The 109558-nt window shown below is 62.8% G+C and carries 120 protein-coding genes (2 of these 120 only partly in view); 58 read left to right on the top strand and 62 right to left on the bottom strand.

The window, feature by feature from the left end; genetic code table 11:
• A protein-coding gene (locus tag AC2FNZ_RS01150) for a YifB family Mg chelatase-like AAA ATPase (RefSeq protein WP_496839262.1) crosses the window boundary here: on the top strand, positions 1 to 1145 show its 3' portion. It extends 370 nt beyond the left edge of the window; 1145 of the gene's 1515 nt are visible here — the last part of the coding sequence; the start codon falls outside the window, past its left edge; the stop codon is at positions 1143 to 1145.
• On the opposite strand, the gene gshB is transcribed toward AC2FNZ_RS01150, so the two are convergent.
• The 3 genes from gshB to rsmI all read right to left on the bottom strand — a co-directional run bounded on the left by gshB (position 1142) and on the right by rsmI (position 3366).
• Positions 1142 to 2074, bottom strand: a complete 933-nt coding sequence (gshB, locus tag AC2FNZ_RS01155) for a glutathione synthase (RefSeq protein WP_496839264.1) — start codon at positions 2072 to 2074, stop codon at positions 1142 to 1144. The genes AC2FNZ_RS01150 and gshB overlap by 4 nt on opposite strands.
• A gap of 61 nt (positions 2075 to 2135) precedes the next feature.
• Positions 2136 to 2507 (bottom strand): YraN family protein, encoded by a 372-nt coding sequence (locus tag AC2FNZ_RS01160; RefSeq protein WP_496839266.1) that lies wholly within the window; start codon positions 2505 to 2507, stop codon positions 2136 to 2138.
• A 1-nt stretch (position 2508) separates the two neighbouring features.
• Entirely contained in the window at positions 2509 to 3366 is an 858-nt protein-coding gene (gene rsmI, locus AC2FNZ_RS01165) for a 16S rRNA (cytidine(1402)-2'-O)-methyltransferase (protein WP_496839268.1), read from the bottom strand.
• Between the two features lie 88 nt (positions 3367 to 3454).
• Here rsmI and AC2FNZ_RS01170 point away from each other — a divergent pair, with 88 nt between their 5' ends.
• Genes AC2FNZ_RS01170 through murJ form a run of 3 tightly spaced genes read left to right on the top strand, consistent with a single transcriptional unit; the run spans position 3455 to position 8932 of the window.
• Complete coding sequence (locus AC2FNZ_RS01170; RefSeq protein WP_496839270.1) at positions 3455 to 4615, top strand: penicillin-binding protein activator; 1161 nt, start codon at positions 3455 to 3457, stop codon at positions 4613 to 4615.
• Positions 4575 to 7394 (top strand): [protein-PII] uridylyltransferase, encoded by a 2820-nt coding sequence (locus AC2FNZ_RS01175; protein ID WP_496839272.1) that lies wholly within the window; start codon positions 4575 to 4577, stop codon positions 7392 to 7394. Before AC2FNZ_RS01170 ends, AC2FNZ_RS01175 begins: the two co-directional genes overlap by 41 nt.
• A complete protein-coding gene (murJ, locus tag AC2FNZ_RS01180; protein ID WP_496839273.1) occupies positions 7391 to 8932 on the top strand; it encodes a murein biosynthesis integral membrane protein MurJ in 1542 nt (513 codons plus the stop codon). The genes AC2FNZ_RS01175 and murJ overlap by 4 nt, the downstream gene beginning before the upstream one ends.
• 5 nt (positions 8933 to 8937) lie before the next feature.
• Here the strand turns inward: murJ and AC2FNZ_RS01185 are convergent, their stop codons facing one another.
• Entirely contained in the window at positions 8938 to 9624 is a 687-nt protein-coding gene (locus tag AC2FNZ_RS01185; RefSeq protein ID WP_170342144.1) for a rhomboid family intramembrane serine protease, read from the bottom strand.
• 86 nt (positions 9625 to 9710) lie between these two features.
• On the opposite strand from AC2FNZ_RS01185, the gene trpS reads away from it, so the two are divergent.
• Positions 9711 to 10739, top strand: a complete 1029-nt coding sequence (gene trpS / locus AC2FNZ_RS01190; protein WP_093963445.1) for a tryptophan--tRNA ligase — start codon at positions 9711 to 9713, stop codon at positions 10737 to 10739.
• Between the two features lie 58 nt (positions 10740 to 10797).
• Here the strand turns inward: trpS and AC2FNZ_RS01195 are convergent, their stop codons facing one another.
• On the bottom strand, positions 10798 to 11847 hold the full coding sequence (locus AC2FNZ_RS01195) for a Glu/Leu/Phe/Val family dehydrogenase (protein WP_496839274.1): 1050 nt from the start codon (positions 11845 to 11847) through the stop codon (positions 10798 to 10800).
• Positions 11848 to 11976: 129 nt separating this feature from the next.
• Here AC2FNZ_RS01195 and AC2FNZ_RS01200 point away from each other — a divergent pair, with 129 nt between their 5' ends.
• The 14 genes from AC2FNZ_RS01200 to AC2FNZ_RS01265 all read left to right on the top strand — a co-directional run bounded on the left by AC2FNZ_RS01200 (position 11977) and on the right by AC2FNZ_RS01265 (position 23792).
• Entirely contained in the window at positions 11977 to 12438 is a 462-nt protein-coding gene (locus AC2FNZ_RS01200; protein ID WP_170589561.1) for an Lrp/AsnC family transcriptional regulator, read from the top strand.
• A gap of 58 nt (positions 12439 to 12496) precedes the next feature.
• Positions 12497 to 13360: a branched-chain amino acid aminotransferase gene (locus AC2FNZ_RS01205; RefSeq protein ID WP_496839275.1), complete on the top strand. Its 864-nt coding sequence runs from the start codon at positions 12497 to 12499 to the stop codon at positions 13358 to 13360.
• 75 nt (positions 13361 to 13435) lie between these two features.
• Entirely contained in the window at positions 13436 to 13891 is a 456-nt protein-coding gene (locus AC2FNZ_RS01210; protein ID WP_170342153.1) for a universal stress protein, read from the top strand.
• Positions 13891 to 14484, top strand: coding sequence for a 2-hydroxychromene-2-carboxylate isomerase (locus tag AC2FNZ_RS01215; RefSeq protein WP_496839277.1), 594 nt, complete (start codon positions 13891 to 13893; stop codon positions 14482 to 14484). The genes AC2FNZ_RS01210 and AC2FNZ_RS01215 overlap by 1 nt, the downstream gene beginning before the upstream one ends.
• 68 nt (positions 14485 to 14552) lie before the next feature.
• Positions 14553 to 15116 (top strand): NifU family protein, encoded by a 564-nt coding sequence (locus AC2FNZ_RS01220; RefSeq protein WP_093963451.1) that lies wholly within the window; start codon positions 14553 to 14555, stop codon positions 15114 to 15116.
• Complete coding sequence (gene tsaB / locus AC2FNZ_RS01225; RefSeq protein WP_496839278.1) at positions 15106 to 15696, top strand: tRNA (adenosine(37)-N6)-threonylcarbamoyltransferase complex dimerization subunit type 1 TsaB; 591 nt, start codon at positions 15106 to 15108, stop codon at positions 15694 to 15696. Before AC2FNZ_RS01220 ends, tsaB begins: the two co-directional genes overlap by 11 nt.
• Positions 15693 to 16106 (top strand): ribosomal protein S18-alanine N-acetyltransferase, encoded by a 414-nt coding sequence (rimI, locus tag AC2FNZ_RS01230; RefSeq protein WP_093963453.1) that lies wholly within the window; start codon positions 15693 to 15695, stop codon positions 16104 to 16106. The genes tsaB and rimI overlap by 4 nt, the downstream gene beginning before the upstream one ends.
• 159 nt (positions 16107 to 16265) lie before the next feature.
• Positions 16266 to 17264 carry a BMP family lipoprotein gene (locus AC2FNZ_RS01235; RefSeq protein ID WP_093963454.1) on the top strand — a complete coding sequence of 333 codons (999 nt, stop codon included), beginning with the start codon at positions 16266 to 16268 and terminating at the stop codon, positions 17262 to 17264.
• Between the two features lie 112 nt (positions 17265 to 17376).
• On the top strand, positions 17377 to 18906 hold the full coding sequence (locus tag AC2FNZ_RS01240; RefSeq protein ID WP_093963455.1) for an ABC transporter ATP-binding protein: 1530 nt from the start codon (positions 17377 to 17379) through the stop codon (positions 18904 to 18906).
• Position 18907: 1 nt separating this feature from the next.
• The gene (locus AC2FNZ_RS01245) at positions 18908 to 20002 is read left to right on the top strand and encodes an ABC transporter permease (protein WP_093963456.1); all 1095 of its coding nucleotides are present in this window, start codon (positions 18908 to 18910) and stop codon (positions 20000 to 20002) included.
• Positions 20002 to 20970, top strand: coding sequence for an ABC transporter permease (locus AC2FNZ_RS01250; RefSeq protein ID WP_093963457.1), 969 nt, complete (start codon positions 20002 to 20004; stop codon positions 20968 to 20970). The genes AC2FNZ_RS01245 and AC2FNZ_RS01250 overlap by 1 nt, the downstream gene beginning before the upstream one ends.
• 90 nt (positions 20971 to 21060) lie before the next feature.
• Entirely contained in the window at positions 21061 to 21984 is a 924-nt protein-coding gene (locus AC2FNZ_RS01255; protein WP_496839280.1) for a sulfite exporter TauE/SafE family protein, read from the top strand.
• 121 nt (positions 21985 to 22105) lie between these two features.
• Complete coding sequence (locus tag AC2FNZ_RS01260) at positions 22106 to 23026, top strand: sulfite exporter TauE/SafE family protein (protein ID WP_093963459.1); 921 nt, start codon at positions 22106 to 22108, stop codon at positions 23024 to 23026.
• Positions 23013 to 23792 carry a TIGR02186 family protein gene (locus tag AC2FNZ_RS01265; RefSeq protein WP_170342165.1) on the top strand — a complete coding sequence of 260 codons (780 nt, stop codon included), beginning with the start codon at positions 23013 to 23015 and terminating at the stop codon, positions 23790 to 23792. The genes AC2FNZ_RS01260 and AC2FNZ_RS01265 overlap by 14 nt, the downstream gene beginning before the upstream one ends.
• A 3-nt stretch (positions 23793 to 23795) precedes the next feature.
• Here the strand turns inward: AC2FNZ_RS01265 and AC2FNZ_RS01270 are convergent, their stop codons facing one another.
• The 7 genes from AC2FNZ_RS01270 to AC2FNZ_RS01300 form a co-directional block, all read right to left on the bottom strand.
• On the bottom strand, positions 23796 to 24524 hold the full coding sequence (locus AC2FNZ_RS01270) for an SDR family oxidoreductase (protein ID WP_496831912.1): 729 nt from the start codon (positions 24522 to 24524) through the stop codon (positions 23796 to 23798).
• On the bottom strand, positions 24521 to 26053 hold the full coding sequence (locus AC2FNZ_RS01275; protein ID WP_496839281.1) for an ATP-dependent DNA helicase: 1533 nt from the start codon (positions 26051 to 26053) through the stop codon (positions 24521 to 24523). Before AC2FNZ_RS01275 ends, AC2FNZ_RS01270 begins: the two co-directional genes overlap by 4 nt.
• A 51-nt stretch (positions 26054 to 26104) precedes the next feature.
• Positions 26105 to 26743, bottom strand: a complete 639-nt coding sequence (locus AC2FNZ_RS01280) for an acyl-homoserine-lactone synthase (RefSeq protein ID WP_093963463.1) — start codon at positions 26741 to 26743, stop codon at positions 26105 to 26107.
• An 82-nt stretch (positions 26744 to 26825) separates the two neighbouring features.
• Positions 26826 to 27545, bottom strand: coding sequence for a helix-turn-helix transcriptional regulator (locus AC2FNZ_RS01285; protein ID WP_496839282.1), 720 nt, complete (start codon positions 27543 to 27545; stop codon positions 26826 to 26828).
• Positions 27484 to 27702: a hypothetical protein gene (locus AC2FNZ_RS01290; protein WP_170369618.1), complete on the bottom strand. Its 219-nt coding sequence runs from the start codon at positions 27700 to 27702 to the stop codon at positions 27484 to 27486. Before AC2FNZ_RS01290 ends, AC2FNZ_RS01285 begins: the two co-directional genes overlap by 62 nt.
• Before the next feature lie 205 nt (positions 27703 to 27907).
• The gene (gene ccrA / locus AC2FNZ_RS01295) at positions 27908 to 29194 is read right to left on the bottom strand and encodes a crotonyl-CoA carboxylase/reductase (RefSeq protein WP_496839283.1); all 1287 of its coding nucleotides are present in this window, start codon (positions 29192 to 29194) and stop codon (positions 27908 to 27910) included.
• A gap of 112 nt (positions 29195 to 29306) precedes the next feature.
• Positions 29307 to 30692, bottom strand: coding sequence for a 1-acyl-sn-glycerol-3-phosphate acyltransferase (locus AC2FNZ_RS01300; RefSeq protein ID WP_496839284.1), 1386 nt, complete (start codon positions 30690 to 30692; stop codon positions 29307 to 29309).
• Positions 30693 to 30838: 146 nt separating this feature from the next.
• On the opposite strand from AC2FNZ_RS01300, the gene AC2FNZ_RS01305 reads away from it, so the two are divergent.
• The 3 genes from AC2FNZ_RS01305 to deoD all read left to right on the top strand — a co-directional run bounded on the left by AC2FNZ_RS01305 (position 30839) and on the right by deoD (position 33966).
• Entirely contained in the window at positions 30839 to 32806 is a 1968-nt protein-coding gene (locus tag AC2FNZ_RS01305) for a protein meaA (protein ID WP_496839286.1), read from the top strand.
• Between the two features lie 114 nt (positions 32807 to 32920).
• Positions 32921 to 33238, top strand: a complete 318-nt coding sequence (locus AC2FNZ_RS01310) for an H-NS histone family protein (RefSeq protein WP_170342178.1) — start codon at positions 32921 to 32923, stop codon at positions 33236 to 33238.
• 17 nt (positions 33239 to 33255) lie between these two features.
• A complete protein-coding gene (gene deoD, locus AC2FNZ_RS01315) occupies positions 33256 to 33966 on the top strand; it encodes a purine-nucleoside phosphorylase (protein ID WP_093963470.1) in 711 nt (236 codons plus the stop codon).
• Positions 33967 to 33995: 29 nt separating this feature from the next.
• Here the strand turns inward: deoD and AC2FNZ_RS01320 are convergent, their stop codons facing one another.
• From AC2FNZ_RS01320 to AC2FNZ_RS01370, 11 genes are all read right to left on the bottom strand, one after another.
• Positions 33996 to 34841, bottom strand: a complete 846-nt coding sequence (locus AC2FNZ_RS01320; RefSeq protein WP_496839287.1) for an urea carboxylase-associated family protein — start codon at positions 34839 to 34841, stop codon at positions 33996 to 33998.
• A gap of 316 nt (positions 34842 to 35157) precedes the next feature.
• Complete coding sequence (locus AC2FNZ_RS01325; RefSeq protein WP_496831924.1) at positions 35158 to 35298, bottom strand: hypothetical protein; 141 nt, start codon at positions 35296 to 35298, stop codon at positions 35158 to 35160.
• 136 nt (positions 35299 to 35434) lie between these two features.
• Complete coding sequence (locus AC2FNZ_RS01330) at positions 35435 to 36214, bottom strand: succinate dehydrogenase iron-sulfur subunit (RefSeq protein WP_170343321.1); 780 nt, start codon at positions 36212 to 36214, stop codon at positions 35435 to 35437.
• Between the two features lie 12 nt (positions 36215 to 36226).
• Positions 36227 to 38032, bottom strand: coding sequence for a succinate dehydrogenase flavoprotein subunit (gene sdhA, locus AC2FNZ_RS01335; RefSeq protein ID WP_093963474.1), 1806 nt, complete (start codon positions 38030 to 38032; stop codon positions 36227 to 36229).
• A 19-nt stretch (positions 38033 to 38051) separates the two neighbouring features.
• Positions 38052 to 38423 (bottom strand): succinate dehydrogenase, hydrophobic membrane anchor protein, encoded by a 372-nt coding sequence (gene sdhD, locus AC2FNZ_RS01340; protein ID WP_093963475.1) that lies wholly within the window; start codon positions 38421 to 38423, stop codon positions 38052 to 38054.
• 11 nt (positions 38424 to 38434) lie between these two features.
• On the bottom strand, positions 38435 to 38821 hold the full coding sequence (gene sdhC / locus AC2FNZ_RS01345; RefSeq protein WP_496839288.1) for a succinate dehydrogenase, cytochrome b556 subunit: 387 nt from the start codon (positions 38819 to 38821) through the stop codon (positions 38435 to 38437).
• Positions 38822 to 39036: 215 nt separating this feature from the next.
• Entirely contained in the window at positions 39037 to 39699 is a 663-nt protein-coding gene (locus tag AC2FNZ_RS01350) for a DUF1194 domain-containing protein (RefSeq protein ID WP_093963477.1), read from the bottom strand.
• A 60-nt stretch (positions 39700 to 39759) separates the two neighbouring features.
• A complete protein-coding gene (locus tag AC2FNZ_RS01355; protein WP_496839289.1) occupies positions 39760 to 40788 on the bottom strand; it encodes a MaoC family dehydratase in 1029 nt (342 codons plus the stop codon).
• Positions 40788 to 40994 (bottom strand): DUF1737 domain-containing protein, encoded by a 207-nt coding sequence (locus AC2FNZ_RS01360; protein ID WP_093963479.1) that lies wholly within the window; start codon positions 40992 to 40994, stop codon positions 40788 to 40790. The genes AC2FNZ_RS01355 and AC2FNZ_RS01360 overlap by 1 nt, the downstream gene beginning before the upstream one ends.
• Before the next feature lie 12 nt (positions 40995 to 41006).
• Positions 41007 to 41561 carry an NnrU family protein gene (locus AC2FNZ_RS01365; RefSeq protein ID WP_496839290.1) on the bottom strand — a complete coding sequence of 185 codons (555 nt, stop codon included), beginning with the start codon at positions 41559 to 41561 and terminating at the stop codon, positions 41007 to 41009.
• A gap of 6 nt (positions 41562 to 41567) precedes the next feature.
• Positions 41568 to 42425: an HpcH/HpaI aldolase/citrate lyase family protein gene (locus tag AC2FNZ_RS01370; protein ID WP_496839291.1), complete on the bottom strand. Its 858-nt coding sequence runs from the start codon at positions 42423 to 42425 to the stop codon at positions 41568 to 41570.
• Between the two features lie 168 nt (positions 42426 to 42593).
• On the opposite strand from AC2FNZ_RS01370, the gene AC2FNZ_RS01375 reads away from it, so the two are divergent.
• On the top strand, positions 42594 to 42899 hold the full coding sequence (locus AC2FNZ_RS01375; RefSeq protein ID WP_093963482.1) for a hypothetical protein: 306 nt from the start codon (positions 42594 to 42596) through the stop codon (positions 42897 to 42899).
• A 3-nt stretch (positions 42900 to 42902) separates the two neighbouring features.
• Here the strand turns inward: AC2FNZ_RS01375 and AC2FNZ_RS01380 are convergent, their stop codons facing one another.
• Complete coding sequence (locus AC2FNZ_RS01380; RefSeq protein WP_093963483.1) at positions 42903 to 43658, bottom strand: sulfite exporter TauE/SafE family protein; 756 nt, start codon at positions 43656 to 43658, stop codon at positions 42903 to 42905.
• Positions 43659 to 43818: 160 nt separating this feature from the next.
• On the opposite strand from AC2FNZ_RS01380, the gene mdh reads away from it, so the two are divergent.
• Complete coding sequence (mdh, locus tag AC2FNZ_RS01385) at positions 43819 to 44781, top strand: malate dehydrogenase (RefSeq protein WP_496839292.1); 963 nt, start codon at positions 43819 to 43821, stop codon at positions 44779 to 44781.
• A 104-nt stretch (positions 44782 to 44885) separates the two neighbouring features.
• Here mdh and AC2FNZ_RS01390 read toward each other — a convergent pair whose 3' ends face one another.
• The gene (locus AC2FNZ_RS01390; RefSeq protein ID WP_496839293.1) at positions 44886 to 45878 is read right to left on the bottom strand and encodes a zinc transporter ZntB; all 993 of its coding nucleotides are present in this window, start codon (positions 45876 to 45878) and stop codon (positions 44886 to 44888) included.
• Positions 45879 to 46250: 372 nt separating this feature from the next.
• Here AC2FNZ_RS01390 and sucC point away from each other — a divergent pair, with 372 nt between their 5' ends.
• From sucC to lpdA, 7 genes are all read left to right on the top strand, one after another.
• Complete coding sequence (gene sucC / locus AC2FNZ_RS01395) at positions 46251 to 47444, top strand: ADP-forming succinate--CoA ligase subunit beta (protein ID WP_093963486.1); 1194 nt, start codon at positions 46251 to 46253, stop codon at positions 47442 to 47444.
• A gap of 84 nt (positions 47445 to 47528) precedes the next feature.
• Positions 47529 to 48413, top strand: coding sequence for a succinate--CoA ligase subunit alpha (sucD, locus tag AC2FNZ_RS01400; RefSeq protein WP_170342204.1), 885 nt, complete (start codon positions 47529 to 47531; stop codon positions 48411 to 48413).
• A 44-nt stretch (positions 48414 to 48457) separates the two neighbouring features.
• Positions 48458 to 49000 (top strand): DUF805 domain-containing protein, encoded by a 543-nt coding sequence (locus tag AC2FNZ_RS01405; RefSeq protein ID WP_170391859.1) that lies wholly within the window; start codon positions 48458 to 48460, stop codon positions 48998 to 49000.
• On the top strand, positions 48997 to 51951 hold the full coding sequence (locus AC2FNZ_RS01410; RefSeq protein WP_093963489.1) for a 2-oxoglutarate dehydrogenase E1 component: 2955 nt from the start codon (positions 48997 to 48999) through the stop codon (positions 51949 to 51951). Before AC2FNZ_RS01405 ends, AC2FNZ_RS01410 begins: the two co-directional genes overlap by 4 nt.
• Before the next feature lie 6 nt (positions 51952 to 51957).
• Complete coding sequence (odhB, locus tag AC2FNZ_RS01415) at positions 51958 to 53460, top strand: 2-oxoglutarate dehydrogenase complex dihydrolipoyllysine-residue succinyltransferase (RefSeq protein ID WP_496839294.1); 1503 nt, start codon at positions 51958 to 51960, stop codon at positions 53458 to 53460.
• 2 nt (positions 53461 to 53462) lie between these two features.
• Positions 53463 to 53732, top strand: a complete 270-nt coding sequence (locus AC2FNZ_RS01420; RefSeq protein WP_170342212.1) for a hypothetical protein — start codon at positions 53463 to 53465, stop codon at positions 53730 to 53732.
• 73 nt (positions 53733 to 53805) lie between these two features.
• Positions 53806 to 55194, top strand: a complete 1389-nt coding sequence (lpdA, locus tag AC2FNZ_RS01425) for a dihydrolipoyl dehydrogenase (RefSeq protein WP_496839296.1) — start codon at positions 53806 to 53808, stop codon at positions 55192 to 55194.
• A gap of 18 nt (positions 55195 to 55212) precedes the next feature.
• Here the strand turns inward: lpdA and AC2FNZ_RS01430 are convergent, their stop codons facing one another.
• Entirely contained in the window at positions 55213 to 55791 is a 579-nt protein-coding gene (locus AC2FNZ_RS01430; RefSeq protein ID WP_496839297.1) for a TetR/AcrR family transcriptional regulator, read from the bottom strand.
• Between the two features lie 102 nt (positions 55792 to 55893).
• Here AC2FNZ_RS01430 and AC2FNZ_RS01435 point away from each other — a divergent pair, with 102 nt between their 5' ends.
• Positions 55894 to 56487 carry an NAD(P)H-dependent oxidoreductase gene (locus tag AC2FNZ_RS01435; protein WP_093963494.1) on the top strand — a complete coding sequence of 198 codons (594 nt, stop codon included), beginning with the start codon at positions 55894 to 55896 and terminating at the stop codon, positions 56485 to 56487.
• On the opposite strand, the gene AC2FNZ_RS01440 is transcribed toward AC2FNZ_RS01435, so the two are convergent.
• Genes AC2FNZ_RS01440 through AC2FNZ_RS01455 form a run of 4 tightly spaced genes read right to left on the bottom strand, consistent with a single transcriptional unit; the run spans position 56488 to position 59393 of the window.
• On the bottom strand, positions 56488 to 57093 hold the full coding sequence (locus AC2FNZ_RS01440) for a pyridoxamine 5'-phosphate oxidase family protein (protein WP_496839298.1): 606 nt from the start codon (positions 57091 to 57093) through the stop codon (positions 56488 to 56490).
• A complete protein-coding gene (locus AC2FNZ_RS01445; RefSeq protein ID WP_496839300.1) occupies positions 57077 to 57820 on the bottom strand; it encodes a lysophospholipid acyltransferase family protein in 744 nt (247 codons plus the stop codon). The genes AC2FNZ_RS01440 and AC2FNZ_RS01445 overlap by 17 nt, the downstream gene beginning before the upstream one ends.
• Positions 57820 to 58719 (bottom strand): cell division protein FtsX, encoded by a 900-nt coding sequence (locus AC2FNZ_RS01450; RefSeq protein ID WP_496839301.1) that lies wholly within the window; start codon positions 58717 to 58719, stop codon positions 57820 to 57822. The genes AC2FNZ_RS01445 and AC2FNZ_RS01450 overlap by 1 nt, the downstream gene beginning before the upstream one ends.
• Positions 58716 to 59393, bottom strand: coding sequence for a cell division ATP-binding protein FtsE (locus AC2FNZ_RS01455; RefSeq protein WP_496839302.1), 678 nt, complete (start codon positions 59391 to 59393; stop codon positions 58716 to 58718). The genes AC2FNZ_RS01450 and AC2FNZ_RS01455 overlap by 4 nt, the downstream gene beginning before the upstream one ends.
• Before the next feature lie 181 nt (positions 59394 to 59574).
• Here AC2FNZ_RS01455 and AC2FNZ_RS01460 point away from each other — a divergent pair, with 181 nt between their 5' ends.
• Entirely contained in the window at positions 59575 to 60342 is a 768-nt protein-coding gene (locus tag AC2FNZ_RS01460; protein WP_496839304.1) for a zinc-ribbon domain-containing protein, read from the top strand.
• Between the two features lie 9 nt (positions 60343 to 60351).
• Here AC2FNZ_RS01460 and AC2FNZ_RS01465 read toward each other — a convergent pair whose 3' ends face one another.
• The 3 genes from AC2FNZ_RS01465 to AC2FNZ_RS01475 all read right to left on the bottom strand — a co-directional run bounded on the left by AC2FNZ_RS01465 (position 60352) and on the right by AC2FNZ_RS01475 (position 64883).
• Positions 60352 to 62895 (bottom strand): TIGR02302 family protein, encoded by a 2544-nt coding sequence (locus tag AC2FNZ_RS01465; RefSeq protein ID WP_496839305.1) that lies wholly within the window; start codon positions 62893 to 62895, stop codon positions 60352 to 60354.
• A 36-nt stretch (positions 62896 to 62931) separates the two neighbouring features.
• Entirely contained in the window at positions 62932 to 64197 is a 1266-nt protein-coding gene (gene lysA / locus AC2FNZ_RS01470; RefSeq protein WP_496839306.1) for a diaminopimelate decarboxylase, read from the bottom strand.
• Between the two features lie 98 nt (positions 64198 to 64295).
• Positions 64296 to 64883, bottom strand: a complete 588-nt coding sequence (locus AC2FNZ_RS01475; protein ID WP_496839307.1) for a TetR/AcrR family transcriptional regulator — start codon at positions 64881 to 64883, stop codon at positions 64296 to 64298.
• A 218-nt stretch (positions 64884 to 65101) separates the two neighbouring features.
• Here AC2FNZ_RS01475 and AC2FNZ_RS01480 point away from each other — a divergent pair, with 218 nt between their 5' ends.
• Positions 65102 to 65455 carry a DUF8051 family protein gene (locus AC2FNZ_RS01480; RefSeq protein ID WP_093963769.1) on the top strand — a complete coding sequence of 118 codons (354 nt, stop codon included), beginning with the start codon at positions 65102 to 65104 and terminating at the stop codon, positions 65453 to 65455.
• A 93-nt stretch (positions 65456 to 65548) separates the two neighbouring features.
• Positions 65549 to 65935 carry a glycine zipper family protein gene (locus AC2FNZ_RS01485; protein ID WP_093963502.1) on the top strand — a complete coding sequence of 129 codons (387 nt, stop codon included), beginning with the start codon at positions 65549 to 65551 and terminating at the stop codon, positions 65933 to 65935.
• Between the two features lie 17 nt (positions 65936 to 65952).
• Here AC2FNZ_RS01485 and AC2FNZ_RS01490 read toward each other — a convergent pair whose 3' ends face one another.
• The 3 genes from AC2FNZ_RS01490 to argH form a co-directional block, all read right to left on the bottom strand.
• The gene (locus AC2FNZ_RS01490) at positions 65953 to 66108 is read right to left on the bottom strand and encodes a hypothetical protein (protein WP_170510494.1); all 156 of its coding nucleotides are present in this window, start codon (positions 66106 to 66108) and stop codon (positions 65953 to 65955) included.
• A gap of 69 nt (positions 66109 to 66177) precedes the next feature.
• A complete protein-coding gene (locus AC2FNZ_RS01495) occupies positions 66178 to 66360 on the bottom strand; it encodes a hypothetical protein (RefSeq protein ID WP_170510491.1) in 183 nt (60 codons plus the stop codon).
• A complete protein-coding gene (argH, locus tag AC2FNZ_RS01500; protein WP_496839308.1) occupies positions 66357 to 67748 on the bottom strand; it encodes an argininosuccinate lyase in 1392 nt (463 codons plus the stop codon). The genes AC2FNZ_RS01495 and argH overlap by 4 nt, the downstream gene beginning before the upstream one ends.
• A 21-nt stretch (positions 67749 to 67769) precedes the next feature.
• Between argH and AC2FNZ_RS01505 the strand changes: the two genes are divergently transcribed.
• From AC2FNZ_RS01505 to yddG, 10 genes are all read left to right on the top strand, one after another.
• Positions 67770 to 68336 carry a TlpA disulfide reductase family protein gene (locus tag AC2FNZ_RS01505; RefSeq protein ID WP_496839309.1) on the top strand — a complete coding sequence of 189 codons (567 nt, stop codon included), beginning with the start codon at positions 67770 to 67772 and terminating at the stop codon, positions 68334 to 68336.
• 81 nt (positions 68337 to 68417) lie between these two features.
• Positions 68418 to 68747: a hypothetical protein gene (locus AC2FNZ_RS01510; RefSeq protein WP_093963506.1), complete on the top strand. Its 330-nt coding sequence runs from the start codon at positions 68418 to 68420 to the stop codon at positions 68745 to 68747.
• Between the two features lie 59 nt (positions 68748 to 68806).
• A complete protein-coding gene (locus AC2FNZ_RS01515; protein WP_496839310.1) occupies positions 68807 to 69193 on the top strand; it encodes a hypothetical protein in 387 nt (128 codons plus the stop codon).
• A complete protein-coding gene (locus tag AC2FNZ_RS01520) occupies positions 69190 to 70161 on the top strand; it encodes a sterol desaturase family protein (protein ID WP_496831961.1) in 972 nt (323 codons plus the stop codon). Before AC2FNZ_RS01515 ends, AC2FNZ_RS01520 begins: the two co-directional genes overlap by 4 nt.
• Before the next feature lie 92 nt (positions 70162 to 70253).
• Positions 70254 to 70445 carry a hypothetical protein gene (locus tag AC2FNZ_RS01525; RefSeq protein ID WP_093963509.1) on the top strand — a complete coding sequence of 64 codons (192 nt, stop codon included), beginning with the start codon at positions 70254 to 70256 and terminating at the stop codon, positions 70443 to 70445.
• Between the two features lie 101 nt (positions 70446 to 70546).
• Positions 70547 to 71380, top strand: a complete 834-nt coding sequence (locus tag AC2FNZ_RS01530; RefSeq protein WP_170461008.1) for an EAL domain-containing protein — start codon at positions 70547 to 70549, stop codon at positions 71378 to 71380.
• Between the two features lie 196 nt (positions 71381 to 71576).
• A complete protein-coding gene (locus AC2FNZ_RS01535) occupies positions 71577 to 72752 on the top strand; it encodes an acetyl-CoA C-acetyltransferase (protein ID WP_093963511.1) in 1176 nt (391 codons plus the stop codon).
• Positions 72753 to 72938: 186 nt separating this feature from the next.
• On the top strand, positions 72939 to 73661 hold the full coding sequence (gene phbB, locus AC2FNZ_RS01540; RefSeq protein ID WP_093963512.1) for an acetoacetyl-CoA reductase: 723 nt from the start codon (positions 72939 to 72941) through the stop codon (positions 73659 to 73661).
• Positions 73662 to 73959: 298 nt separating this feature from the next.
• Positions 73960 to 74907, top strand: a complete 948-nt coding sequence (locus tag AC2FNZ_RS01545) for a transcriptional regulator GcvA (protein WP_170342248.1) — start codon at positions 73960 to 73962, stop codon at positions 74905 to 74907.
• Positions 74904 to 75770: an aromatic amino acid exporter YddG gene (gene yddG, locus AC2FNZ_RS01550; RefSeq protein ID WP_170342250.1), complete on the top strand. Its 867-nt coding sequence runs from the start codon at positions 74904 to 74906 to the stop codon at positions 75768 to 75770. Before AC2FNZ_RS01545 ends, yddG begins: the two co-directional genes overlap by 4 nt.
• Here yddG and AC2FNZ_RS01555 read toward each other — a convergent pair.
• The 3 genes from AC2FNZ_RS01555 to AC2FNZ_RS01565 form a co-directional block, all read right to left on the bottom strand.
• Positions 75767 to 75931: a YdcH family protein gene (locus AC2FNZ_RS01555; RefSeq protein WP_170342251.1), complete on the bottom strand. Its 165-nt coding sequence runs from the start codon at positions 75929 to 75931 to the stop codon at positions 75767 to 75769. The two genes, yddG and AC2FNZ_RS01555, sit on opposite strands and share 4 nt — an antisense overlap.
• A gap of 120 nt (positions 75932 to 76051) precedes the next feature.
• The gene (locus AC2FNZ_RS01560; RefSeq protein WP_496839311.1) at positions 76052 to 76825 is read right to left on the bottom strand and encodes a tRNA1(Val) (adenine(37)-N6)-methyltransferase; all 774 of its coding nucleotides are present in this window, start codon (positions 76823 to 76825) and stop codon (positions 76052 to 76054) included.
• On the bottom strand, positions 76822 to 77037 hold the full coding sequence (locus tag AC2FNZ_RS01565) for a putative signal transducing protein (protein ID WP_093963516.1): 216 nt from the start codon (positions 77035 to 77037) through the stop codon (positions 76822 to 76824). The genes AC2FNZ_RS01560 and AC2FNZ_RS01565 overlap by 4 nt, the downstream gene beginning before the upstream one ends.
• Before the next feature lie 56 nt (positions 77038 to 77093).
• On the opposite strand from AC2FNZ_RS01565, the gene AC2FNZ_RS01570 reads away from it, so the two are divergent.
• The gene (locus tag AC2FNZ_RS01570; protein WP_496831972.1) at positions 77094 to 78092 is read left to right on the top strand and encodes a polyprenyl synthetase family protein; all 999 of its coding nucleotides are present in this window, start codon (positions 77094 to 77096) and stop codon (positions 78090 to 78092) included.
• Here the strand turns inward: AC2FNZ_RS01570 and AC2FNZ_RS01575 are convergent.
• The 4 genes from AC2FNZ_RS01575 to soxR all read right to left on the bottom strand — a co-directional run bounded on the left by AC2FNZ_RS01575 (position 78085) and on the right by soxR (position 82952).
• A complete protein-coding gene (locus AC2FNZ_RS01575) occupies positions 78085 to 78906 on the bottom strand; it encodes a 4-(cytidine 5'-diphospho)-2-C-methyl-D-erythritol kinase (RefSeq protein ID WP_496839312.1) in 822 nt (273 codons plus the stop codon). The two genes, AC2FNZ_RS01570 and AC2FNZ_RS01575, sit on opposite strands and share 8 nt — an antisense overlap.
• Positions 78896 to 80608: a tetratricopeptide repeat protein gene (locus tag AC2FNZ_RS01580; protein WP_480722248.1), complete on the bottom strand. Its 1713-nt coding sequence runs from the start codon at positions 80606 to 80608 to the stop codon at positions 78896 to 78898. Before AC2FNZ_RS01580 ends, AC2FNZ_RS01575 begins: the two co-directional genes overlap by 11 nt.
• A gap of 105 nt (positions 80609 to 80713) precedes the next feature.
• Positions 80714 to 82360, bottom strand: coding sequence for an electron transfer flavoprotein-ubiquinone oxidoreductase (locus tag AC2FNZ_RS01585; protein ID WP_496839313.1), 1647 nt, complete (start codon positions 82358 to 82360; stop codon positions 80714 to 80716).
• A 136-nt stretch (positions 82361 to 82496) separates the two neighbouring features.
• A complete protein-coding gene (gene soxR / locus AC2FNZ_RS01590; RefSeq protein WP_005978985.1) occupies positions 82497 to 82952 on the bottom strand; it encodes a redox-sensitive transcriptional activator SoxR in 456 nt (151 codons plus the stop codon).
• A gap of 89 nt (positions 82953 to 83041) precedes the next feature.
• On the opposite strand from soxR, the gene AC2FNZ_RS01595 reads away from it, so the two are divergent.
• The 3 genes from AC2FNZ_RS01595 to AC2FNZ_RS01605 all read left to right on the top strand — a co-directional run bounded on the left by AC2FNZ_RS01595 (position 83042) and on the right by AC2FNZ_RS01605 (position 85136).
• The gene (locus AC2FNZ_RS01595; RefSeq protein WP_005978983.1) at positions 83042 to 83422 is read left to right on the top strand and encodes a VOC family protein; all 381 of its coding nucleotides are present in this window, start codon (positions 83042 to 83044) and stop codon (positions 83420 to 83422) included.
• A 238-nt stretch (positions 83423 to 83660) separates the two neighbouring features.
• Complete coding sequence (gene greA / locus AC2FNZ_RS01600; protein ID WP_005978981.1) at positions 83661 to 84131, top strand: transcription elongation factor GreA; 471 nt, start codon at positions 83661 to 83663, stop codon at positions 84129 to 84131.
• A gap of 12 nt (positions 84132 to 84143) precedes the next feature.
• Entirely contained in the window at positions 84144 to 85136 is a 993-nt protein-coding gene (locus AC2FNZ_RS01605; RefSeq protein WP_496839314.1) for a hypothetical protein, read from the top strand.
• Here the strand turns inward: AC2FNZ_RS01605 and AC2FNZ_RS01610 are convergent.
• Genes AC2FNZ_RS01610 through AC2FNZ_RS01630 form a run of 5 tightly spaced genes read right to left on the bottom strand, consistent with a single transcriptional unit; the run spans position 85133 to position 89102 of the window.
• Positions 85133 to 85729 carry a GNAT family N-acetyltransferase gene (locus AC2FNZ_RS01610; RefSeq protein ID WP_496839315.1) on the bottom strand — a complete coding sequence of 199 codons (597 nt, stop codon included), beginning with the start codon at positions 85727 to 85729 and terminating at the stop codon, positions 85133 to 85135. The two genes, AC2FNZ_RS01605 and AC2FNZ_RS01610, sit on opposite strands and share 4 nt — an antisense overlap.
• Complete coding sequence (locus AC2FNZ_RS01615; protein WP_496839316.1) at positions 85726 to 86985, bottom strand: molybdopterin-binding protein; 1260 nt, start codon at positions 86983 to 86985, stop codon at positions 85726 to 85728. The genes AC2FNZ_RS01610 and AC2FNZ_RS01615 overlap by 4 nt, the downstream gene beginning before the upstream one ends.
• A gap of 20 nt (positions 86986 to 87005) precedes the next feature.
• Positions 87006 to 87515: a molybdopterin-guanine dinucleotide biosynthesis protein B gene (gene mobB / locus AC2FNZ_RS01620; protein ID WP_496839317.1), complete on the bottom strand. Its 510-nt coding sequence runs from the start codon at positions 87513 to 87515 to the stop codon at positions 87006 to 87008.
• Positions 87512 to 88168, bottom strand: a complete 657-nt coding sequence (mobA, locus tag AC2FNZ_RS01625) for a molybdenum cofactor guanylyltransferase MobA (RefSeq protein ID WP_496839318.1) — start codon at positions 88166 to 88168, stop codon at positions 87512 to 87514. Before mobA ends, mobB begins: the two co-directional genes overlap by 4 nt.
• Positions 88158 to 89102 carry a formate dehydrogenase accessory sulfurtransferase FdhD gene (locus tag AC2FNZ_RS01630; RefSeq protein ID WP_496839319.1) on the bottom strand — a complete coding sequence of 315 codons (945 nt, stop codon included), beginning with the start codon at positions 89100 to 89102 and terminating at the stop codon, positions 88158 to 88160. Before AC2FNZ_RS01630 ends, mobA begins: the two co-directional genes overlap by 11 nt.
• Here AC2FNZ_RS01630 and AC2FNZ_RS01635 point away from each other — a divergent pair.
• Both AC2FNZ_RS01635 and AC2FNZ_RS01640 read left to right on the top strand, forming a co-directional pair.
• A complete protein-coding gene (locus AC2FNZ_RS01635) occupies positions 89101 to 89817 on the top strand; it encodes an AzlC family ABC transporter permease (RefSeq protein ID WP_170365451.1) in 717 nt (238 codons plus the stop codon). The two genes, AC2FNZ_RS01630 and AC2FNZ_RS01635, sit on opposite strands and share 2 nt — an antisense overlap.
• Complete coding sequence (locus AC2FNZ_RS01640; protein WP_496839320.1) at positions 89814 to 90146, top strand: AzlD domain-containing protein; 333 nt, start codon at positions 89814 to 89816, stop codon at positions 90144 to 90146. Before AC2FNZ_RS01635 ends, AC2FNZ_RS01640 begins: the two co-directional genes overlap by 4 nt.
• On the opposite strand, the gene AC2FNZ_RS01645 is transcribed toward AC2FNZ_RS01640, so the two are convergent.
• From AC2FNZ_RS01645 to AC2FNZ_RS01675, 7 genes are all read right to left on the bottom strand, one after another.
• Complete coding sequence (locus AC2FNZ_RS01645; RefSeq protein WP_496839321.1) at positions 90135 to 90767, bottom strand: hypothetical protein; 633 nt, start codon at positions 90765 to 90767, stop codon at positions 90135 to 90137. The genes AC2FNZ_RS01640 and AC2FNZ_RS01645 overlap by 12 nt on opposite strands.
• 16 nt (positions 90768 to 90783) lie before the next feature.
• Positions 90784 to 90918 (bottom strand): aa3-type cytochrome c oxidase subunit IV, encoded by a 135-nt coding sequence (locus AC2FNZ_RS01650; protein ID WP_093963530.1) that lies wholly within the window; start codon positions 90916 to 90918, stop codon positions 90784 to 90786.
• A gap of 91 nt (positions 90919 to 91009) precedes the next feature.
• Positions 91010 to 91570, bottom strand: coding sequence for a hypothetical protein (locus tag AC2FNZ_RS01655; RefSeq protein WP_496839322.1), 561 nt, complete (start codon positions 91568 to 91570; stop codon positions 91010 to 91012).
• Positions 91557 to 93395, bottom strand: a complete 1839-nt coding sequence (locus tag AC2FNZ_RS01660) for a glycerophosphodiester phosphodiesterase family protein (protein WP_496839323.1) — start codon at positions 93393 to 93395, stop codon at positions 91557 to 91559. The genes AC2FNZ_RS01655 and AC2FNZ_RS01660 overlap by 14 nt, the downstream gene beginning before the upstream one ends.
• A 64-nt stretch (positions 93396 to 93459) precedes the next feature.
• A complete protein-coding gene (locus AC2FNZ_RS01665) occupies positions 93460 to 93912 on the bottom strand; it encodes a DUF6173 family protein (RefSeq protein ID WP_170342276.1) in 453 nt (150 codons plus the stop codon).
• Positions 93913 to 93916: 4 nt separating this feature from the next.
• Positions 93917 to 94963 (bottom strand): MBL fold metallo-hydrolase, encoded by a 1047-nt coding sequence (locus tag AC2FNZ_RS01670; RefSeq protein ID WP_496839324.1) that lies wholly within the window; start codon positions 94961 to 94963, stop codon positions 93917 to 93919.
• Positions 94963 to 96666 carry an acyl-CoA dehydrogenase gene (locus tag AC2FNZ_RS01675; protein ID WP_496839326.1) on the bottom strand — a complete coding sequence of 568 codons (1704 nt, stop codon included), beginning with the start codon at positions 96664 to 96666 and terminating at the stop codon, positions 94963 to 94965. Before AC2FNZ_RS01675 ends, AC2FNZ_RS01670 begins: the two co-directional genes overlap by 1 nt.
• A 135-nt stretch (positions 96667 to 96801) precedes the next feature.
• Between AC2FNZ_RS01675 and AC2FNZ_RS01680 the strand changes: the two genes are divergently transcribed.
• The gene (locus tag AC2FNZ_RS01680; RefSeq protein ID WP_496839327.1) at positions 96802 to 97752 is read left to right on the top strand and encodes an L-threonylcarbamoyladenylate synthase; all 951 of its coding nucleotides are present in this window, start codon (positions 96802 to 96804) and stop codon (positions 97750 to 97752) included.
• On the opposite strand, the gene AC2FNZ_RS01685 is transcribed toward AC2FNZ_RS01680, so the two are convergent.
• A complete protein-coding gene (locus AC2FNZ_RS01685; RefSeq protein ID WP_093963536.1) occupies positions 97753 to 98307 on the bottom strand; it encodes a YqgE/AlgH family protein in 555 nt (184 codons plus the stop codon).
• 142 nt (positions 98308 to 98449) lie between these two features.
• Here AC2FNZ_RS01685 and AC2FNZ_RS01690 point away from each other — a divergent pair, with 142 nt between their 5' ends.
• On the top strand, positions 98450 to 99262 hold the full coding sequence (locus AC2FNZ_RS01690) for a protein-disulfide reductase DsbD domain-containing protein (protein WP_496839328.1): 813 nt from the start codon (positions 98450 to 98452) through the stop codon (positions 99260 to 99262).
• A gap of 4 nt (positions 99263 to 99266) precedes the next feature.
• Positions 99267 to 99698, top strand: coding sequence for an NUDIX hydrolase (locus AC2FNZ_RS01695; RefSeq protein ID WP_170342285.1), 432 nt, complete (start codon positions 99267 to 99269; stop codon positions 99696 to 99698).
• Here the strand turns inward: AC2FNZ_RS01695 and AC2FNZ_RS01700 are convergent.
• From AC2FNZ_RS01700 to AC2FNZ_RS01725, 6 genes are all read right to left on the bottom strand, one after another.
• Positions 99665 to 103066, bottom strand: coding sequence for an efflux RND transporter permease subunit (locus AC2FNZ_RS01700; protein ID WP_260064023.1), 3402 nt, complete (start codon positions 103064 to 103066; stop codon positions 99665 to 99667). The genes AC2FNZ_RS01695 and AC2FNZ_RS01700 overlap by 34 nt on opposite strands.
• Before the next feature lie 5 nt (positions 103067 to 103071).
• Entirely contained in the window at positions 103072 to 104526 is a 1455-nt protein-coding gene (locus AC2FNZ_RS01705; protein WP_496839329.1) for an efflux RND transporter periplasmic adaptor subunit, read from the bottom strand.
• 107 nt (positions 104527 to 104633) lie between these two features.
• Positions 104634 to 105176, bottom strand: coding sequence for a molybdenum cofactor biosynthesis protein B (moaB, locus tag AC2FNZ_RS01710; protein ID WP_496839330.1), 543 nt, complete (start codon positions 105174 to 105176; stop codon positions 104634 to 104636).
• Between the two features lie 6 nt (positions 105177 to 105182).
• Positions 105183 to 105803: a LysE family translocator gene (locus AC2FNZ_RS01715; protein WP_496839333.1), complete on the bottom strand. Its 621-nt coding sequence runs from the start codon at positions 105801 to 105803 to the stop codon at positions 105183 to 105185.
• Entirely contained in the window at positions 105800 to 106399 is a 600-nt protein-coding gene (locus AC2FNZ_RS01720) for a metallophosphoesterase family protein (RefSeq protein WP_496839334.1), read from the bottom strand. Before AC2FNZ_RS01720 ends, AC2FNZ_RS01715 begins: the two co-directional genes overlap by 4 nt.
• Entirely contained in the window at positions 106396 to 107163 is a 768-nt protein-coding gene (locus AC2FNZ_RS01725) for a uracil-DNA glycosylase (RefSeq protein WP_496839335.1), read from the bottom strand. The genes AC2FNZ_RS01720 and AC2FNZ_RS01725 overlap by 4 nt, the downstream gene beginning before the upstream one ends.
• On the opposite strand from AC2FNZ_RS01725, the gene AC2FNZ_RS01730 reads away from it, so the two are divergent.
• The 4 genes from AC2FNZ_RS01730 to AC2FNZ_RS01745 form a co-directional block, all read left to right on the top strand.
• The gene (locus AC2FNZ_RS01730; protein WP_496839336.1) at positions 107162 to 107863 is read left to right on the top strand and encodes a scavenger receptor class F, member 2; all 702 of its coding nucleotides are present in this window, start codon (positions 107162 to 107164) and stop codon (positions 107861 to 107863) included. The two genes, AC2FNZ_RS01725 and AC2FNZ_RS01730, sit on opposite strands and share 2 nt — an antisense overlap.
• Before the next feature lie 65 nt (positions 107864 to 107928).
• A complete protein-coding gene (locus AC2FNZ_RS01735; RefSeq protein WP_005979082.1) occupies positions 107929 to 108864 on the top strand; it encodes an aspartate carbamoyltransferase catalytic subunit in 936 nt (311 codons plus the stop codon).
• Positions 108861 to 109379 carry a hypothetical protein gene (locus AC2FNZ_RS01740; RefSeq protein ID WP_496839337.1) on the top strand — a complete coding sequence of 173 codons (519 nt, stop codon included), beginning with the start codon at positions 108861 to 108863 and terminating at the stop codon, positions 109377 to 109379. Before AC2FNZ_RS01735 ends, AC2FNZ_RS01740 begins: the two co-directional genes overlap by 4 nt.
• Positions 109364 to 109558, top strand: the 5' portion of a protein-coding gene (locus tag AC2FNZ_RS01745; protein ID WP_496839338.1) for a hypothetical protein. It continues 192 nt past the right edge of the window; only the first 195 of its 387 coding nucleotides appear in the window; it begins with the start codon at positions 109364 to 109366; its stop codon lies off the right edge, out of view. The genes AC2FNZ_RS01740 and AC2FNZ_RS01745 overlap by 16 nt, the downstream gene beginning before the upstream one ends.

Genomic DNA, 109558 nt, shown 5'->3' on the forward strand with positions numbered 1-109558 from the left:
CCGCGATGACCGCCGCGGCCGAGGGCCGCACGCTGCTGTGCCCGCGCGCGTCAGGTGCCGAGGCGGCCTGGGTCGACGCGACCCAGGTGATCGGGGCCGCGTCCCTGGCCGACGTCGTGCGCCATTTTACCGGCCAGTCGGCCCTGCCGGTCGCCCAGCCCGGCGAGGTCAGGTTGGAACCCTCGACCCGCGACCTGCGCGACGTCAAAGGGCAGGAACGGGCAAAACGCGCACTGGAAATCGCAGCGGCCGGCCGTCACCACATGATCATGATCGGCACGCCGGGATCGGGCAAATCCATGCTCGCCGCCCGCTTGCCCGGCATTCTGCCGCCGCTGACGCCCACCGAAGCGCTCGAGACCTCGATGATCCAATCGCTGTGCGGCATGCTGGACGAAGGCGGCATCAGCCGGACCCGCCCGTTCCGCGAACCGCATCATACGGCGTCGATGGCGGCGATCGTGGGCGGCGGAAAAGGCGCGAAACCCGGCGAGATTTCCCTGGCCCACAACGGCGTCCTGTTCATGGACGAATTCCCCGAATTTCCACGCACGGTTCTGGAAACCCTGCGCCAGCCCATCGAGACCGGCGAAGTCATGGTCGCCCGCGCCAACGCCCATGTGAAATACCCCTGCCGGTTCATGCTGGTGGCGGCGGCGAACCCGTGCAAATGCGGATATCTCAGCGATCCGTCACGCGCCTGCTCGCGCGCACCCGTCTGCGGCGAGGACTATCTGGGCCGCATCTCGGGGCCGCTGATGGACCGGTTCGACCTGCGGATCGAGGTGCCGCCCGTGGGCTTTACCGACCTTGACCTGCCGCCATCCGGAGACAGCTCGGCCACCGTCGCCGCGCGGGTGCAGCAGGCGCGCGTTGTTCAGGCCCGGCGTTTTCAGGACACGCCCGGCATTCGCCAGAATGCCGATATCGAAGGCAATCTGCTGGAAGAGGTCGCCGCACCAGACGCCGAGGGCAAGGACCTGCTGGTCAAGGCGGCCGAGCGGTTCGGCCTGTCGGCGCGGGCCTACCACCGCATTCTGCGCGTGGCCCGCACCATTGCCGATCTCGAGGGCGCGCCCGATGTGCGCCGCCCCCATGTGGCCGAGGCGCTGAGCTACAGGATCAGCGCCCGGGTTGCGGCTTAGACCTTGGCCTCGATCGCTTGCCAGATCTTTTCGGCGATATTTGTGCCGTTGAACCGCTCCAATTCCTGGATTCCGGTGGGCGACGTCACGTTGATTTCGGTCAGATAGTCTCCGATCACGTCGATACCCACGAAGATCTGGCCCTTTTCCCTCAAGAGCGGTCCGATGGCCGCGCAGATTTCAAGATCGCGGTCGGTCAGGCCGATCTTTTCGGGACGGCCGCCCACATGCATGTTCGACCGGGTCTCACCCTCGGCCGGAACGCGGTTGATCGCGCCGACCGGCTCACCGTCGACCAGGATCACCCGCTTGTCGCCGTTGCGCACATCCGGCAGGAATTTCTGAACGATCAGCGGCTCTCGCGAGAAACCGGTGAATAACTCGTGCAACGAGGTCAGGTTGCGGTCATCGGCATCCAGTCGGAACACGCCAGCCCCTCCATTGCCATAGAGCGGCTTGAGGATGATGTCGCCATGCTTTTCCTTGAACGCCTTGATGGTCCGCAGATCGCGGGCGATCGTGGTGGGCGGTGTCAGGTCGGGAAAATCCAGAACCAGCAGTTTTTCCGGGTAGTTGCGCACCCAGAACGGATCATTCACCACCAGAGCCTGCCCACGCAACCGATCCAGCAGATGGGTTGAGGTGATGTAATGCATGTCGAACGGCGGGTCCTGACGCAGCCAGACGACATCGAAATCCGCCAGATCAACCTCGCGCTCAGGCCCCAGAACCGCCGGCTGCTCCGCAACCCGTTGCACCGTCATGTCGTGACCGCGGGCGGTGATGCGCCCCTCTTGATAGGCCAGTTGATCAGGTCCGTAGTAAAACAGCTGGTGCCCACGGGCTTGGGCTTCTTCGGCCAGCCGGAACGAGCTGTCGGCATTGATGTCCACGGCCCCGATCGGGTCCATCTGAAAGGCGATTTTCATGGCGTGTCCCTCGTAGTCACGCCAGATACATGGCCCAGCGGGGACGGGTGTTCAATGGCGATCAGTCCTGCCCAAAGGCGTTTTCGACGATTTGCACTGCGCCTGTTGCATCCACCAGCGCCGCATCGAACCGGACATTGGTCAGCTGCCCGCCCGGTTCCTGCGCCAAATACTGCGCCGCCGAGGCGCATATCCGGTCGATCTGCCGTTTGCTGATCCGCGCGGCGGCGCTGTCAAAGCTTTGGCTTTTCTTGACCTCGACGAACACAAGGCCCTGCGCATCCCGAACGATCAGGTCGATCTCACCCCCTGCGCCGCGCCAGCGCCTTTGACAGACCTTGAACCCTCGGCTTTCGTAATCGGCAGCGACGCTGTGCTCGGCCGCCTGCCCGGCGTGATAGGAAACCGAGCCTTGGACCGACCGTCGCGCCATGTCATCCCTTTCCCATCTTCAGGGCCTTCTGATAAATCGGCCGTCGCGGCAGGTCATACATCCTGGACACCAGATCCGCCGCATCCCGCACCGAGTGCGTTTCCAGAGCCTGTCGCAACGCTTCTTCTACATCTGAATCGTTAACGGCTTGTGAATGGGCACGGTCCACCAGAAAGACGATCTCGCCCTTCACAGTGGCATCTCGATACTGTTCGGACAGCTCTGCCAGGCTACCCCGCCGGACTTCCTCGAACTTCTTGGTCAGTTCCCGGCACATGGCCGCCTGCCGATCACCGCCCAGAACCTGCGCCAGGTCCGCCAGGCACGCCGCCAGGCGTTTGGGGGATTCGTAAAACACAAGTGTCCCCGGAATGTCCCGCAGCGCCTCGATCCGCGACCGGCGCGCGCCGGCCGCATTCGGTAGGAACCCTGCAAAGAAGAAGGCATCGGTCGGCAACCCGGCAAGCGTCAGGGCGGTCAGCGCCGCCGAGGGTCCCGGCGCGCAGGTCACGGTGAATCCGGCCTCGGCCGCCTGTTTGCCCAGGTCGTATCCCGGATCGGCGATCAGGGGCATGCCGGCCTCGGACGCGTAGGCCACGGACTTGCCCTTTGACAGTTCGGCAATCAGTTTTTCACGCGCAGCCGTGCCGCTGTGGTCGTGATAGGCCAGGATGCGCCGCCCTTCGAGGGGTACACCGTGAATCTCCATCAGTCTGCGCAGGCTGCGTGTATCTTCCGCCGCAATCACATCCGCCGAGGCCAGAACGTCCAGCGCCCTGAGCGTAATGTCGCGCGCCGTTCCGATCGGAGTGGCAACAAAATACAGCCCCCCAGCCAATCTTACCTTTTGGAAATTCAAAGCTGGACCCTCGCAGCGTGACGTTTATTATCGCGGCGTGATAGAACAGCAGCGTTCTTTGCCGCCGGATCAGGGAGTTTTCATTTAGATGTTTACCGTTTGCAAGCCCGTTCGCAAACTGGCGAAAATCGCCATCGGCCTGACCGCGGCGGCATTTTTGGCCGCCTGCGAACCCGGCGCCACCGGGCGCGGACCGTCGATAGATACGTCAGAGCCGATCCCCGTAGCCCTGCTGGTGCCCAAATCGGGCGACGCCGCGTTGGCGCAAAGCCTTGAGAACGCTGCCCGGCTGGCCATGGCCGATCTGAACAACGTCAAGATCGATCTTCGCGTCTATGACACTGCCGGCAATCCGAACACGGCAGCCGCAGTTGCGCAGCAGGCCGTTGCCGACGGCGCAAAGGTCATTCTGGGGCCGGTCTACGCGCAGGCTGCAAATGCTGCGGGCCTTGCGGTTCTGAGCAAGAACGTGAACGTTCTGTCCTTCTCGAACAATACAAGCATTGCCGGCGGAAACGTGTTTGTCCTTGGCCCGACCTTCGACAACACGGCCAACCGGCTTGTCAGCTACGCCGGCAAACAGGGAAAGAAAAGCACAGTCATCGTGCACAGCAATGATGCGGCAGGCCAATTGGGCCAGGCGGCAATCTCGAACGCACTTGGCAACAGCCGTGTGGCGAATGCGGGTGTGGTCGGTTTTGATCGATCTCAGCAGGGTGTGATCGACGCCATCCCCGCAATCAAGGCAACTGTGGATTCGACGGGGGCGGATTCGCTCTTTTTGACCGCCACAACCGCCGGTGCGCTGCCGCTCTTCAGCCAGTTGCTGCCCGAGGCCGGTGTCCCACCGGCAACCGTGCAATATATTGGCCTGACCCGCTGGGACATTCCGGCCCAGACGCTGGAACTACCGGGCGTGCAAGGCGGGTGGTTTGCCTTGCCCGACCCTGCCAAGGCCCAGGCCTATCGCGTGCGCTACAACGCGACCTATGGCGAGGCACCGCATCCGATCAGCGGCCTGGCCTATGACGGCATCGCCGCCATCGGCGCTCTGGCCAGCCAAGGCAAGTCCAATGCCCTTTCCGCCGCGGCCCTGACCCAGAATGCCGGGTTCCAGGGTGTTGGCGGAATTTTCCGTCTGCGCCCGAACGGTACGAATGAACGAGGTCTGGCCGTGGCCACGATCCAGAACAAACAGGTAGTTGTGATTGACCCTGCCCCGCAAAGCTTCTCTGGCGCCGGTTTCTGATCAGCTTGTGACGATCCCCGCGCCGGCTGGCGCATTGATCTGCGAAGCCAGCGAAATCTTCGATGGCGAAAAGGTCAACGCGCTGCTGTCGAAGGCCTTGAAAGACATTCCGGAGACGGCCGCAGCCCGAAACGAGGCCGTCCGGATTCTGCGGGATGCTCAGAAATCCGGGCGTCAGGCCATCGAGGAGGCGTTCACCGCCCGGCCCTTCGACGCCCGGCCGTTAACGCGGTCCTACACCTATCTGACCGATGGGCTGGTCTGCGCCGCGATGACTGTGGCCGGACAGCATCTGCATCCATTGGCCAACCCGACCCAGGGCGAGAAGATGGCGGTTTTGGCGGTGGGCGGCTATGGGCGCGGCGAGATGGCGCCGTTTTCGGATGTCGATCTGCTGTTTCTGACTCCCTACAAGATCACAGCCTGGGCCGAGAGCGTGATCGAGTCGATGCTGTACATTCTCTGGGATCTGCGGCTGAAAGTCGGGCATTCCTCGCGCACGATCCGTGATTGCCTGCGTCTGGGAGACGAGGATTTCACGATCCGGACAGCGATGCTGGAACAGCGCTATCTGGCCGGTGATCGGGACCTGGCCGATGAGCTGGAAAACCGGCTGAAATCCGAGCTGTTCAAAGGAACCGAACGCGAGTTCATCGAAGCCAAACTGCATGAACGCGACGAACGCCACCATAAGCAGGGCGAGCGTTACATGGTCGAACCGAACGTGAAAGAGGGCAAGGGCGGCCTTCGCGACCTGCAGTCGCTGTATTGGATCGCCAAATACATCTACGGCGTTCACGACGTGGCTGAACTTGTCCCGCTGGGGCTTTTCACCCAGGACGAATTCAACACGTTCGTGCAGGCCGAAGACTTCCTTTGGGCCGTACGTTCGCATCTTCATCTGGTGACACGGCGCGCAACCGAACAGCTGACCTTTGATCTGCAGGTCGAGGTGGCCGACCGCATGGGATACGAAGACCGAGCAGGCCGCCGGGCCGTCGAAATCTTCATGCAGCGCTATTTCCGAGAAGCCACTCAAGTGGGCGAGCTGACACGGATCTTCCTGACCAAGCTTGAAGCGGCACATATGAAAAACGCGCCGTTGCTGGAACGCATCTTCAGCCGCAAGCCACGGGTCAAGGCGGGCTATAAGGTTGTTCATGGCCGGCTGGATGTGGCCGACCCCAAAAGCTTTCTGTGCGACAAGCTGAATCTACTGCGTCTGTTCGAGGAAGGCCTGCGCACGGGCATGCTGATCCATCCCGATGCAATGCGACTGGTCACGGCCAACCTGCACCTGATCGATGACGAAATGCGCAACGACAAAGAGGCGAGGCGCATCTTTCTGGATCTGATGCTGAAACACGGCAATCCCGAACGCGCGCTGCGCCGCATGAACGAGTTGGGCGTTCTGTCGGCCTTCATCCCCGAGTTCGAGCCCATCGTGGCGATGATGCAGTTCAACATGTACCACAGCTACACGGTGGACGAGCACACGATCCAGTGCATCATCAACCTGGCGCAGATCGAACGGGGCGAACTTGTCGAAGCGCTGCCGCTGGCTTCGTCGATCCTCGAGGGCGGAGTGAACCGGCGTGTGCTTTACGTCGCTTTGCTGTTGCACGACATCGCCAAGGGCCGCCCCGAGGATCACTCGATACTGGGGGCCAAGATCGCACGGACGGTCGCGCCTCGGCTGGGGCTGAACAAGAAAGAGTGCGAAACCGTCGAATGGCTGGTGCGCTATCACCTGCTGATGTCGGACATGGCACAGAAGCGCGACATCTCGGACCCACGCACGGTGCGCGACTTTGCCAAGGCGGTTCAGACCGTCAAACGGCTGGATCTGCTGACTGTCCTGACAGTCTGCGACATCCGCGGCGTTGGGCCGAACACCTGGAACAACTGGAAGGCCACCCTGCTACGGGCCTTGCACGCGGAAACCAAGCGCGCGCTGGAAACCGGCATGGAGGACCTCAACCGTGCCAATCGTGGCGCCGAGGCCAAGAAAGCGCTGCGTGACGCGTTGTCTGCCTGGTCCAAGGCCGATCTCAAGACGGAAACCGGGCGGCACTATGATCCGTATTGGCAGGGGCTTAACCTCTCGACCCATGTCGAATTCGCTGAGATGTTGCGCGCACTGGAAGCCGACGGTGACCCCGGCGCGATGGAGATCCGCCTGCAACCAGACGAGGATCGCGACGCCACCCGCGCCTGCTTCGCGATGGCCGACCACCCAGGTATCTTTGCCCGAATCGCCGGCGCGCTGGCGCTCGTGGGCGCAAACGTGGTCGATGCCCGCAGCTATACCACCAAGGACGGCTACGTGACTGACGCGTTCTGGATCCAGGACGCTGACGGCCACCCGTTCGAACTGTCGCGTCTGCCGCGCCTGACCCAGATGATCCACCGCACCCTCAAGGGCGAAGTGGTGGCCCGCGAGGCGCTCAGGTCCCGCGACAAGATCAAGAAGCGGGAAAAGGCGTTCAACGTCCCGACGCACATCACCTTCGACAATGAAGGGTCCGAGATCTACACGATCATCGAAGTCGACACCCGCGACCGGCCGGGCCTGCTCTATGATCTGGCCCGGACCCTTGCCGCCGCCAATGTCTATATCGCCAATGCCGTGATCGCGACCTATGGCGAGCAGGTGGTGGATACGTTCTACGTCAAGGACATGTTCGGGCTCAAATACCACTCGGAGGCCAAGCAGAGAACGCTGGAAGCCAAGCTGCGCACCGCGATCACCGAAGGCGCCGAGCGGGCGGCCTCATGAAGCAGATCCGCCTGTTCTCGGGCCTGTTCACTGTCGGGTTCTGGACCCTTGCCAGCCGTATTCTGGGCTTTCTGCGGGAAATTCTGCTGACAGCCTATATCGGGCCGGGGCCGGTCATGGATGCTTTTGTCGCAGCCTTCCGCCTGCCCAACATGTTCCGCCGGTTCTTCGCCGAGGGCGCTTTCAATGCGGCCTTCGTTCCGATGTTCTCGAAACGGCTGGAGGGCGGCGAAGACGCGCAAGGGTTTGCGCAGGATGCGTTCAACCTGCTGGCGGCGGCCGTTCTGGCGCTGGTCGGGCTGGCCATGGTGTTCATGCCGGGTCTGGTCTGGCTGACGGCCGAGGGGTTTTATGGCGACGAACGTTTCGATCTGGCGGTCGGGTACGGGTATGTCGTCTTTCCCTACATCCTGTTCATGTCCTTGGCCGCGCTGTTTTCCGGGGTTCTCAATGCCACGGGGCGCTTTGCCGCCGCTGCTGCGGCACCGGTCCTGCTGAACATCTTCGCCTGCACGGCACTGATCGTAGGCGCGGCAACCGGGGGCGAGGTCATCCGTTGGCTCATCGCAGTTATACCCATTGCCGGGGTTGCTCAACTGGCGCTGGTTTGGGTCGCCACCGAACGCGCCGGAATTCGCATCCGGTTCGGCCGGCCGAAGCTCAGCCCTGAAATGCGCAACATGGTTCGGATCGCGGTACCGGCGGCACTTGCCATGGGTGTGACGCAGGTCAATCTCGTTGTCGGGCAGCTGGTCGCGTCAAAGACCGAAAAGGCCATCAGCTGGCTCTTTGCCGCCGACCGGCTGTATCAGCTGCCGCTGGGCGTGGTCGGCATCGCCGTTGGCATCGTGCTGTTGCCCGACCTGTCGCGCCGCCTGCGCGCGGGGGACGGCGATGGCGCGCGCAACGCCTTTTCCCGCGCCGGAGAGTTCACCCTGTTGCTGACCATTCCGGCCACCGTGGCCTTCGTTCTCATCCCGGTGCCGCTGGTCTCGGTCCTGTTCGAGCGTGGACAGTTCACACCCGAAGACACGGTTGCCACCGCGTTGGCCGTGGCGGTCTATGGCATTGGCCTGCCGGCTTTCATGCTGCAAAAGCTGCTGCAACCGCTGTTCTTCGCCCGCGAGGATACCCGCGCGCCCTTCCGGTATGCCATGGTGGCGATGGTCATCAACGCCGTTCTGGCCTTTGGGCTGTACCCAATCGTCGGCTGGATCGCCCCGGCCATCGCGGCCTCAGCCGCCGGGTGGGGCATGGTGGCGCTGTTGGCACTGGGCGCCCGGCGCATGGGCGACGAAGCCCGTTTCGACGACCGATTCAAGCGCCGAGCGCCCAGGATATTGGCCGCTTCAATTGGAATGGGCGTGGTGCTGATCGCGGCGATGCAGCTGTTCGGTTGGACGTTCGAGGTTCCGGGCTGGCGCTATCTGGCCTTGCTGGGCCTGATCGTGGTCGCCGCGGTATCTTACTTCCTTCTGGGCCACCTGCTGGGCGCATTCCGCCTGTCCGAGTTCCGGTCCGCCCTGCGAAGGTCCTGACCACCTCAGTCCCGCCGGATACGCCCCACCAGACGCGCCCATCCGCCCGGCGCCACGAAAAACGACAGCCCGAACCCGGTCGCGAACCCACCCAGATCGGCCACCCAATCCGAGGTGCCGCCGAAGATCAGCCCGAACAGCAGTTGGATGCCCATCAGCACCGCGATCAACTGGAACGCCCGCGCCTGGTTCTCTCCGACCAGCGACAGCCTTCGCCATAACAGCCAGGTGAACGCGCCGATCAGGCCGTAGACCGGCGGGAAGCCCCCGACCAGCGGATAGCGCGGGTCCAGCAGCACCGCATAGGCCAACGCCCCGCCCACGCCGGACAGCACAAAGATCACCAGCATCGCAAAACCGCCAAAAACCTCGCCCACCATCTTGCCCATCGCCAAAACGAAGACGCAGACAAAAAGCGCCTGGGTAAAGCTGCCTGACACGAAGGGGTAGGTGAAAAACCGGATCACATGCTCGACCGGCCAACGTCCGTTCATCACCATCCAGTCGAAGATGTCCGCCGAGAAGGAATAGCGCTGGATCGCCTCCAGCCGCCAGCCCACCGCGCCCGGTCCGCCGACCAGGCCGCGCGTGCCGAGGGTGAAGGCAAGTTCGATCCCCATGATGAACAAGACCAGCGCCACCACCACGGGTGGCAGGGGGTTCACGGGGGGTGTGTAATGCTCGCTGCTCATTGGGCGGGCCTTTCGCGGCTGTTGACGTCCCTTTGCCTCATGGGTAAGCGACGGAGGCTTATTTTTCCAGACGGGAGTTCCCTTCCATGACCGAGACCAAGTTCACGCCGCGCGTGTTTTCCGGCATCCAGCCCTCGGGAAACCTGCATCTTGGCAACTACCTTGGTGCGCTCAAGCGTTTTGTGGATATGCAAGGGCCGGAGATGGAGACCGTGTACTGCATGGTCGATCTTCACGCGATCACCGTCTGGCAGGACCCCAAGGAACTGGCGCATTCCACGCGCGAGCTGTGCGCAGGTTTCATCGCCGCCGGCATCGACCCGGAACAGTCGATCCTGTTCAACCAGTCCCAGGTGCCCGAGCACGCGCAACTGGCCTGGATCTTCAACTGTGTCGCGCGCATGGGCTGGATGCAGCGCATGACCCAGTGGAAGGACAAGGCGGGCAAGAACCAGCAGAACGCCTCGCTGGGCCTGTTCGCCTATCCCTCGCTGATGGCCGCCGACATTCTGGTCTATCACGCGACCCATGTCCCGGTGGGCGACGACCAGAAACAGCATCTTGAGCTGACCCGCGACATCGCCATCAAGTTCAACCACGACTATGGCGTCGATTTCTTCCCGATTACCGAGCCGGTGATCGAGGGCGCGGCGACGCGCGTGATGAGCCTGCGCGACGGGGCCAAGAAAATGTCCAAGTCGGATCCGTCCGACATGAGCCGGATCAACATGACCGACGATGCCGACACCATCGCCAAGAAGATCCGCAAGGCAAAGACCGACCCTGATGCCCTGCCCTCGGAGGTGGACGGGCTGGAAGGCCGCCCCGAGGCGCGCAACCTGGTCAACATCTATGCCGCGCTCAGCGATCAGACGGTCGAGCAGGTTCTGGCCGAGGTCGGTGGCAAGCAGTTCGGTGAATTCAAGCCGATGCTGGCCGATCTGGCGGTTGCAAGGCTGTCGCCGATCTCGACCGAGATGGCGCGGCTGATGGGCGATCAGGCCGAGATCGATAGGATCCTGGACCGTGGCGCGGAACGGGCACGGGAGATCGCGGCTCCGATCCTCAGCCGCACCTACGAGATCGTGGGGATGGTGGGCGCCGGCCGCGCCTGAGACCCAGACAGAAACTGCAGCGCCGCCCCTTATCCGGGGCGGCGTTTTTCGTTGCAGGTCAGGCGGCCTGCGGGTGCAGTTTTTCCTCGACGATGGATTCGGCCACCGCATGGGGGCTGACGCCATCGACCTTGGCGCGGGTCAGGATGCGGTCCATCGTCCGCTCCAGCGCTTCGAGCCGCTGACCGACCCAGGCTTCGCGGTCCTTGATCTTCAGGATCTCGGTCGCGACGTTCACGATCCCGCCGCCATTGGCCACGAAATCCGGGGCGTAGATGATGCCGCGGTCATGCAGGCGCTGCGCGTCGGCATCGGTCGCCAGCTGGTTGTTGGCTCCACCGGCCACCGCGCCGACCTTCAGCAACGGAATGCTGGTTTCGTTCAGAATGCCGCCGATCGCGCAGGGCGCGAAAATATCCGCCTCGGCCGCATAGATCGCATCGGGCGCGACGGTCTGCGCCGCGAACCGGTCCGCCAGCCGGGCGGTCTGGCCCGTATCGATGTCGGTGATCACCAGTTTCGCCCCTGCGTCATTCAGCAGCGCGCACAGATGTTCGCCCACATGACCCAGCCCCTGCACCGAGACGGTCTTGCCGCTCAGGTCCGCGGACCCGAACCGATGCCGCGCAGTCACGCGGATGGCGTTGAAGATCCCGCGGGCGGTGATGGGCGACGGGTCGCCGCTGGCGAAGGGGCCATCGGGCAGACCGGCGACATATTCGGTTTCGGTGCCGATCTGGGCCATGTCGGCCGGGGTCATGCCCATGTCCTCGGCAGTCCAGTATTGGCCGCCAAGGCTTTGGACCACGCGCCCGAAGGCCTGCAGCAACCGGGGCGTCTTGTCCGCGGTCGGGTCGCCGATGATGACGGCCTTGCCCCCGCCCAGCGGCAGATCGGCCGCGGCGTTCTTGTAGGTCATGCCCCGCGACAGGCGCAGCGCATCGTCCAGCGCCTCGGACGGGTGGCCATAGGTGCGCATCCGCACGCCACCCGCTGCAGGCCCCAATTGCGTGGAGTGGATCGCCACAAAGCCCGAAAGCCCGCTGGCGGCGTCTTTGAATTCGACCACACGCTCGTGATCTGGCGCGTCAATCGTGGTTATTTCCATTTTTCTCCTCCGGAATGACAGATCGAGTCTGCCACATCCGACCGAGCGATTTTCGCCAATACGTGCTGGCCAACACATTGCTCTTGGCGATAATAATAATCCGAGCCGACAATTTTAGGGATTTTCCCCATGGATCAGATCGACCGCAAGATCGTGCGCGCGCTGCAGCAGGACGGGCGCATGACCGTTCTGGACCTGGCCGAAAAGGTGGGCCTTTCGCCCACACCCTGCGCGCGACGCCTGGACCGCCTGCGCCGCGACGGGGTGATCACCGGATACTCGGCTCAGGTCGACCCCGAGAAGCTGGGCTTTGGCGTCACGATTTTCGTGTCTGTCGAACTTGAGAAACAGGATCGCAACGCCATCGACGCCTTCGAACGCGCCATCCTGCGATGCGATGAGGTGATGGAGTGTTACCTAATGACCGGCTCGCGCGACATCCTGCTGCGTGTCGTGGCGCGTGACCTGACCGCCTTTGACGCGTTTCTGGAAAACCGGCTGATGCAGATTCCCGGCATCCGCAACCTGCGCTCCAACTTCGCCCTGCGCGCAATGGTCAAGCGCGACGTGTTGCCTATGGCGACGGGATAATCTGCTGGACCTCAGGCGCGCGCGCTCCTACGGTTCGGCGGAATTGACGGAGGGCAAAATGGCAGTCGGCAAGAATATCCGCACTTATTTCGATGGCACATGGCACGATGGCGATGCCCCGATCATGCGGGCTGCGGACCACGGGGCCTGGTTGGGTTCGTCAGTGTTTGACGGAGCCCGCCGATTTGATGGCATGACCCCGGATCTGGCCGCGCATTGCGACCGGGTGAACCGCTCGGCCGAGGCGCTGATGCTCACTCCGACCGTGACCACCGAACAGATGGTCGAACTGATCCGCGAAGGTCTTGAAGCTTACCCGACCGAGGCCGCCGTCTACATTCGCCCGATGTACTGGGGGATCGACGGAGACGCGACGGCGATCGTGCCGCAGGGTGACAGCACAGGCTTTGCCATCTGCCTCGAAGAAATCCCGATGGCGCCCGAGGCGGCCTCGGTCACGCTGACGACCACCCGCTTCCGCCGCCCGGTTCTGGAAAGCGCGGTAGTCAACGCCAAGGCCGGGTGTCTGTACCCCAACAACGCCCGAATGCTGGCGGAAGCACGATCCAAGGGGTTCTCAAACGCATTGGTGACCGATGCCATGGGCAACGTGGCAGAAACCGCAACGGCCAACATCTTCATGGCCAAGGATGGCGAGGTGTTTACTCCGGCACCGAACGGCACCTTCCTTGCAGGCATCACCCGTGCGCGGCACATCGACAATCTGCGGCGCGACGGTGTGACGGTTCACGAAACTGTTCTGACCTTCGACGATTTTCACGACGCGGACGAAGTGTTCATGTCCGGCAACATGAACAAGGTCACGCCCGTGACCGCACTGGACGACACCCAATATCAGATTGGCCCTATCACGCGCCGCACGCGCGCGCTCTACTGGGACTGGGCGGCCAGCAACCAATAAGCGAAGGCCCGTCGCGGCCCGAGTTGCCAGACACCGAATGCTCGGGCATGATCCCGAAAACCGAAGAGGACATTCATGCGCAAGTTCCTTGTAGTTCTTGACGATAGCCGCGAGTGCCTGAACGCCATGCGTTTCGCCGCAATGCGTGCTGCGCATACGGGCGGGGGGGTGACCATCCTCTCGGTCATTCCTCCGGACGAGTTCAACCACTGGATCGGCGTGGCCGAAGTGATGCGGGAAGAAGCCCGCGAGCGTATCCATGCGCATTTCGAGGTATTTGCCAAATGGATGCGCGACAAGCAGGGGATCGAGCCGGAACTGGCGATCCGCGAGGGTGAACCCGTTCCGCAGATCATCGAGCATGTCCGCTCGGATCCCGAGATCGGCGTCCTTGTTCTGGGTGCGGGTACCGACAAGAAGGGCCCGGGTCCACTGGTCACTCAGTTGACGCGGAATTCCGGCAGCTTGCCGATTCCGATCACCATCGTTCCGGGCGACCTGAGCAAGGAGAAGCTCGAAGAGATCACCTGATGCCCGCCACCCTGCACTTCTGGTTCGATTTCGCCTCGACCTATTCCTACCTCAGCGCCATGCGGGTCGAACGGGACGCGGCAGCCTGCGGCGTGCAGGTGGACTGGCAGCCATTCCTTCTGGGTCCCATTTTTGCCGAGCAGGGGTGGAAAACCTCGCCGTTCAACATCTATCCGACCAAGGGGCGGTACATGTGGCGCGACATGGAACGGCTGTGCCGGCAGCGTGACCTGCCCCTGACCCGACCTGCCGAGTTTCCGCAGAACGGCCTGAAGGCCGCACGCCTTGCGCTCGCCATCCCTCAGGGTGAAGCGCGCGCTGCGTTTTCCCGCGCCGTTTTCGCCGCGCAGTTTGGCCAAGGCCTGAACATTTCCGAAGAGCCTGTTCTTCGCAGCGCCCTGTCCGCCGCCGGCCTCCCCGAGGACATGATCGACCGGACCGCGGACGCTGACATCAAGAGTTCTCTGTTTGAACAGGTTGCCCGCGCCAAATCGCTGGGGATCTTCGGCGCCCCCAGTTTTGTCGTGGATGAGGAGCTTTATTGGGGCGATGACCGGCTGGACATGGCAATCCGACAGGCCGCAGCTATTTAGAACCGTTCCAAATCTTGACTTCCCGGCCACTGACGCGCATATCAGAGCCAACTGATACGGAGCGCGCCATGTTCATCCAGACCGAATCCACGCCCAACCCGGCCACGCTGAAATTCCTGCCCGGTCAGACCGTGCTCGAGGCCGGTACAGCGGATTTCCCGACTGCCGAAGCCGCGCAGAACTCGCCGCTGGCGCAGCGCATCTTTGCGGTCAGCGGTGTGACCGGAGTTTTCTTCGGCAATGACTTCGTGACCGTCACCAAAGACGACGGCGTGCAGTGGGACCACATCAAACCCGCCATCCTGGGCGCCGTGATGGAGCACTACCAGTCCGGCCAGCCGGTGATGGGGGCCGGGGTGGAAACCGCGTCCGGCCATGCTGAACATTCGGGTGAGGACTCGGAAATCGTCAACCAGATCAAGGAATTGCTGGACAGCCGCGTGCGCCCCGCCGTGGCGCAGGACGGCGGTGACATCACCTTCCACGGCTTTGACCGCGGCGTCGTCTACCTGCATATGCAAGGCGCCTGCGCTGGGTGCCCGTCCTCAACGCTGACCCTGAAGATGGGAATCGAGAACCTGCTCCGCCATTACATCCCCGAGGTGACCGAGGTTCGCCCTGTTGCCGTCTGATCAAACAATTCTGGCATTTGACACATCGGCCGCGCATTGCGCGGCCGCTTTGCTGCGCGGGCCAGACATCGTCTTGAGCCGCGCCGAAACCTTGACCCGAGGCCAGGCAGAACGCCTGATGCCTCTGCTTCAGGACATACTGGCAGAAGGCGGGGTTTCTTGGGCGGATATCGACGCGATCGGTGTCGGGACGGGTCCGGGCAATTTCACAGGAATTCGCATCTCGGTCTCTGCCGCCCGAGGGCTGGCGCTTGGATTGAACAAGCCGGCAATCGGCGTTTCGGGCCTTGAAGCCTTGGCGGCCTTGGCGCCCAAAGGGCGGATCCCTGCCATTCCCGCCCCCCGCGACCAAGTTTATGTGCAAGCGCCCGACGGGACGCCGCAACTGATGACGCAGGGACAGGCAGAATCACTTGGCGCCCTGTTTTTGTGCGACGATGCGGATGCAGTCGTCCGGGCCATCGCCCGGATTGCTTCTGGACGTGTTGACCTTGTGTCAGACTCCCCTGCCCCCCTGTACGTTCGCCCCGCGGATGCCGCCCCGTCGCGCGATACGCCGCCGCCTTTGCTGGACCCATGACCCCACAGGAAATGGCCGAGACCCACGGCGCGGCTTTCACCCAGTCCCGCCCATGGACCGCTGATGAATTTGCTGAGCTTCTTACCAACCGCTTCATCCATGTCGTTGGAAACAAAACAGCATTTGCCTTGATCCAGGTCATCGGCGACGAGGCCGAGCTGCTGACCATCGCGACGCACCCCGATCACCAGCGGCAGGGTCTGGGCCGCGTCTGCATGCAGGCATGGCACGACAGGGCTCGCGATCTGGGTGCGCGCCGGGCGTTTCTTGAGGTGGCATCGGACAACGCGGCCGCCATTGCACTCTACCAAAGTTGCGGCTATGCGCGCTGCGGTCTTCGGCCGGGATATTACCGACGCGGCAAGGCTGACAAAGTAGATGCAATCTTGATGGAGCGCGCGCTACCCTGACGAAAGCCGGGCATTTCTGAGACCAAATGGTCAAAAAGCGGTTGACCATGGCTGTTTCAGACGGCCTTAATTGCCGCTATCACAGCAGTTCTGCTCGCTCTGAGCGGGGCTGGGCAAAAGCCCCTGCCCCGAAGCCATAAAAAACAACGGGAGTATATGATGACCCTGATGAAATCCTTGATGGGCGCGGCCGCCGCGTTCGCACTGACCGCAGGAGCGGCGCTGGCCGAACCAGCGATCATCTTCGATCTGGGCGGCAAGTTCGACAAATCGTTCAACGAAGCAGCCCATAACGGCGCCAAGCGCTGGGCCGACCAGACCGGCAAGTCTTATCGCGAAATCGAGCTGCAGTCGGAAGCGCAGCGCGAACAAGCCCTGCGTCGTTTCGCTGAAGCCGGTGCAAACCCGATCATCACCATGGGCTTTGCCATGGCTGATCCGCTGGCCGCCGTCGCACCTGACTATCCCGACACCAAGTTCGTCGCCGTCGACGTCAGCTGGCTGGACGCGCCGAACATCCGCCAGGTCTCGTTCGCCGAGCATGAAGGCTCGTACCTGGTCGGCATGATGGCCGCGATGGCATCCAAGTCGGGTACCGTCGGCTTCATCGGCGGCATGGACATTCCGCTGATCCGGCACTTTGGTTGCGGCTACGCCCAGGGCGCAAAGGCCGTAAACCCTGACATCAACGTCGTCGCCAACATGACCGGCACCACCCCGGCCGCATGGAACGACCCGGTGAAGGGCTCTGAGCTGACCAAAGCTCAGATCAGCCAAGGCGCTGACGTGATCTACGCCGCCGCAGGCGGTACCGGCGTCGGTGTTCTGCAGACCGCGGCCGACGAAGGCATCCTGTCGATCGGCGTGGACAGCAACCAGAACCACCTGCACCCGGGCAAGGTCCTGACCTCGATGCTCAAGCGCGTGGATGTGGCCGTTTATGACGCCATGAAAGCAGGCGAAGATGTCGAGACCGGCAAGTTCACCATGGGGCTGGCACAGGACGGTGTCGGCGTTGCCATGGATGAAAACAACGCCTCGCTGGTAAGCGACGAGATGAAGGCCGCCGTCGAAAAGGCGCGCCGCGACATCATCGACGGCAATGTCACCGTCGTCAGCTACTACGAGAACGACAGCTGCCCGGCACTGCAGTTCTGATATCGCGCGGGGCGGGGGAAACCTCCCGTCCCGCATCCACTCATGCCGCTGTTTCGCCACGACCGAATGATTGCGAAATCAGCGCAGCTTCTACGGCAATCGAGGACAAGACATGACAGTCCCCGCCATCGAGCTCAAAGGGATTTCCAAAGCCTTTGGGCCAGTTCAAGCGAACAAGGACATCTCGATCAGCGTCGCCCCCGGCACGATCCACGGGATCATCGGTGAAAACGGTGCGGGCAAGTCCACGCTGATGAGCATTCTGTACGGCTTCTACAAGGCCGACAAAGGTGAAATCTGGATCAACGGCAAAAAGACCGACATCCCCGACAGCCAGGCCGCGATCGCCGCGGGTATCGGCATGGTCTTTCAGCATTTCAAGCTGGTCGAGAATTTCACCGTTCTGGAAAACATCGTTCTGGGCGCCGAAGATGGCGGGCTGCTGGCCCCCTCGCTGGCCAAGGCCCGGAAAGAGCTGAAAGAGCTCGAGGAAGAATACGAGCTGTTCGTGGACCCCGACAAGCGCATCGACGAGATCGGCGTGGGCATGCAACAGCGGGTAGAAATCCTAAAGGCGCTGTACCGCAAGGCGGAGATTCTGATTCTGGACGAACCTACCGGGGTGCTGACCCCGGCCGAGGCCGACCAGCTGTTCCGCATCCTCGACCGGCTGCGCGCCGAAGGGAAGACCATCATCCTGATCACCCACAAGCTGCGCGAGATCATGGAAGCCACCGACACAGTGTCGGTGATGCGCCGCGGACAGATGACCGCCACGGTCAAGACCGCCGAGACCAACCCCGAGGAACTGGCCGAGCTGATGGTCGGGCGCAAGGTTCTGCTGCGCGTCGACAAGGTGCCGGCCAAACCCGGCAAGCCGATTCTGGAAATCGAGAACCTGCGGGTGACGGATTCGGCGGGCGTCGAGCGCGTCAAAGGCATCGACCTGACTGTCCGCGCGGGCGAGATCGTGGGCATCGCGGGCGTCGCGGGCAACGGGCAGTCCGAGCTGCTCGAAGTGTTGGGCGGCATGCGCCCGGGATCAGGCGTGATCAAACTGAATGGTACGCCTCTGGCGCTCAGCGGACCCGAGGCGGACGGTCAGGCCCGGCGCGCCCAAGGCATCGCCCATGTGCCCGAGGACCGGCAACGCGAAGGTCTGATCATGGACTTCCACGCCTGGGAAAACGTGGCCTTCGGCTATCACCGAGACCCCGCCTATCAGCGCGGGATTTTCATGAACAACGCCGCCCTGCGCGCCGACACAGAACGCAAAATCGAGAAATTCGACGTGCGTCCGCCTAATGGCTGGCTGTCGGCCAAGAACTTTTCGGGTGGAAACCAGCAGAAGATCGTGGTTGCACGCGAAATCGAGCGAAACCCCGATTTGCTGCTGGTGGGCCAGCCGACCCGCGGCGTGGACATCGGCGCGATCGAGTTCATTCACAAGCAGATCGTCGCCCTGCGCGATCAGGGCAAGGCGATCCTGCTGGTCTCGGTCGAACTGGAAGAGATCTTCTCACTGTCCGACCGGATCGCGGTGATGTTCGACGGACATATCATGGGCGAGCGCTTGCCCCATGAAACGGATGAAAAAGAACTGGGCCTGTTGATGGCCGGTGTTGCGGGGGAGGCCGCGTAACATGGATAAGATGCCCAAATGGGCCGACGTCATTCTGATCCCGCTCATCAGTCTGATCCTGGCCGCAATCCTGTCGACACTGGTCATTCTGGCCATTGGCGAAAACCCGGTCGAGGCGGTGAACCTGATGGTCACCGGCGCGCTGGGGTCGACCTATGGCTGGGGTTATACCCTGTATTATGCCACCAACTTCATGTTCACCGGTCTGGCGGTTGCAGTGGCCTTCCACGCACGTCTGTTCAACATCGGCGGCGAAGGTCAGGCCATGTTGGGCGGACTGGGCGTAGCCATGGTGTGCCTCTATGTGCCGTGGCCGCATTGGAGCATCGCTCTGCTGGCTGCGATGGCCGCCGGCATGCTGTTCGGCGCGGCTTGGGCTGCGATACCGGCCTATCTGCAGGCCAAGCGCGGCAGCCATATCGTGATCACCACGATCATGTTCAACTTCATCGCTGCGGCGCTGCTGAACTACATGCTGGTCAACGTGATGCGACCGGCCGGCTCGCAGGACCCGGCGACCGCCCGCTTTGCCGAGGCGGTACATCTGCCCACCCTGCACGAGATGCTGGCCCCGATCGGGATCAACTTCTCCAAGGCGGCTCCGGCCAACATCTCGCTGATCATCGCGGTCATCGCCTGCATCGTAGTCTGGGCGCTGATCTGGCGCACTCGCCTGGGCTATGAAATTCGGGCTTATGGGCATTCGGAAACCGGTGCGGTCTATGCCGGTATCTCACCGGTGCGCATCACCATCGTGGCGATGCTGATTTCGGGCGCTCTGGCGGGCCTGATGGCAATCAACAACGTCATGGGTGAGGCCGAGCGGCTGGTTCTGAACTCGACCGAGGGCGCGGGCTTCATCGGCATCGCGGTGGCCCTGATGGGCCGCTCGCACCCGTTCGGCGTATTCCTCGCGGCCATCCTGTTTGGCTTCCTCTATCAGGGGGGCGCTGAACTGGCCCTGTGGACCTCGATCCCGCGCGAACTGATCGTGGTGATCCAGGCACTGGTGATCCTTTTCACCGGGGCGCTGGACAACATGGTCCGCATGCCGCTTGAAAAGCTGTTCCTGGCCCTGCGGAAGGAGACGAACTGATGGAGTTGTTCCTGACGATCGTCCAGGTTCTGGACTCGACCATTCGCCTGGCCACACCGCTGCTGCTGGCCTGCCTGGCCGGCTTGTATTCGGAACGCGCTGGCATTTTCGACATCGGCCTGGAAGGCAAGATGCTGATGGCCGCATTCTTTTCGGCCGCCGTTGCCGCGGTCACCGGGTCGGTATGGCTGGGCCTGCTGGCCGGCATCGCATCGTCCTTGGCGCTGTCTGGCCTGCACGGGCTTGCCTCGATCACGTTCCGGGGCAACCAGCTGATTTCCGGTGTCGCCATCAACTTTCTGGCTGCCGGCATGACCGTGCTGGTGGCGCAGGACTGGTTCCAGCAAGGCGGCCGCACGCCGTCGCTGTTCGGAGGCGGCCGGTTCGAGCCAATCAACTTCCCCTTCGCCGAGGCACTGAGCGGTGTGCCGATCATCGGCCCCATCTATGCCGAGCTGCTCTCAGGCCACTCGATTCTTGTCTACGTGGCGTTCCTGATGGTGCCCGCCACCTGGTGGGTGCTGTTCCGCACCCGCTTTGGCCTGCGCCTGCGCGCCGTGGGTGAAAACCCGGCGGCAGTAGACACCGCGGGCGTCTCGGTGGTGGGGCTTCGCTACGCGGCCGTCGCCATCTGTGGCGTGCTGTGTGGCATCGCCGGGGCCTATTTGGCTACCGCGTTGCAGGCAGGGTTCGTCAAAGACATGACGGCTGGTCGGGGCTTTATCGCACTAGCCGCACTGATCTTTGCCAAGTGGCGGCCGTGGCACGCCATGTGGGCGTGTTTGCTGTTCGGGCTGCTGCAGGCGGTTGCTTTGCGGTTCCAGAATATCGACCTGGGCGGCATCATAATCCCCGTTCAGGTCATGGACGCGCTGCCCTATATCCTGACCGTGGTGATCCTGGCGGGTTTCGTCGGCAAAGCGGTCCCGCCAAGGGCCGGTGGCGAGCCTTATGTGAAAGAGCGCTGATAAGGCCAGTTCAGGACTGCTTTTCAGTCCTGTTTGCTGCAAAGCGGCATGCAGAGTTGATTTTGCATGCCGCAAGCGCTCTAAGAGGGTATGCACGTCTACCTTCCCATAGCCGAAGTATCCGTTAGCCCGTTTGTCCTGCTGGCGATTGGTGTTTCTGTGGGCGTTCTGTCCGGCATGTTCGGAGTGGGAGGCGGTTTTCTGATCACGCCACTGCTGTTTCTGATCGGTATTCCGCCGGCGGTCGCCGTGGCAACATCGGCCAACCAGGTCGTGGCATCCTCATTTTCGGGGCTGATGGCACATCTCAAGCGCAGGACCGTAGACCTGAAGATGGGATCGGTTCTGCTGGGTGGCGGCCTGCTGGGCGCGACGCTGGGGATGCTCGTCTTCAACTATCTCAAGCATTTGGGGCAGGTCGATCTGGCGGTCCAGCTGTGTTACGTCGTGTTTCTTGGCCTCATCGGCACCTTGATGTTCGTTGAGAGCCTGCGTGCAATCCGCCGGTCACGGGCAGCGGGCGGCACCCCACCGACCGCACGTCGCCAACGCACCTGGGTTCATGCACTGCCGTTCAAAATGCGGTTCCGCGAATCAAACCTGTACATCTCGGTCATTCCACCCATCCTGGTCGGCTTTGGCGTCGGAATCCTGTCGGCCATCATGGGCGTTGGCGGCGGGTTCATCATGGTTCCGGCAATGATCTATATCCTGGGAATGCCAACAAAGGTGGTGATCGGAACCTCGCTGTTTCAGATCATTTTCGTGGCCGGGTTCACGACGATGATACACGCTTCGACCAACTACAGCGTGGATATCGTGCTGGCCTTGTTCCTGTTGATCGGGGGTGTCGTTGGGGCCCAGTTCGGCAGCATGGTCGGCGCCCGGTTGAAGGCTGAGCAGCTGCGGGTTTTGCTGGCGGTACTGGTCATGATCGTGGCCGGAAAAGTCGGGCTGGAACTGATCTTGGCTCCGACGGAATTCTATTCGCTATCTGAATTGGCGGGGGTTTGACCGTGACCAGTTTTTCCCTAGAAACCGCCGTGTACTCGCCAGTGCATTCCCTCGCCCAACGCAGCGCACCCACCTTTGATCGTTGTAACCAGTCCACCGCAGCACGGATCGGCTAGACCACATGCATATCTATCTGCCTATCGCCGAAGTCTCCGTGAACGCCTTTCTGCTGCTGGGCCTTGGCGGCATGGTGGGAATTCTGTCCGGCATGTTCGGTGTCGGTGGCGGCTTTTTGATGACCCCGCTGCTGTTCTTTATCGGCATCCCACCTGCCGTTGCCGTGGCAACCGAGGCGAACCAGATCGTTGCCTCGTCATTCTCGGGCGTGCTGGCGCATTTCCGAAGAAAGACGGTCGATCTGAAGATGGGCACGGTCCTTCTTGTGGGTGGTCTGATCGGCGCCGCCGTGGGCGTTGTCTTCTTCAACTATCTCAAAAGCCTGGGTCAGGTCGATCTGCTGGTCAAGCTCTGCTATGTCGTCTTTCTGGGCGTCATTGGCGGGCTGATGTTCTTTGAAAGCCTCAATGCACTGCGCAGGTCCCGAAAAGCCGGTGCAGTCCCTGTCAAACGGCGCCAGAGGGGGTGGATCCACGCCCTGCCGTTCAAGATGCGGTTCCGGACCTCGGGGCTCTATATCTCAGTCATCCCGCCGGTGCTTGTCGGCCTGTTCGTCGGTGTGTTGTCGGCGATCATGGGCGTGGGCGGCGGGTTCATCATGGTGCCCGCCATGATCTACCTGTTGGGAATGCCGACCAAAGTGGTTGTGGGGACATCCCTTTTCCAGATTATTTTCGTCACTGGCTTCACCACCATGCTGCACGCCACGACCAACTTTACGGTCGATATCGTGCTGGCTGTCCTACTGTTGGTTGGCGGGGTGATCGGGGCTCAGATCGGGACCGTGCTGGGGGCACGCATCCCGGCCGAGCAGCTGCGCGTTCTGCTGGCAGCTCTTGTCTTGGCGGTTTGCGGCAAGCTGGCCCTGGATCTGTTGTTGCAACCGGCCGAGCTCTACTCGCTTGGCACCGATGGGGGGCATTGACGTGTTGCGCTGGTTCATCGCCTTTGTGTTCCTGACCATCCCCGTCCACGCTGCGGATGAGCAGGTCGTTCTTGGCCTCAGCCAGGATCGCGTAGCCATCACCGCCGATTTCGATGGATCCGAGATTCTGATCTTTGGCGCCGTCAAGCGCGAAGCGCCTATCCCGCCCGGCCCTCCGCTTGAGGTGATCGTGGCAGTCGCGGGCCCGTCCGAGCCGGTCATGGTGCGGCGCAAGGAAAAGAAATTCGGCATCTGGGTGAATACCGACAGCGTTCTGGTCGATTCCGCACCCAGCTTCTACGCAGTCGCCACAAGCGCGCCGTTCACGGACATCATCACCGACACCGAAGACCTGCGCTATCGCATCTCGATCCGGCGCGCGATCCGGTCCGTCGGGGCGGCCATGCATATCCGGGAGGCGCAGAATTTCGCCCGGGCTGTCGTTAGGATCCGCGAGGATGAGGGCCTGTATTCGATCCGTGAGAACACGGTTGCCGTGGATGAGCAAACGCTATTCCGCACCTCCATCGAGATGCCGGCCGACCTGACCGAAGGCGACTACCTGACCCGCATCTTCCTGATGCGGAATGGCGAAGTCATTTCGCAGTTCGAGACGGTTATCGACGTTCGGAAAGTCGGGCTCGAGCGGTTTCTCTACAACATGTCGCGCCAACAGCCGGTCTGGTACGGGTTGATGTCCCTTGTCATTGCCATCGCCGCAGGCTGGGGCGCTTCGACGGCTTTCCGACTGCTGCGCGAAAACTGACCGCTACCCGCGCCCTATATACGGCATCGTCGTTGCCATCACGGTCATGAACTGGACGTTGGCTTCGGGCGGCAGGCTGGCCATGTGCAGGACCGAGCGCGCGGCATCTTCGACCGCCATCGTCGGATCAGGCTCTCGCCCTTCAGCAACCGCCCTATCGACCAGGGTCTGCACCATCTGGGTTCTGTCATTCCCGATGTCGATCTGCCCACAGGCGATCCCATGGGCTCGGCCGTCAAGCGACAGGCTTCGTGTCAGCCCGGTTATCGCGTGTTTGGTGGCGGTGTAGTGCACCGAATTCGGGCGCGATACATGTGCCGCGATCGAGCCGTTGTTGATGATGCGGCCCCCCTTGGGCACCTGTCTGCGCATCAGGCCAAAGGCCGCGCGGGCGCACAGAAACATCCCGTTCAGGTTCACGTTGACGCTCTGATACCAGTCGTCCAGCGCGATCTCGTCGATCGTGCCTGCGGGCGCGAAAATACCCGCGTTGTTGAACAGAACATCCAACCGTCCAGCCTGCGCCTGAAATTCATCGAACGCCGCCGACACCGCTTGGGGGTCGGTTACGTCGGCCACCAGGGGAATGGCGTTTTTGCGCGTTGCGGCCATCTGGCTCAGCTTGTCCGCACTGCGCGCCAGCAGGCCGACCTTCCAACCCTGGTCCAGAAACAGCTCGGCCGTCGCCCGCCCAATGCCCGAACTTGCCCCGGTTACAATGATCGTCCTCACGTCTCCTCCGCCTCCAGCGTAAGTTTTGCGGCCGAGACCGCGCGCAGGTCGTGAACCCGCAACGGGTGGCTTGGTTTGGACAGCCGGTTGCGCACCACCCAGATCAGCCGCTCTTGCGCGCGGGTGATGGCCACATAGGCCAGCCGTTTCCACAGGGGTTGCCCGGCCTCGGTCCGGCCCATGCGGGCGGCGGCATAAAGGTCAGGGGCAAAGACCTGCACCGTGTCCCATTGCGAGCCCTGCGCCTTGTGGATCGTCACGGCGGCCCCATGCAGAAACGTGGCCCCCATGCGCGCGGCAAAGGGGATGAACGGCTCTTCCTCGTCCGGTTTTTCGATCTGCACGATCGAGGCGGCGCTGACCTGCGGGTCTTCGGCCCCCATGACATGCAGCCGCGAGAACCCCGGCTTGCGCCCCGGTCCCAGATAGATCACCTGTGCGCCCTTGATCAGCCCGCGCGCCTCGAGGTCGAGCCGCTTCTTGCGGTGCTTGAGCGGCAACTCGATCCCGTCGCAGATCAACGGTTCGCCTTCCAACAGCTCGGTTTCGGGGGCCCCATGCACCTGGCGGAAGGCCTGGATCAGCCGGATACGCGTCGCGTTCCGCCAGACCAGAACCGGGCTGCGGGCCATCAGGTCAACCTCGACCCGCTGGCCCCAGACCACGCGGTCATCCTTGCGGGCAGTCTGCTCGACAAGACGTTCGAAATCCTCGAACCCCATGGCCGGATCGGCCAGCGCATGGGCCAGATCCAGAATGGGGTTGTCGGCCTCTTGCCGGTGCACCCGGTGCAGGATCAGCTTGCGCGGTTCCGGCAAAGCATCGAACACCATCGACCCGGACTGGTTCACCGGTGCCAACTGCGCCGGGTCGCCGAACAGCAGCAGGGTGGGAAAGATCTCTTTGAGATCCTCGAACTGCCGGTCATCCAGCATCGAGGCCTCATCGACGAACCCGATATCCAGCGGCTCGTCGCGCCGTTTCCAGCCGGTGATGAAATCCGACCCGCGCAGGCCGGCGGCGGCCAGAGCGCCGGGGATTGACTTGTTGTTGGCATAGAATGCGGCCGCGCGGTCCAGCGCCTCGTCGGTCAGGCCTTCGATCTCGGGGCGGTCGTCGTTGCCCGCCAGCCATTCGGCGATCCGCTCGTATTCCGGATCATAGACGGGTGTGTAGAGAATCCGGTGAATGGTGGTGGCCGGAACACCGCGCAACCGCAGCACACTGGCGGCCTTGTTGGTCGGGGCCAGAATGGCAAGGCTGCGCTTGTCCTTCGATTTGCGGCTTTCAAAATCGCCCGAGACGATCTGAACTCCGGTCTCGGCCAGCGCCTTGTAGAGTTCGGCCAACAGCAGGGTTTTGCCCGACCCGGCCTTGCCGATCACCGCCATCACGCCCGATTCGCCCTGGCCGGGCAGCTTGAGCAGCGCATCATCTTCCAGGTCGACGCCTGCGGTTTTCAGCATCTGGGAAATGCTGTCGAACGCGGCGGCCTGATCTTCGGAAAAAGTAACCTTGGGCAGAGACATGGCGCGACCCTACAGGGCCGCGCCAACCTGCGCCAGATGCGGAATACAACGTCAGGCAGTCAGTGCGAACCGATGCCGCGCGGCGGACCCGAACGCCGTCTTGAACCACAATCGCGACAGCTCACGCGGAATGCCCGCCCGCTCGGCCACGCGGTTGCAATCGTCAGCGGAATAGGGCCAAAGACCGACCGAGATCTGGTCACGGCCCGCCCCCTCAGAGCCCAAGACCACCGGCGAGGAACCGATCAGCCGATAGATACGGATCATCCTTGCATCAAAGACCCCGGCGATGTGGGTAAGACCGAAGCCTTCCATGATCTCCCCCCCGCTCAGCATGATTGCCCCGGCCGTGTGTGGATGAGCGGTGCGGGACAGGCAGAACCGCGTCACCTCCCAGATCAGCGGGCTGCGGATTGGGCTGCCGCCCGTCAGATGCCCGAACACCTCATTGACCATGACAGGGCCAGTCGTGGGCAATACCCGCATCGAGCCGCCGTGACTGCCGTCAGGCTCTTCCCAGATGACATAAAGCGGGTTCAGAGCATCATACTGATCCCGTTCCTCTCCTTTTGAATTGACATGAACATCCCATCCCAGGCGGGTTTTGAATTGATCGGCGCGGTCGCGAAACATCCCCTCGGCCAATTTTGGAAATTTATGAAGCTCGTCAGCGTAAACGTAACGCAGCATGACTTTTCCCCTTGTCGTCCAGTGCTGGAACGAAGGGGGTACAAAGTCGTGGTTAATTTCCCGTGTGGCCCTCGCACGGGCCTTAAACCACTATTAATCCTCTGCTGAGGGCAGTGGCGATGGCATGGGTTGTATTCAGAGCACCCAGCTTGGACCGGGCGCTTTCGATATAGACACGCAATGTGTGCTCGGAAATAGACAAGGAGTGCGCGACCTGCGCCCGGCTGTAGCCCAAGGCCAGCAGCGTCATTGCGTCGATCTCGCGCGGAGAGAGGCCGCGCGCGGATTCCGGCCTGCGGTCCTGCTCGAAATCCAAAGCTTTGCGGTTGAAGTAGTGGGCGAGCAGTATCAACTCGCGGCTATAGGTCACGATGAAGGCTTCCCAAGCCTCGTCGCCGCAACTGTGATTGACCGTAAAAAGCGCGAACTGGCCATTTGGTCCACGAATTGGGATCGAATAGCCTTGATTGCCGACACCATGATCCAAAGCATCTTGCAGAAAGGCTTTGGCGACCTTGCCGGACCAGTTCAGAGATTTCCAGTTGACCGGATGAAACCGCTGGAAGCAGCCCAGGATTACGGGATCTATTCGGTGATAGTTGCGCTCACGGTATCGATCGGCCCAGGCATCCGGATAGGTGGTGTAGCCATATTGATCGCCAGCGCCATCGACCCAGTGATAGACGATGTGATCGACCTTCAGTTTGTCCCTGATGCGGACTGCAACCGCACCCAGCTCGTCAAGCGTGCTGGTGTTTTCCAAATCCTCCAGGATCTGGCTCAAATCGAACTGTGTTCCCATTCGACGGCGCTTTTGCCTCATCGTTCAGGGACGCAATTTCGGCCGCGGCGATCAGCCTGGTGTCGTCAAGCTGCTCGGCCAGCGCGGTCAACCCATTCGCAACGGCGAAGGCGTTGAGGTCCGACAATACGTCCAGTATCCACTCATTTCGCGCCATCATGGTCTCTCCGAAACAGTTAACGAAGGGTTAACACAACCATAACATGTACGCTGTTTTCTTGCCTATTCACTGCTTTCTACTCCCCAAAAACAGCGGGTCCCAAATGTGCATGGTATTGAAAAACAATATCCCATCTTCCGAACGCAAAACGCCCGCGAACCGTCCAAGCGATTCGCGGGCGCTTGCTTTCAATGCGCGGTGATCAACCGCGGGCGTCCAGAACCTCTTCCAAGGTCCGCATGCCCGTACGCGGGGCCTGAACCAAGACAGACATGTTGCCGGGCTTGTGCTCGTTCCGCATCATTTTCATGTGCGCCTCGGGTAGTTCTTTCCAAGTGAACACTTCGGACATGCATGGATCGAGACGCCGCTCAAGCATCAGCCGGTTTGCAGCGGACGCCTGCTTGAGGTGCGCGAAATGCGAACCCTGCAGACGCTTCTGGTGCATCCACATGTACCGAACGTCAAAGGTCAGGTTGTAGCCGGTGGTCCCGGCGCAGATCACGACCATGCCGCCTTTTTTGACGACAAAGGTCGAGACCGGGAAGGTGCTCTCGCCGGGGTGTTCGAACACCATGTCGACGTTCACGCCCTTGCCCGTGATGTCCCAGATCGCCTTGCCGAACTTGCGGGCCTCTTTGAACCACTCGGCATATTCAGGCGTGTTTACCGTGGGCAACTGGCCCCAGCAGTTGAAGTCCTTGCGGTTGATGACGCCCTTGGCGCCCAGCCCCATGACGAAGTCGCGCTTGCTTTCGTCCGAGATCACACCGATCGCGTTAGCGCCGGCCGTGTTGATCAGCTGGATCGCATAGGAGCCCAGACCCCCCGACGCGCCCCAGACCAGAACGTTCTGACCCGGCTTCAGGTCATGCGGCTCGTGCCCGAACAGCATCCGATAAGCGGTGGCCAGCGTCAGCGTGTAGCAGGCGCTTTCTTCCCAGGCCAGGTGCTTGGGGCGCGGCATCAGCTGTTGCGCCTGCACGTTGGTGAATTGCGCAAATGACCCATCAGGCGTTTCATAGCCCCAGATCCGCTGGCTGGGCGAATACATCGGATCGCCGCCGTTGCACTCTTCATCGTCGCCATCGTCCTGGTTGCAGTGGATCACGACCTCGTCGCCGACCTTCCAGCGTTTCACCTTGTCGCCCACCGCCCAGACGATGCCCGAAGCATCCGATCCGGCAATGTGATACGGTGCCTGGTGACCATCGAAGGGGCTGATCGGCTTGCCGAGCGAGGCCCAGACGCCGTTGTAATTGACGCCTGCCGCCATCACCAGGACCAGCACTTCGTGGCTGTCCAGCTTGGGCACATCGACCACTTCCAACTGCATTGCAGTGTCGGGCTCACCGTGGCGCTCTTTGCGGATGGCCCACGCATACATCTGTTTGGGCACATATCCCATCGGAGGGATTTCACCCATCTCGTAGAGGTCTTTTTCCGGTGCCTCGTAGGACGCGATGCCGCCGTCGGTGTCCAAAGCCATTGTGGCCTCCTCTGTCAAACATGTTCGCCGCGACGCAGAATCGCGCGCTTCATAGGCTGGAATATTGGCCTGTGAGTAATTTTGCAACCCATTTCGGATCAATATTGAAATTTTATGACCCAGCGGCCGCAGAAATTTCCTTTGCATTCGCAGAACCATCCGGGTCTTCGCTTATGTGCGCGGAGGCCGCATAATACTTCATCAGATCCAGCCGCTCGACCGATGGCGACAGCATACCGTTGTTTCTGCTCAGTATTCGCCGTTCGACCAGCTGTTCGATCGCAGGCGGGATGGATTTCAGATCTTCGTCCGTAGCGCCCTCCCGCCGCATCAGCTCGGCGATCCGTGACTGAACGTCAGACTCTGAGATGGTGCCGTTTTCTCGAACGAGCCAACACGCGGCGGGCGCTGGAACCAAAGGAATCGCCTGGCCAATCCGGCGCATCAGCTCTCGAGCCAGATCCGTGATCAGGTCCGGGCCAGCTTGTTCGCGGAACTCCTGCAGCGAAATGGGCAGGCCGTATCGAACCGAGGCAAGACCGAACCGTTTGTAGCGCCCGATGATACGGCGCCATATCTGTTTCAGGCTCCACCTTGTGATCACGCCGATCCGAGCACGGAACCGCCGTTCGCTGCCCAGGGCGGCGGCGGTCAGAATCGTATCCTCCAGCACCCGATCATAGTTTAGCGCAACCGGCACGAACACCACATCCCGCCCATCGGGGCTGGTGCCGTCGATGATGTATTTCAGCAGTCCCAGCTTGGGTCGTCCCAATGACCCGGTGAGGCTCAGACCGCCCTCGGGGAACATCGCCTGCGTCACACCGGCATTGGTGGCCAGGCGCACATAGCTGGCCAGAACCTGCCGGTAGAGTTCGCTGCCGGACTTGCGTCGGATGAAATAGGCCCCCATCGCGCGGATTAACCGGCTGAGCGGCCACACCCGCGCCCACTCGCCCACCGCATAGGACAGCGCCGACTGTTGCGCGGCCAAATAGGTCACCAGAACATAATCCATGTTGCTCCGGTGATTCATCACAAAGACCACGGTTGCTTTGGGATCGATTTCCTTCAATACGGCCTCGTCCTCGTGGCTGAGGCGGACATTGTAGAACGCGTTGCTCAACCACCGTGCCAGCCGAATGGCAAAGCTGAAATACATGAAGGCCGAAAACGACGGGACGATTTCCCGGGCGTAGCGCCGGGCCTGCTCGAACGCGACCGCTTCGGGGATGCCGTGCTCTTCGGCGTGGTGCTGAACAGCCTGACCAACCTGCGGGTCATAGATCAGGCGTTGGATCATGTCATGACGCTCGGCCAGTTTGAACGGCTGGATCGGCCGTTGCAGGCGCTGGTTCAACCGTTCAACAGCCCGTTCAAGCCGGCGGCGAAAGAACCAGCGCACCGACGGGAACAGGAAATGCGAGGCGAAAGTGACCGCGGCAAACACCACGATCAGAACAAACAGCCAAATCGGTAACTCAACGGTCTGCGTCATGCCCGCACAGTGCCATCAAACCGCCGCTGTCACAATCGGCAGCACGCCGTACATGCCGCAACGCAGCGAATTGACATGTGCTGAAAATTGCGCTTTAGAACCCATGAGAGAAATATTGTTACCCATCGACGCACGAGGCTCTGACCATGACGCAGACGCAGAAAGACCGCCCCTGGCTCATCCGAACCTATGCCGGTCATTCCACGGCCAAGGCCTCGAACGCGCTATACCGGTCCAACCTGGCCAAAGGGCAGACCGGCTTGTCGGTGGCTTTCGATCTGCCGACGCAGACCGGATACGACAGCGATCACACCCTTGCCCGCGGCGAGGTCGGCAAGGTCGGTGTGCCGGTCTGCCACCTGGGCGACATGCGGGTGCTGTTCGACCAGATCCCGCTGGAGCAGATGAACACGTCGATGACAATCAACGCCACAGCCCCTTGGCTGCTGGCGTTGTATATCGCGGTGGCGGAGGAACAGGGGGCCGATGTGTCCAAGCTGCAAGGCACGGTGCAGAATGACCTGATCAAGGAATACCTGAGCCGCGGCACCTATGTCTGCCCGCCCAAACCTTCGCTGAAGATGATCGCGGACGTGGCCGAGTACTGTTATTCGAACGTACCGAAATGGAACCCGATGAACGTGTGTTCCTATCACCTGCAAGAGGCCGGCGCGACGCCCGAGCAGGAGCTCGCCTATGCGCTGGCCACCGCCATCGCGGTTCTGGACGAGCTGCGCCCCCGCGTTCCGGCCGAGGACTTTCCGGCGCTGTGCGGCCGCATCTCGTTCTTCGTGAATGCGGGCATCCGGTTTGTCACCGAAATGTGCAAAATGCGGGCCTTTGTCGACCTCTGGGATGAAATCCTGCAACAACGTTATGGGGTGGAAAACCCCAAGTTCCGCCGATTCCGCTATGGCGTTCAGGTCAACTCGCTGGGCCTGACCGAGCAGCAGCCCGAAAACAACGTCTATCGCATCCTGATCGAGATGCTGGCCGTAACCCTGTCGAAAAAGGCGCGTGCCCGGGCGGTACAGCTGCCCGCCTGGAACGAAGCACTGGGCCTGCCGCGCCCGTGGGACCAGCAATGGTCGATGCGAATGCAACAAATCCTGGCCTACGAGACCGACCTGCTGGAATATGACGACCTGTTCGACGGCAACCCGGTGGTCGATGCCAAGGTCGAGGAACTGAAGCAGGGCGCCCGGGCCGAGCTGGCCAACCTAGAGTCGATGGGTGGTGCGGTTGCGGCGATCGACTACATGAAATCGCGGCTGGTGGATTCCAACGCCGAGCGGCTCAACCGGATCGAGCGCAATGAGACCATCGTCGTCGGCGTGAACCGCTGGACCGAGGGTGAGCCCTCGCCGCTGCAGACCGAGGATGGCGGGATCATGGTTGTCGACCCTGCGGTCGAGCAGGAACAGATCGATCGCCTGAACGACTGGCGTGCCGCCCGCGATGACGCCGCCGTGGTCGCGGCGCTGGCCGATCTGCGCGCCGCCGCGCAATCGGGCGCCAACATCATGGAGCCCTCGATCGCCGCGGCCAAGGCCGGTGTCACCACCGGCGAATGGGCAGAAGAGATGCGCCGCGTCTTTGGCACCTATCGTGGCCCGACGGGCGTTTCGGGGTCGGTCTCGAACAAGACCGAAGGCTTGGACGACCTGCGGACGGCGGTGGATGCGGTCAGCGACCGCCTGGGGCGTCGTCTGAAATTCCTGGTCGGCAAGCCGGGGCTGGACGGTCATTCCAACGGCGCCGAACAGATCGCCTTCCGCGCCCGCGATTGCGGCATGGAAATCACCTATGACGGCATCCGCCTGACCCCCGACGAAATCGTCGCTTCGGCCATCGAGCAGCAAGCCCACGTGATCGGCCTGTCGATCCTGTCGGGCAGCCACCTGCCGCTGGTTCAAGAAGTGATGACACGCCTTCGAGACGCAGGTCTGGGTGATATTCCAGTTGTCGTCGGAGGCATCATCCCGGACGAGGATGCGGATCGCCTCAGATCGATGGGTGTTGCCAAAGTCTATACGCCCAAGAATTTCGAGCTGAATGCCATCATGGGGGATATCGTTTTGCTGGCCGATCCAAAAACGCTGGCCGCGGAATAATCGCCCAGAATTAATTCCATTGCCCATTTCGTTTAAAGAATGGCCATTGATTGGGATTCTCCGTAACGTTGCCTGATGAGTAAAAAATGAATCAGGTGGGTACGGAGAACGACAATGGGCATAAATCTGGACAAGCTGTCGCGTAAGGAATTGCTTGAATTGCGCGATCAGGTCGATAAGGCGCTGGAAAACGCTGAGGCCAGAGAGCGTCAGGAAGCATTGATGGCCGCTGAAAAAGCAGCTGCCGCTTATGGGTTTTCCTTGTCCGACTTGGCATCTCAGCCCACTCGGTCCGGCAAGGGATCGAAAGCCAAAGCAAAATATCGCAATCCGGCCGATCCGGCGCAAACCTGGACGGGGCGTGGGCGTAAACCAAAATGGGTCCACGAAGCGCTGAAAGCCGGTGCAGATATTTCCGATCTGGAAATCTGAACAGGAAAAGTATCAAAATGACAATTCACATTGGCGCCGAAAAAGGTGAAATCGCCGAAACCGTGCTTTTGCCGGGTGATCCGTATCGTGCGAAATGGGCCGCCGAAACTTTTCTGAGCAATGTGCGGCAAGTCAACGATGTCCGCGGGATGCTGGGTTTCACCGGCGAGTGGAAAGGAAATCCGGTCACCATTCAGGGCAGCGGAATGGGAATGCCGTCGCTGTCCATTTACGTAAATGAATTGATCCGGGACTACGGTGCAGAAACCCTGATCCGCATCGGGTCTTGCGGCAGTATGCAGGAAAACGTGAAGGTCAGGGATGTAATCCTGGCCATGACGTCAACGACGCTCAGCACCCCGTCCCGGGGCATCATGAAAGAGCTCAACTTTGCGCCTTGTGCAGATTGGGGCCTGCTGCAGGCGGCCGCCAAGGCAGCCGAGGCCAAGGACACGGCAACCCATATCGGCGGCATCTATTCGTCTGACGTGTTCTATGACGAACGCCCCGACCTGAACGAACAGATGGTGCGCCACGGAATCCTGGGTGTCGAAATGGAGGCAGCCGAGCTGTATATCCTGGCCGCGAGGCACAAATGCCGGGCTCTGGCGGTTCTGACCGTGTCCGATCACCTCCTGACCGGCGAGGCCTTGCCCTCATCCGAGCGCCAGAGCAGCTTTGGCGACATGGTGGAAATCGCGCTGCAGGCCGCGTTCCCGAACGCCTGACACAGAACGGCCCGGGTCACCCCCGGGCCTCAGCGCCCATGCGTACGGTCATAGCCATTGGGCGCCGGACTTTGCCAGCCGCTCAGCGTGCCTTCGGCAGGTGCAAAAACCTCGACCAACAGCGGGTGACAGGCGGCCGTATCCGACGAGTGTTCGGACGAGCAATCTCCACCCGGACAGGCGCTGAGGTCACCCAGAAGGTCGATTTCCGCGAAAAACTCCAAATAGTCACCCGGTCGAACCGGTGAAGCCTTCATAAAATACTGCCCCGTATCGCGGGTAAAGCCGGTACACATGAATACGTTCAACACGTCGTGCACCAAGCGCTCGGCTACCGGTATCTCCAGACCAGTATGGTCAGCCAGCGCCCGGGTCAGGTTGGAGTGGCAGCATTGATGGTATTGAGTGCCCGACAGCAGGTTTCCAGTATAGGGATCGCAACGCGTTCCGATCACGTCATGCACCGACCCGCCGTATTGATCGATTCCATACCAGTCCAAGGTGTCCGCAACGATCGTGGCCATCGGGCGCAGAAAAGGAAAGCTTGACCATAGCCGCTCGCCGGTCGTGACATGGGTGCCATGCAGTGCACGCGTCTTGCCCGAATAGAAACGTTCGTTCAGATCGTGCAGGTTCCACAGGTTCAGGTCGCCGACCTGCGGGCCTTCGACCGAGGTGATCCGAAAGAAGTGTCCGGCCGGCACCTCAAAGCAGCGTGCATCACGTGGCGGCACCAGAACTTCGGCTGTCTTTCGCGCGCTCTTTCGGGCGTCCAGCAGCAGGTCAAGGTCAACGCTGGGCAGGGTGTCATTTGGGTAGCAAATGACCGGAGCGATCCCGCGGCGGGCGGCGGCATCCGAAGGAGGATTTGGCATTCTGCATCTTTCCGCTGTTTTGCGCAGATTGACCCAGAATGACCTTAGGGAAAACCCCGTTTCCCTCAGGCAATAAGGCTTATTTCCGTTCACATCGCGTGGGCTGCGTCTCGGAGACGGAAACCGCCCCGCAATACGCACAACTCCACGTGCCGGCCTGCCTGTGCTGCCGCCACCGGCAGTCGCGGGTCAAAGAAGACGTGCGTGACCGCCAGACGAAATAGGCGAACACGCCGGCGCCGAGCAGAAGCAGAAGAACAGGCATTCCCCTGCTTCGCGCAATATGCGCCGGGACTCAAGACTTGGCTTGGTAAACTCAGGCCGCGTTGGCGTATTCAAACAGCTCCGGCTCTGCATCCTTTGCAGGCTTGACCGGCTCAGGCTCGTAGTAGGCCCAGGCTTGCTCAAGATATTCCAAGGCTTTGGCTGCGATTGTTTTTTTGGATTCGTTCTTCATCGGAGTGATCCTGTTTCCAATCCGTCACTCCTCCCCGATACCGAACATAGTCTTGGCCGGGGCGGCCCACATCCAATGATTTCGCATGTGGGCCATGCACTTGCCGCAACGCGGCAAGCGCGTTGGTCGTCATCGGTCAAACTGCGCGTTCGACCATCATCTTCTTGATCTCGGCAATCGCCTTGGCCGGGTTTAGCCCCTTGGGGCAGGTCTTTGCACAGTTCATGATCGTATGGCACCGATACAGCTTGAACGGATCCTCAAGCTGATCCAGACGCTCGCCGGTGGCCTCGTCGCGGCTGTCGATGATCCAGCGATAGGCATGCAGCAACGCGGCGGGGCCAAGGTACCGGTCGCCATTCCACCAATAGCTCGGGCACGAGGTCGAGCAGCTGGCGCACATAACGCATTCGTACAGACCATCCAGTTTTTTCCGGTCTTCGATCGACTGCTTCCATTCCTTTGCAGGGCGGTTGGTCTTGGTTTCCAGCCACGGCATGATCGAAGCGTGCTGCGCATAGAAATGGGTCAGATCCGGGATCAGGTCCTTGACCACCGGCATGTGCGGCAGCGGGTAGATCTTCACGTCGCCCTTGATCTCGTCCATGCCGTAGATGCAGGCCAACGTGTTGATCCCGTCGATGTTCATCGCGCAGGAGCCGCAGATCCCCTCGCGGCACGACCGGCGGAAGGTCAGGGTCGGGTCGACCTTGTTCTTGATGTAGATCAGCGCATCCAGAACCATCGGCCCGCAATCGTCCATGTCGACGAAATAGGTGTCGACCCGAGGGTTCTGCCCGTCATCCGGATTCCAGCGATAGATCTGGAACTTACGCACGTTGCTCGCGCCTTCCGGTTTCGGCCAGGTCTTGCCCGTCGTAATCCGGGAATTCGTAGGGAGGGTCAGTTGGACCATGTGTTCCTCTCCTCAGAATGTCCGCGCCTTGGGCGCGATCTTTTCAAGGCTGATACCGCCTTCAGCCTCGGTGCTCAGCGGATCGACGATGACCGGGCGATAGCTGAGTTCGACCTTGTTCCCGTCAACCCGGGACACGGTGTGAACACGCCAGTTTTCGTCATCGCGCTCGGTGAAGTCTTCGTGTGCATGAGCGCCGCGGGATTCCTTCCGCGCTTCGGCGCCGACGATTGTGGCAAGCGCGTTGGGCATCAGGTTGGTCAGTTCCAGCGTCTCCATCAGGTCGCTGTTCCAGATCAGGCTGCGATCCGTGACCTTGATATCCTCCATCTTGGCCGCGATTGCGGTCATCTTCTCGACCCCTTCGGCCAGGGTCTTGGCTGTCCGGAACACCGCGGCATCCGCCTGCATGGTTTTCTGCATCTCAAGCCGCAGATCGGCCGTCGGGATTGCACCGCTGGCATTGCGCACCGCATCGAACCGATCGAACGCCTTGTCGACCGAGGCCTGGTTCAGGACCGGGTTGGGCGTTTCGGGGTCGACGACCTTGCCCGCCCGGATCGCCGCGGCGCGGCCAAAGACCACGAGGTCGATCAACGAGTTCGACCCCAACCGGTTCGCTCCGTGAACCGACGCACAACCAGCTTCGCCCACGGCCATCAGGCCGGGCACGACAGCGTTCGGATCGTCGGCGGTCGGGTTCAACACCTCGCCCCAATAGTTGGTCGGAATACCGCCCATGTTGTAGTGCACCGTCGGAAGAACCGGGATCGGTTCCTTGGTGACATCCACGCCGGCGAAGATCTTTGCGCTTTCCGAGATGCCCGGCAAACGCTCGTGCAGGGCTTCGGCCGGAAGATGGCTCAGGTTCAGGTGAATATGGTCGCCTTCGGGACCGACGCCGCGCCCTTCGCGGATTTCCATGGTCATCGAACGCGAGACATAGTCGCGCGGTGCGAGGTCCTTGTATTGGGGCGCGTAGCGCTCCATGAACCGTTCACCTTCCGAGTTGGTCAGATATCCGCCTTCGCCGCGGGCACCTTCGGTGATCAGGCAGCCCGAGCCGTAGATGCCGGTCGGGTGAAACTGCACGAACTCCATGTCCTGCAAGGCCAGGCCGGCACGGGCCACCATGCCGCCGCCGTCGCCGGTGCAGGTGTGGGCCGAGGTCGCGCTGAAGTAGGCGCGGCCGTAACCGCCCGTGGCCAGAACCACCATCTTGGCATTGAAGACATGCATGGTGCCGTCGTCCAGCTTCCAGCAAACAACGCCCTGGCACTGCCCGTCTTCGGACATGATCAGGTCAATGGCGAAATATTCGATGTAGAATTCCGCATTGTTCTTCAGTGACTGCCCGTACAGCGTGTGCAGGATCGCATGACCGGTCCGGTCGGCAGCGGCACAGGTACGCTGAACTGCAGGGCCTTCACCGAATTCGGTCGTGTGGCCACCAAAGGGGCGCTGGTAGATCTTGCCTTCTTCGGTACGCGAAAACGGCACACCGTAATGCTCCAGCTCATAGACGGCCTTGGGTGCTTCGCGCGCAAGGTACTCCATCGCGTCTGTGTCACCCAGCCAGTCCGAGCCCTTGACGGTGTCATACATGTGCCACTGCCAATGGTCGGGGCCCATGTTCGACAGCGACGCCGCAATGCCACCCTGCGCCGCAACAGTGTGCGAGCGGGTCGGAAAAACCTTGGTTACGCAAGCGGTGCGCAGACCTTGTTCGGCCATGCCCAGCGTGGCACGCAGACCGGCCCCACCGGCGCCGACCACGACCACATCATATTCGTGCGTTTCGTATTCGTAAGCAGCCATTTCATTCAGCTCCGGGGTGTTAGAGGGCAATGCGGGCGACGGCGAAAATACCTGCGGCCGCGGCGCCATATGAGAGACACTTCACGAGAATGATCAGAACCTTTTCCATTGTGCCGTGCACATAGTCCTCGATCATCACCTGGGCACCATCAGCGAAATGCTTGAACCCGACGGCCAGCGTCAGGGCCGCCACGATCGCCGGGAATGGCCGCGAGTAATAGTCCAGCACCACGTCAAAGGGCTGTCCCAGCGTGGGGCCGAATGTGAAGACAAAAAGCGGGACAAGGATCAGCAGCGCAACCGAGCTGACCTTCATCGCCCAAAAATGTTCGGTGCCCGACTTGGCCGATCCCAAGCCTACGGCGCGTTTGCGGTCGGTAAGATAACGCATGTCAGCCTCCCTCAGGCAACGATCAACAGTGTCAGCAAAGTCAGCACGACAGAGCCGATCACAACCGCCCAGCCCAGCTTGTAGGCTGTCGGGATATCCAGTCCGATCGCGTTGTCCCAGATCAGGTGCCGGATGCCGGCCAGCGTGTGGTACCAAAGACCCCAAAGCGACAGTGCCATGACCAAGTCCCCGAGGAGCGACGTGATCACACCATTGGCGCGATCAAAGGCTTCGGGCGACGTGGCTGCGGCCAAGAACCACCAGACGATCAACAGCGCAGCCACCAACATGGCGTTGCCGGTGATCCGGGTCAGGATGGAAGTGACAGAGGTCAACTGCGGACGATAGATCGACAGATGCGGCGAAAGCGGGCGGTTCCCCCGATTGACATCGGCCATGGCGGCTCCTTTTGAGGTTGGCTACCGAAGTTTTTACTCCATTTTGCGACCCTGTCACGCGCTGCGCGCGCAAAAAAGATCAAATCACCCGCAATTTCGCCGATAATTCGGAAACGTGATCACACAAAATATTCTCGTGATCACAAAACGCATTCCAACGCCCCAATGTTAGCGTTTTCAAGGGTCAAGCAATGTGATCACGAATCTTTCCGCGCTCAGCGCCGATCTGCAGTCTGCCGCGTGACTTCACGCAGAAGTTTTTTCCGGATCCGTTCGGGATAGTCCTTGAAACCGGCAGCCGATACGACGAAGGCTCCTTCACCGACTATGACGTTTTCAAAGAAATAGGCCGTCAGGTCTGGTTCGCTCTCCTCGATCGCAATTGCGTTCACCGTGATCCCCTGACGGCGCAAAAGGTCTCGGATCTCGGTCGGCTCGACCCCTTCGTTCGAGACGCCGTCCCCCGAGATGTCGATTAGATGACGCTTGCACTCGGGCACCTCGAGAAAGCTGTTCACGGTCATTTCCAGCGCCTCACCGATCGCGGTCGAAAAGTTCCGCCAGACACGCGGATCGGCAGACACTTTTGCGGCAAACGTATCCAGTGCGTCGAACCCGTCAATTTTGGTCCAGGGGATTGTGATCCGCTGCCGCGAGGTCCCGGTCCATTGCACCAGCATCAAACGGGCCTGGCCGCGCACCAGCGCCTCGGACACGACCGGGTCGCGCAGTCCGGCCGCCAGGCCATCCATCTGGATGCGGTATTCCGAACTGTCGACCGATCCGGACACATCCACGGCTAAAGCCAGCGCCAGATCGCAGGCCGACGCCGGGCGGGCAAGGCAGAGCGCAGCAGCAAGGATACGCAGATAAGACATGAGCCGAACCTAGCACGGTTCGGCCGGGTCGGGATCACAAGACTGTGGGGGTCAGCCCGTTCAGATCGGCATCAGCGCCCAATAGTCCAGATCCAGCAGGACGTCGGGGCTGTATTTTCCATCCGGGCCGCGCAGGGCAAGGGGCTCGCCACCCTTGGTCGCCACTAGTCGCAACCGGATCGCACCCACGCCGGGAACCTCGGTTTCGGCCTTGTCCAGCACTTCGGACCACGCCTTGATGGTGTCGCCCGCGAAACAGGGGTTGGCGTGGGCGCCGGCGTTCAGACCTACGATCATCTGCGCATTGGCCAGTCCGTTGAAGGACAGGGCCCGCGCCATCGAAATCACATGGCCGCCATAGATCAGCCGACCGTCGGGGCGGAAAGTCAGGTCGAAATGCACCTTGGCGGTGTTCTGCCACAGGCGGGTGGCCGGCATGTGCTCGGCCTCTTCCACGGTCACGCCGTCGACATGGTCGATGGTTTCCCCGATCTGGTAGTCTCCCCAGCGGTGCGGTTCTCCGGCCAGAGCAAAGTCGTATTTGCTGAAATCCAGCCCGTTCGGCACCACGAGGTCGCCGGGCTCCAGCGCCTTTTTCAGGTCCGGCACCACGGTTTCCGGGGCAGGCGCGTCGAGGTTCGATTTCCGCACCATCACCCAGCGCACGTATTCGATCACCACTTCGTCGCGCTGGTTCAGTCCGCGCGTGCGCACCCAGACTACGCCGGTCTTGCCGTTCGAGTTCTGCTTGAGGCCGATCACCTCGGATTCCGACCGCAAGGTGTCACCGGGATAGACCGGCTGCAGCCAGCGCCCCTCGGCATAGCCCAGGTTCGCGACCGCGTTCAGCGACACATCCGGCACCGTCTTGCCGAACACCACATGGAACGCCGCCAGATCGTCGATCGGGCTTTGCGGCAGGCCGCAGCTCCGGGCGAACTCGTCCGAGGAATAGAGCGCGTGGCGCGCGGGATATAGCGCATGATAGAGCGCGCGCTCGCCCACCGTCACGGTGCGGGGCACCGCGTGGTGCAGCACCTGCCCGATGGAGTAGTCCTCGAAAAAGCGGCCCGGATTGGTCTTTGCCATTATTGCTGTCCCAGTTTCATGTCGGGGGAATAGTCGGCCGCGACATCCTTGGTCACGGCCTGCGCACAGCGCATCTTGCTGGTGGACGGATCGAACGCATAGGCCGGAGAGCCGTGCAGCTCCCACCCTTTGGCCAGCGCCTCGGACACCTTGTGGCAGAAGTCCGAGGTGTCCTCTTCAGTCAGCAGTCGATAAAGTTTCGCCATCACGTCACCTGCCTAACCCGGGAACGGAGACGGGCCGACCAGCCCGTGGATGTAACCGATGATGCCCAGCAGCACGATCGAGGCCACGAAGAACATCGCATCCTTGCCCAGCGTTCCCGGCTCGCCCGGGGTCCAGTTGGGCTCGGACTTGTTGATGACGATCACTTCGACCACGGCCCAGGCCAACAGGCCGCCGAACAGGATGATCGACGCCAGATCACCATTGACCAGCAGATGCGCAAAGGCCCAGAGCTTGAACCCGCCCAGCATCGGATGACGCACCCGGTTCAGCAGTCGGCCCTTGGTTCCGGCGGGGCTCATCATCCAGATCGCGATCAACACCAGCAGGTTGTTGATGTGGATCATGAAGCTGGGTGGTGCCCAGACATGGATGAAATCGGTCATGCGATAGCCGAAGATCATCAGCAGGATCGACGCGACCAGCGCTCCCGCGACGGCGCCCTTTCCGGCGTCACCTATGGCCGCGCGGCGGGCGGGCATCAGGCGTTTGAACAGATGCGCGGCCCACCAAAGCGCCACGCCGAGAATGAGAAGAACGAAGCCCATGCTGGCTTACCCCGCTTGCAAAGCTGATATCGCCTCTGCTTTTGCCAGAATTTCACGGGCAGTTACAACGTGCAGGTTTTCCACGATCTTGCCGTCGACCACGGCAACGCCCTGTCCTTTGGCCTCGACCTCTTCGAATGCGATGATCTGGCGGCGGGCCAGGTCGATCTCGGCCTCGGAGGGGGCGAAGGCGGTATTGGCGGTCTCGACCTGCGCGGGGTGGATCAGCGTCTTGCCGTCAAAGCCCATGTCGCGGCCCTGCGCGCATTCGGCGGCCAGCCCCTCGGTATCCTTGAAGGCGTTGTAGACGCCATCGACGATCACCAGCCCCTCGGCCTTGGCGGCCAGCAGGCACAGGCCCAGCGAGGTCATCAGCGGCAGGCGGTCGGGGCGGAAGCGGGTCTGCAGTTCTTTCGCCAGATCGTTGGTGCCCATGACAAAGCCCGCCATCAGCGGATGGGCCGCGATCGCGGCCGCGTTCAGCATGCCGCGCGGGGTTTCCATCATCGCCCAGATCGGCAGGTCGCCGGTGATCGCGGCCAGCGCATCCACGTCGGCGGCCGAGTTCACCTTGGGCAGCAGCACCACGTCGGCCTCCATCTCGCGCACGGCCTCGGCATCGGCGCGGCCCCACGGGGTGTCGAGGCCGTTGATTCGAACGATCTTGACGCGCGGGCCGTATCCGCCCGTCGTCAGCGCGGCCTTGAGTGTTTCGCGCGCATTGTCCTTTTCATCAGCGGCAACCGCGTCTTCCAGATCGAAGATAATGGCATCGACCGGCAGCGAGCGCGCCTTGTCGAGCGCCCGCTCCTTGGAGCCGGGGATATACAGAACAGAGCGGTAGGGGCGCTGGCGGGGGTCCATGGGAACCTCTCGTTGAAATAAAGTTGCGCAGAATGGGGCATTTTTTGCCGGAAACTTCAAGGCCAAAATCGCCGCATTGCAGCATGCGACGCAACGCGCGGTGGATTTACCGCAATTGCAGAGGGTTCCGGCAGCTTTGGTCCAGTCAACAGGCAAAGGGGGCCGGAGATGAATCAGTGGTTGTTTCAGATGACGATGGGGCTGGGCATCATGGTGCTGGCGGCGCAGCAGGTGCAGGCGCAGTCGCCGAACTGTGCGCCCCGGCCGGACGTGCTGCAGCGGTTGGCCGAGACCTATGGCGAGACCCGGCGCGGCATCGGCATGGCGCGGCAGGGGGCGGTGATGGAAGTCTTTGCCTCGGACGAAACCGGCACATGGACCATCACCGTGACCTTGCCGGATGGCATGACCTGCCTGATCGCGGCAGGCGAGGCCTATGAGGTGATGGCCGAGGCGCTGCCGCCCGATGCCTGAGGGTCAGGTCAACGCGTCCCAGATCAGTTTCGTGCCGGTCAGGGTCAGCAGAACGTAGGCGATGCCGAAGAACAGGCGCTCGGACATCATCCAGTGGGCGCGCACGCCCAGCCAGGCACCGAGGATGGCGAAGGGGGTCAGCAGCAGGTCGGCCCAGGCGGTCTGCAGGGTGAACATGCCCAGATAGGCATAGGGGACAAACTTGGCGATGTTGATGACCCAAAAGACCAGCACGGTGGTGGCCTGGAACTCGGTTTTCGTCAGGCGCTGCGACAGCAGATAGACGGCAGCGGGCGGGCCGCCGGCGTGGCTCACGAAGCTGGTGAACCCGGCGACCATCCCCGCGAACAGCCCGGCCGGGGGCGGCAGGCGGTTGGCGAAGCCACGCACCCAGCCGCGGGTTTGGGCGACGTGCCAGATCACGAAGCCCACCGAAATGCCCCCGATCAGCAGGCGCAGCAGGTCTTCGTCGGTCGCCCGGTACAGCAGCGCGCCCAGCACCACGCCCGGCACCGCGCCCAGCATCAGCAAGCGGGCGTCGGGCCAGCTCCAGCGTTTCCAGTAGGGGCGCAGCGTTGCCAGATCGATCACCATCAGGATCGGCAACATCAGCGCCAGCGCCTGCCCCGGGTCAAGGATCAGCGCCAGAATCGACGAGGACGCAAAGGCCACGCCCGAGCCGAAGCCACCCTTGGAGATGCCCGCAAAGATCACGGCCGGGATCGCCACGGCAAAAAACATCAGGTTCAATTCGACCATGCGGCGGCCCCGAAACGGCTTGTCCTGCGGGTGGTTTAGCGCAACCGGCGGGGGGCAGGCAAACGGTATGCGGTCGCATGCCGCGCTGCAGAACCCTTGCGCAACGGCGTTTTAACGACTAGCAAACCGTCGATTTCAAAACCGACCGGAGATATTCCAAATGGCCAGACCCAAGATCGCGCTGATCGGCGCAGGTCAGATCGGGGGCACGCTTGCCCACCTCGCAGCAATGAAGGAACTGGGGGATGTCGTTCTGTTCGACATCGCCGAGGGCATCCCGGAAGGCAAGGCGCTGGACATCGCCGAATCCGGCCCGTCCGAGGGCTTTGACGCCAAGCTGAAGGGCACCCAGTCCTACGAGGACATCGCCGGTGCCGATGTCTGCATCGTGACCGCCGGTGTGCCGCGCAAGCCAGGCATGAGCCGCGATGACCTGCTGGGCATCAACCTGAAGGTTATGAAGTCGGTCGGCGAAGGCATCGCCGCCAATGCACCCGACGCTTTCGTCATCTGCATCACCAACCCGCTGGACGCGATGGTCTGGGCGCTGCGCGAATTCTCGGGCCTGCCCCACAACAAGGTCTGCGGCATGGCCGGCGTGCTGGACTCGGCCCGTTTCCGCCACTTCCTGGCCGAAGAATTCGACGTGTCGATGAAGGACGTCACCGCCTTTGTTCTGGGCGGCCATGGCGACACGATGGTGCCTTCGGTGCGCTATTCGACCGTTGCCGGCATCCCGCTGCCCGATCTGGTCAAGATGGGCTGGACCACGCAGGAGAAGCTGGACGCCATCGTGCAGCGCACCCGTGACGGCGGCGCCGAGATCGTCGGCCTGCTGAAGACCGGCTCGGCCTACTACGCGCCTGCAACCTCGGCGATCGAGATGGCCGAAGCCTATCTGAAAGACCAGAAGCGCGTTCTGCCCTGCGCCGCCTATTGCGATGGCGAGTTGGGCGTGAAGGGCATGTATGTGGGCGTCCCGACCGTGATCGGCGCCGGCGGCATCGAAAAGGTCGTCAACATCCAGCTCAACGAAGAAGAGCAGGTCGGTTTCGACAATTCGGTCAACGCCGTGAAAGGTCTGATCGAGGCCTGCAAGGGCATCGACGGCTCATTGGCCTGATACATTGATCGGATTTTTGGTCCCCACCAAAGATCCGGCCAAACGCATGACACCCTGCCCCGCTGGATGCAACCGGCGGGGCATTTCTTTTGGTCCCTCGAGTTCTATCGGAACATCCCAAGCCACCTGGCAACTCCCAGAAGCATCCCGCCAAGTGCGACCAGCAAAGCGCAAACGACCCAGAATGCATGCGGACTTTCGGCGCCGGGAATGCCGCCGACATTGATCCCCAGCACTCCCGCCACCAGGCCCAGCGGCAGAAAGACAGCGCTGACCACTGACAGCACGAGCATACGGCTGTTCATACGTTCGGCCCGTTCATCCATCAGTTGATCGTGTATGATCTGAACCCGTTCCCGCACGGCAGCCAAATCCTCGCCGATCCGATAGATGCGCTCCGAGGCTTCGCGCAACCGCGACCGGTCGTGAGGCTGCAGCCACGGCACGTCTTCGATCTCGAGCGTCGTCAACGCGTCGCGCTGGGGTACCAGATACCGACGCAGAACGATGGAGGACCTGCGGATCGCCGCCAGCTCGGACCGGGAAATCTCGGCATTCGCCTCAAGAAGCGCCTCCTCGAGGTCATCCACACGTTCGTTCAGATCAGTGATCGCAGGTTCGGCCCTATCTGCCAGCCGCAAGGCCAAACGCGCGACGAAGTCACCTGGCGATTTCGGAGCCTGCCCGCGGTCGATGGCCGCCAGCATGTCCGCAACCGCATCCAAGGGGCGGCGCCAGACACCGATGATCTTGTTCTCCGTCAACCACAGCCTGACCGAGATCATGTCTTCGGGCGGTTGCCCTTCTTGCAGGTTCACTCCGCGCAGGTTCAGGATTACGCCATCGCCATGGACGGTACAGCGGGGCCGGGTCTCGTCCGCCATCAGAGCGTCGATCACGAACTCATCAAGCCCGCCGGCGCGTAGAAGCGGAACCGTGCCTGGCGCTTCCAGCCGCAGGTGTTGCCAAGCGAACTGCCCCTCCGGTCCGGCCGGTATCCAGCTGGCAAATTCATCGGGGTCCAGTGACACGGCTTTGCCGGATCCATCGAAGATCCAGGTCATGACATCGGGGAAATTTGGGTTCGACACTGTCATCTGATCGGAGCTTGTTCATGTTTGACCTGCCCGACCCAACCGGCCCCACACAGGCCCGGTCAGATTAGCCAGCCTGCGAGAATGCGCCAAGCCCCGAAGGCCTGACAGGTCCGGTCCTGCCACTTCGAACCGTACCGGAAATGTTGGCGCAAACGGGGTGCGAACACGGTCTTCGAATATGTTTTCAAAGCCTATTCTGACTCGCTCGAATCATTTTTTGGCACCGGATTGTTTGTGATCACACCCCGAAAATGTGTGATCACAAATGCCGAAAATCTTCGGCAAATAACGCGATCGCAGCAGAAAACCCTTTAATTTTTATCGCTAGACACCCCTATAACGATCTAATCGCAGTCAGACGGGACAGTTTCGATGAACATTCACGAATATCAGGCCAAGGCTCTTCTTCGCAGCTATGGCGCTCCGGTCTCCGACGGACGTGCAGTTCTGCGCGCCGAGGAAGCCAAAACAGCCGCCGGTGAACTGGACGGCCCCCTTTGGGTGGTCAAGGCACAGATCCACGCGGGCGGCCGCGGCAAAGGTCACTTCAAAGAGGCCGACGCCGGTGAAAAGGGCGGCGTGCGTCTGACCAAATCGGTGGAGGAAGCCGCCGAGGAAGCCAAAAAGATGCTGGGCCGCACGCTGGTCACGCACCAGACCGGCCCCGTAGGCAAGCAGGTCAACCGCGTTTACATCGAGGCCGGTTCGGGCATCGAGCGCGAGCTGTACCTGGCCCTGCTGGTGGACCGCCAGACCAGCCGCATCTCGTTCGTGTGCTCGACCGAAGGCGGTATGGACATCGAAGAAGTAGCCGCGGCGACACCCGAGAAAATCCTGTCCTTCTCGGTTGACCCGGCCACCGGGTACCAGCCGTATCACGGCCGGCGCATCGCCTTCTCGCTGGGTCTGGAAGGCGCGCAGGTCAAGCAATGCGTGCGTCTGATGGGCATCCTGTACAAGGCCTTCGTCGAGAAAGACATGGAGATGCTGGAGATCAACCCGCTGATCGTGGCCGAAGGCGGCGACCTCAAGGTGCTGGACGCCAAGCTGAGCTTTGACGGCAACGCGGTCTACCGCCACCCCGACATCGCCGAACTGCGCGACACCACCGAGGAAGACCCCAAGGAGCTGGAAGCCAGCAAATACGACCTGAACTACATCGCGCTGGACGGCGAGATCGGCTGCATGGTCAACGGCGCGGGTCTGGCGATGGCGACGATGGACATCATCAAGCTGTACGGTGCCGAGCCTGCCAACTTCCTCGACGTGGGTGGTGGCGCCACCAAAGAGAAAGTGACCGAGGCGTTCAAGATCATTACCAGCGACCCGAACGTCAAAGGCATCCTGGTCAACATCTTCGGGGGCATCATGCGCTGTGACGTCATCGCCGAGGGCGTTGTCGCCGCGGTGAAAGAGGTCGGCCTGCAGGTCCCGCTGGTCGTGCGCCTGGAAGGCACCAATGTCGAGAAGGGCAAGGAGATCATCAACACCTCCGGCCTGGACGTGATCGCGGCGGACAACCTGAAAGACGGTGCCGAGAAGATCGTGAAGGCAGTCAAAGGCTGAACCCGATAACTCAGGGCGGGTCGCGGCCCGCCATTCCGACGAATACTGGCGGGTCAGATCCCGCCGAAAACAGGAGAACGCCAAATGGCAGTCCTCATCGACGAAAATACCAAAGTGATCTGTCAGGGCTTTACCGGCTCGCAGGGCACATTCCACTCTGAACAGGCCATCGCCTATGGCACCAAGATGGTCGGCGGCGTGACCCCCGGCAAAGGCGGGATGGAGCATCTGGGTCTGCCCGTGTTCAACTCGGTCCACGAAGCCAAGCACGTCACCGAGGCCAACGCCACCGTGATCTACGTGCCGCCGCCGTTTGCCGCGGATTCGATCCTCGAAGCGATCGATGCTGAGATGGAAGTGATCGTCTGCATCACCGAAGGCATCCCGGTTCTGGACATGATGAAGGTGAAGCGCGCGCTGGAAGGCAGCAAGTCGCGTCTTATCGGCCCAAACTGCCCCGGTGTCATCACGCCGGATGCCTGCAAGATCGGCATCATGCCCGGCCACATCCACAAGCGTGGTTCGGTCGGCGTCGTGTCGCGTTCCGGCACCCTGACCTATGAGGCCGTCAAGCAGACCACCGATGTGGGTCTGGGCCAGTCCACCTGCGTGGGCATCGGCGGCGACCCGATCAAAGGCACCGAGCATATCGACGTGCTGGAATGGTTCCTGGCCGATGACGAGACCGAGTCGATCATCATGATCGGCGAGATCGGCGGCTCGGCCGAGGAAGAAGCCGCGCAGTTCCTGGCGGATGAGGCCAAGAAAGGCCGCAAAAAGCCCGTTGCCGGTTTCATCGCCGGCCGCACGGCGCCTCCGGGCCGCCGCATGGGCCACGCGGGCGCGATCGTCGCCGGCGGCAAGGGCGGTGCCGAGGACAAGATCGAAGCCATGCGCAGCGCCGGCATCGTCGTGGCCGAAAGCCCGGCGCAGCTGGGCGAGGCTGTGCTGGAAGCAATCGGCAAGTAAACCGCCGGCCCCTTGCGTGGGCTGGCCTCAGCGGAGCGAAACACATGACCTTCAACGAAGCCGTCAAAACGTGTTTCTCCAAATACTTCACATTCTCGGGGCGGGCCTCTCGCCCCGAGTATTGGTATTTTTTCCTGTTCATTCTGGTCTGGAGCGCAATCGCGACGGTCATCGACTGGCATTTCTTCGGACAGGTCACGACCGTGCAATCCGAAGGCTCGGTCGAGGTGGCCGCCACGTCCAGCCAGCCGGTGCAGAGCATCGTGTCGCTGATCGTGTTCTTTCCACATCTGGCCGTGGCGTGGCGGCGCATGCATGACACCGGGCGCAACGGTCTCTACGCGCTGCTGCCGATCCTTTTGATCCTTGGGGCTTTTGCCGTTCTGGTCTTCGGCATCGGCCTCGCCTCAAGCTTCCAGCACGGCGGTAGCCTCGACATCCTGTTCACGCGCGCCACGCTGCTGATCGTCATTCCGACACTGCTTGTTCTTCTCGTGTCGCCCCTCCTGGTTCTGTGGTGGCTGTCCCGCCCCAGCCAGCCAGGCACCAACAAATACGGTCCCAACCCATATGAGGTAACCCAATGACCGAACACTCGCCCAATTCTGCCTTCCATGCCTCGAGCTTCATGCAGGGGCACAATGCCGAGTATCTGGAGCAGCTATACGCCCAGTACACCAAGGACCCCGGCGCAATCGATGCGGCTTGGGCCGAGTTTTTCCGGCAGATGGGAGACGCGGCACCGGACGTCCAGAAAGAGGCCGAAGGGCCTTCGTGGGCGCGCACCGACTGGCCACCGATGCCGAATGATGACCTGACCGGCGCGCTTACCGGCGAGTGGATCGAGGTCGACGCCAAAGCTGCAGGCAACAAGATCAAGGAAAAGGCTGCCAAGGCGGGGGTTGATGTCAGCGACGAACAGATCAAGCGCGCCGTGCTGGATTCGATCCGCGCGCTGATGCTGATCCGGGCCTATCGAATCCGGGGTCACCTGGCCGCTGATCTGGACCCGCTGGGCATGCGCGCCGCGACCAACCATCCCGAGTTGGACCCCAAGACCTATGGCTTTACCGATGCCGACATGGACCGGCCGATCTTCATCGACAACGTGCTGGGTCTGCAGATGGCCAGCATGCGCCAGATCGTCGAGATCGTGAAACGCACCTATTGCGGCACTTTCGCGCTGCAGTACATGCACATCTCGAACCCCGAGGAGGCCGCTTGGCTGAAAGAACGGATCGAAGGTTATGGCAAGGAAATCTCGTTCACGCGGGAAGGCCGCAAGGCGATCCTGAACAAGATGGTCGAGGCCGAGGGCTTTGAGAAGTTCCTGCATGTGAAATACATGGGCACCAAGCGCTTCGGTCTGGACGGAGGCGAGGCGTTGATCCCGGCGATGGAACAGATCATCAAGCGTGGCGGCGCCCTGGGCCTGAGTGATATCGTGATCGGCATGCCGCACCGCGGACGTCTGAACATCCTGGCCAACGTGATGGGCAAACCCTACCGCGCCATTTTCAACGAGTTCCAGGGCGGCAGCTTCAAGCCCGAGGATGTGGATGGGTCGGGCGACGTGAAGTATCACCTCGGTGCGTCCAGCGACCGTGAGTTTGACGGCAACACCGTGCACCTGTCGCTGACGGCGAACCCGTCCCACCTCGAAGCCGTGAACCCGGTCGTTCTTGGCAAGGTTCGGGCCAAGCAGGACCAGCTTGGTGACACCGACCGCAGCAAGGTCATGGGCATTCTTCTCCACGGCGACGCCGCCTTTGCCGGCCAGGGTGTCGTGGCCGAAGGCTTTGGCCTGTCCGGTCTGCGCGGTCACAAGACCGGCGGCACCATGCATATCGTCGTGAACAACCAGATCGGCTTTACCACCGCGCCGCATTTCTCGCGCTCCAGCCCGTATCCGACCGATATCGCGCTGATGGTCGAGGCGCCAATCTTCCACGTGAACGGCGACGACCCCGAGGCGGTGGTGCACGCGGCCAAGGTCGCGACCGAATTCCGCCAGAAGTTCCACAAGGACGTGGTCATCGACATCTTCTGCTATCGCCGGTTCGGTCACAACGAGGGCGACGAGCCCATGTTCACCAACCCGATCATGTACAAGAAGATCAAAACCCACAAAACCACGCTGTCGCTGTACACCGAACGTCTGGTCAAGGACGGGCTGATCCCTGAGGGCGAGATCGAGGACATGAAGGCCGCCTTCCAGGCCCATCTGAACGACGAGTTCGAGGCCGGCAAGGACTACAAACCCAACAAGGCCGACTGGCTGGATGGCCGGTGGTCGCATCTGGACAAGAACAAGGAAGAATATGTCCGCGGCGACACCGCCATCACGCCGGACACTCTGGCCGAGGTCGGCAAGGCGCTGGTGACGGTGCCCGAAGGCTTTGCCCTGCACAAGACGGTAGGTCGCCTTCTTGAACACAAGAAACAGATGTTCGAAACCGGTCAGGGCTTTGACTGGGCCACTGGCGAGGCGCTGGCCTTCGGGTCGCTGCTGACCGAGGGCTATCCGGTACGCCTGTCGGGGCAGGACGCCACCCGCGGCACATTCAGCCAACGCCATTCGGGTTTCATCAACCAGGAGACCGAGGAGCGCTACTATCCCCTGAACCACATCCGCGCCGGGCAGTCGCAGTACGAAGTGATCGACTCGATGCTGTCGGAATACGCGGTGCTGGGCTTCGAATACGGCTATTCGCTGGCCGAGCCCAACGCGCTGGTTCTGTGGGAGGCCCAGTTCGGCGATTTCGCCAACGGCGCGCAGATCATGTTCGACCAGTTCATCAGCTCGGGCGAAAGCAAATGGTTGCGCATGTCCGGTCTGGTCTGCCTGCTGCCGCACGGGTTCGAGGGGCAGGGCCCCGAGCACTCGTCGGCGCGACTGGAGCGTTTCCTGCAGATGTGCGGCCAGGACAACTGGATCGTGGCCAACTGCACCACGCCTGCGAACTATTTTCACATCTTGCGCCGTCAGTTGCACCGCACCTTCCGCAAGCCGCTGATCCTGATGACGCCCAAATCGTTGCTGCGCCACAAGCTGGCGATCAGCAACGCCGAGGACTTCACCACCGGGTCCAGTTTCCACCGGGTGCTGTGGGACGACGCGCAAAAAGGCAACTCGGACACCCAGCTGGTGCCCGACGACAAGATCAAACGCGTAGTGATGTGTTCGGGCAAGGTGTACTACGACCTGCTTGAAGAACGCGACGCGCGCGGGATCGACGACGTCTATCTGCTGCGGATCGAGCAATACTATCCGTTCCCGGCCCATTCGCTGATCAACGAGCTTGAGCGGTTCAAACAGGCCGAGATGGTCTGGTGCCAGGAAGAGCCCAAGAACCAGGGTGCCTGGGGATTCATCGAACCCAACATCGAATGGGTCCTGTCCCGCATCGGTGCCAAGCATACCCGGCCGATCTATGCCGGCCGCGCCACTTCGGCCTCGCCCGCAACGGGTCTGGCCAGCCAACACAAAGCCCAACAAGAAGCGCTGGTGAACGAAGCGCTGACTATTGAAGGATAATTAACGATGACGATTGAAGTTCGTGTTCCCACGCTGGGCGAGTCCGTCACCGAAGCCACGGTCGCAACCTGGTTCAAGAAACCCGGCGATGCCGTCGCCGTGGATGAGATGCTGTGCGAGCTTGAGACGGACAAGGTCACCGTCGAGGTTCCGTCGCCTGCAGCCGGCGTGATGGGCGAGATCGTAGCCGCCGAAGGTGAGACGGTCGGCGTTGATGCACTGTTGGCAACGATCCAGGCCGGTGAGGGTGCGGCCCCAGCTCCAAAAGCTGAAGCCGCGCCAACAGCGGCCCCTGCCGCGTCGGGCGGCAGCGTTGACGTGATGGTTCCGACACTGGGTGAGTCCGTCACCGAGGCGACCGTATCGACCTGGTTCAAGAAGGTCGGCGATACCGTCACACAGGACGAAATGCTGTGCGAACTGGAGACCGACAAGGTTTCGGTTGAGGTCCCTGCTCCGGCTGCGGGTGTACTCGCGGAGATCGTGGCCCCCGAGGGCGCGACGGTCGACGCGACCGCCAAGCTTGCCGTGATTTCGGGCGCTGAAGCAGGCGCCGCACCGGCTGCGCCGGCCGCGGCAGCCCCTGCCCCCGCAGCAGCCGCCACCGGCAAGGACGTGGCCAATGCGCCATCGGCCGAAAAGGCCATGGCCGAGGCCGGCCTGTCGGCCGATCAGGTCACCGGCACCGGCCGCGATGGTCGCATCATGAAGGAAGACGTGGCCCGCGCCGTTGCAACCGCCGCTGCGCCGGCCGCTGCCGCCCCGGCTCCAGCAGCAGCCCCGCGCGCGCCCGTGGCCGCCGAGGATGCCGCCCGCGAGGAACGCGTGCGCATGACGCGCCTGCGCCAGACCATCGCCAAGCGTCTGAAGGACGCGCAGAACACTGCCGCGATCCTGACCACCTACAACGAGGTGGACATGACCGAGGTGATGGCCCTCCGCAATCAGTACAAGGACCAGTTCGAGAAGAAGCACGGCGTCCGCCTGGGCTTTATGTCCTTCTTCACCAAGGCCTGCTGCCACGCGCTGAAAGAGGTGCCCGAGGTCAATGCCGAGATCGACGGCAATGACATCGTGTACAAGAACTACGTCCACATGGGCGTCGCCGCCGGCACTCCGCAGGGCCTGGTGGTTCCGGTGATCCGCGATGCGGACCGCATGTCGTTCGCCGAGATCGAGAAAGCCATCGCCGAGAAGGGCAAACGCGCCCGTGACGGCAAGCTGAGCATGGCCGAAATGCAGGGCGGTACCTTCACCATCTCGAATGGAGGCGTCTATGGCTCGCTGATGTCCTCGCCGATCCTGAACCCCCCGCAGTCGGGCATTCTGGGCATGCACAAGATTCAGGAACGTCCGATGGTCATCAATGGCGAGATCAAGATCCGTCCGATGATGTATCTGGCGCTGTCCTATGACCACCGCATCGTCGACGGCAAGGGCGCGGTGACCTTCCTTGTGCGCGTGAAAGAGGCGCTGGAAGATCCGCGCCGTCTGCTGATGGATCTGTAATCGTGGCGACGCATGTACTCTGGCAGGCCGACGTGGCCGATTTCGACGCTTGGCTGAAGGTATTCCGCGAGGACAAGCCGATGCGCAAGGCGGCCGGGATTGTCGATCTGCACGTCTGGAAAGACCCCGAACAGCGCGATCATGCGGTTGCCCTGTTCGAGATTACCGATCTGGATCGGGCCCAGAGCTTCATCGAATCGGAAGAGCTGGCCATGCACCATGAACGTGGCGGCGTCGCGCATATTCAGGTGAAGGTTCTGACACCCGTCTGAACACGCACCGAGGCGATCCACCCCCGTGGGTCGCCTTTTCAAAAAGAACACTCCGCGGATTTGGGAGAACAAAATGGCTAACTATGACGTCATCGTAATCGGCGCCGGTCCCGGCGGCTATGTCTGCGCCATCCGCTGCGCGCAGCTGGGCCTGAAAACCGCCGTCGTCGAAGGGCGCGAGACGCTGGGCGGCACCTGTCTGAACGTGGGCTGCATCCCCTCGAAGGCGCTGCTGCATGCCAGCCATCAGCTGCACGAGGCCGAGCACAACTTTGCCAAGATGGGCCTCAAGGGCAAAAGCCCCTCGGTCGACTGGAAGCAGATGCAGGCCTACAAGCAGGACGTGATCGACACCAACACCAAGGGCGTCGAGTTCCTGTTCAAGAAGAACAAGATCGACTGGCTCAAGGGCTGGGGCTCGATCCCCGCGCCCGGCAAGGTCAAGGTCGGTGACGAGGTGCACGAGGCCAAGAACATAATCATCGCCTCCGGCTCCGAGGCGGCGTCGCTGCCCGGCGTCGAGGTCGACGAGAAGGTCGTCGTGACCTCGACCGGCGCACTGGAGCTGAACAAGGTCCCGAAAAAGTTGGTGGTGATCGGCGCAGGCGTGATCGGGCTGGAACTGGGCTCGGTCTATCAGCGTCTGGGCGCCGAGGTAACGGTTATCGAATATCTCGACGTCATCACCCCGGGCATGGACCCCGAGGTGCAGAAGACCTTCCAGCGCATCCTGAAAAAACAGGGCATGAACTTCGTCATGGGCGCCGCCGTGCAAAAGACCGAGGCCACCAAGACCAAGGCCAAGGTGACCTACAAGCTGCGCAAGGATGACAGCGAGCACGTGATCGAGGCCGATACCGTTCTGGTCGCCACCGGGCGCAAGCCGTTCCATGACGGGCTGGGTCTGGATGCGCTGGGGGTCGAGCTGACTCCGCGCGGCCAGATCAAGGTCGGCAAGGACTGGCAGACCAACGTGCCGGGCATCTACGCCATCGGTGACGTGATCGAAGGCCCCATGTTGGCGCACAAGGCCGAGGACGAAGGCATGGCCGCCGCCGAAATGGTCGCGGGCAAGCATGGGCACGTGAACTATGGCGTCATTCCGGGCGTGATCTACACCTGGCCTGAGGTTGCCAATGTCGGCGAGACCGAGGCCACGCTCAAAGAGCAGGGCCGCGCCTACAAGGTCGGCAAGTTCAGCTTTATGGGCAATGGCCGCGCCAAGGCGAACTTTGCCGCCGACGGGTTCGTCAAGATCCTGGCCGACAAGGAAACCGACCGCATCCTGGGCTGCCACATCATCGGTCCTGGCGCGGGCGACCTGATCCACGAGGTCTGCGTGGCGATGGAGTTCGGCGCCTCGGCCGAGGATCTGGCCCTGACCTGCCACGCGCACCCGACCTATTCCGAGGCCGTGCGCGAGGCCGCGCTGGCCTGCGGCGACGGTCCGATCCACGCCTGATGAGTTCGGCTCCGGCGGTCAACCCGCCGGAGTCAGCCACGCCCGCAAATAGGTTTCCAGCCGGTCGGTGAATGTCGTCGCCGAATGCAGGGCGCAGAATTTCAGTGACATGGCCTGAATGGCAAAGGCCTGCACGCCCTCGGCCAGCAGGTCGGTCGGCACATCGTGCCGGACCTCGGCTTGGTCCAGCCACATCATCACGATCCGGAAGTATTTCTCGAAGCAATAGGCGATCGGCCCGATTTCAGAGATTGCGGCGGCACCAGAATAGCGGATCAGCAGATCGAACACATAGCGTTCGGACATCATGAAATCATGCACCGGCGCCAGTGCTTCGATGATCTGTGGCACGGTTTTCGGCGTTTCCGCCGCTTGCGCCTGATTCAGACAGGCGTCCAGTTTTTCGCCGATCAGGATCTCCATCAGCGCGTCCTTGTCGTGGAAATGGGCAAAGAAGGTGCCCTTGGCCACGCCGGCGGCCTGCACCACCTCTTCCACGCGCAACGCCTGGTATCCGTTCCTCCGCACCACGTCCGCCGCCGCCTGCAGCAGCGTGGCGCGGGTTTTCAGGGTTCGTTTCTGAATCGTCTTTTGCATGAGGCTTGTTCGCATGTTTTTTGACCGTGGTCAAATTTTTTATTGACCGTGGTCATTTTTTGATTCTATAAACTGACCTTGGTCAATTTTAGGAGAATCCCGATGCACCCTAAGAAAATTCTCATCCTCGACGGTCACCCCGCCGAAAGCAGCCTGTCGCGCACCTTTGCCGACACCTATGCCCAAGCCGCCCGTGCCAAGGGCCATGACGTAAAGATCGTTCACCTCAGCGAGCTGGAGTTCGATTTCGATTTCGGACAGGGCAACTATCATGATTTCAAACCGCTGGAGCCGGTTCTGGAACAGGTTCTGCAGGATTTCGAATGGAGCGATCACCTGGTTCTGACGACGCCCATGTGGTGGGGCGGCCTGCCTGCCAAGCTCAAGGGGCTGATCGACCGGATGTTCATCCCGGGCCGTACGTTCGATACCCGCAATCCCAACAAACTGGGATTCCCGGCGCCGATGCTGGACGGCCGAACTGCGCGGGTCATCATCACCTCGGACACACCGGGCTGGTTCATGCGGCTGGTCTACCGCCGGGCGCTGATTCACCAGATGCGCGGTCAGGTTCTGGGGTTCGTCGGGTTCAAGCCGACGCGGTTCACCTGGTTTTCCGGCGCCAGCTACCCCAAGCAGGACAGCGTCGAGAAATGGATCGCGCGGGTCACCCGGCTGGGCGCAGCGGCAGCGTGATCACCACATCGTCTTTGCGGCGCGCGCACCCCAGTCGCAATCATAGTGTGCGCCGCCTTCCTCGCCCTGCGACACCTCGGCCAGGATCTCGCCCACCGTCGGCAATCCCGCGCTGAGATCGTCGCCGGTCCAGGTTTCGGCCCGCATCAGCGCGCGGGCGCATTGCGTGTAGATTTCCCCGATTTCGATGACGATCACCGTGGCCGGTTGCTTGCCCTTTTTTTCGAACCGGGCGCGCAGGTCGGCATCGGCCGTCAACCGGGCGGTACCGTTCACCCGCACCACGTTGTTCGAGCCCGGCACCATGAACATCAGCGCCACGCGCGGGTCACGCACGATGTTGCGCAGGCTGTCCAGGCGGTTGTTGCCGCGCCAGTCGGGCAAGACCAGGGTGCCGGGGTCCAGTTCCATGACCACCGGGCCATCATCGCCCCGGGGGCTGCCATCCACACCTTCAGGCCCCACCGTGGACAGCACGCACAGCCGCGACGCCATGATCCATTTGCGATAGAGCGGCGTCAGTTGCCGCGCGACCTTCCGTATCGAGGCGGCGCCGGGGGTACCGTACAGCGCCTCGAGCGCGGTGATGTCATTGATGAACTGCATCCGGATCAAACCCCACTTCGCGCATAAGCGCGTTCGAGCGCGTCTCGATCACCTCTTCCAGCCGGGCCAGGAACGAGTCGCGATTGACGCCCGGTTCGATCGGATCAAGAAATTCGACGATCGCGTGGCCGGGTTTGCGCAGAATTCCTGACCGGGGCCAGAATACACCGACATTGGTGGCCGCAGGTACGCAGGGGAAACCCAGCCCCTCGTACAGAACGGCGGTGCCGACCTTGTAGGGCTTGTAGACCCCCGGCGCCACGCGGGTGCCCTGCGGATAGATCACCAATTGCCCGGGTTCGGTGAATTCCTTGGAAACGTCCTTGACCATCTTGGCCACCGCCGCGCCACGCTTGCCGCGATTGACCGGAATACAGCCCAGACGACGGGCATACATGCCGATGATCGGGGTCCACAGCAGTTCGCGCTTCATGATGAACTTGCCATGGGGGATCGCATCAAAGATCAGGATGATGTCGAAGAAGGACTGGTGCTTGGCGGCGATCACCACCTCGCCCGTGGGCCCGTTGCCGCGCACCTCGCCGCGAATGCCCACCATCCAGCGCGCCAGCCATATGGTCGTGCGCGCATAGGTCTTGCAGGCGCGCAGGGCCCCGCGCTTGGAGAACAGCGCATAGGGCGCGAAGACCAGGCCCAGAACCGCCATCCATGCGTAGATCGTGACCATGAAGATCAGCGAGCGCACCCATTGGACCGCCATTGCCATCACGAAAGCTCCTTCAATTTGCGACGGGCCGCCGACCATGTCGCGGCAAAGGCCACGGCCGCGCCCAGAATGGGGATTACGGCGGGCAGCAGCCAGTCTGCGCCCTGGAACCCAAGGCCGGTCAGGAAACCGCCCGCATCCGAGGCCACGGGCAGCAGCAGCATCCCGGTCAGGCCCAGAACCGTCCCCACCACGGCACCGAAAAACGCGCGCCAGGTGAACCGACGCACGAAGGCACCGGCGATGAAGCGGTCGCGTGCACCGACCTGACGCAGCACCTCGATGATCTGGGCGTTGGCCGCGAGCGAGGCATTGGCCGCAAGCGTGATCATCGCCGCCGTGGCCCCGCCGATCAGCAGGATCGAGATCCAGCCCAACCGCCGCAGCGAGGTGGCCGCATCGACCAGCGGTTCGCGCCAGCGGGAATGGTCATCCAGAACCGCGCCTGGCACCTCGGCCGCCAGCCGCAAGCGCAGGCCCATAGCGTCCAGCCCCGGCTCACCCTCGATGATCTCGATCAGCTGTGGCACCGGCAGCGTGTCCAGCGGCAGATCGGGCCCGAACCAGGGGGCCAGCAGCGCGGCCTGTTCTTCGGCGCTGAGCGCGCGGGCCGAGGCCACGCCCGAGGTCTGTTTCAGAACCTCCAGAGCGGCCTTGGTCTGCGCGGCACGCTGTTCAGCAGGCGCATTGATCCGCAGAGTGGCCGCTCCGGCCAGCTCCGAGGCCCAGCGATCGGCCAAACGCCCCGAGGCCAGCGACAGCGCAAGCGCGAATACTGTCAGAAAGGCCATCGCACCTGACACGAAAAGGGTCAGGTGCGCCGTAAATCCCGTTGGCGGCACCACGCGGTCGGCCCGGGCGTCCCGGCGCAGCAGGGCGCGAATGTCATCGGCAATCATAGATCCGCCCCCGCCAGTTGCAGCCGCCGCTGCGAGATCCGAAGAACCCGAGCCTGCACCTGGCTTTTGGCCGCCCGGATCAAGCTCAGATCGTGGGTGGCGATCACCACGGTCTTTCCCATGTGGTTCAGCTCGATCAGCAGACGCAGCAGACGCTGGGACATCTCCCAGTCGACGTTGCCGGTGGGTTCGTCGGCCAACACCACGTCCGGTGACAGGATGACCGCCCGCGCCAGTGCAGCCCGTTGCCGCTCGCCACCCGAAAGCTCCGGCGGAAGTGCGTTCAGGCGGCCACCAAGACCGACCCAGGACAGGAGTTCGGTCAGATCTTCCTGCTCGGCCTCGACAGAGCGTCCCGACACCATCAGTGGCAGGGCGACATTCTCAGCCAGAGTCATGTGGTCCAGAAACCGGCAGTCCTGATGCACGACACCGATGCGACGGCGCAGCAGGGCCATCTGGTCCCGGTCCAGTCGGGCAATGTCCTGATCAAAGGCGCTGATCCGCCCCGAACTGGCCAGCAACGCGCCATAGCAGAGTTTCAACAGGGTCGTTTTGCCCGCTCCGGACGGGCCGGTCAGAAAATGGAACGACCCCGGCTGCAACTGGACCGAGACATTGCTCAGCAGTTCGCCGCCGCCATAGCTGTAGCTGACATTTTCAAGCTCGATCACGCCTGCCCTCAATATTGCTTGCGCCCTTCTTGCCCGAGCACGACCACGGTTTCAATGCCTGCACCGAGTCCATTTGGCGACACTTGATCCACCGGGCCGAAAACGCGCTTTGCTGTTTCGCCTTAACGGATTATCATTCTTGGAAAAACGACGACAGGCCGCCAGCGGCCGGGGAGGCAGTATGCGACTAACATGCCCGAACTGTAATGCCCAGTACGAGGTTCCGGATGAGGTCATTCCGGAGGAAGGTCGAGACGTGCAATGCTCGAGCTGCGAGCAGACCTGGTTCCAACCTAAACACCCGGAGGCCGAGCCTGTCGCGGCTGAAACCGATGACGGGCCGGCCGAAAGCGCGCCCTCGGATGCGTCTGAGCCGCCAGCCGCCGAAGCTGCTGCGCCCGAACCGGAGCAGAAAGAAGACGAAGAGGTCAAAGCCGAACAGCCCGATCCCGAGGACGAAGCCCGGCCAGCCGCTCCGACCGGCAACGTCGATCCGGCCGTTGCGACAATCCTGCGGGAGGAAGCCGCGCGTGAGGCCGAACTGCGCGCCAAGGAAGGGTCCGGCCTGGAAAGCCAGCCGGATCTAGGTCTGGATCAGCAGCCGGAACCGGCCCCCAAGCCGACACCTCCTGCGGCGACCGAAACCGCCGCGGGAACCGGTCAGAAAGAGGCGCTGCCGGATGTGGACAGCATCAATTCGACTTTGCGCAGCGACGACGCACCCGCCGAGGCAGAGCCCGCCAAGGCGCCGCCGCGGAAATCGGGCGGGTTCCTGCGCGGCTTTGCGCTGATCCTGATCATCGGGGTCATCCTGTTCCTGGTCTACGGCAACGCCCGCCAGATCAGCGAGGCAGTTCCCCAGGCCGAGCCCGTGTTGCAGTCGTATGTCTCGATTGTCGATCAGGCCCGGGTCTGGCTGGAATCGCAGGCTGGCTCCGCGACCGAGTAACTCTGCCGGTCAGAACCGCTCGAGCAACCTTTTTAGGTATTCCAGTTCGATTCTGGGCCTGTCGGTTTCGCCGGTGCGGCGCCGGATTTCATCCAGCAACTCGCGGGCACGGCGATACACATCATCCCCCTGCAGCAGGTTCTCCTCGGTCGAGATCGAGCCTGCAGCACCCGGGTTCCGACCCAGCGGATCGCGGTTGTTGGCCTGCATGTCGCTGTCCTGCGTACCCTGACTGGGCTGGTTCTGCTGGTTCTGGGCCATTGCCTCACCCAGCTCGCGCATCCCTTCGCGCAACGCCTCCATTGCTTCGGACTGGCGGTCGATCGCTTCGGCAAGGTCGTCGCTCCGCAGGGCATCTTCAGCCTCATCCATGGCTCGACCTGCACGCCCCAGCGACTCGCGTGCGGCATCACCTTCGGGTGTTCCTGCGCCCGGCAGGTTCTGCTGCTGGCGGTTCAGTTCATCGCGCAGCGCCTGTTGGCGGTCGGCCAGTGTCCCCTGTCCTTGCTGGCCTTCGCCCACCTGATCCGATCCTTGGCCCTGACCGCCCTGACCCTCATGGCTCTGGCCGCGTCCCTGACCGCCCGAGCGGCCTTCATTGCCTTGGCTTTCACCGGCCTGCGCGCCGGGATTGAATTGCTCCTGCAAGTCACGGAAGGCCTCGTCGCTCAGGCCCTGCTGCTCACGCAGGGTTTCGGCCAAACCTTCCATGGCCTGCTGGCCTTCGGATTGTTGCCCCTGTCCCTGGCCTTGGGTCACGCGCATGTTTTCCATCATCTGCTGGAACTCCTCCAGCGCCTGTTGGGCCTCGGCCATGCGGCCCTGCTCCATCAGTTCCTGTATCCGGTCCATCATCCGCTGAAGGTCATCCTGCGTCATCTGCATGGATTCGCCGGATTGGTTCTGCTGGCCCTGCTGGCCGTCCGGGTTTTCCTGCGCCAGTCGCTGCAGTTGACGGAGATACTCGTCGGTCGCTTCACGCAGCTCCTGCATCAACTCGGCGATTTCCTCATCGCTGGCACCGTTCTGCATCGCTTCGGTCAGACGCTCCTGAGCGCGGCGCATCCGCTCCAGCGCATCGGCGAGCGTGCCTTCTTCGATCAGGATGGCCAAATCCCACAGGGCTTGCGCGATCTCGGCCTGCTGTTCGGGGCCCAGGCCGAATTCCGTAAAGGTTTCCAACCGGCGCAGAATGTAGCGCAGTCGCAGATATGCGGTTTCCGAACGGAAGACATCTTCGGGCCGGTGCGAAACCGCCCGCAACAGCTGAGCCACCCGTTTGGCGTTGTCGCGCGACCACAGCAGATCGCGACGCTGCTCGATCACCGCCGCAGCCAGCGGATCAAAGAACCGGCGGGCGGGAAGGTCGGTTCGGTAGACATCCGACTCGGAAACCTGATCAGCGGCATCGACGGCCGAAAGGGTAATCTTGACCGGCAGGTGCGCCCAAGGGTGTTCCGAAAAATCCTCGATCAGGTCTTCCGTGAAATCGCTCCGGTCACCAGCGATCGGCATGGGCAGGTCGATGGTGACCGCGTCGCGTGGTTCGGGCGCAACGGCCAGACCATGGCGACGATCCACCGCGGCCAGGTCCAATTCGATCAACGCGGTTCCTGACAGAATGCCATAATCGTCACGTGCCGAGAACGGCAGTTTCATCTGGCCACCAGCCTCGGCGGTGGCGGGTTCGGCCACGGCGATTACCGGCGGCGCGTCCGCAATGACCTCGACACCCCAGTCACGCCCTGCAGGGCCTTCGATCGACAATCGGCCCGAACGCTCGACGACAAACTCCTGATCCGGATCGGTTGCTGTCGTGGTGGAAGCTAAGGAACTGGTTTCGGTCAAACTGTGCGCGCCGACCTCGCCATAGAAGCGCAAAGTGACGCGGCTGCCTTGTGGCACTGTCAGCGTCGGACCGGATTGATCGGCCAGATACAGCGTCGGCAGGCCGGTATAGCGAGGCGGCTCGACCCAGCCTTCCCAGCTGGGGCCCTGGCCGGCCACGGCCGTACCGGGTGTCATCTGCGCGACCGATCCAACTTTCCAGAACGATCCGAACAGCAATCCGACCACCAGCGCCAAAAGCGCCGCATAGCGCAGCGCGTAGGGGTCACGAGCGGCAAGGTTCAGGTCAGGCTTGACCGGTCCTGCCTGCGCGGCGCGGGCGGCCATGCGCGCCTGATGGGCCTGCCACAAAGCGCGCGAATCTTCGTCCATCGCCCCGATGGCCTGATCGTCCAGCAATGCCTGGATGGGACGGCCCGGCAGTGTCTCGTCCAGTCGGACAAGCGCCTGCGTGCGGGTGGGGAACCGAAACCTCCGCGCACCCCAGACCAATGCAACCGTCAACGCCAGAATGGATGCGGTTCCGATGATCCAGACGGTTTCAACGCCGACCAGGTCGTGGAGACCCAGCAGCAAGGCCGCCATGATCAGGGCCGCAATCGACAGGAACGGCCAAAAGGCGCGCATCACCTGCTCGGCCAGCATCCCCGTGCGCGTCAGCAACAGGGACAGTCTGGGGATCGGCAGGTTGCGAGTGTCGGTCACGTCAGGCCTCCGGGTCGGGCCCGCGCGGTTATCGCGTCACAGCCACTCAGGTATGGTATCGCGGTTTATGATTTCGTCAAAGGTTGGCCGTTCACGAATAACCGCGAATTGATCGCCATTCACCAGAACCTCGGGGATCAGCGGCCGGGTGTTGTATTCACTGGACATAACCGCGCCATAGGCGCCGGCGCTGCGAAATGCGACCAGATCCCCCGGGTTCAGCGGTGGCATCGCCCTTTGTTTCGCAAAGGTATCCCCGGTCTCGCAGACCGGCCCGACGATGTCATAGGGGCGTTGTTCGACCCCCGGCGCGGGCTCAATGACGGGAACGATGTCATGATAGGCGTCGTACATGGCCGGGCGGATCAGATCGTTCATTGCCCCGTCGAGGATCAGGAAATCGCGCCCTTCGCCCGACTTCACATAGATCACCTTCGACACCATCAGCCCCGCGTTGCCCGCGATCAGACGGCCCGGCTCAATCTCAATCTCGCAGCCCAGATGGCCCAGTGTTTCCTTGATCATCGCACCGTATTCCAACGGCAGCGGCGGTGCTTCGTTCGAACGGGCATAGGGAATGCCCAGCCCGCCACCCAAGTCCAGACGGTGAATGCCGTGACCCTGTGCGCGCAGCTGTTCGGTCAGCTCGGCGACTTTGGAGTAAGCCATTCGGAACGGCTCCAGATCGGTCAGTTGCGAGCCGATATGCACGTCGATGCCCACCACCTTCAGGCCGGGCAGGCTGGCCGCATGGGCATAGACCTCGGGTGCGCGGGCGATCGGGATGCCGAATTTGTTTTCGGATTTTCCTGTGGCGATTTTGGCGTGAGTCTTGGCGTCAACGTCCGGGTTCACCCGAACAGTGATCGGCGCGATCACGCCCAGTTCCTGCGCGACGGCGTTGATCACCTCCATCTCGGGCTCGGATTCGACGTTGAACTGGCGAATCCCGCCTGTCAGTGCGATGCGGATTTCCTCGGCCGTTTTGCCGACGCCCGAGAACACGATCTTTTCGCCCGGCACGCCCGCTGCCTTGGCCCGCAGGTACTCGCCGCCCGAAACCACGTCCATCCCCGCGCCCGCCTGCGCCAGCGTTTTCAGAATGGCCTGGTTGCTGGCGGCCTTCATCGCATAACAGACCACGTGGTCGGTACCTGCCAACGCCTCGTCGAACAGGTTGTAGTGCCGCAGCAGCGTCGCCGTGGAATAGACATAGAACGGCGTGCCGACCGCAGCCGCGATCTCGGCGACCGGGACGTCCTCGGCGCACAACACGCCATCGCGGTAAAGAAAGTGATCCATATCTGCGCGCTTAGACCAAAACAGGCCTGTGGATCAACGGGATTTGCGACGTGGGCACGCAATCCGGTGCTAACCGCACAGAAGTCGGGCGCAATGGCTTATCCGCGCAGGCCGGCCTCAAGTAGCGAAAGGGTCGCGTCGCGCCGCGCTTCAAAGTCGCTTTCATCGCCCCCGAAGATCGCCAGATGGATCACCAGCCCATCCAGCATCGCCGTCACCGCCTGCGCTGCAGCCTGCGCACCGAGATCGCCGCGGATTTCACCCGCGCGGATCAAGGGAGCGAACTGAGCCGCATAATGATCGGCAAGCCAGGCGAAGAATGCGCCAATGATCTCGGCCGCGCGCGGGTCCTGAAATCCGGGGCCCAGCACGTCAAAGAACAGCCGCGTTGCAGCCAGACGGTCGGCGGGCATGGACAGACGCAGCCCGGTCATGAACTGGTCCAGCGTCTGCGGGGCCGGGATGTCGCTGATGCGGGCGCGGATATCCTCGAAGTATCGCTGCAGCAACGCCAGAAGCAAAGCCTCCTTGCTTTGGAAATACAGATACAACGTGCCCTTGGCCATCCCGGCCTGATGGGCCACGTCCTGCATCTTGGTGGCGTGATAGCCCTGATCCAGAAAGCAGGCCATGGCGGCATCCAATATCCGCCCCTGCATCTCTTCGCGATCGACGATCTTCGGCATCTTGCCCCTCGATTTTCTTCCGGCGCGCCTTTCTTGACGCAGATTGGACGCAGCGTCACGCAAATTCAATCTTTTAATGACTTGACGGTCAGTAACACCACCTCCATTTATGACCCGCCAGTCATTAAAAGGATTCTGTCATGGCGCATTCGTCACAAATCAACGCCGGTCCAACGCGTCCTATGGCCTCCCAACCCACGGCGACAGCCGCCAAACTCATGCTTGTCCTCGTCGCCAGCTTTGTCACGCTGGTCCCCGGCGGCCCTATCGAGACCCGGGACTTTTCCGGGCTGGGTGGAACGGTGTTCTGGGGTTTCAACGCCTTTCTGATCGCGCTTGCCCTGCTGGCCGTGGGGTCGGCGGTGGCTATGCTGCGCGGCTCGGCAACGGCAAGCTGGGGCGCCATCGTGGCGGCCTGGGGGTACATCTTCGTGGTCCTGCTGGACCTGGGTCATGTCTTCCCCTCATCACCCGACCCGATTCCGCTGATGCTGGGACTGATCGAGATTCTGGATTTCATCCTGGCTTTCTACATCCTGGCATTGGCTCATCGTGGCCTGGGTCACCTCTGAACCCGCCCGGCGCGCACTCGCATAGGGCCCGAAGCCACAGCAAAAGGAAGTGGCTCCGGCTCCCACCGGAATACCTACAAAGAAAGACAACTCATGCTGTTCAAGGAACGATTCGCATTGACCGTCTTGCCGCTGGCCCTGGTCACAGCCGCATGCAGCGGCACCGGGGCCCAACACCAACCCGTCCTGTCTGCCGAGCCCGGCCCGGCTTACGCCGCTGATCTGGACCAGTGCCGCGCATTGGCCAAGTCTCAGGGCCTGTGGAACCCGGAAACCCGGACACAGGCCTTGATAGGCGCCGGGGTCGGCGCATTGGCAGGTATTTCGGACGACACGGTTGGAAACACAGAAGGCGCCATAGCCGGCGCAGCGGTGGGATCAGCGGCAGGTGCCGTCGCCGGAGCCGCCGAGATGCGCAACACCCGGCGTGACATTCTGATCGAGTGTCTGCGGCAGCGCGGGCACCCTGTGGCCGGCTGAGCGCATCAAGCGCTCATTCAGAAATTCGTCGACACCCCGGCCCGCGCGTATCCGGATACGGACACTCCAGCCCCCGAGCGCGCGGGCTCTTCTACTGGCTGAGAGCGCGGCGGATTCGTGGTTTCGCAGGCCGCCAGCACGGCAAGCGACAGGATAAGGCCGAGTGGTTTCATTTCGCTGCCTTCATTAGTTGGATCACTTGCTAAATGGCGACTGGCACGTCGCTTTCAACCACAGAGCGTTCAGATCCCCAGAAACACGCTGAGGGGCCCTCGGTGCAGGCCGACGCCCCCGCTCACATATGTGCCACTGGTCGAAACGCCCACATTGGCGTTCAGGGTCGGCTGGACGGGCTCTCCGTCGGCGCCGCAGGCCGCCAAAGCCAAGGCGGCCCCGATCAGGGCAATCACACGCAAGGTTGTCATTCCAGCATCTCCTTCCAGCGGGCGATCTGCGCCCGGACCTGGTCCGGGGCCGTACCGCCATAGGACTGGCGCGAGTTTACCGAATTATCCACGCCAAGGACAGAATAGACATCCTGCGTAATGCCCGCATGGACCGACTGCATGTCCTCGAGCGTCAGATCGGGCAGGTCGCAGCCCTTCTTCTCGGCCAGGGCGACCAGCGATCCGGTGACGTGATGCGCGTCACGGAAGGGCAGGCCCAGCACCCGCACCAGCCAGTCGGCCAGATCGGTCGCAGTGGAAAAGCCCGAGCCGGCAGCAGCGGCCAGGCTGTCGCGGTTGGCGGTCATGTCCTTGACCATGCCTTCCATCGCGGCCAGCGCCAGCATCCAGTTGTCGGCGGCATCAAAGACCTGTTCCTTGTCTTCCTGCATGTCCTTGGAATAGGCCAGCGGCAGGCCCTTCATCACCATCATCAGCGCCGTGTTGGCGCCAAAGATCCGACCCACCTTGGCGCGGATCAGCTCGGCTGCGTCGGGGTTCTTTTTCTGCGGCATGATCGACGAGCCGGTCGAGAACCGGTCGGACAGGGTGACAAAGCGGAACTGGGCCGAAGACCAGATCACCAGTTCTTCGGCGAACCGCGACAGATGCACCGCGCAGATCGAGGCCACCGACAAAAATTCCAGCGCGAAATCGCGATCGCTGACCGCATCCAGCGAGTTGGCGGCAGGCCGGTCAAAGCCCAGCGCCTGCGCTGTCATGTGCCGGTCGATCGGGAAGGACGTGCCGGCCAGCGCCGCCGCGCCCAGCGGGCATTCATTCATCCGCGCCCGCGCGTCGCGCACGCGGGAAAGGTCGCGGCCAAACATCTCGACATAGGCCATCATGTGATGGCCCCAGGTCACCGGCTGCGCGGTCTGCAGGTGGGTGAAACCGGGCATGACCCAATCGGCCCCGGCCTCGGCCTGCGCCAAAAGCGCGCGGATCAGGACCAGCAGGCCGGATTCGGCGGCGTCCAGCTGATCGCGGACCCACAGTTTGAAATCGGTCGCCACCTGGTCATTGCGGCTGCGGCCCGTGTGCAGGCGGCCTGCGGGCTCGCCGATGATCTCTTTCAGCCGCGCCTCGACATTCATGTGGATGTCTTCCAGCGCGGTCGAGAACTGGAACTCACCGCGTTCGATCTCTGACAAAACGGTGAGCAGCCCTTCCCGAATGGCCTCGGCATCACTATCACTTATGACGCCCGTGGCGGCCAGCATGGCGGCATGGGCACGCGAGCCCGCGATGTCCTGGGCCGCCATCCGTCGGTCGAACCCGATCGAGGCATTGATCGCCTCCATGATCGCGTCTGGTCCGGCGGCAAAGCGGCCGCCCCACATCTGGTTCGAGGATTGTTCGGTCATGCTGGAAAACCCGGAGTTGATATGCGCCTGTTTCGTCTGATCCCCCTTTATATGGCCCTTGCGCTGGGTGCAAATGCCGCTTTGGCCGCCGACACACAGGCCCTGGCCGACTTGCGCGACGGCAGCCTGAAACGCCTGATCCTGCATTCCGAGCCGAAACCGGTCTCGGACGCGGAATTCCAGCTGGAAGATGACGGCGGCACCGCCACGCTGGCGGATTATCGCGGCAAATACGTTCTGCTGAACTTCTGGGCCACCTGGTGCGCGCCCTGCCGCAAGGAGATGCCCCAGATCGCCGAGCTGCAGGAGGAATTCGGCGGAGACCAGTTCGAGGTTCTGACGCTGGCCACCGGGCGCAACTCGCCCGCGGGGATCAAGAAGTTCTTTGATGAAAACGGCATCACCAACCTGCCCCGCCACCAGGACCCGAAACAGGCCGTCGCCCGCGAGATGGGTATCGTCGGCCTGCCGATCACCATAATCATCAACCCTGACGGCCGGGAAATCGCACGGCTGATCGGCGATGCCGAATGGAACTCGGACAGCGCCAAGGCGATCATCTCGGCCCTGCTGAACCCCGAAAGCTGACCACCTGACGGGCCTTTTGTGCTAGACTGGAACCGGCCTGAACAGGGCCGGTTTTTCATTGGCAACAGACAGGAGGCTGAGATGAAACCGGTGGTTTTGCTGATTGGCCGGCTGCCCAACGTGGTCGGCGACGTGGCGCGGCAATTGGACCACCTTCCGATCCGGTGGCTGGGTGCGCATGATCCCGACGAGGTGCGGCGGCAACTGGACGCCGAACCGCGCATCGCCTGCGCGATCATGGGCGCGGGCCTCGATGACAAGGTGCGCGGCGAACTGGTGGGCATCATCGCGGCGCGGCGGCCGGATATCTGCATTCACCTCAAAGATCGCGCCTCGGGGCCCGAGGGGCTGGTGCCCTTCGTCGAGCGCGTTGTCCGGCACGAGCTGCTGGAGCCACACGACGGCCCCTGACGCAACGCCACCTTTGACAGGGCCTGACCCCGCTTGCACTCTGTCCGCGGGAGGACATCATGCCGCTGGAAATCCTGCTGGTTCTGGTGGTCGGTGGCATTGCCGGCATCACCATACTGCTGCATCTGACGGGCAGATCGCGTCAGCGCGTGCTGAGCGCCGATACCGCGCGCGCCGAATGGGTGCGCCACTTCCCCGACGACACCATCATCGACGTCACCCTGACCCATGACGGACATGCCGCATTGCTGCGCACCGAGACCGGGCCGGGCCTGTTGTGGTCCTTTGGCGCCGACACGGTGGCCCGCCACCTGCGCGATTTCGACTGGATCGACCACCCCGAGGGCATCGAGGTCCAGTTCCACGACTTCGCCACCCCCGGCGTCACCGTCCGCCTTGACGAAACCGAGCGCCGCCACTGGCGCCACCTGCTGGAGTCCGCATGACCGACCAGATCAGCTTTCCCGATGTCGTCCAATGGGCCGTGCCGTTCTTCATCGCCGCCATCCTGGCCGAATTCCTGTGGATTGCCGTGAAGGGCCGTGGCGGTCGTTATGAGACCCGCGACGCCGTGACCTCGCTGATCATGGGGGCGGGCAACATCGCGTCCGGGTTCCTGCTGGGCTTTATCGCCTACGGGTTCTTCATGTGGCTGTGGAAGATCACGCCGCTGGATCTGGGCACATCGATCCCGGTGATCATCCTGTGCTTTGTGCTGGATGACCTGCGCTATTACTGGGTGCACCGGTTCGGACACCGCATCCGCTGGGTCTGGGCCAGCCATGTGAACCACCACAGCTCGCAGCACTACAACCTGACAACCGCCCTGCGGCAGACCTGGACATATACCTTCACCTTCATGATGGTCGTGCGCGCGCCGCTGATCCTGCTGGGGTTCCACCCGGCGATGGTTTTGTTCTGCGGCGGCCTGAACCTGATCTACCAGTTCTGGATTCACACCGAGGCCATCAGCAAGATGCCCCGCTGGTTCGAGGCGGTCATGAACACGCCCAGCCACCACCGCGCCCACCACGGCCGCAACGCGCGCTATCTGGATTGCAACTATGCCGGGGTGTTCATCATCTGGGACAAGCTCTTCGGCACCTTCGTCCCCGAGCAGGAGGACGACCAGGTCGATTATGGCCTGGTGCACAATATCGGCACCTTCAACCCGCTGCGGGTGGCCTTTCACGAATGGGTGGCCATTTGGCGGGACGCGACCCAGCCGGGCCTGACCCTGAAACAGCGGCTGGCCTATTGCTTTGCCCCGCCGGGCTACAGCCATGACGGCAGCCGCGACAGCTCCGAGCAGATCAAGGCCAAGCACCTGGCGAGCCACCCCGAAGATCTCGGAACGCCCGGTTTCGAGCAATTCGACGAAAACCTGCCCAACCAACAGGCAAAACAGGCCTGAGACTGGCGGCGTCTGCCGGGCGGGCGCTTGAATTCCGGCGCGCGTGCTCCATATCCGGACAAGTGACAAGTTTGTTCGGTCGGAGTTCCACCATGTCCCGCGTTACTGCCATCTTCACCGCGACCGGTCTGTTGGGCCTGGTAATCGCGATGCTCAGCGCCCTTGGGCAGCAGCCTGCCCCGGCGGTAATGATGCTTGGAGTGGCTATGGTGGGCACAGGCTTCCTGGGTGCCGTGATTGGCGCCGTGGTCGAATTGCGCCACGCAGCCCAGACGACCCGCTGATCCCACCCACTGATTCCCGACGCGCATTAACCGCAAATTCACCGGTACGACCCGAAACTACGTGCTGACCGGTTTCGGAAACGTACGGGGATTCGGCATCGATGCGGAAAAAGGACTTTGCAGATCTGCCAGAAGGTGGGGACAGCCCGTTGAATTCGGCCGTCGCCGCGCGGGACACTTCGACCGTTCAAATGGCGACCGAGGCCGTCAAGCATCAGCAATGCCGCCTCGCGTTCCAGCCCGTCATGCAAGCGCGCGACCCGCACGGCGTCGCATTCTACGAGGCATTCATCCGCGTGCTGGACGAAACCGGCCGCGTGATCCCCGCGCGGGAGTTCATGCCGCAGGTGGAAAACACACCAATCGGCCGGGAACTGGACTGCATAGCATTGGAAAAAGGATTGCGCGCCCTGTCGAGAAATCCGGAAATCCGGCTTTCTATCAACATGTCCGCACGCTCGATCGGATACGCGCGCTGGTCACGGATATTGGACCGGTTTCTCAAACGGGACAAAACGCTGGGCGAGCGGCTTATCCTCGAAATCTCCGAAAGCTCGGCAATGCAGGTTCCCGAACTGGTGGTCGATTTCATGGACCGGCTTCAGGATCGCGGGATCGCTTTTGCGCTGGACGACTTCGGCGCCAGCAACTTCAGCTTCAGGTATTTTCGCGAGTTCTTCTTTGACGCGGCGAAGATCGACGGGCAGTTCGTACGGGGTGTCAGCACCAACCCGGACAATCAGGCGCTGGTGCGCGCGCTGATCGCCGTCGCCCGTGAGTTTGAGATTCTGGTCATCGCCGAATCGGTCGAAACTCGTGAAGATGCCGAGTTTCTGGTAGCCAGCGGTGTGGACTGCCTGCAGGGCTATCTATTCGGCGCTCCGACGGTGAAAGCCCCGTGGCAGCCGGAAAAAGAAGCTAAAACAGGAAGTTGAACCTAATTCCCTTGGGCGCAATTCGGCCGAGGCTTTCCCATGAGACAAGCTGTCCGTTGCTGCACGTGCAGCATTGCGCTATGGCAGACAGTGCTGGAGCGGGGGATCACGAGGCGCTCTTGCATCGCCAGAGAGGCTCTGTGCGACCTGCGCCGTCAGATTTCCCACAGGACCTTGACGGTAAAGGATTGACTGTATGACCAACGTAGTAATCGCATCCGCCGCACGCACAGGCGTCGGCAGCTTTGGCGGTTCCTTTGCGAACACCCCCGCACATGATCTGGGCGCTGCCGTCCTCGAAGCCGTCGTGGAGCGCGCCGGGATCGACAAGTCCGAGGTGAGCGAAACCATCATGGGTCAGGTTCTGACGGCCGCCCAAGGCCAGAACCCCGCACGCCAGGCGCACATCAACGCCGGCCTGCCGCAGGAAAGCGCGGCCTGGGGCATCAACCAGGTCTGTGGTTCAGGCTTGCGTGCCGTTGCCCTCGGCGCTCAGCACATCCAGTTGGGAGATGCAGAGATCGTGTGCGCTGGTGGGCAGGAGAACATGACCCTGTCCCCCCACGCCGCATCGCTTCGCGCGGGCCACAAGATGGGCGACATGAAATACATCGACACCATGATCCGCGATGGCCTCTGGGATGCGTTCAACGGCTACCACATGGGCCAGACCGCCGAGAACGTGGCCGAGAAGTGGCAGATCAGCCGCGATATGCAGGATGAGTTTGCGGTGGCCAGCCAGAACAAGGCTGAGGCCGCGCAGAAGGCCGGCAAGTTCAAGGACGAGATCGTCCCCTTCACCATCAAGACCCGCAAGGGCGACATCGTGATGGATAGTGACGAGTACATCCGTCACGGCGCAACCATGGAGGCGATGGCCAAGCTGCGTCCGGCCTTCACCAAGGACGGCTCGGTGACTGCGGCCAACGCCTCGGGTCTGAATGACGGCGCGGCGGCAACCCTGCTGATGTCTGCCGACAACGCCGAAAAGCGCGGGATCGAACCGCTGGCCCGCATCGCGTCTTATGCGACCGCCGGGCTGGACCCGTCGATCATGGGTGTCGGACCGATCTATGCCTCGCGCAAGGCGCTGGAAAAGGCCGGCTGGTCGGTTGACGATCTGGATCTGGTCGAAGCCAACGAAGCCTTCGCGGCACAGGCCTGCGCCGTGAACAAGGACATGGGTTGGGATCCCTCGATCGTGAACGTGAACGGCGGCGCCATCGCCATCGGCCACCCGATCGGAGCATCCGGCTGCCGGGTTCTGAACACGCTGCTGTTCGAAATGAAGCGCCGGAACGCGAAAAAGGGTCTGGCAACCCTCTGCATCGGAGGCGGCATGGGCGTCGCCCTGTGCGTGGAGCGCGTATAAGTGCTTTGACAAGTCACGAATAAGGGCGTCCAATGGGCGCCCTTTTTTGTTACACTCCGGGAATATCCCTAGGATGCGACAATATCACCAAACGGAAAGAGCCAGCTCGCGACGAAACGATATTGCGCAACACAATCTCTCAGAGTAACAGAATTACCAACACGATAAAATTTGGAGGAGTCCTAAATGGCACGTACAGCACTCGTAACCGGCGGCACCCGCGGCATCGGCGCAGCAATTTCCAAAGCGCTCAAGGCCGAAGGATACAATGTAGCCGCCTCGTATGCGGGGAATGACGAAGCCGCGGCCAAGTTCACCGAGGAAACCGGCATTGCGACCTACAAATGGAACGTGGCCGACTATGACGAGTCCAAGGCGGGCATCGAAAAGGTCGAAGCCGAACTCGGCCCGATCGACATCGTTGTCGCCAATGCCGGCATCACCCGCGACGCGCCGTTCCACAAGATGACACCGGAACAATGGCACCAGGTGATCGACACCAACCTGACCGGGGTGTTCAACACCGTACATCCCGTCTGGCCCGGCATGCGCGAACGCAAGTTCGGGCGGGTGATCGTAATCAGCTCGATCAACGGGCAAAAGGGCCAGTTCGCTCAGGTGAACTATGCCGCCACCAAAGCCGGTGATCTGGGCATCGTCAAATCCTTGGCTCAGGAAGGCGCGCGCGCCGGCATCACCGCAAACGCCATCTGCCCCGGATACATCGCGACCGAGATGGTCATGGCCGTTCCGGAAAAGGTGCGTGAAGCCATTATTGGTCAGATCCCTGCAGGCCGTTTGGGCGAACCCGAGGAAATTGCCCGCTGCGTCGCATTCCTGGCCTCGGAAGATTCGCAGTTCATCAACGGGTCGACGATTTCGGCCAACGGCGCGCAGTTTTTCGTCTGATCGCGGCTCAAATGAAAACGGGCCGACCCAACGGGTCGGCCCTTCTTTGATCCCGTAAGAACGCGCGCGCAGCGTTCAGCGGGAACCCAGAACCCACTTCCAAAAACTCCGGATCGCCTTGCCGCGCTCATGATGAGCGCGCAGAATTGCCTTTTGTGCGGCAGGATTGGTCGTCATCTCGATCATGGCTTTTCCCTTCTACTAAAGGTGAACTTGACTTGCACTCAACATGCCTATTGTTTTCAATGGGTACAAACGAGAGTTTTTCCACATTCAGTTTAGAAAATCTTATGTGAAGATGAGCGACCGACTTCCCCCACTCACCGCCCTCAGGGCCTTTGATGCCGCCGCCCGCCATATGTCCTTCGCCAAGGCCGCGGACGAGTTGAACGTGACACCGGCCGCGCTGTCGTTTCAGATCAAGTCTCTGGAAGAGCATTTGGGCCAGCCGTTGTTCCGCCGATTGAACCGTGCGGTCGAGTTGACCGAGGCCGGACGAACCCTGGCCCCGGGCACGGAAAAAGGGTTTGCTGCGCTGCAGGCGGCTTGGTCGGCCACCCGCCGCCTGCAGGACAACACGACATTGACCGTGACCGCTGGGCCGGCCCTGACAGCCAAATGGCTGGCCCCCCGCCTGTACGAGTTCGCCCGCGCCCATCCCGAGATCGACCTGAGATTCTCAGCCACGCTGCGCAATCTCGATTTCGAGCGCGACGACGTGGATGTCGCGATCCGGTTCGGGTACGGGCAGGATGACGGGCTGTATTCAGTTCCCGTGCGGCAAGAATGGCTGACACCGGTCATGACGCCCGAGCTTGCGGCCCGGTTTCCGACGCCGCAGGATCTGACCAAAGCGCCCCTGATCCACGATGACTCGATCAATTTCCTGAATCCACCCTGTGACTGGCCCGCCTGGTTTCGCGCGGTCGGGGTGGACTTCACGCCGACTCATGGCGCACATTTCTCGAACGCGGATCACGCCATTGATGCCGCGGTGGCGGGTGTCGGTGTCGCGTTGGGACGGCGCCCGATGATCATCAAGGATGTGATCGAAGGCCGACTGGTGATGCCCTTCAAAACCGCCGTCGAAACCAAGGCCCGGTTCCGGTTCCTGTGCCGTTCGGGCGAAGAGACGCGCCCTCAGATTGCCGCCTTCCGGGATTGGTTCCTTGCAGAGATCGAAAAAACCGCGCACATATCCGACGGTCTGGAAATCATACCCGTCGAGGATATCCCCCCCGCATGACAAAGAACCGCGCCACCGCCATCGGTTTTGTCGCCGTCCTTTTGTGGGCACTGCTGGCGCTGTTCACGGTTGGCTCGGCGCCGACCCCGCCGCTTTTGCTGAACGCCATCTGCTTTACGATCGGCGGAACCCTTGGCTTGATCTGGACGTGGCGCAGCGGTGGGCTTGCGCAACTGAAACGGGTCAGTTGGAAGGTATTCGCCTTCGGCACGGTTGGCTTGTTCGGATACCACGCCCTGTATTTTTCGGCCCTGCGCATGGCACCTGCGGCCGAGGCCGGATTGATCGCCTACCTCTGGCCCTTGCTGATCGTTCTTTTTTCAGGGTTGCTTCCTGGTGAAACCCTGCGTCTCGGCCATCTGCTCGGGGCTTGTCTGGGCTTCTCCGGGGCCGCGCTGATCATCACTGGCGGCGGAACCGCAGGGTTTCAGGCCGAACATCTGCCGGGCTATGCGCTGGCGCTTTTGTGCGCCCTTACGTGGTCGGGGTATTCCGTATTGTCGCGCAGGCTGGGTCAAACGCCGACCAGCTCGGTAGCAGTGTTCTGCGTGCTGACCGCCATCGCCTCGTGGATCCTGCATTTCAGCCTTGAGCAGACGGTCTGGCCGCCCGATGCACTGGCCTGGATGTCGACTGTTGCCCTGGGGTTGGGGCCTGTTGGGCTGGCGTTCTATGTCTGGGATATCGGGGTCAAGCACGGTGACATCCAGATGCTGGGCACCAGCTCGTACGCGGCACCCCTGTTGTCAACTTTGGTGCTTGTGGTCGCCGGGATCGCCACGCCATCCTGGACGCTGGCGATCGCGGCATTGCTTGTTACCGGCGGCGCTGCAATCGCGGCACGCGCCAGCCTGCGACATTAAGCCGACAGGCGTTCAATCTCTTCCTTCAGCTTCAGCTTCTTCTTTTTGAGTTGAGCGATGTGGAGATCGTCGATACCGGGCGAGCGCTGGGCTTGTTCCACTTCGAGACTGAGGATTTCGTGCTTCTTCTTCAGTTCCGTCAGATGTGCGCTTACGCTCATGGCGATCCTCCTTCTCAGTTTCTGAATATCACATGGGAAGTTGATCACATCATTTCCAGCCTGTCACGCTGCAGACGCTCGGATTCTTGTTCAAATCCGACAATTTCGGCTGGTCATTGCCTATCGGGCGTCCGGCCAAGGCACTGGTCGGCCCTCGCGCAGGATGCCAGATACCATGTCGGTATAGCTCTCGCCGTCCCTTTCATGGCGGTCACCGCTGTGGAGAATCAGCGGCGCATGCAATCGAAAATCCGCGCGCCCGCCCTTGCGCGCCCGCAGGATCAGCAACTCGGCCCTGCGCCCCATGCGCGGCGCGATGGGCAGAACCTCTACCGAGCCCAACCGACCCACGCAGGCCGTCAGCATGTCGGGCAAGCGTTCCGCGCGCTGGATCATGTGCAAGTACCCGCGCGGTGCCAGCCTGCGCGCTGCCGCATCAAACCAGTCGGACAGCGGCGTCTGCTCGCTCAGCGCCGTTCGCCGACCAGCATCGACGGCCGCGCTATGTGCACCGGGCCGATAATAGGGCGGGTTTGCGATCACGTGGTCGAAGTGCTGCTGACGCAGATCAGTCGGCATATTGGACAGGTCGGCCACGTGAACGGACAGATCAATCTCGTTGCATTGCGCGTTTCTTGCGGCCAGATCGCCATAGTCGGCCTGAAGCTCGATCCCGGTCGAGCGCAGACCAGGTACGCGGGTCGCGAGACAAAGAACCGCAGCACCCGCCCCGCAGCCCAGCTCCAGCACCGACTGCCCGGCTTTGGCCGGAACTGCGGCAGCAAGCAGCACCGGATCGACACCGGCGCGATAACCGTCTCGCGGCTGCCACAGCTTTAGGCGGCCACCCAGAAAGTCGTTGCAAGTCAGCGCCCTGTCAGGAAACCCGGTCATCTTCCCAGCGGAATGTCATTGTCACGCATCACCCGCTCTGCCCGCTCGAGGTCATCGGTCCGAACCATGAGGCGGCGCGGAAAGATTCCGATGCCTCCCTCGAGGACGCTCATATTTACGTCCATCTCAAAGCAGTCTATATCCTCGCCCTCAAGAAGAGCGGATGCAAAGGCAATGATGGTCGGATCGGTGCTGCGCAGAAGTTCTTTCATGGGGATGGATGTAAGGGCAAGGCAGGACGAAAGTCGAGCCTTGTATCAGGAGTGTGATGACGATCAGCACGATCTCGAAACCGCATGAGCGACTGGCCGAGATTTTGGCCGGGGAAATGGAGGCGGTAAACACTCTGATCCGCACCCGCATGGCCTCGGAACACGCGCCCCGCATCCCCGAAGTCACCGCGCATCTGGTCGAAGCCGGCGGCAAACGCCTGCGCCCGATGCTTACACTGGCCGCCGCGCGGCTGTTCGGCTATGGCGGTGACCATCACATCCGACTGGCCGCCACGGTCGAGTTCATCCACACCGCCACGCTGTTGCACGACGACGTCGTGGACGAAAGCGCCCAGCGGCGCGGCCGGCCCACCGCCAACCTGCTGTGGGACAACAAGTCCAGCGTGCTGGTCGGTGACTATCTGTTTTCGCGCAGCTTCCAGTTGATGGTGGAAACCGGGTCTTTGCGGGTTCTGGACATTCTGGCCAATGCCTCGGCCACCATTGCCGAGGGCGAGGTGCTGCAGATGACCGCAGCCACCGACCTGCGCACGGATGAGGCCGTCTACCTGCAGGTGGTGCGCGGCAAGACCGCCGCGCTGTTCTCCGCGGCAACCGAGGTGGGCGGCGTGATCGCCGGTGCGTCCGAGGAGCAGGTCCGAGCGCTGTTCGCCTATGGCGACGCGTTGGGCATCGCCTTCCAGATCGCCGACGACCTGCTGGACTACCAGGGCGACAGCAAGACAACCGGAAAGAACGTGGGCGACGACTTCCGCGAGCGCAAACTGACCCTCCCAGTGATCAAGGCCGTGGCCCAGGCCACACCCGACGAGCGTGCGTTCTGGGAGCGCACGATCGAGAAGGGTCGGCAACAGGATGGAGACCTGGGCCTAGCCCTGAACCTCATGCGCAAATACGGCACCTTGGAGGAGACCCGGACAGACGCTCTGGCCTGGGCAGCCAAGGCCAAAACCGCTCTGACCGCGCTGCCCGATCACGAATTGCGCGACCTGCTCGGCGATCTGGCCGATTACGTCGTGTCCCGCCTCAGCTGAGTACGCTGGCGCGACACCACCAGTCCGGCTGGGAAACACCAATCTCGTAGGCTGCAAAATGTGCGGCCTTCATGGACGGGTACAGCGCAAAGCAGGTCGAACCCGACCCCGACATGCGCACCAGCAGAACGTCCCGCGTTTCACCCAGCGCCTGCAACAAGTCTGAAATTTGGGGCGCCAAGCCAATTGCCGCTTCCTGCAAATCATTGCGTTGCCCGGCCAGCCAGTCAGCGCAGGCCTCTGGCGTTTCGAATGCCGGGATCTCATCCGGCATCCCCGGATTGTCGCGCGAAGCCAGCGCATTGAACACCGGCCCCGTCGGAACCGGAACACCCGGATTGACCAGCAATGCTGGCAAAGCGGGCAATGCAACCGGGGCGACACGGTCACCAATGCCCCGCATCCGTGCGGCTCTGCCCAGTACACAAACAGGAACATCTGCGCCCAGTGCCAAAGCCGTTTCCAGCGGGACCTCCGCGTCTTGCCCGGCGATGGCCCGCAAAGTCGCAGCCGCATCCGATGAGCCGCCGCCGATTCCCCCGCCATGCGGCAGAACCTTGTCCAACTGGATTTGCCCGCTCCAATCCATCGCCTGAGCGGCCCGCCAGACGAGGTTGCGGTCGTCGGTCGGCACCCCGGCAGAATGGGGCCCGGTCACGGTCAGGCGAATCTCGGGCCCGGGTGACAGGATCAACGTGTCTCCCACATCGGCAAAGGCGACCAGCGAGTCCAGCAGATGGTATCCGTCGGCCCGCCGACCGGTCACATGCAGGGAAAGGTTGATCTTCGCGGGCGCAAAGGCCTCAGTCGCCATTGGCGACCTTCAGGGGGGCCGCGCCTTCCTCGGCCAGCACCGCGTCCAGCCCGACCTCGAGTTTGCGACGGATCCGATCGGGGTCGGCCTCGCCATCGGTATCTTCGGGATCGATGAAGGACAACGCGCGCCGCCATTGGAAATCGGCCTCACGGGTGCGCCCGACGGCCCAGTAGACGTCGCCCAAGTGGTCGTTGACCACCGGGTCCACGGCCATCAGTTCGACGGCGCGCTCCATATGCTCGACCGCCTCGTCGTACCGGCCCAAGCGAAACAGGACCCAGCCCAAGCTGTCGACGATATAACCGCTGTCAGGCTGGATCGCGACGGCGCGCTCGATCATGTCCAGCGCCTCTTCAAGTTTTTCCTGCCGCTCGACCAGCGAGTACCCGAGATAGTTCAAAACCTGCGGCTGATCCGGGTTCAACTCCAAGGCACGCCTGAAATCTGCCTCGGCCCTGTCCCAGGCCTTGAGACGTTCATGGCAGATGCCGCGGGCGTAATGCAGGAACCAGTTGCCACCTGAACCGGTTTCGGTCAGCTCGATGGCTCGGTCATACGAGGTTACAGCTGCGGCGTAGTTTTCCTGACGCCGCTGCAGGTCGGCCAAGGCGACATGGACACTGGGCAGGTTGGGCTGCCGGGCCGCCAGATTTTCCAGCACTTCGATCGCCGCATCCGGTTTCCCAGACTGAGCCAGAATTTCGGCACGCCCCAGTTCGGCTGCGTGGAAATCGCTGCTATCCGTGGGAACCTTTCGATAGGCTTCGGCGGCCAGGTCGTACTGGCTCAACTGCTCAAGCAGTTCCGCGCTCAGCAGAATCGCATCGATGTGATCGGGCCGGAGGTAAGTCGCGATCCGCGCGTAGAGCAGCACATAGTCATGTGCGGCCTCGGTGTTCAACGCCGCCCCGACCGAGAAAAAGACCTCGGCTACGCCTTCGGTGGCCGATCCGACATGGGTGAATGGCAAGGTGCCACCAGCGCTGAGCGTGTCCACGTAGGTCTCGATCGACGGATCGCTGCCCGCCGCAAACACGTTTTCAAGGAATTGCAGAGCTTCGTCGTTGCGGTTGAGCTGCGACAACACTTCGACCCGCGCCAGCGCTGCACGTCGCGAGAATCGCGCAACGATACTGTCGTCGGCCGCAAAGATCGCCTCGGCCCCTTCGAAATCGCCAACCGACGCCAGCGCCAGCGCCTTGTGATACAGCGCGAATTCCCGCAGACCGTCCTGCTGGGCGACCTCATCGAACTGCGCCATCGCCTTGGTCATTTCGCCCTTGCCCAGATGCGCCCAGGCCGTCATCAACCCATCGACCAGCGGGCCAACGCCCTGGTTTTCCGGGTCACGGGCCAGCAATTCGTCGAACTTTCCGTCAGATACCAGTTTGGCGGAAACAACCATGCGCGCGGCCTGGTTGGGTTGCTCGTTTGCCTCCATGTCCTCGGCGATGGGCAGTGCGCGTTCCACATCGCCAAGCGCCACACGCGCAAGTAGCACGCTTTCCTTGAGCTTGGTGTTGCCCGGATCGAAAATCAGGGCCTTCGAGTAGTACTCCTCGGCAGCCTTGTAGTCGCTTTCATAGATGGCCTGGCGTCCAGCCAGATAGGATCCCGCGCCGGAATCAGCGTGAACCGGAACGACAGCTGCTGTCGCAAGAAACACGGCCAGCGCCGTGCGACGAACCAGTGAAACCACCTAATACCTGCCTTGTCTGCCTACAATTGCAGGATAAGCTAGGGCCTTGGCCCGCCAGAGGCAATGGCCGAGCGTTCACGGCCCCGCCATTGCCCGGGTTTTTGCCTACATGTTGGGGTAGTTCGGTCCGTCCCCACCCTGCGGCGTGGTCCACGTGATGTTCTGGCTGGGATCCTTGATGTCACAGGTCTTGCAGTGGACGCAGTTCTGGAAGTTGATCACGAATCGAGGCTCGGCCTCGTCCTTCACCACTTCGTACACGCCCGCCGGGCAATACCGCTGCGCCGGTTCATCAAACTTGGGCAGGTTGACCTTTACCGGAATCTCGGGGTCGGTCAGCTTCAGGTGACAGGGCTGGCTTTCTTCATGGTTGGTGAACGAGAACGCCACGTTGGTCAGACGATCGAAAGACAGCGTGCCATCGGGCTTCGGATAGTCGATGGGGGTGTGCTTGTTGGCATCCTCGGTCGCCTCGGCGTCGTTCTTGCCATGGCCCAGCGTCCCCAGCAGCGAGAAGCCCAGCGTGTTGGTCCACATGTCCATACCGCCCAGCACCAGCGAAGCGGTCAGGCCGTATTTCGACCACAGCGGCTTGACGTTGCGAACCTTCTTGAGGTCGCGGCCGATCGCACCGTTGCGCACCTCGTCTTCATAGGCGGACAGTTCGTCGCCCGACCGGTCGGCCTTGATGGCCTCGAACGCGGCCTCGGCCGCGGCCTTGCCCGACAGCATCGCGTTGTGGTTGCCCTTGATGCGCGGCACGTTGACCATGCCCGCCGAGCAGCCCAGCAGCGCGACACCCGGTGCCACCAGCTTCGGCATCGACTGATATCCGCCCTCGGTGATCGCGCGGGCGCCATAGGCCACGCGCTTGCCGCCTTTGAGCAGGTCGGCCACCACCGGGTGATGCTTGAACCGCTGGAATTCCATGTAAGGGAACAGGTGCGGGTTCTTGTAGTTCAGGTGTACCACGAAGCCCACATAGACCTGGTTGTTCTCCAGGTGATAGATGAACGACCCGCCCCCGGCATTGCCGCCCAGCGGCCAGCCCATCGTGTGGGTGACGCTGCCTTCCTTGTGCTTGGCGGGATCGACCTCCCAGATCTCTTTCATGCCGATGCCGTATTTCTGCGGCTCTTTCCCGGCTGACAGATCGTATTTCGCGATCACTTCCTTGGACAGCGATCCGCGAACCCCTTCCGACAGGAAGACGTATTTGCCGTGCAGTTCCATCCCTGGCTCGGTGTTGGGGCCATAGGACCCGTCGGGCTCCAGTCCGAACACACCGGCCACGACACCCTTGACCTCGCCATTGTCGCCATAGACCAGTTCGGAACAGGACATGCCGGGGAAGATTTCCACGCCCAGCGCCTCGGCCTGTTCGGCCATCCAGCGGCAGACATTTCCCATCGAGACGATGTAGTTGCCGTGGTTGTTCATCAGCGGCGGCATCGGCCAGTTGGGAATGCGCAGCTTGCCGGCCTCGCCCAGCATATAGAAGTTGTCTTCGCGCACCGGCACGTTCAGCGGCGCGCCCTTTTCCTTCCAATCGGGGATCAGCGCATCCAGACCGCACGGATCCAACACCGCGCCCGACAGGATATGCGCACCCACTTCCGAGCCCTTTTCCAGCACGACCACGTTCAGGTCGGCGTCCAGCTGTTTCAGACGAATGGCCGCCGACAGGCCCGCCGGGCCTGCGCCCACGATCACCACGTCGTATTCCATCGCTTCGCGTTCAATTTCGGCCATCGTGGGCTCCTCCGCTAACTATCCGAATTGGCGCCTGGGGCGCGGGCTCGGCGAAATTTTGTTTCCCGGCTGATTACCTGCTGGAAAAGACCTTGGTCAATCAAAACACGGCGTAACATTGCTGCAATGCGGCAGATCAGCCCTCGGGCGCGTCACCCATCAGGTACCTGGGACCGCTACCATGCGCCTTGGCCCGGTCGTCTGGGTTGTAGAGCGCGCATTTCGGCAGGCTCAGGCAGCCACAGCCGATGCAGCCGTCCAGATTGTCGCGCAGGCGCAGCAGAGTGTCGATTCGCTGGTCCAGATGCGCGCGCAGGCCCTGGCTGATCTTTTTCCAATCCGCCGGCGTGGGCGTGCGGTTGTCGGGCAGCCCGGCCAAAACCTCGCGGATTTCGGGCAGGGTCAGGCCGAACTGCTGGGCGATCATCACGAAACTCAGCCGACGGATGTCGGCGCGCTGATACCGCCGCTGACCGCCCGGATTGCGCCAGGGGGAAATCAACCCCTGCGCCTCGTAATAGCGGATGGCGGACACCGCCAACCCCGTGCGGCGCGCCAGCGCGCCGATGGAAAGGCCTTCGGATGCGGGCATGATCTCCTCCCGAAAAAATCTCTTGAGCTAAAGTTAGGTTTAGGAATTACGGTGAGTCGAAACAAGCCTGAACATGAAAAGGAGACCCCGTGATGGCGACGCTGGAACACACGAACTTCACCGTCCGCAACCCGCAGGCGACCGCCGCCTGGATGCAGGACGTATTCGGATGGAAGACCCGCTGGGAGGGCCCGGCGATCGCGGGGGGCTACACCGTGCATGTGGGCAGCGCGCATACCTATCTGGCGCTTTACGCCCCGGCCGACCCGAAACCGTCGGGCGAAAGCAGCTATGACATAGTCGGCGGGCTGAACCATGTGGGCGTGCTGGTCGAGGACATCGACGCGACCGAGGCCAAGGTCCGCGCCGCGGGCTTCGAGCCGCACAACCACGCCGACTATGAGCCCGGCCGCCGGTTCTATTTCGACGATGACAACGGCATCGAATTCGAGGTGGTTCAATATGATTGAGATGCTCTGGTTCGGCGCCGAAGCGCATCGCTGGAAACGCGGTGATCTGCTGGGGCACCGGCACAATCGGAGACCCCCACCGCCCCGACGGCGTTAAGTTGCGGATTGCAGGGGCCAAACCCCTTGGCCTCTTGCATTTCACGCCATATTTGGGTCAGGTAATTGCCAACCCATCTTTCGCCCCGACGCTGGTCTCATGCGGCGGGGCGACTCAATTTGTGCGTGGAAAAAAGAAGATATGGAAAAGATCCCCATGACGCCCGCGGGCTTTGCCGCGCTCGAGGCAGAGCTCAAGCAACTCAAGTCCGTTGAACGCCCCGCCATCATCGAGGCCATCGCCTCGGCGCGCGAACTGGGCGACCTGAAGGAAAACGCCGAATACCACTCGGCCCGCGAAAAACAGGGCTTCATCGAAGGCCGCATCAAGGAACTGGAAGGCGTGCTCTCGCTGGCCGAGGTGATTGACCCGACCAAACTGTCGGGCGCGATCAAGTTCGGCGCCAAGGTCACCCTGGTCGACGAGGACACCGACGAGGAAAAGACTTGGCAGATCGTGGGCGAGCATGAGGCCAATATCGAAAAGGGCCTGCTGAACATCAAATCGCCCATCGCCCGCGCCCTGATCGGCAAGGAAGAAGGCGACAGCGTCGAAGTGCGCACCCCCGGCGGCGTGCGCTCGTACGAAGTGCTGAGCATCCACTACGCCTGATCGGAGCGCGTCATGTCGGGCCAAGACCCTGATCCGGACAGCAAACGCCCCACCTGGCTGGGCATCTATGACCGTCCGGGCCGACCCAGCGTCACCGGGATCGAGATTGCGGCCGCGGCCCTCAGCCTGATCTGGCTGGTGGTGGCCGTGGTCTTTCTGGTGCTGCCCGAGCAGACGCAGGCCGGCGGTTTCATCGTGATGCTGCTTGCGGTTTTCATGCCGGTGGCGATGATCTGGGTCGCGGCGTTGGCCATGCGCGCCAGTCGCATCATGCGCGAAGAGAGCGCCCGGCTGCAGACCGCAATCGACGCGATCCGCCAAGCCTATGTATCGCAGCAACAGCGGTCGGCCAGCACCTACGAACCCGCGGTGGCCCGGAAACTGGATGAAATCGCCGCGGCTGCCCGGCACACCCAAAGCACGCTGGCCACGTTCTCCAGCAAGCGGCGGGATCTTGCGCCGCTGGCAAGACCTGCGGCACCCTCGGGCCAGACCTCGTTGGAACTGGGCACTCCGCCCGAGGAGATACCGACTCCTCTGCCCACCGACATTTTCATCCGTGCGCTGAACTTTCCCGAAACCGCCGAGGATACCGAAGGCTTCAACGCCCTGCGCCGCGCGATGAAGGACCGCAAGACCGCGCAACTGGTACAGGCCGCCGAGGACGTGCTGACCCTGCTCAGCCAGGAAGGCATCTACATGGACGACCTGCGCCCGGACATGGCCCGCCCCGAGGTCTGGCGCCAGTTCGCCAAGGGCGAACGTGGGCGTGCGGTCGCTGCTTTGGGCGGCATCCGCGACCGGTCGTGCCTGGCGCTGACCTCGGCGCGGATGAAACAGGACCCGATCTTTCGCGATGCGGTGCATCACTTCCTGCGCCGCTTCGACACCATGATCGTCGAATTCGAACCTGTGGCCAGCGACGCCGACCTGACCGCCTTGGGCGACACGCGCACGGCGCGCGCCTTCATGCTGCTGGGTCGAGTGGCCGGGACCTTCGACTAGCCACCGTCGGTCACGACCCAACGCATTTTCGTAGCCGAACTAAAGCCGAGCAGGTGTTTGAACGGGCCGGTACGGTCCTGCCCGATCACCTGAAACCCTTCACGCTCGTACAGGATACGCGCGCGCGGGTTGGTGTCGATCACGTCCAGGTGCACCTCGTGCATGCCCAGCCTCTGCGCTTCGTCCTTGATCGCCCCCAGTAACAGGGTCCCGACACCCTGCCCGCGCGCCTCGGCTGCCACGCATATGCCATCCATCTGGAACACGCCCGGCTTCAGGTCGCGCTCCAGAACGCTCAGGATCAGGCCCCGCCATAGGGCACCGAACCAGCCATAGACCCGGGCCAGATCCGCCAGCCCGCCCTGCGTCAGCCCACCGTCGCGGGTCTTGTACCCGGCCAGCGCCAGCATCCGCCCATCCGCATCCCGAGCCACCAGGGCGAATTCTGGGTTCAGCACCCGTTCGAAAAAGGCCAGCCCGCGCGCGTCCGGACCCATCACGCGCGATAGTTTGCCCGAGAACGCCTGCCAGAACAGCTCCGCTGCCCGCGCGCGCTCATCGGGGGAAAACCCGCGCGAGACCGAAACCGTCACAGGCCGAAACTGCCATAGGGTATGAAGCGAACCGGGTCTCCGGGCTGGATGTCCAGCGGGCCGTCCGGCAGTTCGACCAGCCCTTCGGCCCAGCTGAGCCCGCTGATGCGACCCGACCCTTCCGAGTGGAACACCTCGACCCGGCCGTCGCGGACCCGGGCGCGCAGGTATTCACGGCGGCCCGGTTTCTTGCGCTTGGCGAACCCGGCGGGCAGGTCATAGCCCTGCGGCTGCTGCCACCCCTCGCCCGCCATCAACCCCAGCGCGGGCCGGGCAAAGATCAGAGTGCAGACCATCGCCGCCACCGGATTGCCCGGCAGGCCGAACACAGGCGTGCCCTGCCACAGGCCCAGCGCCAGCGGGCGGCCCGGTTTCAGCGCGATGCGCCATTCCTGCAAGGCCCCCGTCGCGCGAAGCAGGGCCGAGACATGATCCTCGTCCCCCGCCGAAGCGCCGCCGCTGGTCAGGATCGCGTCGGTCTGTTGCGCGGCCTGGTCCAGCCGGTCCCGCAGCGCGGCCCGGTCGTCGCCCACGCGGCCCAGATCGACCGGCACAAAGCCCATCCGTTGCAGCATCGCCAGCAGCATCGGGCGGTTTGCATCATAGATCTGACCCGGCCCCGCGGCCTGACCCGGATCACGCAATTCATCGCCGGTGGACAGAACCCCCACACGCAAGGGGCTGCGGACCGGGACCTCGGCCACGCCCACCGCCGACAGCAGCGCCAGATCGGCGGGTGTCAGGCGTCGCCCGGCAGGCAGAGCCAAGGCGTCGGCCTGCACGTCTTCGCCCGCCTTGCGCGTATTGGCGCCGGCCTTCAAAGGCCCGTTGAAGGCGATGTGGCCGTCTTGCACGGTCACGTCCTCTTCCAGAATGACGGTATCCACGCCCTCGGGCAGCGGCGCGCCGGTCAGAACGCGCAGCGCCTGCCCCTCCGGCACGGCCCCCGCAAAGGGTACACCCGCCGCCGCGCGCCCCTCGGCCAGCGGCAGGATTTGCGGGCCCTCGGGTCGACCACCGGCGAAGCCGTACCCGTCCACCGCCGTGTTGGGCAGCGGCGGATTCGACCGTTGCGCGATCACGTCCTGCGCCAGAACACGCCCGCAGGATTGACCAACGGGCAGGGTCTCGACACCGGCCACCGGGTGCAACCGGTCGCGCAACAGGGCCAGCGCGTCGGCGACCGGAGTCCATTCGACCCCCGGCGGCAGGGCGAAACAGTCGTTTTTCAGCGGTGGAGGCGCAATCTTCGGCATGGTCCGGTCCTCGGGCATAGTCAGGGGCTGGGCCGCGGCCCCAAGCCGACCTCGGCCAAGATGAAATCGGCAATGGCAGGCGTGTCGTTCAGATCAAAAACCGGACGGTCCAGATCCAGCGGCGCGTCGCTGGCCACCGCGCGGATCGTCGGATCGTCAACGGCAATCAGCGGGTTTCCGGGCTGGGCGCGAACGGCCTCGACCTTGGGGTGGCGCGCACGCTTGTACCCCTCGACCAACACCAGATCGACCGGCGACAGGCGCGCCAGAAGGTCGTCCAACGGCGGCTCGGGCGCGCCGCGCAGCTCTTGCATCAACGCGATGCGGCGGCTGGATGCCAGCAGGACCTCGGACGCCCCGGCGGTTCGGTGGCGGTGGCTGTCGGTGCCCGGCTGGTCCACGTCAACCGCGTGGTGAGCGTGTTTGACGGTCGAGACACGGAACCCGCGCCCGGTGATCTCGGCCACCAGCCGCTCCATCAGTCCGGTCTTGCCCGCATTCTTCCAACCGGTAACGCCGTAGACCTTCATGCCTGCTCCAACAGTTTCTGCGCCTGGATCAGATCTTCGGGCGTGTTGACGTTGAAGAACGGATCGAACGGGTCGGCCGGAAACAGCGCCTCGCGCCCGTCATGGCGGTCGGTCCACAGGACCACCTTGCGCAGCCCGTCGTTCAGCGCCGCCCGCAGGTCATCGCGCAGCGCCACGGGCCACAGGCCAAAGGTCGGGTGCCGATTGACCCGGCGGCCACCGCCCGATTTCAGCGCCTTTTCACCGGTGCGCGGCGTGGTGGCCAAAACCAGCGGATGAGCCTGCCCCTGCGCCGCCTGCAGCAGCCGATCGACCAGATCGCGCGGGAAGAACGGCGTGTCGGCAGCAGCGGTGACGATGCAATCAGCACCCTGCCCCGCCGCCCAATCCAACCCGGCCAGAACGCCCGCCAACGGCCCGGCGTAACCCGCAATAGTGTCCGGCAGGACCGGCAGGCCAAGATCGGCAAACCGCGCCGGATCGCCGTTGGCGTTCAGCGCCAGCCCGGCCACCTGCGGCGCCAGCCGGTCGATCACATGCGCCAGCAGGCTTTGCCCGCCCAGGTGCAGCAACCCCTTGTCGCCGCCGCCCATCCGCGTGGCCAGACCTCCGGCCAGTATGACGCCGAGGGGTCGTGATACTTCAACTCCCATTGGCGCTTTTCCTTCGATGCTTCCTGTCCTCGACCGGCACGGTGGCCGGGTCCACGTCGCGCAGCAGCCGGTCCTCGCCAGACAGGCAGACGAAACGTTGGCCGCGCATCCGGCCGATCAGGGTCAGGCCGACCTCGCGCGCGATTTCGACGCCCCAGGCGGTGAAGCCCGACCGCGAGGCCAGAACCGGGATGCCCATAATCGCCGTCTTGATCACCATTTCCGAGGTCAGCCGTCCGGTGGTGTACAGGATCTTGTCGCCGGCCGCCTCGCCTTCGGACAACATCCAGCCGGCGATCTTGTCCACCGCGTTGTGGCGGCCCACGTCCTCCATATAGACCAGCGGGCGGCTCTGATGGCACAGAACCGTGCCGTGGATCGCCCCGGCCTGCAGGTACAGCGACGGCGTGCGGTTGATCTTGGCCGCCAGATCATACAGCCACGAGGTGCGCACCTGAACCTGTGGCAGGCGCACGCCCTCCAGCCCCTCCATCATGTCGCCGAACACCGTGCCCACCGCGCAGCCGCTGGTGCGAGTCTTTTTCTTCAGCTTGTCCTCATAGGACGTTTCGCGGGCCGTGCGCACCACCACGGTTTCCAGATCGTCATCGTAATCCACACGCGTGATCTCGTCATCGGGGCGCAACATGCCCTGGTTTCGCAAAAATCCCAGCGCCAGATATTCAGGGTAATCGCCAATGGTCATGGCCGTCACGATCTCTTGCGAATTGAGAAAGATCGTCAGCGGGCGCTCCTCGACCACCGAGATGCGGCTGACCTCGCCGTTCTGGTCCACCCCCTCGACCGCACGGGTCAACCGCGCCGCGCCGGGATCGGGGGCGATGATGTATTCCGACAGATCTACTTCGGTGGCCAATTGCAACCCTCTCTCTGACCCGCTACTGCTGCGCAGACCACCATAGGATCTAGCCATGGCAACCTCCACATCCAAGTCATACTATTGGCAGGGTTTTCGCGACGGGACCCCGTTCATCTTTGTGGCGGTGCCCTTCGGCACCCTGTTCGGCGTCTTCGCGACCGAGGCGGGCCTGAGCATTCTGCAGACCATGGTGTTCACCGCAGCCGTCTTTGCGGGGGCCGCGCAGTTTGCATCGCTGCAACTGCTGCAGGACGGCACACCCACGGCCATCATTCTGGTTTCGGCACTGGCCGTGAACCTGCGGATGGCCATGTATTCGGCGTCGTTGACGCCTTATCTGGGCGCGGCGCCCCTGTGGCAACGGGCCTTTGCCGCCTATCTTACGGTCGACCAATCCTATGCCTGCTCGATCGTCCAGTTCGAAAAGGAACCGGACATGTCGGTTCCGCAGCGTATGACCTATTTCATGGGGTCGGTTTCGCCTCTGGTGCCCATGTGGGTACTGGCCACCTTTATTGGGGCCTACCTGGGAACGCAGATCCCGGATAGCTGGGCACTGGACTTCGCGCTGCCAATCACCTTTCTGGCCATGATCGGCCCGATGATGCGCACTCCGGCCCATGTGGTCGCGGCTCTGGTCGCCATCGTCGTGTCGCTGCTATGCGTGGCAATCCCCTACAATCTTGGCCTGCTGATCGCGGGCTGCGCGGGCATGATGGCCGGTGCGCAGGCCGAAGTGATGCTGGAACGCAGAAAGGTAGCGTCATGACCACCCCCGATCAGACAACGGTCTGGACGATCATCGTCGGGCTGGCGATCGGAAGCTATGCCCTGCGCTTCGTGTTCATCGGCTTTGTCGGAGACCGTCCGTTGCCGCCATGGTTGCTGCGGCATCTGCGCTATACGGCGGTGGCCACCCTGCCGGCCCTGATTGCCCCTCTGGTCATGTGGCCCACGGCCACCGAGGGCCAGCCGGACCTGCCGCGCATGGCCTCGGCCGTGGTTGCCCTGAGCGTCGGGTTGATCACCAAGAACGTGCTGGCCGCCATCTTTGCCGGGGCCGGCACGCTGTATGGTCTGCTGTACCTAGTTGGTTGAAGCCGCTTCCAGCTGGTTGAGCGCGGCGTTGTTGGCCGCCAGACCGGCCTGCAGATCGGCGCTGTCGTTTTCACGATATTCGGTCGTGACGACCCCCGGAATCTGCCCGAACTGATCGGACAACTTGACCGGGTAGAAGGTGGTCTGGATCTGCTCGAACCCGGGAACCTGCTGCAGCAGCCGAGCAGTCGAGTGGGCGCAGTAGGCGCCCGGAACCGGTCCGGACTGCTTGGCCAGCTGATAGGCGATCTCGGCCTGCTGGGGGGTCACCTGGATGGTCTGGATGCGCGCATAATGCGTTTCGCGTGCGTGCGAGCTGCGATAGGCACGCTCGACCGCGGGGGTGATGCCATACAGCACGTCATCCTTGATCGGCACCACGTCGGCGCGGAACGACCCGGCGGGGTCGAAAATTACCCGCTCGCTGGCGCTGATCATCAGCGAGGTATGCGCGCCAGACCCCGTACGCGTGTTGATCATCGTGTACAGGGTCAGCGTTGAGGGGCCCGGGTCACGGTAGGATCGCGCAACGATCTCGGACTGGTCGGCCTGAGGGCGCTGCGACGTGGCACAGCCTGCGACGGTTACTGCCAGCAGGCAGGCAATCAAGATGCGAAACATGACCCGTCAGTCCGGCTTATGCCCCAAAGATCGCAAGAAACAGGGCAATGAAGCAGATCACCACGACGCTGTAGGTGGTGAATTTGATGAACCCGTTGAAGGTTTTGGTCTGGACGGTGATGTCCATCTCGCCGTGCTTGTGTTCAGCCATTTCGAAAGATTCCCAATTCGCGTGTTTGCCGATTTGGATAAATCATATTTTCCGGCCTGTCACGACGTCAATCGCGCGCAGGTGCCCGAGTTCAGTCGGCCGCAGCCTCATCGGTGGCAAAAACCGAGCAGCCGGGATACCCGAAGCCCCACCGCCACGGCAGGCCGGTGCAGGGACCACCTCCGAATCGGACGGCCATGAACATCGCCTCGGCGGTGATCGACATGGCCGACGTCACCTGCTCGGGCGTCATGTCGTATTGCGTTGCATAGTCCTGCGCATGCACGGCCCCGAATTCCTTGACGCAGGCGCGCAGGGCGCGGTCAGCCTCCAGCCGGGCGTCGAAACTGGCGTCGGCGGACGTGGCGCCCCCGGCGGTGTGATACGCGCGATCATGAGTCACGCAGCAGGATTCCCACGGCGGATGGCTTTCGTAAACCGCGCGAAATCTGGGAAAGGTCTCTGCCACCAGCCGCCAGCTGGACGACATGCCGCCCGAGCAGCCATCGGTTTCAAACGCGCTCAATGGTTGCCCAACCGACTGCGCGATCAAAGCCCGATGCGCGGGAATCTCGACGCCGCGCATCAGATCCTGCGCCGAAGCCGACCCGGCAAGGCAGGCAAGCAAAAGACCGAAGCTAGGGGCTTGCATCGCGCATCGCCTCGGTATCGACCGACAAGCCGAAGGTCGTGGCCAACCACAGCAGCAGCCGCTCGCCCGGCTCCATCTCGGCGCGGACACGTAGCACTTCACGCGCCATTGCGGGGCGGTCGGTGATCAGACCGTCGACACCCATCGAGGCCATCGACGACATCTGCAGCGGGTCATTCACCGTCCAGACATAGATATCCTTGCCCGCGTCATGGACCGAGCGGATCAACCCGGGCGTGACCATCCCGGCATTCACCGCGACGAAATCGCCCTCCAGCCCGGTCAGATCGCCCACCGCCGTGGCAGCCAGAACGCCGGCGCGCCAGTCCGGGCGCAACGCTTTCATCTTCTGCACCGCCGGGTATTTGAGCGACATCGTAGCGATGTCCTGCTCCATCCCAAACTCTTCGACGATGGCGGCCACGCGGTTTTCCAGATCCACGTCATGGCCATAGTATTTCAGTTCGATGATGACCTTGGATTTGCCCTTCGCGGCCTCCAGAACCTCGCGCAGGGTCGGAGTGCGCTGATCGGCATATTCGGGGTCGAACCAGCTGCCGATATCGATCTGCCCCACATCCTCCATCGTGGCATCCCAGACTTTCAGGTTGACCCCGCCCAGCTTCATGAAGTCGCTGTCATGGGCCACGATCACCTCGCCGTCGGCGCTTTCCTGAACGTCGATCTCGACCCAGTCAGCACCGTCCTCAATGGCTTTCAACACCGCAGCCATCGTGTTTTCCGGCCGCAGCGCCGCAGCGCCCCGGTGACCGATTACGTCAGCATGATCGGGTGCCGAAATCTGGTCCAGCACGTCCTGGCTGAACCAGATCCCGGCCAACAGGGCCACAACGGCCGCGGCGACGGTCACCAGAACCGGGGCGCGCAGGTTTCCGGCCTCGGGGTGAGGAAGCTCTGCCGCCCGGGGCTCAAAAAATGCATCCAGCAGAACCGCCAGCGCGCCCAGCGCCACCGCCGCCAGCACCAATCCGGCCAAAGACCACAGCCCGGCCACCAGCAGACTGAGCGTCAGGGCAAACCGCAGGTTCGTGCCCTGTTCGAGAGGTACAAGGTGGAACAACAGGCTGGCCACGGCGGCAATCAGCGCAGCGATCGCCAGACGTACGACCAGCCACAGCGCCAGTTCGATCTTCAACCGGCCGCGTTTGCCCTCCATTCGGCGGGCGCTTTCGGCAAAGGCGTCCGAGGGCGCAATTCCCTCGAACAGCACCAGATGCAGGGCCAGCGCCCAGGCCGACAGGCGGCGGATCAGCACCCAGGCCAAGGCCAGCACCACCAACCCGATCAGTGCGACGGCCACCTGGAACGCGGGCGGATGGAAGGTCAGATAATAGTTGATGTCGTATTCGGTCAGCGTCCACCACGCGATCAGGCCCGCGACCGCCACGAAGGGCACCGCCAGAACAAGCACCCGCAGAATGAAGCGCACCGCGAAGGAAAACAGCGTCGGCAGGCGCGACAGGATCAATCGCAGCGCCGACCCGCCGGCCCTCCACGGGTCGCTCTCGCCCATCCTGAGCGATCCGGCCATGACCGAAAAGACGAACACCTCGGCCAACAGGAACAGGCCCAGAATGACCACCGCCGCCACGAAACCAACCGGTGACAGGATGAACATCGCGATGTCCTGATCGGTCAGCGCTGTTTGGTCGGACAGCATCACCGCCAGGCTCACGGTGAAGGCGACGCCGGGCGCGATCAGCGCAATCAGCAGCAGCCGCACCGCCAGATAGATGGGAACAAAGGTTCGGCGTCGGGCCCAGGCCCCGCGATAGGCATCTGTTACGGTTGAGAAATGTGACACGCCGGCCCCCTTTGAATGCTGAATTCATTCAAGGCCGCGCAGATGTGAATTGCAAGCGTGACGCTCAGCTTTCCTCAAGCTTGGCCGCGAGGCGGAAGCCGATCCGGTTGGCGGGCTTGTCCTCGACCGTTTTGGGCAGGGCGCGCAGCATGACGTTCAGCTGGCTGACATGCTGCACCAGCTGGGTGCGTGCGCCCGAACCGTCCGAGCCGTAGAAAGTGATCACGTCGGGGTCGAAATATCCCATCCCCTCGATCCGCATCACCCCGGCGTCACCGCCGGTAAAGCCCATGGCGACCTCGTGATCGGCATCGAGGGTCTGTTCAAAGTTCTGGATGTACAGGATCAGCCGCTCATACGCCCATTGGGCGGGGCTTTTGCTGTCGACCGGCTGGCGCAGGGGTTCGGGCAGATCCTTGGTGCCCGACGTGCTGTCCGGGTCGGCATGCACCTCATAGCACCGGGGCAGAGCCGCCGCTTCGGCGGCCTCGGCCGAGGTTTCGATCTTGTCCTGCATCGTTTCAACCTTTGCGCTGATACACCCATGCGCCGTCCTCTCGGCGCGCCCGGGTCACGGCTCCAGTGTGATAAAGATGGTTCAGATGCGCAACCGCCTCGACCAGCGCAAGACCGTATTCGCCGTCGCGGATGGGACGTTTGAACAGGGTCACGAAACAATCCGACGCCGCCTTGGGCGCATCCAGATCGTCCAGCAGGCGTGCAAGAGCGCTGTGATGGTTCTCGATCAGTTGTTTCATGCGGATCGGCAGACCGACGAAGGGCAGCTTGTGCCCCGGCAGCACCACCTGATCAGGCCGCGACAACGCTTGCAGGCGCTCGCAGGCCTCCAGCCAGTCGGACACCGGGTCGGCCATCGGCTCGGTGGCATAGACGCCCAGGTTCGGGCTGATCGAACTGAGGATCTGGTCGCCCGAGATCACCAGGTTGTCGTCGCGGCTCCAGAACGTGGCGTGTTCGGGGGCATGGCCATTGCCCATATGCACGTCCCAGTCCCGCCCGCCCATGCGGATCACGTCGCCCTGCTTGATGCGGACAAAGCCCAGAGGCATCGGATAGACCGTGTCGGCAAAATTGAAGGGCCGCTCGGACATGCGCTTGGCCAGGATCTCGGGGGCCATGCCGGCGCTGCGGTAGAACTCCAGCGTCTCTTCCGGCCAGCTCTCCTGCACGTCCAGCGTCAGCATTCGCGCAAACAGCCATGCGGTGCGGCTCGAGACCAGATCGGCGCCGTGCTCCGACTGGAACCACCCGGCATTGCCGACGTGGTCGGGGTGGTGATGCGTAACCACCACTCGAGTCACCGGTTTGCCCGCAAGCGGCCCGGCCATCAGGTCGGACCACAGGCCGCGCGTCTTTTTGGATGAAATTCCGGTGTCGACCACCGTCCAGCCATCTCCGTCATCCAGCGCGTAGACGTTGACGTGGTCCAGCGCCATCGGCAGCGGCAGGCGCATCCACAGCACGCCCTCGGCGATCTCGGTGGCCTGTCCGGGCGCGGGCGGCTCGGGCCAGGGATGGCGAAACGCCGGAGGCCGCGCGCCGTCCATCACGCAGCCAGTTCGTCAGCGCTGAGCGCGAACAGGTCTTTGGCCCCGATCTGTGCTTGATCCAGCAGGCCCGCGTATTCCGGCAGGCGCGCGGTGATGTAGTACCGCGCCAGCTTGGCGCGCGGACCATCCGGATCGGCCAAAGCGGCGATCAGGTGGTAATGCGCGCCCAGCACGCGGGCAAAGGCGTTCAGATAGGCCACGGCCCCGGCAAAGCGGTTGTTCATGTCCTCTTGCGCCGCCAGCCACTCGGTCGCCTCGCGCAGGGTTTCGGTCGCCTCCCATACCGGGCCGGCCAGCTCGGGCACGGTGGCGCGGGCGCGCTCGGCGTGATCTTCGATCTCGTCCAGCAGGCGGGCGGCGGCTTCGCCCCCGTCCATCATCTTGCGGCCGACAAGGTCCATGGCCTGAATGCCGTTGGTCCCCTCGTAGATCGCGGTCACGCGGACATCGCGGTAATACTGCGCGGCGCCGGTTTCCTCGATATATCCCATGCCGCCATGCACCTGCAGGCCGGTCTCGGACACGCGCATGCCGGTCTGGGTGCCGAAGGCCTTGCAGATCGGGGTCAGCAGGGCCGCCCGCGCGGCCCAGTCGGCGTTGCCGGTGGCCTTGGCCATGTCGATGGCGGCGGCGTTGGCCAGCATGATCGCACGGGCGGCGAACAGGTCGGCCCGCATGTCCATCAGCATCCGGCGCACATCCGCATGATCGATGATCGTGCCCGAGGGCGTCTTGCCCTGCTTGCGTTCCAGAGCATAGGCCAGCGCGTGCTGATAGGCGCCCTCGGCCGCGCCCACGCCCTGCCCGCCGACACCGAGGCGCGCGTTGTTCATCATGGTGAACATGGCGGCCATGCCTTTGTGTTCCTGGCCAACCAGCCAGCCCTTGGCGCCGTCATACTGCATCACGCAGGTGGGCGAACCATGCAGGCCCATCTTGTGTTCCAGCGACACCACCTTCAGGTCATTCGCCACGCCCGGATTGCCGTTTTCATCGGGGATGTACTTGGGTACCAGAAACAACGAGATCCCCTTGGTCCCCGGCGCGCCATCGGGCAGTCGGGCCAGAACCAGATGGCAGACATTCTCGCAGAAGTCATTGTCGCCCCACGAGATGTAGATCTTCTGCCCGGTCACCGAATAGGTGCCATCGCCGTTGGGTTCGGCCTTGGACGTCAGCGCGCCAACGTCAGACCCGGCCTGCGGTTCGGTCAGGTTCATCGTGCCCGACCATTCGCCCGACATCAGCTTGGGCAGGTACAGCGCCTTGAGCTCCTCGCTGGCGTGGTGTTCCAGCGCCTCGATCTGACCCTGGCTCATCAGCGGGGCCAGCTGCAGCGACAGGCAGGCGGCGCTCATCATCTCGTTCACGGCGGTGGTCACGGTCATAGGCAGGCCCATGCCTCCATATTCCGGGTCGCCGCTCATGCCGATCCAGCCGCCCTCGGCGATCGCCTTCCAGCCATCGGCATAGCCGGGAGAGGTCCGCAAAATCCCGTTCTCCAGCCGCGCGGGGTGCAGATCGCCGGGGCGCTGCAGGGGGGCCATCACCTCTTCGCACATCTTGCCGGCCTCGGACAGAATGGCGCTGACCACGTCCGGGGAAGCCTCGGCGAATTTCTCGGTTGCGGCGACGTCCTTGAACCCGACCACCTTGTCCATGAGGAACTCGTAATCAGTGACAGGAGCGCGATATGGCATGGTTTCCCCCGGAAATCGTGTGTCGGTCGCAATGGCGGGCTTGGAATCCATGGCCCGCGCCGGTATTCATCTAAGCTTGTTCGATTACCTATCCGTCCCCCTGTTGCAAGCAACCAAAACGCCGCGTCACCACCCATGATCCCCAACAGCACGCAATATCTGGATGCTGATCCCGCCGGGATTGCAGCCGCGGCCGACCTGCTGCGTCAGGGACTGCTGGTCGCCTTCCCGACCGAGACCGTCTACGGGCTGGGCGGCGACGCCCGCAACGGCGAGGCGGTCGCAGCGATCTACGCCGCCAAGGGACGACCCAGTTTCAACCCGCTTATCGCGCATGTCGCCTCGGTCGAGGCCGCCAAACGCTATGTCGAGTGGTCGGACAATGCCGAACAACTGGCAGCTGCGTTCTGGCCCGGTCCGCTGACACTGGTGCTGCCGCTGCGCGCAGGGCATGGCGTATCCTCGCTGGTGACGGCGGGGCTGGAGACGCTGGCCGTGCGGGTGCCAGCCCACCCAACCGCGCGCGCATTGCTGAGCGCAGTTGACGGACCCGTCGCTGCCCCATCGGCAAACCCCTCCGGTCGGATCAGCCCGACCACTGCGGCGCATGTGCGCGCCGGTCTGGACGGTCGGATCGCTGCCGTACTGGATGACGGACCCTGTTCGGTCGGGTTGGAGTCCACCATCGTGGGCTTGGCCGGCACCCCCGCTTTGTTGCGGCCCGGCGGTGTCGCTCTGGAGCAGATCGAAACAGTTCTGGGCACGCGCCTGACCCGCCACAAGCCCGGAGATCTGCTGACCGCTCCCGGGCAGTTGCTGTCACATTATGCTCCGGACGCACCGGTGCGGCTGAACGCCACCGAGCGGCGCGGGGACGAGCTGCTGCTGGGATTTGGCAATGTCGACTGCGACCGCAACCTATCTGCCAGGGGTGACCTGATCGAGGCGGCGGCAAAACTGTTTGCGTATCTGCACGAACTGGACGGTACGGGGCGGCCAATTGCCGTCAGCCCAATCCCTTCCGAGGGCGTGGGGGCGGCCATCAACGACCGCCTGCGCCGGGCAGCGGCGCCACGCAATTCCTGATCAGGCCCGACCGGCGCTGGCCGACAGCGTCAGCGGATCGACACCCAGCGTGGCCAAGGCGGCCTCCCACTTTTCGTCGTCGGCAACGTCAAAGACCAGTTTCGATGTGGCATCGGTCGTCAACCAGCCATTGGCCGCGATCTCATCTTCCAGCTGTCCCGGCCCCCATCCCGAATAGCCCAGCATCAGCATCGAGTTCAGCGGCCCCTTGCCAGAGGCGATATCTTCCAGCACGTCCAGCGTCGCCGTCATGCTGAAATCGCCGGCCACGTGCAGCGAATGCAGATTTGCGTCGTAGTCCGCGCTGTGCAGCACAAACCCCCGGGACAATTCGACCGGGCCACCAAAATGCACGAGGCGTTCTCCGACAACCGGGATGCGGCACGCGATGTTCAACTGTTCAAGCAGCGTCTTGATTCGCAAATCCGACGGTTTGTTCACGATCAGACCCATCGCGCCGTCATCGCCGTGGCTACACAGGTACACCACTGAATGATCAAAGCGCGGATCGCCCATGCCGGGCATCGCAATCAACAGTTTTCCAGTCAGATCCATCAAAAAAACTCGTGAGGCTTATTCCCTTACAATGACCTTGCGGAACCCGGATTGGCAAGGGATCACGCCGGAAATCCCGCGATTTCTGCCGGTGACCAGAACGTGACTTGGCAAACCTGCCCGCAAGTCGCATGTATGGATCATGAGATCGCTGTTCAAACCCGTTCTGACCGTTGTTTCGGCTTGCCTGGCCCTGTCCGCACCTGCGCAGGGGCAATCGATCGACTCGATCGTCCGGCTGGACGTGATCGATGGCGGCCAATCCGAGGATGGAACCTATCTCACCGCGATCCGGCTGGATCTGGAACCCGGATGGAAGACCTATTGGCGGGCCCCCGGTGACGCCGGCATTCCGCCTGAATTCGACTGGCGCCGGTCCGGCAATGTCGGCGCGGTTGCGATCACCTGGCCCACGCCGCATGTCTTTGACCAGAACGGCCTGAAGTCCATCGGCTACGACACCCAACTGGTGTTGCCGGTTCGGATTACGCCCAAGGACGCATCCAAACCGGTCCGGTTGCGCGGCGAGGTCGATCTGGGGGTGTGCAAGGATGTCTGTATTCCCGCATCGTTGAAATTCGACCACGAACTGGATGCGGGCGCAGCAAGGAATCCAGCGATTGCGGCTGCGCTGGCGCAACGGCCCTTCTCTGCACGCGAGGCTGGCGTTACTGGCGCGGCCTGTCGCCTGAGCCCGACCGCGGACGGTTTGCAGGTTCAGGTCCAGATCGACATGCCCTCGGCCGGTGGTGCCGAACTTGCGGTGATCGAGCCGGGGAACCCGGGCCTGTGGGCATCGCAGACTGAAACCAGGCGGCAAGGCAATCGGCTGATCGCTACGTCCGAGGTGATCAGCCCCGACGGTCAGCCCTTTGCGCTGGACCGGTCCGCCGTGCGGATCACGGTTCTGGGGACCAAACACGCGGTCGACATTCTGGGCTGCAGCGCGGGCTGACCGGATGCAGCGGGTTCCCCGGATCGGCGCACTGGCGGTTGTCGTAGATCAGGGCCATGTCCTGCTGGTGCAACGCAGCAAAGCCCCCGATGCCGGTCTCTGGGGATTTCCGGGCGGCCATGTGGAGTGGGGCGAAACCGTCTTGCAGGCCGCCGCGCGCGAGTTGATGGAAGAAACCGGTATCGAAGCAACCCCGCAGGCATATTTGGGCAACCTTGATCTGCTGGTCCGGGATTCGGCCGGACAGATCACCGCCCACTATTTGCTGGTCGGCGTGTCCTGCCGCTTCGGATCCGGCACTCCGATCGCAGCGGACGATGCGCAGGACGCGCGTTGGTTCCCAATCCGGCAGGTGCTGGACCGCGACCTTGCGATGAGCGCCCGGGTGCCCGACCTTCTGTCTCAGGCACTGGCCCGGGATGAAAGCCTGACATAAAGCGCCGCGGACACGATCAGGCTGACGGCCAGAATGGCAACCGCACCGGCCGCGAACGCTCCCAGCCCCATTCTCAGCAACGCCAGACCGTCCTCGCCGCCGTACAGCCCGGACAGCACACCCAGCGGCGCGCCGGCCAGAACCGGCCAGACCATGGTGACCAGCAGCCAGAGCATCATCGCCCCGCCCGTCCCCGCGGCCGCGACCCGAACCACCTTGTCCGGCGCCCGCAAGGCGCGGCGCATCGCCGTCATCGGGCGAGAAATATCACTCAGGATCGCCAGCAACGCGGGGACCAGGAGCAGCACCAGCACCATGCCGAACCCGAGCCCGTAGACCAGCGTGATCACCGTGGGTTTGAGGAATTGCGCCTGCTGCGACCCTTCGTACAGCAACGGGGCCAGCCCCATCACCGTCGTCAGCGTGGTCAGCATCACCGGCCGCAAACGGTCTGCAGTGCCTTCTATGATCGAGGGCACCAGCCCGCGATCCTGCTGATAGCCATCGATGGTCGTTATCAAAACGATCGAGTCGTTGATGATGATCCCGGTCATGCCCAACAGGCCGACGACCGTGAACATGCTAAGGGGAACGCCCCAGATGTAATGCCCCCAGATGGTGCCGACCAGACCAAAGGGAATAATCGCCATCACCACCAGCGGCCTTGTCCAACTGGCGAAGATCCAAGCCAGAACAAGGTAGATCCCGGTCAGGCACAGGATCAGGCCGGTGCGCGCCTCGGTCAGGAACTCGTCCTCCTGTTCGCTCAGACCGGCCATGCGCCACTCGACCTGATACTCGGCGGCGATATCAGGCAGGATTTCCTCGCGCATGGCGCGGGTGATTTCCGCCGCCTGGGCCGGGTCATCCTCGGAAATGTCCCCGTTCACTGCGATCACCCGCAGGCCATTTTCCCGGCGCACCGTCGAGAACCCCGACTCGCGCTTGACCGAGACGATGTCAGCCAGCGGGACATAGACCCCGTCCGGTGAACGCATCAGCGTGTGTTCGAGGAAATCGGCGGTCAGCTCGCTTTCGGGCAGTTCGACCCGGATCTCGGCGCTGCGAGGACCGTCGGGGAATGTCGCCGCCTCGATCCCGTTCAGCCGGTGACGCAGAACCCGGCCCAATGTCTCGATGCGGAAGCCCAGCGCCTCGCCCTGTGCCGTCAGATCCAGAATGTACTCTTCCTTGTCATAGGCCAGATTGTCTTCCAGCGCTGAAACCTCGGGGTATTTCGACAGTTCCGCCTGCAGGGCCTCGGACGCGGATTTCAGGGTGTTCACGTCCGCGCCGAAAAGCTGCACGTCGATGGCATCACCACCCGGACCCGAGCGCCAGCCGCGGAACGTCAGCAATTCGACCTTGGGATGGCGCGGCACGAATTCCTGCAGCTCGCCCACGAATTCAAAGCTGGAATAAGGTCGCAGGTCGGCATCGATCAGCTCGATAGAGATACCGCCCAGCAAATCGCCATCCTTGCCATCGGCGGCGGACAGACCATAACCGGCGCTCCCTCCGATCTCGGCCAGAACATAGTCGATCGGGTTGCGACCGTGGCGTTCTTCGTAGATCTGACCCAGCTCTTCCGTGGCGCGCTGCAGAATGTGCATCATTTCGATCGTGTCGGCGCGGGTAGCGCCTTCGGCCATGATGAAATTGCCGGTGACCGAGCCCCGCTCGGGCGCGTTGAAAAACCGCCAATTGACGTCGCCCTTAATGAACAGCGCTATCTGGCTGGCCAGAATGGCGATCATCAGGGCCACGACCACGTATCGCGCCCAGATTGCCCACGCCACCAAAGGTCGGAAAAGAGTGTCGCGCACCCAGCGAAAACCCCGGTTCACAACCCGGTTGGGCCAGTCATACCAGTGTTCCTTGGCCGAATGTGCGATAGCATGCGCCATGTGGTTCGGCAGGATCAGAAAACACTCGATCAACGATGCGATCAGTACAGCGATCACCGTAAAGGGAATGTCCCGGATCAGCTCTCCGAACCGTCCGCCAATGGCGGTCAGACCGAAAAAGGCGATCACGGTCGTGACCGTGGCCGCAAAAACCGGCATCGCCATGCGCCGGGCGGCGCGCTCGGCGGCAACGACCGGTGGCTCGCCCAGCCGGCGGGCCCGGAAATCGGCGTGTTCCCCCACCACGATCGCATCATCCACCACGATACCCAGCGTGATGATCAGTCCGAACAACGAGACCATGTTGATCGACAGCCCGCCGATATACATGAAGGCGATGGCCGCCGACATGGCCACCGGGATACCGGCCGCGACCCAGAATGCGATGCGCGCATTCAAGAAGAGGAACAGCAGGCACACCACCAAGCCCAGCCCGACCAGCCCGTTGTCGATCAGAATGTCCAACCGGTCGGTGATGGCCTGCGCCCGGGTACGGATCAGCTCAACCGAGATACCATCCGGCAGACTCGCCTGCATCTCGGCGACCACATCCTCGACCGTGTGCTGAATGTCGATCGCGTCACCCAGGTTCGACCGGTCCACCCGGACGGACATGGCCGGATTCTCGCCCACGAAATAGCTGCGATTGCGGGTAACGCCCTCGACCCGGATCTGCGCGACATCGCCGACCACCAGCTTGGACCCGTCCGGATAGGTGCGCAAAGCGATGCGCTCGATCTCCTCCGGGGTGCGTTTTTCCACGCCGGTGCGGATCCGGGCGTTTGCGCCGGTCACGTCCCCGGCCGGATTGGCCGTGACCTCGGCCGCGACCGCCGAGGCGATCTCGGACAGGGTGATGTCGTTGGCGATCAACTGCGCGGTGGGAACCTCGACCACGATGCGTGGGGCCGCAAGGCCGCGGATCGTGGTCCGCGTCACACCGGCAGCGAACAGCCGATTGATCAACTCATCTGTGAATTTGGCCAGCTGCCCGGTCTCGATCGGGCCGGTGAGGACAACATCCGTTACCCGGTCTCGCCAAGCGGCACGCCGGATGGACGGTTCTTCGGCGTCCTCCGGCAGGTTGGTCACGCTGTCGACCGCGGTGCGCACTTCTTCGACGGCGCGGCTCATGTCCCAGTTGGGTTCAAATTCCAGCGCGATGCGGGCCGATCCTTCGCGGGAGGTCGACTCGGTGCTGGCAACGCCTTCGACCGCCAGCAATGCAGGTTCAAGGATCTGGACAATCCCGTTGTCCACATCCTCGGGCCCCGCACCATCCCATTCGACGTTGACATTGACCCGTTCCAGGATCACGTCCGGAAAGAACTGCGCCCGCATGTTCGGCGCCGAAGCCGCGCCAAGGACCAGCATGACCACCAGCAGAAGGTTGGCAATGGTCCGGTGACGCGTGAAATAGCTGAGGATGCCGCTGGCCGCGCCCGGGATCTCGCGCATCATGGCGCCTATCCCCCGGCCCGGTTTTCAAGCCGCCGCAACAGAGACGACGGCACCTTCGCCTCACTCAACTGAGCAAGAACACGGGTCTTGGCGTCCTGGGACATGCGGTCGCTGGCCTCGACCTGCGCCACCAACCGCGCGCGGTGCTCGTCCGTCAGCTCGACCATGTCCGGCTCGACCGCGGCGCTGTCTTCGATGCGAACCGGGCGCACGCGGACCCCCGACCCCAGCAGCGGGGTCCGACCGACCACAACTTCGCGCCCTTCCAGCCCGGCGCCGCGCAGCAGAACTTCGTCCCCTTGCCGGCGCACCAGCTCGACCGGGAGCGTTTCCAGCCGGTCGTCGTCGCCCAGCACCAGCACGGTGCCTTGCGCATCCAGAACCGAAGACGGGAGACGCACGACATTATCCAGCGGCTGTTCCTCGACCGAAACGGTCACGAAATCGCCGGGCTTGAACCCCGGCGCGGCATCAAGCCGGGCATAGATCAACCGGCCGGTCTGGCCCTCGCCGGCCGACCCGCTGTCGCGGCTGATCCGACCGGTGGCGCTCAGGTCCGTGCCCGTCACTTCAAGCGAGATGGTCACCGGTGCTGGGATCAGCTTGCCCTGATCGTCCAGCAACCGCACGTATTGCGCGGTCGAAACGCGGAACGCGACCTCCAGCGCAAACGGGTCGACCAGTTCGGCCAGCTTTTCATTGGCCGTGACCAGACGCCCTTCAACCAGCGTGACACCAGTCAGCGTCCCGTGGAACCGGGCGCGGATGGTCATGTCTTCCAGATCGCGTTCTGCCGATTCCAAAGCGATACGTGCCCGCGCCAGCAACGTCGTCGCCTGATCGACGCGGGACTCGGCCTGCGCCAAAGCGATGCGGCGCGACAACACGGTTTGCCGGGCCGAGGCCGCGGCCAATTCGGCCTCTTCAACGCTGGCGGTCGCGCCCACGCCACGGTCCAGCAAATCCTTCTGACGCTGCAGGGCCCGTTCCCGCAGATCCGATTGGGATTCGGCGGCCTTCAATTCATCCTGCGCCAAAAGCAGCGTGCGTTCGGCATCGCGTTCTTCAAACTGGGCATCCAGCAGGTCCGACCGCGCACGGTCCAGCGCCGCCTGCGCATCGGCCGGGTCCAGCTCGACCAGAACTTCGCCTGTGCGCACAACCCCGCCATCCTCGAAATTTTCCGCCAGCCCGATGACACGGCCGCCCAGCGCTGCCCGCAATTCCAGACGCCTGCGGCTTTGAACTTCGCCGAATGCCTCCAGATAGGGGGTGGCGGTTTGTGGCTCGGCCTTCTGAACCGTGACCGCGAACACGCGTTCGCGCGCCTGCGGGGGTTTGTTGTCGCGGGTCATGACCTCTTGCACTGCGCCGGTGATCATCTGCGCCGCGACAATCAACAGCGCAAGCATCAGGGATGCCAGAAAGACACCGATGAGGCTCTGCCGCAGAAATCGCATAGATCTTTCACTCCGGTTGCAACGGGACGCCGTCTATAAATAGGTAGCCGGGCCGGAAAAAATACCAACCCACAAGGCGGTTATGAGCCGTTAAACGTACGACCAGTCTACTTCCGTCGCAGATGTTCGTCCAATCTGGGCATGATTTCCACGAAATTGCAGGGCCGGTGGCGATAATCCAGCTGTTTTTCCAAAATGCCGTCCCAGGCATCCTTGCAGGCCCCCGGGCTGCCCGGCAGCGCAAACAGATAGGTTCCGCCGGCGACGCCACCTGTGGCCCGCGACTGTACTGCCGAGGTTCCGATCTTCTCCATCGAAATCAAGGTGAAGACGGTGCCAAAAGCCTCGATTTCCTTTTCGTAGACATCGCGATGCGCCTCGACGGTGACATCACGCCCGGTCAAGCCGGTGCCGCCGGTCGAGATCACCACGTCAATCTCGGGGTCGGCGACCCACGCCCGCAACTGCTCGGCGATCTGGGCGCGCTCGTCCTGAATGATCTTGCGGTCGGCCACGGTGTGCCCCGCATGCTCGATCCGGTCGACCAACGTTTGCCCCGAACGATCTTCGGCCAGTGACCGCGTATCCGATACGGTCAGCACAGCGATGCGGATGGGGATGAATTCCATAGTCTCATCAATTCGGGACATGTCGTGTCAGGCTCTTTCCATGATGGCCAACCGGGCCGCCAGCGCGACGAACACGCCGCCACTGACCCAGCCGAGAATTCGCGAAGCCAGCGGGCTTGAAATCAGCGCTCGCCCGGCGCCGCCGGCAAATGACCCCACCAGGGCATTCACGACGAACCCGCCCAGAGCGATGATCGCGCCCAGCAGCAGGAACTGAGCCAGAACCGATCCGTTGGCCGGCGAGACGAATTGCGGGATGAAGGCCAGAACAAACAGAATGATCTTGGGATTCGTCATGTTGACCAGCATCCCCTCGCGAAAGGCATGGCCCGACGGCTTCATTGGAGCTTCAGTCCGGACCGCACCGTTCCGGATGGTGCCCCAGGCCAGATACAGCAGGTAGGCCACACCCAGCCAGCGAATGACGTCGAACAGCCAAGGCATAGCCGCGACCGCCGCGCCAAGTCCCAGCCCAGCCAGCAGAACATGAACCATCAGACCGGTCGAAACACCGGCGCTGGCCACGATGGCAGATCGGGCACCGGACCGGAGCCCAAGCCCGAAACAGAACATCATGTCAGCCCCCGGCGTCATGTTCAGCGCGACGGCGGCTGGGATGAAGGTCAACAGCGTTGCGTATTCGATCATGGATCGACCTCGAACCAATTCACCTTGGGCCCCAGATTTGCGATCCGGGTGCGACCGATCTCGCCGCGATAGCCCCAGCTGTCGTGGATATGACCGCACAGTGCAAAGTCTGGTTGAATCCGTTCCACCGCGTCGCGCACCGCGGTCGATCCGATCGATTGCCCCTGCGAAGTCCGATCGCCTTTGCCCTTGGGCGGGGCATGCGTGATCAGGACGTCCGCCGACGCGCAGCGATTGAGCAGCTCGGCGGCCTCGGCTTCGGTCAGGTCGCAGGACCAGTCACCAAATGGCGTGACCGGTACGCCATAGCCAAGTCCGAACAGGCGCAGCCCGTCCACAGTCATGCCTGTTCCGTGCAGAACATGCACGCCGTCCGGCACGGCCGCCGCCAGTTCCTCGGCGCTTTCGGCGTTGCCGGGAACCAGAACCATCGGCGCGGAAATGCCGGAAAGCAAATCCATCGCCTCGTACAGCCCCTGACGCATGTTGCAATAGTCGCCGGCGCCGATCACCAGGTCAGCTTCGACGCTGGCTGCCACCAGTTCCGCAGCCCGATTGCGAGCCATGTGCAGGTCGGAAAAAGCCAGAACCTTCATCCCTTGTTCTCCAGATATGCGCGCAGATCCAACAGATCGGCCCAGGCCTGGCGCTTGGCAAGGGGCTGGCGCAGCAGATAGGCGGGGTGCAGCATGGGCAGAACCGGCAGATTCAGCGCCTGATCCCACTTCCCGCGCAGACGCGTGATGCCGCGCTTGTTCAGAACCGCCTGGCAGCTGATGTTGCCCATTACCACCAGGACCTTTGGCTTGGACAGGGCCACGTGCCGTTCCAAAAACGGCTGCATCATCGCGATCTCGTCCGGCCGCGGGTCCCTGTTCTGCGGCGGGCGCCAGGGCAGGACATTGGTGATGTAGACGTTCTTGGCGCGGTCCAAGTCTATCGCGGCCAGCATCCGATCCAGCAGCTGCCCGGCGCGGCCAACGAACGGCTTGCCCACGCGGTCCTCATCACGGCCCGGAGCCTCGCCGACGATCATGACAGGCGCGCCGGCGGTGCCATCGGCAAAGACCAGGTGCCGCGCGCCGCGCTTCAGGTCGCAATGAGCGAACGCCTCCATCGCCGCGCGCAGCTGATCCAGAGACGATGCGGCCGCGGCCGCCTTTTTCGCCTCGGCCACCGGGTCCAGCGCAACCGGCTTCTGCGGCGCGGCCCGAGGCGCGGCAGGTTTCCGCGCCTTGGGCGCCGTGTCCGGCAGGGCATAGCGGTCAACCGGTGCGTCGACGATCGCGTCGGTTACGCCCAGCTCAACCTGCCATTCCAGCAGGGCACGCGCGGTGTAGGGGTCAAGGGCCGATTCCATGCCCATCAATCTACTCAGCTTTGCGGGAAGGGAAAGCAAATTGGCCTTGCCTTGGCGCATTGCCGGGCCGACGATGGTCCCCGTCATGACGCGAACCCTGGGCCTTCTGCTGATCACTCTGTTCGCCCTGCTGCCCGGCGGGTCGGAGGCACAGTCGTTTCTCAACAATCAAGGACAATGCCGCGGGGGCCAGTTTCAGTGCGGTCTGAAATGCTGCTCGGTCGGCCAACGCTGCAGCTATGACGGGTTCTGCATTCAGGCCGGGGGCACCTATTGCGGCGGCGGGAGGTCCTGCGGGCCGTTCGAGAAATGCGTGGCCGGGGGCACCCGATGCGCGCCCGCGGGCGCGAACAAATGCGCCTCGCGGCTGGATTGCCCCAGCGGCTCCTTCTGCAACGCGCGCGGCGAATGCGAGCGCAGTTCGCCCGACTTCGACCCCTCTCCGCAACCGGCAACGCCCTGCGACGACGGGCGGACCTGCGCAGCCGGCTCGACCTGCCTGCCGGGCGGCGGCTGCACGCGCCCGGGCTGGTACCTGTGCGAAGAGACCGGATCGCAGTGCCGCACCGGTTTCAAATGCTCGGCCAATCAGGGCTGCGTGCCCAGAAAGGCCGTCGATTGCGGATACGGCAAGTGGTGCAGACCCGGCGAGCAGTGCCTGCCCGAAGGCGGATGCGAGAAACTGCCCGATGAGGACTGACTCCAGTTGCCCCGAGGCGCTGCGCTTTCTATAAGCGGCGCGACTGTCAGACAGGAGCCCGGCCCATGCGTTTCGCCCATCGTCACCTTCTTGGCATCGAGCATCTGTCCCAATCCGACATCACCGCCATTCTGGACCTGGCCGAAAAATACGTCGATCTGAACCGGCAATCGGCCAAGCACTCGGACGTTTTGGCGGGGCTGACCCAGATCAACATGTTCTTCGAGAATTCGACCCGCACGCAGGCCAGTTTCGAACTGGCGGGCAAGCGTCTGGGCGCAGATGTGATGAACATGGCGATGCAGGCCAGCTCGATCAAAAAGGGCGAGACCCTGATCGACACGGCGATGACGCTGAATGCCATGCATCCCGACCTTCTGGTGGTGCGGCATCCGCATTCGGGCGCGGTCGACCTGCTGGCGCAGAAGGTCAACTGCGCGGTGCTGAACGCCGGCGACGGGCGGCACGAGCACCCAACGCAGGCGCTGCTGGATGCGCTGACCATCCGCCGGGCCAAGGGGCGGCTGCACCGGCTGAACGTGGCGATCTGCGGCGATGTCGCCCATTCCCGCGTGGCGCGGTCGAACCTGATCCTGCTGGGCAAGATGGAAAACCGCATCCGCCTGATCGGCCCACCGACGCTGGTGCCCGCGCAATTCGCCGAATTCGGGGCCGAGATCTATGACGACATGACTGAAGGCCTGCGCGACGTGGACGTTGTGATGATGCTGCGCCTTCAGAAAGAGCGGATGGATGGTGGGTTCATCCCGTCGGAACGGGAATACTATCACCGCTATGGCCTAGACGCCGCCAAGCTGGCGCTGGCCAAGCCGGACGCCATCGTGATGCATCCCGGCCCGATGAACCGCGGCGTCGAGATCGACGGCACGCTGGCCGATGACATCAACCGCTCGGTCATACAAGAACAGGTCGAGATGGGCGTCGCCGTGCGCATGGCCGCGATGGAGTTGCTGGCCCGCAACCTGAAGGAGGCAGCATGAGCGATCTGGACATCTCCGCTGGCGAGCGCGGCGTGATCCGCCTGTTCGCGCTGAACATGCGGCCCGAAGAGGCGAAGTTCTTGCGCGAGCCCGGCGCGGCGGATCAGGTCCTTGGGGTCTCGGGGCTGGACCCTGAGCAGATCGACGTGTTTCCGGTGTCCGACCTCGAGGATCTAGGCCTCTACGGCTATCTCAGCGAAGGCTGCGGCGTGTCCGAGGACCAGTTGGACCGGGCCAAGCTGGACGCGGTCGACGGCTGGGTTCTGGTGCTGCGCAGCGCGGCCCTGAGCGGGCGCGCGGCCAAATTGAACCCCGATCCGCGTCTGCGCCTGATCGGCCTTTACACCGAAGAGGCCACGAATTGGAGCGGCGGCACCATCAAGACCGAAAGCGCGCGGCCATACTCGGCCGCGCCGAACCCGGTTTCGAGCGAGCAACCCCGCCGGACGGGATCGGCCGTACTTGCCCTGATCATCCTGCTGGTCATCGGAGGTGCTCTGTGGCTGATCCTGTGATCTTTGCGCCGGACAAGGGCGCTTATGTCCGCACCAACGCGTGGCTGGCCGCGGGCGCGATGGCGGGGGCGATGCTCGTGCTGTGGCTGATCGGAAATCCCTATGTCTTCACCGGCGCCCCGGCCGGTCTGGCGGCGGTGGGCGTCCGAGCGTGGTACCTTGCCTCGGAGGAACTGGTG

Source organism: Ruegeria sp. SAZA006, assembly GCF_059613465.1.

Coding starts and splice junctions, on each gene's coding strand:
- AC2FNZ_RS01390 (WP_496839293.1), bottom strand. CDS start 45,878: ATGACAGTGTCGAACCCAAATTTCCCCGATGTCATGACCTGGATCTTC.
- AC2FNZ_RS01680 (WP_496839327.1), top strand. CDS start 96,802: ATGATCCCCAACAGCACGCAATATCTGGATGCTGATCCCGCCGGGATT.
- AC2FNZ_RS01460 (WP_496839304.1), top strand. CDS start 59,575: ATGCGACTAACATGCCCGAACTGTAATGCCCAGTACGAGGTTCCGGAT.
- ccrA (WP_496839283.1), bottom strand. CDS start 29,194: ATGGCTTTGGACACCGACGGCGGCATCGCGTCCTACGAGGCACCGGAA.
- AC2FNZ_RS01615 (WP_496839316.1), bottom strand. CDS start 86,985: ATGCCGAAGATTGCGCCTCCACCGCTGAAAAACGACTGTTTCGCCCTG.
- AC2FNZ_RS01260 (WP_093963459.1), top strand. CDS start 22,106: ATGCATATCTATCTGCCTATCGCCGAAGTCTCCGTGAACGCCTTTCTG.
- AC2FNZ_RS01360 (WP_093963479.1), bottom strand. CDS start 40,994: ATGGCGAAACTTTATCGACTGCTGACTGAAGAGGACACCTCGGACTTC.
- sdhD (WP_093963475.1), bottom strand. CDS start 38,423: ATGCGTTATCTTACCGACCGCAAACGCGCCGTAGGCTTGGGATCGGCC.
- AC2FNZ_RS01410 (WP_093963489.1), top strand. CDS start 48,997: ATGACCGAACACTCGCCCAATTCTGCCTTCCATGCCTCGAGCTTCATG.
- AC2FNZ_RS01305 (WP_496839286.1), top strand. CDS start 30,839: ATGACGCAGACGCAGAAAGACCGCCCCTGGCTCATCCGAACCTATGCC.
- AC2FNZ_RS01655 (WP_496839322.1), bottom strand. CDS start 91,570: ATGCAAGCCCCTAGCTTCGGTCTTTTGCTTGCCTGCCTTGCCGGGTCG.
- AC2FNZ_RS01245 (WP_093963456.1), top strand. CDS start 18,908: ATGGATAAGATGCCCAAATGGGCCGACGTCATTCTGATCCCGCTCATC.
- AC2FNZ_RS01650 (WP_093963530.1), bottom strand. CDS start 90,918: ATGGCTGAACACAAGCACGGCGAGATGGACATCACCGTCCAGACCAAA.
- mobB (WP_496839317.1), bottom strand. CDS start 87,515: ATGAAGGTCTACGGCGTTACCGGTTGGAAGAATGCGGGCAAGACCGGA.
- AC2FNZ_RS01565 (WP_093963516.1), bottom strand. CDS start 77,037: ATGAAAGAACTTCTGCGCAGCACCGATCCGACCATCATTGCCTTTGCA.
- AC2FNZ_RS01370 (WP_496839291.1), bottom strand. CDS start 42,425: ATGGACCCCCGCCAGCGCCCCTACCGCTCTGTTCTGTATATCCCCGGC.
- AC2FNZ_RS01195 (WP_496839274.1), bottom strand. CDS start 11,847: ATGGAAATAACCACGATTGACGCGCCAGATCACGAGCGTGTGGTCGAA.
- AC2FNZ_RS01300 (WP_496839284.1), bottom strand. CDS start 30,692: ATGACGCAGACCGTTGAGTTACCGATTTGGCTGTTTGTTCTGATCGTG.
- AC2FNZ_RS01690 (WP_496839328.1), top strand. CDS start 98,450: ATGAGATCGCTGTTCAAACCCGTTCTGACCGTTGTTTCGGCTTGCCTG.
- AC2FNZ_RS01740 (WP_496839337.1), top strand. CDS start 108,861: ATGAGCGATCTGGACATCTCCGCTGGCGAGCGCGGCGTGATCCGCCTG.
- AC2FNZ_RS01645 (WP_496839321.1), bottom strand. CDS start 90,767: ATGTTTCGCATCTTGATTGCCTGCCTGCTGGCAGTAACCGTCGCAGGC.
- greA (WP_005978981.1), top strand. CDS start 83,661: ATGGAAAAGATCCCCATGACGCCCGCGGGCTTTGCCGCGCTCGAGGCA.
- AC2FNZ_RS01670 (WP_496839324.1), bottom strand. CDS start 94,963: ATGGACGGCGCGCGGCCTCCGGCGTTTCGCCATCCCTGGCCCGAGCCG.
- soxR (WP_005978985.1), bottom strand. CDS start 82,952: ATGCCCGCATCCGAAGGCCTTTCCATCGGCGCGCTGGCGCGCCGCACG.
- AC2FNZ_RS01325 (WP_496831924.1), bottom strand. CDS start 35,298: ATGAAGAACGAATCCAAAAAAACAATCGCAGCCAAAGCCTTGGAATAT.
- AC2FNZ_RS01435 (WP_093963494.1), top strand. CDS start 55,894: ATGCACCCTAAGAAAATTCTCATCCTCGACGGTCACCCCGCCGAAAGC.
- rimI (WP_093963453.1), top strand. CDS start 15,693: ATGACCCCACAGGAAATGGCCGAGACCCACGGCGCGGCTTTCACCCAG.
- AC2FNZ_RS01365 (WP_496839290.1), bottom strand. CDS start 41,561: ATGGGCTTCGTTCTTCTCATTCTCGGCGTGGCGCTTTGGTGGGCCGCG.
- AC2FNZ_RS01510 (WP_093963506.1), top strand. CDS start 68,418: ATGAAACCGGTGGTTTTGCTGATTGGCCGGCTGCCCAACGTGGTCGGC.
- AC2FNZ_RS01380 (WP_093963483.1), bottom strand. CDS start 43,658: ATGGTCGAATTGAACCTGATGTTTTTTGCCGTGGCGATCCCGGCCGTG.
- trpS (WP_093963445.1), top strand. CDS start 9,711: ATGACCGAGACCAAGTTCACGCCGCGCGTGTTTTCCGGCATCCAGCCC.
- moaB (WP_496839330.1), bottom strand. CDS start 105,176: ATGTCCCGAATTGATGAGACTATGGAATTCATCCCCATCCGCATCGCT.
- AC2FNZ_RS01185 (WP_170342144.1), bottom strand. CDS start 9,624: ATGAGCAGCGAGCATTACACACCCCCCGTGAACCCCCTGCCACCCGTG.
- AC2FNZ_RS01350 (WP_093963477.1), bottom strand. CDS start 39,699: ATGTCTTATCTGCGTATCCTTGCTGCTGCGCTCTGCCTTGCCCGCCCG.
- AC2FNZ_RS01675 (WP_496839326.1), bottom strand. CDS start 96,666: ATGCCATATCGCGCTCCTGTCACTGATTACGAGTTCCTCATGGACAAG.
- AC2FNZ_RS01255 (WP_496839280.1), top strand. CDS start 21,061: ATGCACGTCTACCTTCCCATAGCCGAAGTATCCGTTAGCCCGTTTGTC.
- yddG (WP_170342250.1), top strand. CDS start 74,904: ATGACAAAGAACCGCGCCACCGCCATCGGTTTTGTCGCCGTCCTTTTG.
- AC2FNZ_RS01250 (WP_093963457.1), top strand. CDS start 20,002: ATGGAGTTGTTCCTGACGATCGTCCAGGTTCTGGACTCGACCATTCGC.
- AC2FNZ_RS01705 (WP_496839329.1), bottom strand. CDS start 104,526: ATGCGATTTCTGCGGCAGAGCCTCATCGGTGTCTTTCTGGCATCCCTG.
- AC2FNZ_RS01430 (WP_496839297.1), bottom strand. CDS start 55,791: ATGCAAAAGACGATTCAGAAACGAACCCTGAAAACCCGCGCCACGCTG.
- AC2FNZ_RS01685 (WP_093963536.1), bottom strand. CDS start 98,307: ATGGATCTGACTGGAAAACTGTTGATTGCGATGCCCGGCATGGGCGAT.
- AC2FNZ_RS01665 (WP_170342276.1), bottom strand. CDS start 93,912: ATGCAGGACAAGATCGAAACCTCGGCCGAGGCCGCCGAAGCGGCGGCT.
- AC2FNZ_RS01285 (WP_496839282.1), bottom strand. CDS start 27,545: ATGGGAACACAGTTCGATTTGAGCCAGATCCTGGAGGATTTGGAAAAC.
- deoD (WP_093963470.1), top strand. CDS start 33,256: ATGACAATTCACATTGGCGCCGAAAAAGGTGAAATCGCCGAAACCGTG.
- AC2FNZ_RS01320 (WP_496839287.1), bottom strand. CDS start 34,841: ATGCCAAATCCTCCTTCGGATGCCGCCGCCCGCCGCGGGATCGCTCCG.
- AC2FNZ_RS01555 (WP_170342251.1), bottom strand. CDS start 75,931: ATGAGCGTAAGCGCACATCTGACGGAACTGAAGAAGAAGCACGAAATC.
- AC2FNZ_RS01605 (WP_496839314.1), top strand. CDS start 84,144: ATGTCGGGCCAAGACCCTGATCCGGACAGCAAACGCCCCACCTGGCTG.
- AC2FNZ_RS01160 (WP_496839266.1), bottom strand. CDS start 2,507: ATGGCGCGACGGTCGGTCCAAGGCTCGGTTTCCTATCACGCCGGGCAG.
- AC2FNZ_RS01275 (WP_496839281.1), bottom strand. CDS start 26,053: ATGTCTCTGCCCAAGGTTACTTTTTCCGAAGATCAGGCCGCCGCGTTC.
- AC2FNZ_RS01480 (WP_093963769.1), top strand. CDS start 65,102: ATGCTTGTCCTCGTCGCCAGCTTTGTCACGCTGGTCCCCGGCGGCCCT.
- AC2FNZ_RS01405 (WP_170391859.1), top strand. CDS start 48,458: ATGACCTTCAACGAAGCCGTCAAAACGTGTTTCTCCAAATACTTCACA.
- AC2FNZ_RS01560 (WP_496839311.1), bottom strand. CDS start 76,825: ATGACCGGGTTTCCTGACAGGGCGCTGACTTGCAACGACTTTCTGGGT.
- phbB (WP_093963512.1), top strand. CDS start 72,939: ATGGCACGTACAGCACTCGTAACCGGCGGCACCCGCGGCATCGGCGCA.
- AC2FNZ_RS01310 (WP_170342178.1), top strand. CDS start 32,921: ATGGGCATAAATCTGGACAAGCTGTCGCGTAAGGAATTGCTTGAATTG.
- AC2FNZ_RS01530 (WP_170461008.1), top strand. CDS start 70,547: ATGCGGAAAAAGGACTTTGCAGATCTGCCAGAAGGTGGGGACAGCCCG.
- AC2FNZ_RS01290 (WP_170369618.1), bottom strand. CDS start 27,702: ATGGCGCGAAATGAGTGGATACTGGACGTATTGTCGGACCTCAACGCC.
- AC2FNZ_RS01330 (WP_170343321.1), bottom strand. CDS start 36,214: ATGGTCCAACTGACCCTCCCTACGAATTCCCGGATTACGACGGGCAAG.
- AC2FNZ_RS01700 (WP_260064023.1), bottom strand. CDS start 103,066: ATGATGCGCGAGATCCCGGGCGCGGCCAGCGGCATCCTCAGCTATTTC.
- AC2FNZ_RS01725 (WP_496839335.1), bottom strand. CDS start 107,163: ATGGAATCGGCCCTTGACCCCTACACCGCGCGTGCCCTGCTGGAATGG.
- AC2FNZ_RS01355 (WP_496839289.1), bottom strand. CDS start 40,788: ATGGCAAAGACCAATCCGGGCCGCTTTTTCGAGGACTACTCCATCGGG.
- AC2FNZ_RS01210 (WP_170342153.1), top strand. CDS start 13,436: ATGCGCAAGTTCCTTGTAGTTCTTGACGATAGCCGCGAGTGCCTGAAC.
- AC2FNZ_RS01505 (WP_496839309.1), top strand. CDS start 67,770: ATGCGCCTGTTTCGTCTGATCCCCCTTTATATGGCCCTTGCGCTGGGT.
- sdhC (WP_496839288.1), bottom strand. CDS start 38,821: ATGGCCGATGTCAATCGGGGGAACCGCCCGCTTTCGCCGCATCTGTCG.
- AC2FNZ_RS01200 (WP_170589561.1), top strand. CDS start 11,977: ATGGATCAGATCGACCGCAAGATCGTGCGCGCGCTGCAGCAGGACGGG.
- sucC (WP_093963486.1), top strand. CDS start 46,251: ATGAACATTCACGAATATCAGGCCAAGGCTCTTCTTCGCAGCTATGGC.
- odhB (WP_496839294.1), top strand. CDS start 51,958: ATGACGATTGAAGTTCGTGTTCCCACGCTGGGCGAGTCCGTCACCGAA.
- AC2FNZ_RS01570 (WP_496831972.1), top strand. CDS start 77,094: ATGACGATCAGCACGATCTCGAAACCGCATGAGCGACTGGCCGAGATT.
- AC2FNZ_RS01545 (WP_170342248.1), top strand. CDS start 73,960: ATGAGCGACCGACTTCCCCCACTCACCGCCCTCAGGGCCTTTGATGCC.
- AC2FNZ_RS01215 (WP_496839277.1), top strand. CDS start 13,891: ATGCCCGCCACCCTGCACTTCTGGTTCGATTTCGCCTCGACCTATTCC.
- murJ (WP_496839273.1), top strand. CDS start 7,391: ATGAAGCAGATCCGCCTGTTCTCGGGCCTGTTCACTGTCGGGTTCTGG.
- gshB (WP_496839264.1), bottom strand. CDS start 2,074: ATGAAAATCGCCTTTCAGATGGACCCGATCGGGGCCGTGGACATCAAT.
- lysA (WP_496839306.1), bottom strand. CDS start 64,197: ATGGATCACTTTCTTTACCGCGATGGCGTGTTGTGCGCCGAGGACGTC.
- AC2FNZ_RS01575 (WP_496839312.1), bottom strand. CDS start 78,906: ATGGCGACTGAGGCCTTTGCGCCCGCGAAGATCAACCTTTCCCTGCAT.
- AC2FNZ_RS01735 (WP_005979082.1), top strand. CDS start 107,929: ATGCGTTTCGCCCATCGTCACCTTCTTGGCATCGAGCATCTGTCCCAA.
- AC2FNZ_RS01440 (WP_496839298.1), bottom strand. CDS start 57,093: ATGCAGTTCATCAATGACATCACCGCGCTCGAGGCGCTGTACGGTACC.
- AC2FNZ_RS01515 (WP_496839310.1), top strand. CDS start 68,807: ATGCCGCTGGAAATCCTGCTGGTTCTGGTGGTCGGTGGCATTGCCGGC.
- AC2FNZ_RS01475 (WP_496839307.1), bottom strand. CDS start 64,883: ATGCCGAAGATCGTCGATCGCGAAGAGATGCAGGGGCGGATATTGGAT.
- AC2FNZ_RS01375 (WP_093963482.1), top strand. CDS start 42,594: ATGAATCAGTGGTTGTTTCAGATGACGATGGGGCTGGGCATCATGGTG.
- AC2FNZ_RS01205 (WP_496839275.1), top strand. CDS start 12,497: ATGGCAGTCGGCAAGAATATCCGCACTTATTTCGATGGCACATGGCAC.
- AC2FNZ_RS01525 (WP_093963509.1), top strand. CDS start 70,254: ATGTCCCGCGTTACTGCCATCTTCACCGCGACCGGTCTGTTGGGCCTG.
- mobA (WP_496839318.1), bottom strand. CDS start 88,168: ATGGGAGTTGAAGTATCACGACCCCTCGGCGTCATACTGGCCGGAGGT.
- AC2FNZ_RS01280 (WP_093963463.1), bottom strand. CDS start 26,743: ATGCTGCGTTACGTTTACGCTGACGAGCTTCATAAATTTCCAAAATTG.
- AC2FNZ_RS01485 (WP_093963502.1), top strand. CDS start 65,549: ATGCTGTTCAAGGAACGATTCGCATTGACCGTCTTGCCGCTGGCCCTG.
- AC2FNZ_RS01635 (WP_170365451.1), top strand. CDS start 89,101: ATGGCAACCTCCACATCCAAGTCATACTATTGGCAGGGTTTTCGCGAC.
- AC2FNZ_RS01170 (WP_496839270.1), top strand. CDS start 3,455: ATGTTTACCGTTTGCAAGCCCGTTCGCAAACTGGCGAAAATCGCCATC.
- AC2FNZ_RS01720 (WP_496839334.1), bottom strand. CDS start 106,399: ATGAAGGTTCTGGCTTTTTCCGACCTGCACATGGCTCGCAATCGGGCT.
- AC2FNZ_RS01265 (WP_170342165.1), top strand. CDS start 23,013: ATGGGGGGCATTGACGTGTTGCGCTGGTTCATCGCCTTTGTGTTCCTG.
- AC2FNZ_RS01535 (WP_093963511.1), top strand. CDS start 71,577: ATGACCAACGTAGTAATCGCATCCGCCGCACGCACAGGCGTCGGCAGC.
- AC2FNZ_RS01715 (WP_496839333.1), bottom strand. CDS start 105,803: ATGATCGAATACGCAACGCTGTTGACCTTCATCCCAGCCGCCGTCGCG.
- AC2FNZ_RS01445 (WP_496839300.1), bottom strand. CDS start 57,820: ATGGCAATGGCGGTCCAATGGGTGCGCTCGCTGATCTTCATGGTCACG.
- AC2FNZ_RS01220 (WP_093963451.1), top strand. CDS start 14,553: ATGTTCATCCAGACCGAATCCACGCCCAACCCGGCCACGCTGAAATTC.
- AC2FNZ_RS01730 (WP_496839336.1), top strand. CDS start 107,162: ATGCCCATCAATCTACTCAGCTTTGCGGGAAGGGAAAGCAAATTGGCC.
- AC2FNZ_RS01520 (WP_496831961.1), top strand. CDS start 69,190: ATGACCGACCAGATCAGCTTTCCCGATGTCGTCCAATGGGCCGTGCCG.
- AC2FNZ_RS01240 (WP_093963455.1), top strand. CDS start 17,377: ATGACAGTCCCCGCCATCGAGCTCAAAGGGATTTCCAAAGCCTTTGGG.
- AC2FNZ_RS01695 (WP_170342285.1), top strand. CDS start 99,267: ATGCAGCGGGTTCCCCGGATCGGCGCACTGGCGGTTGTCGTAGATCAG.
- AC2FNZ_RS01450 (WP_496839301.1), bottom strand. CDS start 58,719: ATGATTGCCGATGACATTCGCGCCCTGCTGCGCCGGGACGCCCGGGCC.
- mdh (WP_496839292.1), top strand. CDS start 43,819: ATGGCCAGACCCAAGATCGCGCTGATCGGCGCAGGTCAGATCGGGGGC.
- lpdA (WP_496839296.1), top strand. CDS start 53,806: ATGGCTAACTATGACGTCATCGTAATCGGCGCCGGTCCCGGCGGCTAT.
- AC2FNZ_RS01235 (WP_093963454.1), top strand. CDS start 16,266: ATGACCCTGATGAAATCCTTGATGGGCGCGGCCGCCGCGTTCGCACTG.
- sucD (WP_170342204.1), top strand. CDS start 47,529: ATGGCAGTCCTCATCGACGAAAATACCAAAGTGATCTGTCAGGGCTTT.
- AC2FNZ_RS01630 (WP_496839319.1), bottom strand. CDS start 89,102: ATGGCTAGATCCTATGGTGGTCTGCGCAGCAGTAGCGGGTCAGAGAGA.
- sdhA (WP_093963474.1), bottom strand. CDS start 38,032: ATGGCTGCTTACGAATACGAAACGCACGAATATGATGTGGTCGTGGTC.
- argH (WP_496839308.1), bottom strand. CDS start 67,748: ATGACCGAACAATCCTCGAACCAGATGTGGGGCGGCCGCTTTGCCGCC.
- AC2FNZ_RS01585 (WP_496839313.1), bottom strand. CDS start 82,360: ATGGCCGAAATTGAACGCGAAGCGATGGAATACGACGTGGTGATCGTG.
- AC2FNZ_RS01490 (WP_170510494.1), bottom strand. CDS start 66,108: ATGAAACCACTCGGCCTTATCCTGTCGCTTGCCGTGCTGGCGGCCTGC.
- AC2FNZ_RS01640 (WP_496839320.1), top strand. CDS start 89,814: ATGACCACCCCCGATCAGACAACGGTCTGGACGATCATCGTCGGGCTG.
- AC2FNZ_RS01495 (WP_170510491.1), bottom strand. CDS start 66,360: ATGACAACCTTGCGTGTGATTGCCCTGATCGGGGCCGCCTTGGCTTTG.